Raw genomic sequence first — 115,343 nt, forward strand, 5'->3', positions numbered from 1 at the left:
AAGAACCTTTAATCCATCATTCAGATAGAGGACTACAATACTGCTCAAATGACTATCAAGAAATGTTAGACAAAAACAACATAAAAACAAGTATGACAGAAAAATATGATCCTTATGAAAATGCAATCGCAGAGAGAATCAATGGTATACTTAAACAAGAGTTCAACATTGCTAAAAACATAAAGGATATGACATTAAAGAAAAAGCTTATCGCTGATGCAGTCAGTATTTACAATAATCTCAGACCACATTTATCTAATCATATGTTAACTCCGATGGAAATGCACAAGCAAAACAAACTCAAAAGAAAATCGTATAAATCAAAAAACCTTAACGATGCTAGCATCGTTAAGGTTTAAATTATAAATTTAATGGCTAATAATCTGTATCGGTTATTTAGGACGAGACAAAACTGAAGATTAATTTTGAGCAGGAAACGTTGAATCCAGATAATCTGGAATACCATTACCGTTAGAATCAGGTAATGGTAAGATCAAATTTCCTTGAGCATCAAAATCAATTTCTTCTCTAGTTGGAACACCATCACCATCATCGTCACCATCTGCGTAATTAGGAACTCTATCCTCGTCAGTGTCGTCATCATTGACTCTTCTATTTTCATTTACGTCCTCCATCCATGTAGGTACGCCATCACGATCGTGATCTGACTCTATGGATTTATACAACTGAATATTAAATACAATTGGCTCATACGCACTAATGCCAGAACCAGCTGGTGGAGAAGCAAAATAAGCAATACCGGAAGGAATAAAAACAGATCCAATGCCAAAATTGTCATCAAAAGTTACAGTACCATCAGCATTTTCAACAACTCCTGTAGAACCTCTAAACTCATCCATAACTTCATAAAATCCAACTATATTGTTTGTCAGATCAAACCAAACAGGATTTGGAGAGTTATCAAAAACATCTTTTTCAGTAATTGAAAAACCCTTGTAAGTTACCAAAACTGAATCTGCAAAGGTTGGTTTTCTTACAGACTCTGCTCCTTCTCTTATTTGTAAATAATATAAAGTATAATCTACTTCCCGTTGTGTAACGGTTTTTGACTTAAGGAACTCAGATTCCATGACTGGTTGCTTATCTGTATCTCCTTCTTCTATCTCCCTGAAGACAATATTTTGAAAGTTTGAATTTTGAGAATTTTCTTCAAACACATAATAATGAGTTTCTAAAAAGGTCTCAATCTGCTCCATATTTTCAACCTTTACCTCCTCAACATCTCTTGTAACTACGTCAGCCGGACCATCATCATCATTACTGCATGCAATCACTGTAAAAAAGATAAAAATTAAAACTAGATTTTGTATTTTCATTTAACTGTTATTTTGGTGGCAAGATACGATTTTCTTATATTTTTGTTTGAGATTAAATTTGTTTTTGATGAGGGTAGATAAATATTTGTGGGCGGTAAGGTACTTTAAAACTAGAAGCATCGCCACCAATGCTTGCAAGAAAGGTCATGTGAAAATAGGAGGCGAATCTATAAAGCCTTCTAGGAATGTTTATCCTACAGATAAATTGGAAATAAGAAAAAATCAAATCAATTATCAAATTGAAATTTTGGATCTTCCAAAATCCAGGGTTGGAGCCAAACTGGTAAATATCTATTGTAATGATATTACTCCGAAAGAGAATTTAGAAAAATTAGATTTATTGAAGTATTCTCAAGATTATTACAGAAAGAAAGGAGCCGGCAGACCCACCAAAAAAGATAGAAGGGAACTAGATGATCTCAAAGAGAATGCTAAAGACGATATAGACTTATAAAATGAAAACAGAACCCACCTTAATTTTATCTGAAGAAGATATCGACATAAAGATTAAAAGGATATCGCTTCAGATTCTTGAAGCATGCATAGATGATGAGTCTATGGTGGTTGCAGGTATTGAAAAAAATGGATTCATAATGGCTGAGTCAATATTAAAAAATCTCAATAAATTATCTGAACAGTCTATTATTCTTGCCAAGGTTAAAATCAACAAGAAAAATCCACTTAATAGTGTCGAAGTCTCGCTAACTCCAACGGAGTATAAAAATAAAAGTGTGATTTTGATTGACGACGTTCTCAATACCGGTTCTACCTTAATGTTCGCTGCTAAACATTTTCTCGATGTTCCACTAAAACAATTTAAAACTGCTGTTTTGGTGGATAGAAATCACAAAAAATACCCTATTAAAGTAGACTTCAAAGGGATATCTTTATCGACATCGTTAAATGAAAGTGTGAATGTTGATTTCACTACTCCAGCAAAAGCAGAATTAATTTAGGTATTCTCATTAAGCAGACCAAGTAATTCACTTAGGCTTTCATTGACGTTCTTTCCGGTCAAATCTAAAACATGATCTGCGAGAAAATAAAATTGTTGACGTTCAAATAAATGCTTTCTCACAAATTCTTCGAATTCAGATTCGTCTTGGTAGTGAGCTATTAGAGGACGCTTTAATTTCTGATGATATAACTTAGAAACGAGCTCATTAAGCTGAAGTTTTAAATAAACAGAAATAGTATTACTAGCTCCTACAATTTCTTTCATGTTATTTCCATAAACCGGAGTTCCTCCACCCAATGATAAAACTATATCTACATCTCTTGAAAGAATCTCTTTTAGATAATAAGATTCTTGTTTCCGGAAATAGATTTCACCTTTTGTTTTAAATAATTCTGGGATGCTTAAACCTTCCTTATTCTCAATGTAAGTGTCTAAATCGAAAAAAATAAACTTCAAGGAATCTGCCAAAACCCGCCCAAGAGTTGACTTTCCAACTCCCATATATCCCAACAAAACTACTTTCATAAATTACAACTTTGAACAAATTAAAAATGTTTCAAATTTAATTTATTTTTGCTTGAAATAACGAACTAAGATATTATATTTGCACCCGCAAAAAGACGCAAAAGATCTGGTAGCTCAGTTGGTAGAGCATCTCCCTTTTAAGGAGAGGGTCCTGGGTTCGAGCCCCAGCCAGATCACTCTTATATCCCGTGCTTGGCACGGGTATTTTATTAAAACAAAGTTCTTACAAATATTTTAGATCTGGTAGCTCAGTTGGTAGAGCATCTCCCTTTTAAGGAGAGGGTCCTGGGTTCGAGCCCCAGCCAGATCACTTTACAAAATTTGTTTTGTTAGGTGATTCAAAACTACTAGAGTTATTCTAAATCAAAGAATATCCTTGACAATTCATTTTTAAATCAACTCGTTTCCTTCTAATTTATAACTATTAATAATCTTAATATCGAATCAGAGATTTAAAAGTTATATTTGGTTACTAAATGCCCAGGTGCTGGAACTGGTAGACAGGCATGGTTGAGGGCCATGTGTCCATTAGGGCGTGCGGGTTCGACTCCCGCTCTGGGCACTTTTAAATTTCAGCTTTAATTGAATTTTTCTTTCCAAGTTTTTTAAATCAAAGTCATTTCAAAAATCTTATTTAATCTTCTATTGTTTCATTAATACTGGAATTTAGTAACACAGGATAATTAAAACCGTCGCATCCTTCATTTTTTTATAGGTATTGAAAGAATCAAAAAAATATTATCTCTAACTTTGTTGCTTACATGTGACTTTATAATTAGAAAAATATAGTCCTATCCCCTAAACATATAATCTATGATTGATATAAAAAATAAAACTGCATTTGTAACTGGATCTAGCCGAGGTATAGGTCAACAAATTGTTGTTGGCTTGGCAAATTTGGGTTGTAACATAATTGTGCATGGTAGAAAAAAGGAAAACTGCAATAAAACCTTAGAATTCTTAAAACCTTACAATGTGAAGGTAAATGTAGTTCATGGGGAGTTATCTGAAGAAAAAAGCATTAATGACGTTATTAAACAAGTTAAGAACCTTAATGTAAAAGTAGATATCTTATACAACAACGCAGCGATTATGACGAGCTATAAAGAAGATTTTTGGAGCCATAGTTGGGAGGAATGGATGGAAAGCATGAAGACGAATGTTTTAAGTGTTTACGCTCTGAGTAGTGCCTTTATTCCTGGAATGGTGGAAAATGGCTTTGGCAGAGTTATCAACTTAGTTTCTGGAATTAAAGATCAACCAGAGTTACTCCCGTATAGCGTTTCGAAATGGGCTGCATCCAAAATAACTATTGACCTTGCAGTAAAATTTGAAGGAACAGGTGTTAGGATTAATTCTTTAGATCCCCAATGGATATCTACAAACTTAGGTGGCGAATTTGCCGATCATTCTGTGGAGGAAGTTTTACCAGGTGCGCTTAAGCCGGTTTTAATTGATGATGATGGCCCAAACGGTGAAACCTTTTCGGCAATTGACTAAAAGAATTACTAACCTTAACATTCTTAATCCAATCTCGAGCTGAATTTATTATTGTAAAAATAAACCCTTTTCTAAATCATTTTGAAAAAGCCCTTTCAAGTCATCTTGAATCTGTTTCCTAGACCCTTCCTAATACGATTGAGTCTATTTCTGAAACCATTATTGGTTTTCTTGTATCGTGGAGATAAATTTAAAGATCCAATTGATGGTAAAACATTTTCAAAATTCTTGCCTTATGGGTATGAGAAAAAAAGATCCAATGTCTTGAGTCCATCTACGTTGTCTTTAGAGAGACATCGATTATTATGGCTTTACCTTCAAAAGAAAACAGATTTCTTTAAAAGTGAACATAAAGTTTTACATTTTGCACCAGAACAGGCATTTTACAAACGATTCAGGAATCTCTCCAACTTAGATTATACAACTACAGATTTGAACTCTCCAATTGCTGACGTAAAAGCAGATATATGTAGTTTGCCTTTTGGAGATAACATGTTTGACACCATTATATGCAATCATGTTCTAGAGCATATAAAAAATGACACAAAAGCTATGCAAGAGCTATACAGGGTCCTTAAACCTGGCGGCATGGCTATACTTCAAATTCCACAAGACCTCAGTAGAGAAACAACCTTTGAAGACGATACAATTATAGATCCAAAGAAACGAGCCAAAATTTTTGGTCAATACGATCACCTAAGAATTTATGGTAAAGATTATTTCGATAAATTAAGATCAATAGGTTTTAAAGTTGAGGAGGTCGATCTCACTTCGGAATTAGATGAATCGCAAATTGACTATTATCGCCTTCAAAAGGGAGAAATAATACCAGTCTGCTTTAAACCTATTTAAAATTCTTCTACCGAATCTTGAAGGTCCTCGGAGATAAATGTCTTCTGGTTTCCATCCTTATCAGAGTAGATTAAAATTACCTTCAAGATTTCATTAGTTTTCAGAAATTTTTTGGACTCCACAAATCCCATCGCCATAAAAGCAGTAGCGAATGCATCTGCATCTGTACAAGAATCGGCAATGACTGATGCTGATAAAACATCAGATTTTTGTGACTTGCCAGTTTTGGGATTGATAGTGTGAACATATTTCTGACCAGTCGTTGAATCTATTCGAAATTTTCTGTAATTCCCAGAAGTGGCCAAGGATTGATCAAAAAGATTAACTCCATATTCCAATTCCCTTGATCCATCTTCTAAGGGCAGTTCGATTCCTATTTTCCATGGACTTTGGTTATCCAAATTCTGCCCTTTAACTGAAACTTCACCTCCAATTTCAACAAGGAAATTTTCCACCTCTTTAGACTCAATGAAATCGGCAAAGACGTCTACTGTATAACCCTTGGCAATCGCATTGAAATCTAAGTAGGAAATTGAAGAATCAAAAGTTATTTTAGAGTCGTTTGTTAGATGGATTTTGTCAAAACCAATCAACCGATGAAGAGAGTCAATTTCTTTATCTGTAACTATATCTGAATAGCCTCCAGGCCCAAAACCATAGGCATTGACAAGAACACCTACACTTGGATCAAAAAAACCATCTGTAGCTAAAAAAATGCGTTGAGAAGCTTTAAAAACTTTTTGGAAATGGGTATCAACCACGATTGTGGTGTCTCCTGAATTAATTTTAGAAATGTCGGAATCCTCAATGTAAGTACTCATCGAAGAGTTTATCACCTTTAGTATTGAATCAATTTCTGAAGGTCGAATGGTCGCATCAGAAAAGTATTTTATCGAATAAGTAGTTCCTAAAGCATTTCCTTGTAGCGTTTTGACTTCAGCTAAATCATTACAAGAGATTAAGACTAAAAAGCTTAAAAGTAATAGGATAGACTTCATTTGATTTCAATTAAACCTGAATAGTTCAAAACGTAATCTTCTTCTGAATCTACAGGCAATTCGTAACTAATAGAATTTGCAATTCCTACACCAGCATAAAAAGTTTTGGCCTCAAAGGTAAATGCGTGTTTAGAAACCTTCTGCAAAAGTTCTTCGTCATATAAGACAGGATTATCGGGGTATGTAACAGCTCTTACAACTACAAACACCATTTTTTTTGCTTTTGTAGCTACAAACTGAGGATTTTTGGATTTTTTGCTATTAACAGCTAAGAACTCATATCCCAAATCTTCCAAGTCTTTACCAACAACATTCATGGCAAGATTATGCAGTTGTTGTTCTGTAAGTAATCCCATTTTAAAAGATATAAAAAAACCCAAACAGATTTAATGTTTGGGTTTTGGATAGTAAATTAAAGGTTATCCTCCGAAATCATCAAATCTGATATTTTCATCGGCCATTCCAAAGTCTTCTCCCATTTTCTGAACAGCTTGGTTCATCAATGGAGGTCCACAGAAATATAATTCAATATCTTCTGGTTCTTCATGATGGCTTAAATAGTTATCAATAACACATTGATGAATAAAACCAACAAAACCATCACCTTCTCCATCTAAACCGTCTTTAACTTTCCAGTTATCTTCTTCCTGTGGCTCAGATAAAGCTAAATAAAATTTAAAGTTAGGGAAATCTCTTTCCAAGGCTCTGAAGTGTTCAGTATAAAATAATTCACGCTTGGAACGACCACCGTACCAGAATGTAACTTTTCTTCCCGTCTTTAAAGTTCTGAAAAGGTGATATAAATGAGAACGCATAGGAGCCATTCCGGCACCACCACCAACATACAGCATTTCTGCTTCACTTTCGTTGATGAAGAACTCACCATAAGGACCTGATATAGTTACCTTATCACCTGCTTTACAACCAAATATATATGAGGATGCAACTCCTGGATTCACATCCATCCAGTCACCTTTAGATTTATCAAAAGGTGGAGTTGCTATACGAACATTCAGCATAACACGCTTCCCTTCTGCAGGGTAAGAAGCCATAGAATAAGCTCTTTCAACTGTTTCAGGATTTTTCATCACTAAAGGCCACAGTTTAAATGTATCCCATTCAGTTTTGAATTTATCTTTTTCATCAGGATGTTCTTCTGGGTGAGCGGTGATGTCCATATCCTCGAATTTTACTTCACAGGGAGGTACTTCAATTTGGATGTAACCACCAGCTCTGTAGTCCATATCTTCAGGAATTTCAACAATAAACTCCTTAATGAATGAGGCTACATTATAATTTGAAACTACAGTAGCTTCCCATTTTTTTATACCAAACACCTCTTCTGGTATTTCGATTTTCATGTCTTGTTTTACCTTAACCTGACATCCTAATCTCCATCCTTCAGCAATTTCTTTTCTTGAAAAGTGAGGTTCTTCAGTAGGTAAAATTGAGCCACCACCTTCTGTTACGATACATTTACACTGAATACAAGTTCCACCACCTCCACAAGCTGAAGGCAAGAATAATTTGTTATCACTTAATGTATTTAATAAGGTTGAACCTGATCCAACTTCTAAATCTTCTTCACCATTTACATTAATCTTAACTGGACCCGAAGGCGATAATTTTGATTTTGCTGTAAGTAATATTACAACCAATAATAAAATTAAAGTTAAGAATACTGCAACACTCGCTAATATAACTGTCATAATCCTCTGTGTTTATAATTTAATTCCCATAAAACTCATAAATCCAATCGCCATCAATCCTGTAATGATAAATGTTATTCCAAGACCTTTCAAAGGGGCTGGAACGTTGGAATAAGCTATTTTTTCTCTAATCGCAGCAATAGCAAGAATTGCTAAAAACCAACCTATACCACTACCTAAGCCATAAACCGCTGCGCCTTCAATTCCACTAAAATCTTTTTGCTGCATAAATAATGATCCTCCTAAAATAGCGCAGTTTACTGCAATAAGCGGTAAAAAGATACCAAGTGAACCATAAAGTGCTGGTGCATATTTTTCAACAATCATCTCTACAAGCTGGACCATTGATGCAATTACAGCTATAAACATGATAAAGCTAAGAAAGCTCAAATCTACGTCGGCGAATTCAGGCCCTAACCAAGTTAATGCACCGGATTGCAACAGGTAATTATCTAAAAGATAGTTGACAGGCACTGTAATAAGTAGTACAAATATAACAGCTGCACCAAGTCCAACCGCCGTTTTTACTGTTTTTGAAACAGCTAAGTAAGAGCACATGCCTAAGAAATAGGCAAAAATCATATTTTCTATGAAAATACTTTTAACAAATAAGTTTACTAAATCCATCTATGAGGTTTATTTAATTTTCTTCAATTAATTTTCTATTTCTAGCTCTCTGTATCCAAATAAGGACTCCTACCACTATAAGGGCCATTGGCGATAATAAGAAAAATCCATTATCCTCATACCCTAAAGCATATAAACCGGTTGACTCTGCCATGGTAACACCTTTGTGACCTAAGACTTCATAACCTAGCAACTTACCAGAACCGAATAACTCTCTAAAGAAAGCAACAATTATAAGAATAAGTCCATACCCTGCTGCATTACCGATTCCATCCAAAAAGGATTTATAAACTCCATTACCAAGTGCAAATGCTTCCAGTCTACCCATGATAATACAATTAGTAATAATCAGACCAATGAATATAGAAAGTTGTTTACTAACATCAAATGCATAAGCTTTCAAAATTTGATCAACTAAAATTACCATAGAGGCAACAACTACTAATTGAACTATAATTCGGATTCTGCTTGGGATAGAATTCCTAAGAAGAGATATAATTACATTACTAAATGCCATTACAAAAACAACGGCTAAAGACATAACAATAGCTGGCTTAAGCTGAACTGTAATTGCTAATGCTGAACAAATGCCTAAAACTTGAACTGTTATAGGGTTGTTGTCATCCAAAGGATCCTTTAATATCTTTCGATTAGCCTTTGATAAGAAATGTTCTTTTTCCTCAGAACTTGATAAGAAAAGCAGCATTTCGCTTTTCTTTTTTTCTTCTTCAGTTTGAGGCTTTTGATTTGTTTCTAAGCTCATAATTATCTTGTTACAACTTTAATTTCCTGACGCTTTTTGAAAAAAGGCAAATAATTTTTCAATCTTTTTTCAATCATTTCTGTTACACCATCACCTGTGATAGTAGCACCAGATATAGAATCTACCTTATTGTCATCTTTATTGTTTCCACCACTGTATCCTTTTACAACACTTACACCAACTAAATCTCCGTTTTCATTAAAAATCTTTTCATCTACGAAACGTTGTTGAAACCAGTCAGTAGTAATTTCTGCTCCAAGACCAGCAGTTTCACCTTTATGGTCAAAAATAACGCCCTTTATTGTGTTTGCATCATCCTTTAAGGCTATATAACCCCAAATAGCGTCCCATAATCCATTACCTCTCATGGGAGCAATATAATAATCTGAACCATCATAATTGGCCAAGTATATTGGAAAAGATTGCTCTTCAATTGGTTTTGAAAGTTCTTTCGCTAAATCAACCTCAAAGGCATCTACATCTTCTTTTTCTTCACCTTCATGATCTAAAGTGATCTGCTGAGTAATGTACTTATTGAATAGTGTTTCAGCATTTTCTCTATCTGTTTCGATACCTACAGTAGATAATATATTTTGCATTTTTTCTTTACGAACATTTTCTTTTTGAAGCGGACTTAATGTTGTTGATGTGAATGATAATGTCACGGCAACAATTACAACCATCGCAATGGCAAAAATAAATGTGTATGCGTTACTATTTTTATTCATATTATGCTGTTTTAACTGATTTCATGTCTAACCGTTTCTTTCTTTTCTTGATGTTACCTTCAATTACATAATGGTCGATTGTCGGTGCAAAGACATTCAACAACAAGATCGATAACATAATACCTTCTGGATATGCTGGATTCAATGTTCTAATTAAGATAGCTGTTAAGCCAATTAGAATACCATAAATCCATTTACCTTTCATAGTCTGGGCAGCACTCACCGGATCTGTTGCCATAAAAACAATTCCAAAAGCAAATCCTCCTACAATTAGATGATTGTACCATGGGAAGTTGGTCAAACCATTTCCTTCCACACCCATTGATGGCAAAGCATTTAAAAGTAAGCCCATAGCTGCAGCACCGATTATACCACTTAATATAATTCTCCAGTCTCCGACTTTAGTCAATATCAATATCAAAGCACCAGCAACAATACAAAGTGTCGATGTTTCTGCAATAGAACCCGGTATAACGCCTGTAAACATTTCCGCGGCATTGTAAGTCACTTCTTTATTTGCAGCTAGTGAACCTAAAATGGTTTCACCAGAAATGCCATCCACATTCGAAGCCTCGCTAACCCATATTTTGTTCCCAGACATATAAGTTGGGTAAGCAAAGAAAGCAAAAGCTCTTGCAGTTAAAGCTGGATTCAGGATATTCATCCCAGTTCCTCCAAAAGCTTCCTTACCAATCAAGACAGCGAATATAACTGATAATGCAACCATCCATAATGGAATGTCAACTGGCATAATCATTGGAATAAGCAATCCAGTAACTAAATATCCTTCATTAACCTCATGCCCTCTCATTATCGCAAAAGCAAACTCTAATCCTAAACCTACAGCATAGGATACTACAATCATTGGAACTATTTTATAAGCTCCATGCAAAAATGCTTCAAGAAATGCAGGATTTTCTCCTAGCTGAGTGAAGTGTTGGTAACCTGTATTCCACATCCCAAAAATTAATGCAGGAATTAAAGCTAACACAACTGTTATCATCGTCCTCTTCAAATCTACCGCATCTCTAATGTGTGCACCTTTTTTAGTTGTATGATCAGGTACAAATAAGAAAGTGTCAAGTGCATTTATTGCTGGACGGTACTTTTCTAATTTATTACCTGGCTCAAAAGGCTCTTTAATTTGATCAATTTTCTGTCTAATCCAATTCATAGTTATTATAAATTTATCCTACTTCAGTTATCATTAAATCTAAACCATTGCGTATAATTTCTTGCGCTTCGATTTTAGATGTATTCGTATATTCTACTAGTGCAAAATCTTCTGGTACTACTTCATAAATTCCTAAATTTTCCATTTTCTCAATATCTCCAGCCATGCAAGCTTTTATAAGTTGCATAGGCAAAATATCCATCGGCATCATCTCTTCCATTTCGCCTGTCACTACAAGCGCTCTTTCTTCCCCGTTTAGATTAGTATTTACATCATACTTTTTGTTTGGAAACAACCAAGACAATGAAGTTTTTGATGCGGAGTGAATATCATTGTCTTTAAAAGGCACCCAACCAAACATCCTGTATTCATTACCCTCAGGGATTACAGTAAGCGTGTTGGAAAAGAAATTGATGTAGCCATCGCTTTCTACCTTTTCACCTGTTAATACATTACCACTAATTATTCTAGAGTTTTCTTCAAAATCAGTTAAGAATGATTTTACTTCAGAACCTATAATAGTTTTAAAATATTTTCTGTTATTTTCATTGACTGCAGATCCAGTGACTATGACTGTTCTTTCAGCATTGTATTTTCCAGTCTTAAACTGCTCACCAATAATCGCAACATCTTCAGGATTGATGGTCCAAACACGTTCCCCCCTATTCATAGGTTCAGTTTCGTGAATCAATGTTCCAACATTACCAGCAGGATGAGGTCCTGAAATTGTGATTAGTTCAACATTTTGAACATCTTTCAGGAAACTTGCCGACTGCTTATCTACTCCTAAGTAAACTTTGCCACCAGTCAGTTTTGTAAGTGCATTAATACCGATCTGAAAATGTTCAGCTTTGTCTTTTAAAACCATTTCATAAGATGCTGATAGAGGAGCTGTATCATATGCTGATATATAAATTGCTTTTGGAGTATCATCAGCATTAGCTGGAATATTATATGGTCTTTGGTTTAGAAAAATTCCTAAACCAGTTGAAAAAATTCTTTCTTTAACCAATGAAGACTCAGACTCCAAAGGATTCATTGATCCAAAGTCTTTGTATTCAATATTATCGTCTGCTTCGATTATAACTTCTAAAATTTTCCTCTTTGCCCCACGCTTTATTTCTTTAAGAACACCACTCACAGGAGAAACAACTCTCGTCTTATCGGAGTATTTTGAGAAAAAAACTTCATCGCCTGCTTTAATCTTTGCACCTTCCTTTAAAACCAACTTTGGTACCAAAGAGTGAAAATTTGAAGGCCTTAAAGCAACAGTTTTTGATTTCTGTGCTTGTTCAATTGAATTTTTAGCTTCACCTTTTAGATTCAGCTTCAAACCCTTTTTAATTTTTACGTCTATGGGCATCTTTAAATAAAATTTTATTTGGTTTGCAAATTTAATAATTTAACTTACATTCCTAAAGCAAACAAATCTTATAGTTCTATTATTTATAATTAATCTAAACAACTAAATGAGCTTAATAAATATAAGGCTTAGCAATGTTATTAAAAAGTTTATCCTCCTTATTTTAATAACTTTTACAAGTTCTTCAATAAAAGGTCAGGAGGTTTACGAGACTTTACCTCCAGATTTCATCAAAACCATAGAATTCTTTGGATCGACTGATGAGTTTAGTGGTACACCCATCATATCAATTAATGAGACTCTAAATCTCAAATTTGATGATTTGACTGCAGCTGAAAATGATTATTACTATGAAATCGAACATTACAATTTTGACTGGACCCCTTCCAAGCTTTCCAAAAATGAATATCTGGAGGGGTTCGATAACATCAGATTATTCAATTTTGTAAATTCATTTACCACTTTTCAGCCATACACGCATTATGAACTAAGTTTTCCAAATGAGAACACACGGGGTCTAAAGGTTAGTGGTAATTATATGCTCAAGATCTTCAACTCCAATAAAGAACTATTATTCTCAAGAAAATTTATTGTCTATGAAAATCTGGTTAATGTTGATATCACCATAAGAAGATCAAGAAATCTTACTTACTTAGATAAAAAACAAGTTGTTAATTTTGAAGTAGGAAGAGATGAATTTGTTTTCAGAAATCCTGAACAGACTGTCAACACAATCGTTGTTCAAAACAATGATTTCAATACAGCGATTTACGATTTAAAACCTCAGTTCACTCAGGGAAACAGGCTTATTTATAGATACGATGAAGAATCCTCTTTTTGGGGCGGTAATGAGTATTTGAACTTCGACAACAAAGATATAAGACAAGGAACACTTAGAATAGAGCGTGTAGAACTCGACGATTTATACAACTCATTTTTATATCCAAATTTTGTAAGAGCAGGAAATGCTTACACGTTTTATCCTGATATAAACGGTGCTTTCAGAATTAATGCGATTCAAGGTAATGATGTCGATATTGAATCTGAGTATGCCAAAGTCCATTTTACTTTACAAAACTCAAAAGACCTGGAAGGTGGTGAGATTCACCTTTATGGAAGGTTCAATAACTACGTTTTAGATGATAGTACGTTGATGAAATCTCTTGAGACCCAACCAAATATTTTAACTAACGAACTTTTATTAAAACAAGGTTTCTATAATTATAAGTATGTTTATCTCGATAAGAACGGAAATTTCAAAGAAGGTTTCATTAGCGGAGACCACGACGTCACAGAAAATGATTATCAGGTCATAGTCTACTATCGCGAGATAGGAGCTAGATTTGACAGAATCATTGGTACAGGTTTTGGGAATAGTGAAAGCATCATTAATTAAGGCTTCTTAACAAGTATTAATAAAAGCTTACCACCTCAAATTTTAAAAATGATTTATTAGCTTTATATTTACGTTAATTAAAAATAATATAATAATTATGGGAAAAGGTTATTTTCAAGTGCCAACCGCTATAAACGAACCAATAAAATCTTATGCACCTGGTTCTCCTGAAAGAGAATCTGTTGAAAAGATGTATAATAAGATATATAGTGAAAAGGCAGAAGTTCCTTTATATATAGGTAAGGAAGAAATCAAAACAGGAAACACTAAAAGCATAAGACCTCCGCACGATCATCAACATGAAGTCGGAGTTTATCATAATGCTGAAGAAGAACATGTAGAAAGAGCCATTGACACTGCTTTGGAAGCTAGAAAAGAATGGGCAAAGTTACCATGGGAGCAAAGAGCTGCTGTCTTTCTAAAAGCTGCAGATCTTATCGCTGGACCCTACAGAGACAGAATGAACGCAACGACCATGATTGGTCAATCTAAAACCGTTTTTCAAGCCGAAATTGATTCTGCCTGTGAAATCTGTGATTTCCTAAGATTCAACGTTGAATACATGTCAGAAATTTACAGAGAGCAACCTGAATCTGCTGATAATGAGTGGAATAGATTAGAACACAGACCTCTTGAAGGATTTGTATATGCCATTACCCCTTTCAATTTTACAGCTATTGCTGGTAATTTACCATCAAGTGCTGCTTTAATGGGGAATGTTGCTGTATGGAAACCTAGTGATAGTCAAATGCTTTCAGCTCAGGTGATTATGGAAGTATTTAAAGAAGCAGGTCTACCTGATGGTGTTATTAACATGATTATAGGTGACCCTGTAATGATTACTGACAAAATTCTAGCAAGAAAAGAATTTGCTGGAATCCATTTTACTGGAAGTACAAATGTATTCAAAGGCATTTGGGCTAAAATTGGTGAAAACATTCATAACTATAATACTTATCCAAGAATAGTTGGAGAAACTGGCGGTAAAGACTTTATAGTAGCTCACAAATCAGCTGATGCTCAAGTCGTTGCAACAGCATTACTAAGAGGTGCATTTGAATTTCAAGGTCAAAAATGTAGCGCTGCTTCAAGATCTTATGTTTCAAGTAGTCTTTGGCCAAGTGTAAAAGAACGTTTGGTGAAAGACGTAAAGTCGATTAAAATGGGACCAACTGGAGATTTTAGCAATTTTATGGGAGCCGTCATTCATGAACAGTCTTTTGATAAGTTATCAGAATACATTGAAAGAGCTAAGAAAAGTGATGATGCCGAAATAATTGTCGGTGGAAATTGTGATAAGTCGACAGGTTATTTTGTTGAACCTACAGTAATCGTTACTACAAATCCTAAATATGAAACAATGGTTGAAGAATTATTTGGACCAGTTTTAACGCTTTATGTTTACGATGATGATAAATATGAAGAAACGCTCCATCTAGTTGACAACACAAGTCAATACGGATTGACTGGTTCTATCATTTCTACAGATCGTTATGCTGCTTCAGTTGCAACTGATATTCTGCAAAATTCTGCAGGTAATTTCTATATTAATGACAAGTGTACAGGAGCTGTAGTTGGTCGACAGCCATTTGGAGGTGCTAGAAATAGTGGTACTAACGATAAAGCTGGATCTAAGTTTAATTTATTAAGATGGTCATCACCAAGATTGATCAAAGAAACTTTTGTTCCTGCAACAGATTATACTTATCCACACATGAAATAGTTTAGACTAAGTCATAAATATAAAATCCCTCAAAATTCATAATTTGAGGGATTTTATATTTAGTGTTAATCCTCTCTAATGTGGGAAGATATGATTAATCAACCTCTATATTTCATTGGTAAATAGACTACTTTTTTGGTATCAAAAAAATCTTGCTCAAAGATTTCTGACAATTCAAATATCTCAACAGTTCGATAAGGTTTCAACTCTTCGGTTAAATCTCCTCCTTTAAGGTATAAGATTCCATTTTTACGACCATGCTTGGATTCTTTAGCAATTTTACCTTTTACCCAGTGAACGAAACTTGGCATAACAGCTACTGCCCTACTAACTATAAAATCAAAATCACCAGAAATATTTTCAACACGATCGTTGATGGCCGTTACATTTTTAAGTTCCAATGTATCAACCACTTCTTCTACAACTTTTATTTTCTTTCCTATACTATCCACCAGGGTAAACTGAGTTTCAGGAAACATAATAGCTAAAGGTATACCTGGGAAACCTCCACCAGTACCGACATCCAAAACCTTAGATCCAGGTAAAAAACTTTGAACTTTAGCAATACCAAGACTATGTAGTACATGGCGTATATAAATTTCATCAATATCTTTCCTGGAGACGACATTAATTTTTTGATTCCAATCCTTGTAAACTTCTGCTATTTTTTCAAATTGCTTTAATTGTAGTTCATCAAGATCGGTAAAGTAACGTTTTATTAATTCCACTGTTTTAAATTTTCTAGAGCGAAAATAGCAGTTATTATCATCAAATGAATCAAAATGCATCTTGATTATTTTTAATCAAATTGCGACAACAAAAAAGATTTTAGCAATTAAACTTCCCTAAATCGAAAACAATTAGTGATCATCCAAAGCACCGGTGTATATAAATTTTTATATTTGTTTTATATAACTTTGACGATGACAAATCCAACAATCAAATTCTCGAGAAAAGATCCTCAGAAATTCTTTAAGACACTTAACAAAAGAGTAAATAACTACTTTAACGAAAATGGCGTGAAGAAAACTGGTAACTGGAAATTGCATATTAAGACAATTTTCATGTTCAGTTTATTTTTAACCCCCTATTTCTTGATTCTATTTTTAGACGTTTCCGGTTGGTGGAAATTATTATTTACCATGTTGATGGGAGTTGGCATGGCCGGTGTAGGAATGAATGTTATGCATGATGGAAATCATGGTACTTATTCTAAAAAGAAATGGGTTAATAAATTTATGGGAAGTTCTATTTATATTCTGGCGGGTAATGTTTACAACTGGCAAGTACAACATAATGTGCTTCACCATACTTATACCAACATTCATGGTCATGATGAGGATATAGACGCTGGAGGAATCATCAGGTTTTCAAAACATGCCAAGTGGAAGCGTTTTCACAAGTTTCAACATATTTATTCAGTTTTTCTTTATGGGTTATTGACTTTCAACTGGTCACTTACATCAGATTTTAAACAAACGAGAAGTTACCTGAAGCGCCAACTTTCCTATGGAAAAATGCCTAGCAAATGGAAGCAATGGAGCTTATTGGCTGTGACTAAAGCCTTATACCTGTCCATATGGATTATCATACCTATACTAATAGGAATTGTATGGTGGAAAGTTCTATTAGGTTTTTTCATCATGCATTATACAGCTGGTTTGATTTTGAGCATCATATTTCAATTAGCTCACATGGTTGAAGAAAATGATATGCCAATGCCAAATGAAGTTGGTGAGATGAAAAATACATGGGCAATTCACCAATTGTTTACAACTGCAAATTTTGCGACAAGTAACAAATTAATGAGTTGGTTTAGTGGTGGTTTAAATCATCAAGTCGAACATCACATATTTCCTAATATCAGCCACATTCACTATGGTAAAATAAGCAAGATTGTAAAAGAAACAGCCAAAGAATTCGATCTTCCTTATAATGAGTATGAATCAACAAGAGAAGCTATAAAATCGCACTTTAGACATCTACGCATGCTTGGAAGTGAGCCACAATTATCATAACTTAATAATTACATGATCCAATTATCAGATAAAATTCAAAAACTTGAAACTTCTGCAACCTTGGCTATGGCAGCAAAAGCCAGAGAATTAAAAGCCGAAGGTAAAGATATAATAGGCCTCAGTTTAGGCGAGCCAGATTTCAATACTCCAGATTTCATAAAGGAATCTGCCATTACTGCTATTAATGATAATTATAACTCATACACCCCTGTAGACGGTTATGAAGATCTAAAAAAAGCAATCCAAGGAAAATTCAAAAGGGACAATAATCTTGACTATGGATTGAATCAGATAGTGGTTTCTACAGGAGCTAAACAATCGTTATATAATGTTGCATCTGTATTGTTGAATCCGGGAGATGAAGTTATTCTCCCTTGTCCTTACTGGGTCAGCTACAGTGATATTGTCAAATTAAATGGAGGTATTCCAGTTGAAGTTCAAACAGATATAGATCAAGATTTTAAAATGACTCCTGATCAGCTGAAATCAGCTATTACCTCAAAAACTAAAATGATTTGGTACAGTTCACCCTGTAATCCAAGTGGTTCTGTTTATTCTAAAGATGAATTGAAAGCACTAGCTGAAGTTCTAAAAGATTATCCTGACGTCATCATTGTCAGTGATGAAATCTACGAGCATATCAATTTTGGGAGCGAACGTTTTTCTATGGCTGAAATACCAGAAATGTATGACAGGACTGTGACTGTCAACGGAGTTTCAAAAGCTTTTGCGATGACAGGTTGGAGAATTGGTTACATAGGTGCTCCAGAAAAAATAGCAAATGCTTGTAAGAAATTACAAGGCCAAGTCACAAGTGGTGCAAACTGTATAGCACAGCGCGCTGTGATAACAGCTCTTGAAGCACCATTGGATAAAATTCAATTCATGATCGATAAATTCAAATCAAGGAGAAAGCTGATTCTAGATTTGATTGAAACTATTCCAGGTTTTGAGTGCAATGAACCCAAAGGAGCTTTTTATGTATTTCCTAACGTTTCTTCCTTTTTTGGAAAGACTTATAATGGAAAACTTATTGAAAATGCAACTGATTTCTCGATGTTTTTATTGGAAGTAGCCAATGTAGCTACAGTCACTGGAGAAGCTTTTGGAAATCCAGATTGTATACGGATATCCTACGCAGCTAGCGAATCTGATATAGAAGAAGCTATGGAAAGAATCAAAAAATCAATAAGTTAAACTTATTGATTTTTTTCTTTTATAATGTATTCTCCTCCCTGATATACGACTCTTTGAGGCATTGATATTTCGAGCCCTGCTATATCGAGAGCTTTCTTTACAGACTCCATCTGTTCCCAAAACACGGGCCAGTATAATTGTGAGTCTACCCAGCATCTTGCTACAATGCGCATTTCTGATTCAAGAAATTCTTCCAACCAGACATCTGGCTCTGGATCGGTTTCTATTTGTTTATGAGATTTCAAAGCTTCTAGGACAACCTCTCGTATTTGATCAATATCGGTTTTATAAGTGAATCGCAGTTCTAAATCTATTCGTCTGGTAGGTTCCATAGTTCGATTATCTACGTCGCTATTTGCCACATTGCCATTAGGCATTGTTATAATTCTCCCGTCAAAGGTTTTGATTCTCGTGTAAAGAATATCAATTTTCGCCACATGCCCTTTGTGTTGATTAACTTTGACTAAATCACCAACTTTAAAAGGTTTAAAGACTAAGATCAAAACACCCCCTGCAAAATTAGCTAAGCTTCCTTGAAGAGCAAGACCTATTGCTATTCCTGCTGCTCCAAAGATAGCAAGGAAGGATGTTGCCTTGACTCCTAAAATTGAACCGATCAATGTAAATAATAATCCATAAAGTATGAAAACAGATAAACTTTCTACAAAGGTCTTGAGGGACAATTCAACTTTTGATTTTTTTAAAGTTGCTTTCAAGAGCCTCATAATTAATTTAATAATGAGTATTCCCAGTATAAACACTACAAGCGAATACAAAATCTTAGGCCCTAAACTCACAAGCGTTTCTTTAAAAAAACTCTTAAGTGAGTCAATAAATGATGTATCCATATTCTGAATTGTATTTTTGGATAAGGTAATTATTAATATTTATAATCTGTCAGTTTTTACCGTTCGATTCAAATTGTTAAAAATTGAAACTTATATTCTTAATCTTCATAGATAAAACTTATTCCTTTTTTAAATTCAAAGTAAAAAATGAATACTTTAAAAATTACTCACATCGAAAAAATCACGCCTGACGTTTTACAGATCAGAACTAAAAAACCATCTGATTTAGTATTTAAACCTGGTCAGGCTACAGAACTTTTCATTAATCAAGAAGGCTGGAAAGAAGAAGGCAGACCTTTCACATTCACCAGTCTTCCAGAAAATAATTATTTAGAATTTGTCATCAAAACTTATCCTGATCACAACGGAGTCACGGAAAAGTTGTTGGACTTAAAGGCAGGGGATGAATTACTGCAAACCGATGTCTTTGGTAATATTTATTTTAGAGAAGAAGGGACATTTATAGCTGGTGGTGCAGGCCTAACGCCCCTAATTGCAATCCTAAGAAACAGAAATAAAAATGGTAATAAGAATGAAAATAACAAACTCATCTTCGCCAATAAAACCGAAGCAGATATCATTTTGAAAGATGAATTAGAGGAAATGCTAGGAAATAATTTTATAAATATTCTATCTAGAGAAAAAACGAAGGAGTATGATCACGGTCAAATAGATCAAACTTTCTTGAAAAAGCATATTCTTAATTTACAACAAAAATTCTACATCTGTGGTCCAGAACCAATGATAGAAAGTGTAGTTAACGACTTAAGGGAACTCGGCGTAGAGGATGAAAACATTATTGTGGAAGAATAAATAAATAAAACCTTTCATTACTATCAAAAAAGCCTCGATTATACGAGGCTTTTTATTTGGATTTAATCGAAAGCTGCAATCAAGATCATTTTAAATTTTAGTAAAAGACTAAATTTGATATTTTTTTTCTAAATTTAGTATCAGAATAATTATTATAATGACAGAATTTCTAACTTTTTTTGAAGAAATGCCAATTTGGATGAAGCTAGGTTGGGTAGTTGGCGTTTTAGGAGTCTTTTGGATCTTAGAAGGTTACTACACCTTATCAATCGTAAAATATAAGAAAATAAAGCACGCCGGAGTTAACTTTATATTCCTGTTATTTACAATGATCATCAACGTTGGTTTTGGAGCACTTACGCTTGGAGTTTTTTATTGGATTGAGGTCAACCAATTTGGGTTGTTAAATAGCATTGATCTACCGATTATCGTCGAATTGCTATTAGCTCTAATTGCTTTAGACTTTATAGCACAATACGGGGTGCATTATTTGCTGCACAAAGTCAAATGGATGTGGCGACTCCACATCATCCACCACAGCGATACGAAAGTAGATGTCACCACAGGCACAAGACACCATCCGTTGGACTTTACCATAAGAGAAACATTTGCCCTCATTGCCGTACTGATTATGGGAATGCCCATCGCCTACTATCTGTTCTACAGGGTTTTAAGTGTTTTTTTTACATACTTCACTCACGCCAATATCAACCTTGGCAAAACAGATAAGATTCTCAGTTACCTTTTTGTAACACCTAATCTACACAAGTTTCACCACCACAAAGAAATGCCCTGGACTGACACCAATTTTGGAAATATGTTTTCCATTTGGGATAGAATTTTCGGGACCTACATATACGATGACCCCAACAAAATCGAATATGGATTGGATATCGTTGATGATATCAAAGATGAAGACATTTTATACCAATTAAAAATTCCATTCAACAAAAGCATCAAAACTAAGTAAGCAAATATTGTCTGACTTGTACATTAACTTCTCGATAATCATTTGGCGCATAATCGGGCTATCACTTGAAGTAACCCCAAAGCTTTGGGGTTACGCGCTTTTCGTTATATCCCTATGCCTTGACACATTACACATCAATAGAAAATATTCTATTTTTAGAATAAATCGAAAAAGCTAAGGAAAGTAACTCGCAAAATTAAACTCTGGGGTTTTAATCAATCCACCTAAGTTTGGTTTATAGTAAATTCATCGATAAAGCCTTGCGTAAGGAATGCGAATGGAAATCCCGCAGTCCCAAGGGCGTAAGGGACGAGGAATTGAAAAGGGCACCCCGACCCCGCCCTCCCCAATGCTCTGGGGATTGGGGAGGGGGCACGCCAAAATAATTAGTAATCTAAAAGCTCTTGTATTTTGGCTTTTACCTTTTCGGTACTTGGGATCATGGTTTCTTCCAAAATGGAATTTAGGGGAATGGCCGGCATATTTTCGGAGCCTATCGTAATTACTGGCGCATCCAGGTATTGAAAGCACTTTTCCTGAATCTTCCCGCTCAATGCTCTGGCAAACGAATTATTGGATGGTTCCTCGGTCACAACCAAACATTTCTTGCATTTTTTGACTGACTTCATGATGGTTTCCTCATCCAAAGGATGGAGCGTCCTAAGGTCCACAACTTCAATTTGGTCTTGCAAACCGAGTTCCTGTGAGGCATTCATTGCCCAGTGCACTCCCATTCCATAAGTGATGATGCTTAGTGTTTCCTTGTCGTCCTGAGGCCAGATTTCCTGCAATACCCAGGCTTTGCCAAATGGAAGCACATAATCTTCTGCAGGTTCTATGCTAGTGGCCCCTTTGGTACCGGGGACTTTGCTCCAGTATAAGCCTTTGTGTTCAAAAATAACCACGGGATTTGGATCGTGGTAAGCGGCTTTCATCAGACCTTTTAAATCTGCACCATTGCTGGGGTAAGCTATTTTGAGACCACGTATATTGGTGACTACACTTTCCACTGAAGAGGAATGGTAAGGACCACCGCTACCGTATGCACCAATAGGCACACGCAAAATCATGGATACTGGCCATTTTCCGTTGGACAAATAACAACTGCGACTCACTTCTGTAAACAACTGATTGAGTCCAGGCCAGATGTAATCTGCAAACTGAACCTCAACAATTGGCTTAAGACCAACGGCAGACATTCCCACCGTAGAACCCACGATAAAGGCCTCCTGTATTGGCGTATTGAAAACCCGATGGTCTCCGAATTTTTGAGCCAAAGTGGCTGCCTCTCGGAACACACCTCCTAACCTACCGCCCACATCCTGACCGTAGAGTAAACATTCTTTGTAGTTGGTCATCAACTCTTCAATAGCGAACAAGGCACAATCGACCATGACAACTTTTTCTGCACCTTCTGGGGAGCGTTCGCCTCGTTCCTCTGTGATAGGAGTTGGAGCAAAATCATGCGTAAATAGATCCTCTGGTGTGGGATCTTTAGCTTGTAATGCTTCCTGATATTCTTTTTCTACAACTGCTTTGGCTGCTTTTTCAATAGCTTCCAATTCATCTTCAGTAAAGTCATTATCAAGAAGTTGTTTTTTTAATTTCGGATAGGGATCTCTAATTTTAGACTCCTCGAGATCATCCCTGTAAAATTCCATTCGTACACCCGATGTATGGTGATTGAGAAGCGGACACTTGGCATGCACCAAAAATGGTCTGCGCTCAGTTCTCACCGTCTCCACAACCTTTTTAAATTCTGAGTATGACTCAATAAAATCGGTTCCATCAATACTGATGGCTTCCAGGCCGTGAAAGCCTTTGGCATATTCATACGCATCCTGAGCTCTCGTTTCTTCAGCATTAGCAGATATATCCCATTCGTTGTCCTGTACTACATAAATAATCGGCAATTGCTTAAGAGCGGCCATCTGTAAGGCCTCTGCAATTTCACCTTCAGTCATGGAAGCGTCTCCAAGGGAGCAAACAGTTATTGGTAATTCTGATTTATTAATTTCGAATTGTGAAGTATTTTCTTTGTACTTCATGCCCATCGCCGCACCGGTGGCGGGAATCGCCTGCATACCGGTGGCCGAGCTTTGATGTGGAATTTTTGGTTTGTCGTCATCCTTTAAGCTTGGGTGTGAATAGTAGGTTCGCCCCGCAGAAAATGGATCGTCTTTTTTAGCTAAAAGCTGTAGCATCAAATCTTTAGGCTGCATGCCAATCGCTAGCAAAATCGAATCATCACGGTAGTAAGGATACACATAATCTTGGGGTTTCAATTGCATACCCACCGCCGTTTGGATCACTTCGTGTCCTCGAGATGTGGCATGCACGTATTTCGAAACCACCTTGAAATTATCTTCGTAAAGTTCTGTCATCGCCTTAGCGGTGACTAGGTTGGTAAATGCTTTTTTGAAAATATCTTTAGAAATCATGATCAATTTTAAATTTTAAATTATGAATTTTTAATTCATAATTTGGATTTGATTGTTTTGATAATTGAAGTTAGTAAGCGAATAATCTCTTCACAATCTTTGATGTGAGTATTTACCTCTATATTCACTAATTCACTTTTATCCAAAAGCTGCAGCCAGTAGACTGTTTCTCTTGCCTCTTTAGATGCAATCGATAACTTATGGACAAAATCAATTCGACTTTGAGCTGCTTCTGACTCAGCGATATTGGCTCCTATACTGGTCCCGCTTCTCAATATCTGTTTTGAAATTATAAACTCTTTTTGATCTTGCATCATTTTAAACAACAGTATAATCTTCAACGAAAATTCAAAGCTTTTATCTTTTACTATGTTTGATTTCATTACAGACCAATTAAGTTATTGTCATTTAAAATTTAGAATTCAAAATTCAAAATTTTATTTTTTTTCTTTCTCCAAATAATCCGCTATTCTCCTTAGAAAACTTCCGGCTAAAAAGCCATCTACAATACGGTGATCGAAGGAGAGTGATAAATACATCATTTGTCGGATTTCAATTTTATCACCGTCTTCATATTCAATAACCTCAGCTCTTTTTTTGATGATGCCCGTCGCTAGAATCGCCGCCTCTGGCTGATTGATAATCGGCGTTCCCATCAAGCTCCCAAAGGTGCCTACATTGGAAATGGTAAAGGTGCTGCCTTTGGTTTCTTCGCTGGTAAGCTTATTATCTCTCGCTTTTTGGGCTAGTAAATTCACGTTTTTCGCTAATGCTTTCAAATCTTTTTGATCTGAATTCCGAACTACAGGTACGATCAAATTTCCACTAGGTAGAGCCGTAGCCATGCCGATATGAATATCCTCTTTCACAATGATCTCGTTTCCGTCCAAAGAGGAATTGATCATGGGGTAATCCTGAATCGCCTTGGTCACTGCCTGAATGAAAAGTGGAGTAAAGGTGAGCTTCTCACCGGTCTTTTCCTGAAATGTTTTCTTATTGGCATTTCTCCAGTTGACCAGATTAGTCATGTCTGCCTCCACATAAGCGGTAACGTGTGGAGAGGTATGCTTGGAAAACACCATGTGGTCTGCAATCATCTGTCGCATGCGATCCATTTCCACACGTTTGCCTTTTCCTTTGTCAAATTGTAAATCGGGCACTTGAAAACCAGATGCGTGCTGAGTCGGTTCGGGTTGAGCAAATTGAGCGGGTCTGCCCGCATCAATATAGTTAAATATGTCAGATTTTTGGAGTCGATCGTTTGCCCCCGACGCTGGAATTCTCGCCAGTTCTTCATAGCTGATGTGATGATCTTTTGCTATTTTTTCGACAAGTGGTGAATAAAACTGATCTCCTCTATCACTTGGCTTCCACTCTACCTTAGAAACATATTTTGATGTTTCACTCGATTGTGATTTTGGTTTTTCGGGTCGGGGCTTAGTTGATGAAATTTTATTGGTCTCTTGTTTAATTTGCTTTTCAGTATTTGCTTCTGATATTGATTCTACATCATCCATAGCTTCAATTAGTGCAATTGTTTCACCAATTTTAACTATATCATTGGCTTGATACTTCTTTTCGATAAGTCTCCCTGAAAAAGGTGCCGGCACTTCATTATCCACTTTATCTGTCCCTACTTCTATTAAGATATCACCTTTTTGAAAAGTATCTCCTTCGTTCACCATCCAGTTCAGAATAGTTCCCTCAGTAATACTTTCTCCCATTTTAGGAAGTTTAAACTCTTTAGCTTTTTCACTCATAATTTCTTCAATCTAGCTTTTTCTCTTTTCTAATATCTTACCAAGACGCTAAGTTTTTCTTTGTTTTCTAGCCACTCATCACTACCCAGTAATCTCTAATTAATACCGCTCTTAAATTCATTCAACGTCTTATAGAAATCTTCCTGTACAGGCCGGTTTTCTGGGATTTCTCGAAGTGGCTGTACTTCTTCTAAGCTTTCATGACAGTCAGCTGGCAGCTGCTGATACAATAGCGTACCTGCTGTTTTCCAGGCTATCATTTCATCAGAAACTTCCTTGATAATTTTACCCGGGTTTCCTACTACTAAACTGCGGCTGGATATTTTGGTTTCCGCTTTCACAAACGCCAAAGCACCAATAATACATTCGTCGCCAATTTCGGCGTCATCCATGATCACGGAGTTCATACCGATAAGGCAATTTTCTCCAAGATTTGCTCCATGAATAATAGCTCCATGACCTACATGCGCCCCTTTCTTAAGTGTTATGCTTTTGCCCGGAAACATATGTACCGTACAGTTTTCCTGCACATTCACTCCATCTTCCAAAATAATCTCACCCCAATCTCCGCGAATAGCCGCTCCAGGTCCAATATAACAATCCTTGCCAATAATGACGTTGCCTGTTACTGCAGCCAACGGATGCACAAAGCTGGATTCATGTACGACTGGTATATGGTTTTTGAATTTGTAGATCATGAAATTTCTGCTTTTGCGGAAATCTCTTCCCGCACATTCAAATAATAATATTATTTCAATCTTGATCTTGATAAATCAAGGTTCCAGTTATCTGATAAATTAGACCAACTTGGATTCATTTCTTCTATTAAATTTATCTTCCATGCTCTGTTCCATTTTTTAAACCTTTTTTCTCTTGTAGAAGCTTCGACTGAACTATCAAATTCTTCAAAGTATACCAGTTTATTACAATTGTATCTTGCCGTAAAAGATCTTGGATATGTTTTTAGTTTATGCCCTTTTATTCGCTCATCAAGATCATTTGTAACCCCAATATAAAGCACAGTATTATTTTTATTGGTTATGATATAAACGTAATGACTCATCATTCTTCAGTTTTTGTCAAAATTTAAAGTAATGATTTCATAAAATAGACATCCGCATGCGCGAATGTAAATCTCTCTATTTAAACCGCTTCAGCTTCTCCTTCGTAAAAGAACTTAACACTAACTTTCCACTGATTTTCGCACGTTCTTTTAACAACTCATCCCAGTCTTCAGTTCCTCGCCAAAACATTTGTTTCATTTGCTTGACAGCTTCAGGATTATATTCGCATAAATTTTTTGCAAATTCTGCTATAGCAATATCCAAATCTTCTGTAGAATCGTAAACATTTGCATATAAACCTTTGCCTTTTGCCCATTCTGCTGTATAGAATGTGTTGGCATCTATTGCAATCTGGGACATTCCACTAACACCCAATTTACGTTCAACGGCAGGACCAACAACAAAAGGACCTATTCCAAGATTCAATTCACTCAACTTGATAGCAGCGTATTTGGTAGCCATGCAATAATCCATAGAAGAGGCAAGGCCTACGCCACCGCCAACAGTTTTACCTTGAACACGCCCAATAATAAATTTTGGACATTTACGCATGGCGTTGATTACATTGGCAAATCCACTAAAGAACTTTTCTCCAGTTTGCTCATCGTTAATAGAAATCAATTCTTTAAAACTGGCTCCGGCACAAAACGTTCGATCACCTCCAGATTTTAAGACCACCACCAAAACGTCATCATCATGACCTACTTTGGTGATGGTATCAGCTAATTGAGCTAGAATATCACTCGGTAATGAATTATGTGCAGGATGAAAAAATTCTATCGTCGCAATTTTGTCTTTTATGTCTTTTTTTACGTAAGGTTTCGTCATAATTTATAGTATTTCTCAATCGTTTTCGGGTCATGTTCAAAACTAATGATTGTTAGTATCATTCGCAATTGGATTATTTTAAATTTAGTAGTTTTACACCTAATCTAACCTTTTTAAAACTTTATAAATGAAAACCCTCCCAATACTATTGTTTGTGTTTTTGCTTGTGTCTGCTTCTGCTTATTCTCAAGATCCAGATGAAACCTATATAATTGCTAAAGGCTGTAAAAATGCAGAGGGAAACATGGAGCTGAAAGATTGTTTTTCGAAAAAGGTTTCGAATTTGTTTACACGCAGCGTAGGGAGAAAATTTAGAAATGAACTCAAACCAGGAATCAACAAATTCAACCTAGCTTTTGAGGTACAAAAAGATAAATCTGTTCATTTAGTTCATTTAAACTCAAATAATCCTGTTATTAAAAAGGAATTTGAAAACACATTGAATAAACTTAAAATAATAGAACCTGGTATTCAAGATGGTAAACCCATCAATGCTACCATTAATTTACCTGTTGTTATTAAAACAAATACTACTGGTGTTGAGGCTAATCATAAGATGAGTAAAGTAACCGATAAAAATGATTATAAAGGCAACGAAAGGATTTATCCCAGCATTGATATTTATTGCAAATATGAAGATGAAGAAAAAGCATTTAATAGTTACAGTAACTATATGCTAAACTTTCTTTTTAATAAAATTGAACCTGATCAAATAAACACCTTTTTAAACCCTGGGATGAATTTCTTTGAAATTAAAATTCTTTACAATAAAGATGACACAATAACTAAAATAGTATCAAATAGTGGCAACTCAAAGCTTGATACTATTTTTAAAAAGAACGTCGTTGAGGTTTTTCATGAATCTAAATTTAAAAGTCCCCGTAAAGACAATGTGTCCTACTCTGGTGAAATGGTGTTTTACATTTTCTATATGAAAAGCTAGATTTAAATTATAAGACTTATGAATAGCAATTAAAAAAATGCTGTCTAAATTCGATTTAGACAGCATTTTTTTTGAGATTTTAAATCAACCCAAACTGTTCAAAATGATGATTAAAATGCTTTCTGTTTAAAAGCTTCCACTCAAAACTTGTCAATTCTCCAAAAACTGCATTCTTTGTAACTGCATCCGGATGTTCTCTAAAATAAACTTCATAAGCCTCATAAGACTCCAATAAAGCTTTTTTAGCCTCCTCTAGAGTGCTATGATTTAAGGCTTCAAGTTCATTTTCCTTCATCAAAGGCATCTTATAACCGTGTGGCATTTTTTCGTAGTTGTATAAGGTTTCCTGAACTTTCTCTAAATGCTCTTCAGGTGTGGCAATTTCAAAATTGGATATGTCTCCTGTAGCTATCCTCAAACTCATTTCCAAATGCTCCAGCATATGTTGTGGCGTCATCATCCCCCATTTCGCCTGACTTTCTTCTGAAAGTGATTTTAACTTACTATCAATAAAATCCTTATCCACTTCATAAAAGGTTTCTTGTTTTTTCTGAACCATGGTCAAAATAGTCGCAATGGCCACCAGCTTGTCCTCTTCTTCTACCGCCTCCACATCAAAGACTTCCACATACCATTTCACAATGCCGCTTGGTAATTCCTTTCCTTTTTGATCGCGATCCACTTTCTCTTTGCAAGTTAATCGGACATTTATAGTATCATTGTGATATAGCGGTCTTAGAAATCGAATTTCTTCTAAACCGTAATTAGCCGCGACAGGACCTTTATTTGGATAAACAAACAATCCAGCTGCTGCTGAAATTATGAAATAACCATGAGCAGTTCGCTGCTCAAAAATACTGCCTTCCAAAGAAGTGATATCCGTATGCGCATAAAAGTGATCCCAGGTTAAGTTTCCGAAGTTGATAATATCTGTGTCGGTTAAGGTTCGGTTATGCGTTTTTAAGGACATTCCGGGCTGTATGTCTTCCCAATGGTAAGCAAATGGATGCTTTTCGGCGTCTTTGTAGTTTGCTTTCGGCTGATAAATGCCAGTGATTTCAGTTAAAGTGGTTGGACTTCCCTGAATCGCGCAACGCTGCATAAAGTGCTTGATCCCGCGTTTTCCACCCATTTCTTCTCCACCACCGGCTCGGCCAGGACCACCGTGAACCAAATTAGGTAAAGGGGCACCATGACCTGTACTTTGCTTGGCAGATTCCCGATTAATGGACATGATTCTTCCGTGATGCGACGCCGATTTTATGGTATATTCAGTTGCAATCCGATCATCATTAGTGAAAATTGAACTTACCAAAGAACCTCTTCCTTTTTTAGAAAGCTGAATCGCTTCTTCTAAATTTTTATAAGGCATCAGTGTGCTTACAGGCCCAAAGGCTTCGGTAATGTGAGCAGCTTCATTTATGAAAGGCTTATCCTCTCTCATCAAAATGGGTTTGATAAAAGCTCCTTTTTCAAATTCAGCATTAATGGTTTCTGCCGAGTCAAAATCGCCATAAACGATTTCTGCAGTTTTTGAAATCTCTCCGACTGCTTTTTTTACGGCTTCTACTTGTTGTTTATCAATAAGACTTCCCATTCGGACTTCCTTCAGTCTTGGATCTCCCAATGTCACTTTATCCAAAGCTTTTCCTAAGGCAATTTGGACATCTTCAATGAGAGATTCTGGAACAATCGCTCGACGAATCGCCGTACATTTCTGACCGCATTTCACTGTCATTTCATTTCTAACCTCTCTTATAAATAAATCGAATTCAGGGGTGCCTGGAACTGCATCTTCTCCCAAAATACAAGCATTCAGAGAATCTGCTTCCATGGTAAATGGAACAGATTCTTCAAGCAATCTTGGATGATTTTTAAGCATTCGTCCAGTTGCGGCAGAACCTGTAAACGTGACAATGTCCTGTGATTCGACACTATCCAAAATGTTTTTCTCCGTGCCTGAAATCAGTTGCAAAGTACCTTCTGGCAAAATGCCTGAAGCGATGATTTCTTTGACGACGGCTTCAGTCAAATACGCCGACTGTGGGGCTGGCAGAACGACAGCTGGCACTCCAGCCATCCAGTTGACCGCACATTTTTCCAGCATTCCCCACACAGGAAAATTGAAGGCATTGATGTGAACCGCAACACCTTCTTTGGGTACCAAAATATGATGCGCCATAAACCGGCCACCACGAGACAAATCAATAGGGTCACCTTCTACATCAAAGGGCTGATTGGGAAACAACTTCCTTAAAGACGCATTGGCAAACAAATTTCCAAAACCGCCATCAATATCAAACCAAGAATCCATCTTTGTAGCCCCAGTACGATAGCTCAATTCATAAAATGCTCTTTTTTTCTTCTGTAGATAGAATGCTAAAGATTTCAGCATATTTCCACGTTCCTGAAACGTCATTTGTCGCAAGGTTTCACCCTTTTCACGACCGTAAGCCAAAACTTCAGGAATATCGAAACCTGCAACAGTTATATTTGTAAAATGTTCTCCAGTAATGGAATCAAAAATAGGTTTTCCCTTCCCCCTTCCTTCCTTCCATTGGCCTTGTATGTAACTTTGTGTGGTTTGCATGATATTTTAATTAATGATCTTTTATTAAATTTAAATGAGCTTCAATTCTTAACTCGCATTCTCAATCACAGCTGCGTAACCTTGTCCAACTCCTACACACATGGTAACAAGTGCATATTTTTTATTAGTCATTTTAAGCTCCAAAGCAGCCGAATAAGCAAGCCTTGCTCCAGTAACCCCGAGTGGATGACCAATCGCAATCGCGCCCCCGTTAGGGTTAATTCGTGGATCGTCGTCTTTCAATCCCCAGGCGCGGATACAAGCTAAGGATTGAGCTGCAAAGGCTTCATTCAATTCAATCACATCCATATCTTCCATTTTCAAACCTGCTTTTGCCAAAGCCTTATTGGACGCTTCCACAGGCCCAATACCCATAATTCTTGGTTCAACCCCAACCACAGCAGAACTCAAAATTTTAGCCATCGGATTCAAATTATATTTTTCAACTGCTTTTTGTGAAGCCACAATCGTAGCTGCAGCACCATCATTGAGGCCTGACGAATTTCCGGCTGTCACGCTTCCGTCTTTTCTAAATGCCGGACGTAGCTTAGCCAAAACTTCCAGCTTGGTTTGTGGTTTCACAAACTCATCCTGAACAAACACCAAATCATTCTGCTTTCGTCGTGGAATATTTACAGCGACAATTTCTCTGGCCAATCGGCCGTTTTCCTGAGCTTTCGAAGCTTTCATCTGAGAATGATAAGCAAAGGCGTCCTGGTCTTCACGCGAAATTTTGTGGATATCGACCAGATTTTCAGCCGTCACACCCATACCATCCGTTCCATATTGTTCGTGCATTTTTGGATTCACAAACCGCCACCCAAAGCTAGTATCGTACATTTTGGAATCATTTCCGTAAGCCGATGAAGCTTTAGAAATAGCGTAAGGACCACGTGTCATGTGCTCAACTCCACCAGCGATAAATAAATCGCCATCCCCTGCTTTTATAGCTCGGTTGGCGTGAATAATCGCTGACAGTCCACTACTGCAAAGTCGATTTACCGTTTCTCCTGGCACAGAGTGAGGCAATCCCGCCAAAAGTGAGCACATTCTAGCCACGTTTCGGTTGTCTTCCCCCGCCTGATTGGCACATCCCAATATCACATCATCAAAAGCTTCTTTGGGAATAGATGAATTTCTACTTACGATTTCTTTGATGACCAAGGCCCCCAAATCGTCAGCTCTCACTGGTGAAAGCTTCCCTTTATAATTTCCAATTGGCGTTCGAATTCCGTCGATTATAAATGCATCCATGTCTTGTATTTTGTTATTTTGGGCGTTAACAGGCTTTTCGTTTCAAGTCCTCGTCCGGTGATGGCTTTCGCAAACTTTCCCATGAGCTCCTTTCAGTCGCTTTGGCAAAGCTGTTTCAGCACAACACCAATCCTGCAGGCTTTCCACTACAATCCTTAACGCAAATTTGTTTTAAATTTAATGTTTTTAGTCATCATTTAAGTCCCACTCTTTTGAGGTTCTGTACACAACTCCTTTGAAAAGCGCTACTAACTGATCTTCTTTTTTAACCTCTACGACATGAAAACCAAGTTTATTTTTTGTCACTTCCACACTGGATTCGGCGGTGATATAATCGCCTTCTTCCAAGGCTTCAATATGATTGATAGAGGTTTCGATAGACACTGCATATTTTCCATGAGTATTCGCTGCAAAACCAAAAGCGGTATCTGCCAAAGCATAGGTGATACCTCCATGAGCTTTCTGCATGGAATTGAGCATCTCCGGTCTTACTTTCAGTCCCACTTTACACTTACCTAAACTCACCTCCAAAATCTCAATTCCCAGCCAACTGCTGAAGGGATCTTGTGAGAGCATTTTTTGAGGTATTAGGTTGTAGGACATAGGGTTTAGGTATAAAGTTTAGTTGTTATTTACTTATTCTTTTAAAAATTGAAGCACGTAAGCCGCTTATCATTTTTACCATCTCAACCAAGTGTTCTCGATTTGCTTCATTTTCTTCCTGACTAATATAATTTCTCCGGACAGCTTTAGTACTACAAGCGACACATTCATGTAAGCTGTGATAAGCATTGCCAAGGTAATTATGAAATTGTTTATCTGTTCCGGCAGAACCTTCTGCTATGTTTAAAGCAATAGAGTCACCGGCTCTCCTGAACTGAGAAGTCAATTCGAAACGTTCTTCTTTCGGAAAATCTTTTGTCTGTTGATGAACAACTTCTCCAAAATCCATTGCCTTTTGATAAACTTTAAAATCCTCAAATTTAAAATGAAACTTAGATTTCATAACTCGATTATTTATTCCTACTACCTAACACCTACCTCCTATTACCTAGAACCTAAAACCTCCCTCCTTCTTTCGCCATTTTCCTCAACAACGGGCTACATCTATATCGATCCTCTCTGTAGGTGTCGTAAAGATGATCCATCTGTTCAACACACCAGTCAATGCCTTTTTTATTAGCCCATTTCAAAAGTCCTTTTGGATAGTTGACTCCCTTAGTCATAGCCAAATCAATATCTTTAGCAGTAGCGATATTTAAGAATAAAGCATCTGCGGCTTCATTGATAAGCATAGCTAACACCCGATCAAATATCTGTTGACCCATTTCACGGTCTTTGACAGGCGCTATTTTTTGTGCATTTTCTCTATAATCATAAAACCCTTTGCCTGACTTTCGACCTAAATAGCCTGCCTCCGCAAAGCGCTTTTGGGTAAATGATGGCTTGTACCGTGGGTCGTAGTAAAAAGCTTCAAAAACAGTTTCGGTAACGGTATAATTGACGTCGTTTCCGATAAAGTCCATCAACTGAAAAGGCCCCATTTTAAATCCGCCAAATTCTTTCATCGCCCAATCAATTGTTGCAAAACCTGCTTCGCCTTCAGGGACACCTGCAAAACGCTCTTCGTAAATTCTAAGTGCTTCTCCGTAAAATGGTCGAGCTACCCGATTCACAATAAATCCAGGAGTGTCTTTAGCCTTAACCGGCACTTTTTTCCAGTCTTGCATAATTGAAAATACCTTATCAAAAACATCAGAAGAAGTTTGCACAGCAGGTACAATTTCTACCAAAGGCATCAATGGTGCTGGATTGAAAAAGTGAACACCAATGCATCGCTCTGGTTTTTGTAAAGCTGAAGCAATCGAAGCAATGGACAAAGACGACGTATTGCTGGCAATAATGGCTTCATCACTTTGGTAACTTTCCAACTCTTTAAACACCTTTTGCTTGATCTCCAGATTTTCAATAATAGCTTCTATGGTCAAATCTGCATCAGCAAGATCCTTCAAATTTTCTACATAACTGATGTTTCCCTGTATTCTGTTTTTTTTCTGGTCATCAATACGCCCTTTTTCAATTAACCGACTCAGAATTTTCTCCAAAGCCTGTTTAGCTTTATCAAGTGCTTCTGCTTTGGTATCGTAAAGCTTCACCTGGCAACCTGCCGTTGCTGCTACCTGCGCTATGCCGCTTCCCATGGTTCCGCTTCCTATTATGGCTATGTTCATATTGTAATTAACGATTTTATTAGATTGTTGATTAACGATTGTTGATTTATTTCGATTTAATATTGAGTTTTGCAGTAGAAGTTTTAATACTGATCACAAATATGGATATCAGTTCATTATTTTCTTTCAATAATTTATCTAATGAGTCAGTATCCGATGTTAAGTTTGCTCCCTTTTGAATTTTCAGATTAATCAAACATTCCCTTAATTCCTTTAAACAAATTTTCATTTTATGAAGAAAGTCTCTTATAGACTCAGCGCTTCTTGCTTCGCCGTAATTCAAAGCTGAAGAACTAGCAGATCTTATTAACTGTTTGGTCAAATATTCTCCTTCAAAATTATTCTTGACAGTTTTACAAAATAAAATAGAATCGATTGAAAATTGGATCAGTCTATCTTCTAACTCAACTGGTTTCATACTTAAAAGATTTATGTTTAACTTATTTAAGCATTGATTAAAAAATCAGCAATCTCCTACCATCAATCTCCAATCGTTAATCTGAAATCTTTAATCTCAAATACTCAATTTATTTTCCTCTAAACTTCGCCTCTCTCTTTTCCATAAATGCGGACACACCTTCTTCATAATCATTTGTATTGGCGGCGGCGATTTGATATTCAGACTCTAAAGCGAGTTGGTCTTCAAGTGAATTATTGAAGGACTTGTTCAGTGCTTTTTTGGTATAGGCCAAAGCTTTGGTGGGCATTTTGGCTAATTTTTCTGCTAACTTCTTTACTTCTTCTTGGTAAGTTTCGGCTGAATAATATTTGTAAATCATGCCCATACGTTCCGCTTCAACCGCATCTACTTTGTCACCCAGCATGGCTAAAGCGGATGCTCTTTGGAAACCAACTAGTCTTGGCAGAAAAAAAGTGCCTGCAGAATCGGGGATCAATCCAATTTTTGAAAAGGCCTGAATAAAACTAGCTTGTTCGCTGGCAACAACGATATCACAAGCTAAAGCGATGTTGGCTCCTGCTCCTGCAGCTACACCGTTAACAGAAGCAATGACAGGTTTTTCGATATTTCTGATTCTCGTAATGATAGGATTGTAATGGTCATCTAATATTTTTTTGAATCCAGGATGCTGATCCGGATCTGTAATTTCCTGTATGTCCTGACCTGCACAAAAGGCTTTGCCTTCACCAGTTAAAACAATAGCTCTCACCTCATCATTACGGATACAATCGTCTAGTGTTTTTTGCAAAGAAAAAGCCATTTCCCGATTGAAACTATTGAATTTGTTGGGTCTATTGAATTTTATGTAAGCAACTTGATTTTGAATAGTGAGTAATATACTGGAATCCATAGTTTTGAATTTTTAGTGATTTTGAATGCGAAAAGTTACGAAATTAGGATTTAAATTAATCTTTAAGTAAGTTAGACTCTCAATCGATAAATCAAATTGATCTCTAATCCTAGTCTTGAAAAAATAACATTTGAAGTAAGCTTCGGTTAGGGATTGAGGCACTTGTTGGAGCTCTTCCTGTTTTTGCAACAGGAAAGCGACTGCCGAAAGCCCGACCCTCATTTTTAAATGGGGGTAACCGCCAAAACAAGCTTAGATTAAACATTTAAAATAATCGAAAGTTTCTTCGCAGTCCTCACATTTGAACATCGCCTTGCAGGCTGTGGATGCAAACTGACTTACCAATCTCGTGTTTTTAGATTCGCATTGCGGGCAAGGTATTACTCGCTTATTGCCAAGTAGAGCATCTTTATCTGAGGTAGCATCCATAGGTGGGGCAATCCCGTAATCCTTGAGTGCTTTTTTGCCTTCATCGGTCATCCAGTCTGTGGTCCATGCGGGAGACAAAATAAGCTTAACCTCAGGCTTATAGCCGTGTTTTGCAAGTTCGGTTTTGATATCGTCACCAATCACATCCATGGCTGGACAACCGCTATAAGTAGGGGTTATTTCAACTTTTGCCACTTGGTTAGGCAGCACTGTTGCGGAACGAACTACGCCTAAATCAATTATAGACAATACGGGAATTTCTGGATCGGGAACCGATTTCAGTATAGTGTACAGTTCTGTTGCTATGTCTGCTTCTTGCGTCATAAATTAGTTAATAGTTGACAGTTATTAGTAGCTTTAATATTCTATATGCCACTTTAGTATTAAACATCGCACTTCTGACTTTAAGTATCTACAGCCTAACCTCTCAAATCTAATCTACCACTTCATACCTGGATAGGTTCTCTGCATGTACTGCATGTCTGATAAAATAAAACCCATATGCTCTGTGTGAATTCCATTTTTACCACCTTTCTGAAAATATTTTGTATCTGGAATATCTAGTGTTGCTTCTTTAAGGAGTGAGGTAATGGCAGCGTAATAACTGTCTTTTAAGTTTGTGGTATCTACACCATAACCAGCTTTTGAGACTGCTTTGTCATTATCTGTCATATGAAATAATTCATCGGTATACACCCACAAATCATCAATAGCCTGCTGAGCTTTTTGTTTGCTTTCTTCGGTTCCATCACCTAGTCTTTTGAGCCAGTCTCCAGAAAAACGTTTATGATAAGAAACCTCCTTCAAACTCTTTTTAGCAATCGCTTGAAAATTGACATTTTTGGAATTTTCTAACTCTTTTAAAAGCATGAAATGAAAAACATCAAAAAAATATTGTCTAACAATGACGTAAGCAAAATCCGTGTTGGGCTGTTCTACCAAAAGCACATTTTTATACTCGCGCTCTGTTCTTAGAAAAGCAACATCATCTTCAGTTATGTCTTTCGGTGAAAGCTCGGCTACGTACTGGTAATAACTTCTAGTCTGACCAAGTAAATCCAGAGCCATATTAGTCATGGCAATATCAGTCTCCAAAGTCGGACCATGTCCACAGAGTTCGGAAATTCTCTGACCTAAAATCAAAGAATTATCGGCAATCCCGTAGATATATTGAATTAAATTTTCGTTCGTCATTTACTTAAATCTTTAAAATTAAAACAGCCTGATTATCAGTTACATGTGTTCAATATCGTCTGGCAACTCATAAAAGGTCGGATGACGGTATGCCTTATCCGCAGCAGGTTCAAACATTTCTCCGTTATCATCTGGGTTGGATGCTTTTATATTTTTGGATTCTACTACCCAGATACTCACACCCTCACTGCGTCTTGTGTAAACATCTCTTGCGTTTTTGAGCGCCATATCTGGGTCTGGAGCGTGTAAACTCCCGAAATGACGGTGCTCTAATCCATTTTTACTTCTTACGAAAACTTCCCAAAGTGGCCAGTTTTTTTTTGACATTGAATTTTATTTTAAAAATTAAAGCTTTCTATACTGCTTCTTTTACTTCTTTATCAGCTTGCTTATCTGCGTAAGCAATAGCTGCGTCTCTTACCCACTCTCCATTATCCCAGGCATTCTTTCTGGCTGAAATACGCTCTTTATTGCACATTCCGTGACCTTTTACGACTTGCCAAAACTCTTCCCAATCGATATCACCAAAGTTATAGTGGCCAGTTTCATTGTTGTATTTCAAATTTTCATCTGGCACTTTAAGTCCGAGGATATCGGCTTGAGGAACCGTTTGGTCAATAAATTGCTGACGCAACTCATCATTAGTTTTACGCTTGAGTTTCCATTTCATGGACTGCTCTGTATGGGTAGATTCATCATCTGTAGGACCAAGCATCATTAAAGATGGCCACCACCAACGATTCAATGCATCTTGCGCCATGTCTTTTTGCTCTTGAGTTCCGTTGCAAAGCGTCATCATAATTTCATAACCTTGTCTTTGGTGAAAACTTTCTTCCTTACAGACCCTTACCATTGCTCTTGCGTAAGGTCCAAAAGATGTACTACACAATGGCACCTGGTTGATAATCGCTGCACCATCGACTAACCAGCCGATCGCACCTATGTCTGCCCACGTAAGTGTTGGATAATTAAAAATACTTGAATATTTAGCTTTTCCAGAATGCAACTGATCGTAAAGTTCCTCTCTGGAAATTCCTAGAGTCTCACAAGCCGAATAAAGGTATAAACCATGCCCGGCTTCGTCTTGAACTTTAGCTAGAAGCGCTACTTTTCTTCTTAAAGATGGCGCTCTTGTAATCCAGTTTCCTTCTGGCAGCATCCCGACAATTTCGGAGTGTGCGTGTTGTGAAATCTGGCGGATATGTGTTTTTCTATATTTCTCCGGCATCCAGTCTTTTGGCTCGATTTTTTCATCACGAGCAATTTTTGCTTCAAAAATATCTTCTAAGCTTTTCATCTGTTCTTTTTCTTTCATATTTTCCATAGTAGCTTATTTTTTCAAATTTTATTAAACGTCAAAATCTACAGTTACTTTATCTGTAGTTGGTACAGATTGACAACTCAGTACCAGATTTTGAGCAACTTCTTCTTTTTCTAAAGCGTAATTTACTTTCATTTCTACATTACCTTCCATCACACGACATTTACAAGTACTGCAAACGCCCCCTTTGCAAGCAAAAGGTAAATCTGCTCCTGCAGCCAAAGCAGCATCTAACAGGTTGTCATAGTCTTTGGTCATGGCAAAATGAAACTCTTTACCACCATCCAAAATGGTGATTTGAGTCCCGTCTTTTCGTTTAGCCAAAGCTTCTTCTGTTCGCCTTTTGTCTTCTTCTGAAAGTCCAGAAACAAATAATTCAAAATGAATATTGTTTTCATTCAAACCTAGAGAAGTTAATTCATCACGAATCATGAAAATCATTTGCTCTGGGCCGCAAATAAATACATCACTTACCTCATCGATATCAAAGACTGAATTGGCTAATGTCTGTACCTTTTCAGGAGTAAATCTTCCGTTTAGCAATTCAATATCACGCTGTTCTCGAGTTAAAAAATAGAAAATTTCAAATCTCCCGAAGTAGCGATTTCTGATTTGTTCAATTTCCTCTTTGAAGATAATGGATTTAGCATTCTTATTCAAATAAAACAGCTTACAATTTGCATTCGGCTCTTTGGCTAAATGCGTTTTTATCATCGACAAAATTGGCGTGATCCCACTTCCCGCAGCAAAAAACAAGTAAGTCTTGTCTGTATCTTGTTGAGCATCAACACCAAACTCACCGCTTGGAGGCATCACTTCCAAAATATCATTAGCCTTCAACTCTTGATTCACATATGTTGAAAATTTCCCTTCGAAAATCTGTTTAACGGCAACTTTCCATTCATCATCAACAGGACTTGAACATAAAGAATAAGATCTCCTAATGTCTTCCCCATTAATGTCTTTTTTCAAAGTCAAGTGCTGACCTTGATGGTACATAAAATCAGATTTTAAATCTTCTGGGATATCAAAAGTAATCACAGAACAATCTTCTGTTTCTTTATAGACATCCTTTACTTTAATCGGAAAAAAACTCGGCATTTATTAATAGTTTAATAACAAAACTAACGTTTGTTAGTTTAAAATTCGAAAAATTGGTGTTAAATTATTTTAGCTGGTAAAACCTCTACAAGTTATGAGTAATATTCGACTTTAGCTTCTATCGAGGACTTGCGCTCACCTTCTTCAAGCTCACCATTATATTTTCCCATGTAAAAAAATCCCAAACAAGATTCTCCTTCATTTAAATTGAAGAAGTCACTCACTAAGTCTTTATAAGATGGTGAGCTCCAGTAAGCTCCAATATTAAGCTCAGTGCAAGCCAGCCACATGTTTTGAACTGCCATGGCGACAGCGGAAACCTCTTCCCATTCAGGCGGTTTACCTTTTGGGCTTCTTTGCATGCAGATCGCGATTACTGAATGAGATTCCTCAAACTTAGAAACTATTTTTTTCCTTTTGAAGGATGATGGCTTCCCCTCTAGTTCAGCATTTTTATCGGCCAGAAAATTCGCTAATTTCAATTTACTATCGCCCTGTATAACTTTAAAACGCCATGGTTCAGTCTTTTTATGATTGGGAGCCCAATTGGCTGTTGCAAGAATTTTATCAAGTTCATCCTTCAAGATAGGTTCATCGTTGTATTGTTTTGGAAAAACAGATCGCCTTTTTTCTATAAGTTCGAATATATCCATGATTTAGTTTTTAAACACTTCTAAAATAGCCTCTTTAATTCTCTTTCTGTCTTTATCATTTAGATTTGATCCCGAAGGTAGACATAAGCCTCTTTCAAATAATTCCTCAGCAACTTTTCCACCGTAATAAGGCATATGTGCAAAGACCGGCTGCAAATGCATAGGTTTCCAAAGTGGCCGACTTTCAATATTATGAGTTTCGAGATGCAATCGCATTTGTTCTCTATCAATGCCATTGGTCTTAATTGGATCTATAGTGATTGCTGACAACCAATGATTACTGAAATAGTCATCTGATGGCTCAGTTAAAACTTCTACTCCATCAATTTCAGAAAAAATAGTCTCATAAAACTGATGCATTTCTCGCCTCAAGGCCACATGCTTGTCCAAAACCAGCATTTGACCGCGACCAATACCAGCAGAAATATTGCTCATTCTGTAATTGAACCCAATTTCGGAATGCTGATAATGCGGCGCCTGATCCCTGGCCTGAGTTGAATAAAAAACCGTTTTCTCTTTAGAAGCTTTATTATTGCTGACCAAAGCCCCGCCGCCAGAAGTGGTGATAATTTTATTGCCATTGAACGATAAGGCGGCAAACTCACCAAAGGTTCCGCAAGATTTTGATTTGTAGGTAGATCCTAAAGATTCTGCGGCATCTTCCACAATTGGAATATTATATTTTGAGGCGACTTCATGAACCTCATCTACCATGTAAGGCATGCCGTACAAATGAACGGGAATAATTGCTTTTGGTCTTTTACCCTTAGAGATTCTATCTTTTATTGCTTTCTCAAGAGCTTTTGGACAAATATTCCAGGTTTGAGGCTCACTATCAACAAAAACAGGTGTTGCGCCTTGATACATAATAGGATTGGCAGAACCACTAAAGGTAAAACTCTGGCAAATCACTTCGTCTCCTGCTTTAACACCTAATTGAACTAAAGCTAAATGAATTGCGGCTGTTCCACTACTCAAAACAGCAACTTCTTTATCTTGATCTATGTATTCCTTCAAATCAGATTCAAATCCGTTGACGTTAGGCCCTAAAGGAGCAATCCAATTTTCTTCAAAGGCTTTGTTGACAAATTCTTGTTCTTGACCGCCCATGTGAGGTGAGGATAACCATATTTTTGATAATTCTGAAGACATTCAAATAAGATTAGTGATAGAATGGTAAAAGTATTGTTTTTAAAAGTATTTTTAAGTCAGTTGTAAATGAAACCCTTTGATAATACTCTAGATTTAACTTCACTTTTTGAGGAAATAAAACAGTGTCATTATGAGCCAGTGGATCTTCCTTTTCAGCAAGCAGTTGTTCTTCATTGACAAATTTTAATGACGCATATCCGGTAATCCCAGGTTTTAATTGAAGTATTAATCGATCCTCACCTTTTAATTTATCGTAATAACCTGGAATATCTGGTCTTGGTCCCACTAGACTCATGTCACCTTTGAGCACATTCAATAACTGAGGCAACTCGTCAATTTTTGTTTTTCGAAGTAATTTCAAAAAATAATGGGATTGACTGTTTTCCTTGATCGTTTTAAATTTATAGACCGTAAAAAACTCACCATATTGACCGACGCGCTTTTGAAAAAAAATTGGACTGGACTTATGAATTAAAAGAAGTATAATCCAGATTAAAATCAGAAATGGTGACAAAAATAGGAGTCCGAAAAAACTCAGAATGAAATCAAATATTGGCTTTACAAGTTTCAAATACATGAGCCTAAAATAAACAAAGCTTTTTACAAATAACAAAGGCCTCAATATAAGATTGAAGCCTTTGATCTAAATATTTTAGTTCAACTTAATTTTTGATAAAACGTCTTGTTGTTATTCCATTTTCAGTTTTAATTTTGACAAGATAAAGTCCTGTATTTAATGCAGATACGTCCAATTGAATTCCTTTATCAGTAGTAATAAAATCTGAATTCATTTTTTGACCGAGCATGGAAAAGAGTTCTACTTCAGAAATTGAAGAGTCGCCACTAACGTCAAGATTTAAAATATCACTTGCTGGATTAGGATAAAGTCTTACTGAATTCACCAGATTAAATTCATCCTGTGCCAAAGTTACCGGATTAAGCATCAATTGAAACCTTGTTTGATCATCGCTTCCTTCCATAGAACTATCTACTGTGAAATTATAAGAAAAATCATCAGTGACTTCGACTTCTTCCTGGAGATAATTGTCAATCAGGATGAGTTTTTTGTCTTCTGGTAAATAATCAGAATAGAAAGCAAGTGTGTATTCGTTTTGTTTAAAATTAGCCATAGCTAACTGAATCTTTTCGTCGTTTTCAGGAAACTTTCTTTTATCTATTGACAAAATCTTCTCGTTGAAGATTACCATATTTTCACCTGGATTGATTAATTTATAAGCATCTTCATCTGAAGGAGAAGTTGTAAATTCATTTGAAAATCTAAGACCAACAGCATCAGCTTCCATTGATCCATTGACAAAATCCTGAGTTTTATAAAGCCTGATGTTTACATATGCTAATTCAGACGTCGATAGAATTTGTGGTTGCGTTTCGCTAGAGACGATAGCGTTTGGTGAAAACGTCAAACTTGGCGAATTCGCTGATGAGTTGTTTTTTACAAAAAATGCCTGACCCGGAATCAAAAACTTGCTGGCTTCGGAAGAAGAAGGGTCTGGAGCAGAACCATCCAAAGCTACCGTCACATAACCTCCTTTTCCACTCTCACTACCTAATCCAACTTCCCATACATAAATTTCGTCAATAAGGTCTGTTCTTACCACTTGAGAAAAATCAACCACTGCCTGATAAGGATTGGCTACAAAGCTGAAATTATCAGCTGTCGGTGATAAAGCAGGTAGCTGAACACCGGTTGATAAATCCCCTGAGAGCATATTTCCTTTAGATACTAAAGTTGTATTCGAAGGACCAGCTTCATTATTAGTTAAATCTACTCCCCTATCACCTCTTACCATGATTCTGTAGGGTTTTCCAGCCTCCAGTTCACCATAAGCAGATGTGACTGCTTCCCATGCCTCTCCGTTTGAAGGATTTTCTATTTGATTATCATAAACAAATAAAGAAGGATTGTTGGTGCTAGTTGGATCGAAGCCATTAGCAATTCCTCCCACACCTGTTATATGTGTATTTTTCTGCCATGAATTGACAAAAGATTGCCCACCTACTGGTGAACTCAATAATCTGAATGCTCTCTTTGCAGGAATAAAACGCTCTACAGTAATATCTCCAATAATATTAGAAGTCGTAGAATGTAACAATTGCGCACTACCTGCAGCATCACTTTTGAAGGTTAAATTGCCGTTTACACTAAGATTTCCCGTAACATTCAAAGTATTTGTGCTTGTTATTTCAACTGTTGCTTCACTTAAGACTTGAAAATCATTTGAAGTTAAGTTCTGATTTAGTGTCAAATTACCGTTAACAATTAAGATATCATCTTGATCAGTAGAAATATTTATTGGCGTCTCTGGACTCCAGGCTCCATTCTCGTAGATATAATCGAAAGGTTTGCTTATAATTTCACCATCAATTTTTACGTCATCAATTCTAAATTGTCCACCACCAGTAGTTGATCTGGAACCATTGTCCCATCCTTTTATCCTGACAATAACTTCAGATAAATTATCAAAGCCAGTCAAAGATGCACTGAAAATAATAGGATTGTTATCAGCTGCATTAAAAGTTTCTACTTCTGTACCATTCACTTCTACAGTAATTGCTGAAGGACCGTTCCCTGTCACTTTCCATTCAAAAGAAATATTTGTAAGATTTGCTCTGAATCCTGTATCTGGTTTTAATGTAAAAAAGAAATTTTTAGCAACATCTGGTGACATTGCACCCCAACCGGTATTTCCTTGTGCATACGGTATGCCCGAGCCAGACCATGTGCCAGTTGTACCATAAATTAAACTATTTTCTGAAATTCCAAAGTTACTTAAGGTTGCATTGCCAGGACTGTAGGTTGGATTTGGTGAGTCATCTGTAAACTCATAAAGAATAAAAGCATCTCCCAAAACACTTCCATCCAAATAAACTCCTGTAGTATATGAACCTCCACCTAAAATCTCCAGTACATCTGTATAATTGGAAACTATCAGACCTTGTTTGAGCCTGACATAAATACTGGACGCAGACCCGTTATATCCAGGGAAAATTATCTGATCTGAATAAGTTCCGTTTTGTGTTTGAGAAATCTCAAAATCAGAGCCTGTAGGAAGTTGAATTATAACATCTGTTCCATCTAAATTATTACCTGTTATAGAAAATTCTTGAGAAACAGATGGACCGTCATTTTCTGGATAAACAAAACCACTTAAAGAAACTACCGATGCCTTTAAGCTAGGATCACTTGTTCCGACTGGAGCAATACCAAATCCCTCCAATCCATTTACGCCGCTAGGGTCAGTATTTACAGTTTCAAAACGTGTGCTTGGATCTGTAAAACCACCTGTATCTCCTGTAGTTATACCTTCTTTCAATCTAATATTTTGATCGGCAGTTGAGACACCTTTACCAGACCAAGATGACCCTGGGTCGGTACCAGGTGATCCAAAGACATCTGTTGTTATTCCATTATACTGAACAACTAAAGCATCGTTGCCGTTAAATGTGAAGCTATTTAAAACAAACCTTACTGAATTTGCATCTGCTGCTACCTGCATATCTGAAGTTCCTATTATTAAAACTTCATTAACGGCCAGTGTACCAGTATTGATAGTTACAGCAGCAGTAGGCGCTGCTCCATTAGTACCTTGTTGAATTATAAGATTACTTGTAGTAAAATCAAGAACTGCTCCAGTATTGTTCCAAATCTCAATTCCCTTTGGAAAGGTTCCTGAATCAGTGTCAACATATTGACTTATGATTTGACAATAACCATTAAAACCGAACATTAAAAAAAGTAAAACCAAGGATGATTTAAGTAAAGTTGTTTTCATAAATAATTGATTTGGAATAAAATGTAGAATCAAAACTACAATTTTAACTTATTAAAACATAAATTGAAGATCATTAAAATATCAATTTATGCAAAAAAACTCGAATTACTTTATAACGCCATAAAGAAGAATTTGTGTGATCTCATTTTTTAGTTGTTGTCCATCAATACCACTTCGTTTTCTATACCAGGAGTGCAAAGTTCTGAGCGTAGATAGGAGTGAAAACATAATAACCTCAACGTTTTTAGATTTTAATTCTCCATTTTCAACTCCTTCAGAAATGATTTTTCGCAGATCTTCTTCGTAAGCATTTCGAAGTTTCAAAAAGGTTTGATAGTGTTCACCTTCCAAGTGAACCCAATCGTTATTTACAATAGCGATTGCTTCAGGATTTTGTAAAGTAATATCAATGTGATGATTGATCACTGCTTCCAACCGGGTTTTGGAGTCCGCATCAATTTGTTTGACGAGTTCCATTTCATCAGTAAAATATTGAGCCACTCCGAGAGCAATTTCTGCAAGAATTTCTTCTTTGGAGCTGATGTGGTTATAAAGACTGGCCGCTTTAAAGTCCATTACTTTTGCCAAATCGCGCATACTTACGGATTTATAACCCCGCTCTCTGAACAGCGTTTTGGCAAACTTTATAATTTCTTGTCTTCGGGTCATAACTTTGGAAATCTCATAAAAGGATATTTCTGAGTCAACTCCTTTTTAAATTTATACTGATAAGCTTTCAACTTTTCGAAAGCTTCTCCTTTACTTTCAGATTGCCGGTGAGCAAAAGATTTTTGGAGTTTCTCTACTTTAGTCATATCAAGATAAATAGCTTGGGAAATAAAGTTCATTTTGAACCTTTCCCAAATCAAATCCACGGCTAAAGCATTAGGGTGAATTAAATCCCGGTCATAAAACCGATAATCCCTCAATTCATCCATCATTAATTCATAAGAAGGAAAATAACTCAACTTTTTAGATGTTTTTTCCTCCAAAATCAAGTGCAAAGCTGTCAATAAATGCGATTTACTTCTATTATTTTCTATAATCCCATCCTTGATGTGCCTCACCGGAGAAACCGTAAAAACAAGCTTGACATCAGGTTGAATATTTTCAAAACTGTTGACCAATCGCTTCAAGATTTTCTTAAGATCAGTTATCGAAGTGAGTTGCTTTTCAAAGCGGTCCTGAGGTAGTTTATGGCAATTCGCAACGCCCTGTTGAGTTGATCTATGCCTGTAAATAAAAGAAGTTCCCAGAGTAATAATAATATGGGTCGCTTGTTCGCTCGCTACTTTAAGTTCTTTTTTTGCTGAATTTAATACTGCTAAGATTTCAGCTGAAGAATTCCTACTTAATCTTGAATGTGCAAAAAAGGAATGCCACTTTTCATTGTGTTGAAAAACATCATCTTCAGTAAAATCCTCATCATTAACAGCTTTTTCAACCACATTTAAAATTGCTTCCGGATGAAATAAAATTCCGAAGGGACTACTGGTGACTTTAAATTTGAAAAAATCTAACTTACTACTGATGTGTTCAGCAAAACATGACCCTAAACACAATAGACTTGAGTTGTAATCTATAGGATGAGATGATATATTTACAGGAACTTCAGTAGTCAGTTTCATATTATCCGGCCGTTAACTTCTGCTCGACTATGGATTCTGCGGTTTCGAGAGCTTTTGGAATTCCAGCAGAATTTTTCCCGCCAGCGGTGGCGAAAAAAGCCTGACCTCCTCCTCCTCCCTGGATATGTTTACCAAGGGATTTAATGATTTTTCCTGCATTCCAATTTTCAGATTCGACCAAAGATTTGGAGATATAACAGGCTAAAAGTGCCTTATCATTTGCTTCAGATCCCAAAACAATAAAAACTTTGTCCTGCTCTCCACCAATTTGAAACGCCAAATCCTTCATTGCCCCGGCATCCAGATCAACTTTCTTGGCCACAAAATGGATTCCGTCAATATCTTTTAGCTGGGTTTGAAGTTCAGATTTAATTTGCTTCAGCTTCAATTGATTCAATTGCTCAACTTCTCGTTTCAACTGTTGGTTCTCTTCTTGAAGGGATTCTACTGACTTTAATATATCCTGCGGCTGATTCAGAATAGATTTTACTGAATCCAAAAGTTGAGATTCTTTGTTTAAAAAGGTCTTGGCAGCTTCAGAAGTAATCGCTTCAATACGGCGGATTCCAGAAGCCACAGAAGATTCATTTTTGATGATAAAATGCCAAAGTTTTGCTGTGTTATTAACGTGAGTTCCCCCACATAATTCCATTGAATTTCCAAATTGCACCATTCTTACTTTATCGCCATATTTCTCGCCGAAGAGAGCAATCGCCCCTTTTTCAATAGCTTTATCGTAGGAAATTTCCCGTTCTTCTTCAAAGGCAATTGATTCTTCAATTCTGGAGTTAACTAGATATTTTACAGCATTAAGTTCTTGTTCGGTTAATTTGGAGAAATGAGAGAAATCAAATCTTAAATATTCAGAATTGACCATAGAGCCTTTTTGCTCTACATGAGTGCCCAGAACTTCTCGCAATGCCTGATGAAGCAAATGTGTAGCGGTGTGATTAGCTGCCGTTTTTTGCCTAAGAGCAACATTAACTACTGCTTTGAATTCCTCATCTAAAGATGACGGCAAAGTCTTGGAAAAATGAATGATTTGATTGTTTTCCTTTTTGGTGTCGATAATGTAAATTTTGCTACCGTCATTGGACTCTATACAACCTTGGTCACCAACTTGGCCTCCGCCTTCAGGGTAAAATGGAGTTTTATTAAAAACCAACTGATACTGTTCACCGTCTTTTTTGGAAGTGACTTTTCTATACTTTACAAGCTTGACTTCAGCTTCAGTCTGGTCATATCCTACGAAGTCACTTTTGTTTTCCTGAACTAACACTACCCAATCTTCAGAACTTGTCTGCGCAGCATCTTTGGATCTTTTCTTTTGCTTTGCCAATTCTTTTTGGAAGGCATCAAAATCTAATTGATAGCCTTTTTCACTTAAAATCAAACTAGTCAAATCGATGGGGAATCCAAATGTGTCATAAAGTTCAAAAGCCTTTTCACCACTGATGGTTTTAGAAGCAGATTCTTTCATCAGGTTATCAAGTAAGCCGAGACCTTGTTCCAAAGTTTTTAAAAAAGATTTTTCCTCTTCACGTATAACGTTTTTGCAAAGCTCAGCTTGAGATTTAATTTCTGGGAAAGCTTCGCCCATCTGTTTGGACAACACATTGACGAGTTGGTAAATGAATGCAGTTTTTGCATTCAAAAAAGTGAAACCGTATCGGATCGCTCTGCGTAATATCCTACGAATCACATAACCTGCACCTGTATTACTCGGCAATTGACCATCAGCGATTGCAAATGCTACTGCTCTAACGTGGTCTGCAATCACTCTTATGGCGATATCAATATCTTCTGATTTACCATATGATTCGCCTGTAATTCTTTCTATTTCTTTAATAATTGGTGTAAATACATCCGTATCATAATTGGAAGTTTTATTCTGTATTACCATACATAAGCGTTCAAAACCCATCCCTGTATCGATGTGCTTAGACGGAAGCATTTCCAAACTTCCATTTGCTTTTCTATTGTATTGAATAAAAACTAAATTCCAGATTTCCACCACTTGAGGGTGATCTTGGTTCACAAGGTCTTTACCTGGAGTTTTAGCTTTTTCCTTATCAGATCTGATATCAACGTGAATTTCGGATGCAGGACCACAGGGACCCTGATCTCCCATCTCCCAAAAGTTATCGTTTTTATTGCCAAGAAGAATCTTGTCCTCATCGACCAAGGCTTTCCAAAATTCATACGCCTCAGTATCCTTTTGAAGCCCATCCGTTTTATCTCCTTCAAAAATAGTGACATATAAGTTATTTTTATCTATTTTCAGAACTTCCGTCAAAAACTCCCAGGCCCACTCTATAGCTTCTTTTTTAAAATAATCCCCAAAACTCCAGTTGCCTAACATTTCGAACATCGTGTGATGATAGGTGTCTTTTCCTACTTCTTCAAGATCATTATGTTTTCCGCTTACACGCAGGCATTTTTGTGAATTAGTTACTCTGGTAGATTCTGGCTCTGTATTTCCTAAAAAGTAAGATTTAAACTGATTCATCCCTGCATTTGTAAACATAAGCGTTGGATCATCTTTTAGAACGATAGGCGCAGAATTTACTTTGGTGTGAGATTTGCTCTCAAAAAAATCTAAAAATTGACGTCGAAGAAGAATTGATTTCATAAAGTCTGAAGTGGATTTATTTTAAAGTGTTTCAATTTTAAGCTATATTTGTAGGTTACAAAATAGTTTTTTGACACCTAATAGGTGCAAAAATACTATAAAATTAAAGAATGAGTAAAGTAAAATACTACTACGATAGTGAAACTTTATCCTATCGCAAAATTGAGCCAAAGAAGGGTAAAAACCTTGCGTTAGGGGTATTATTCCTAGTTGGAATAGTTGCTATGAGTTTCGTATTAGCATTGGTATATCTCAATATTCCAAATGTTGAAACCCCTAAGGAAAAAGCCTACAAGAGAGAAATTGAAAACATGAGATTTCAATATGAACTATTGAACAAACGCATGGAAGAAGTCGTGGGGGTTTTGGAAAATGTAGAAGACAGAGATAACAACATCTATAGAGTATATTTTGAAGCGAATCCTATTACTGAAGAACAGCGAAGATCAGGGTTTGGTGGTGTAAATCGATATAAAAACTTAGAAGGTTATGAAAATTCTGAAATTATAACTGAAACTACAAAGAACCTTGATAAACTATCGAAAAGACTTGTTATCCAATCCAGGTCCCTTGATGAGATAGCCACCTTAGCCAAAAACAAAGAAGCCCTCTTAGCCTCAATCCCAGCCATACAGCCCGTTAAGAATGATGATTTAAAACGCATGGCTTCAGGTTTTGGCAGACGAATGCACCCCATTTTGAAATATCCAAAAATGCATAACGGGATGGATTTCTCTGCTCCCACGAGTACGGAAGTTTTCGCCACAGGTAATGCTACAGTTAAAAAAGCAAGGCGATCTAGTGGTTTCGGTAATTTAATTGTTCTTGATCATGGCTTTGGATATGAGACTTATTATGCTCATTTAAACGAATTTAAGGTAAAGCCTGGTCAGAAAGTAAAACGTGGCGAAATCATTGGTTATGTAGGTAACACTGGTCTTTCTACTGCGCCACATTTGCATTACGAAGTTCACAAAAATGGGAAAGTAGTAAACCCTATTAATTTCTACCATGGAGATTTAACTGCCGAAGAATATGACATAATGTTAAATCAGTCTGCTCTAGAAAATCAATCTCTAGACTAATGGAACATCGTCTCGGAGACAAACTCTATTATTCTATCGGAGAAGTCGCAAAGGCTTTTAACGTTAATCCATCTTTAATAAGATTTTGGGAAAAAGAATTTGATGAAATTAAGCCAAAAAAAAACGCTAAAGGAAACAGAAAGTTCTCACAAGATGATCTCAAAACCATAGAGTTCATTTATCATTTGGTTAAAGAACGTGGTTTTACATTAGAAGGTGCAAAGACACATTTACGAGAGGACAAAAAAGAAATACTTTCAAAATTTGAATTGATAAGCAAATTGAAAGGCATAAAATCTGAACTTATCTCAATCAAAAATCAACTTTAATAAAAAAAAATGAAAAAGTGGTTAATTCCAGTAATCGTCATCGTTGTTGTAGTATTCGGCTTATACAGCTGGACCAAAGGTTTCAACAATACTGCTGTCACAATGCAAGAAGAAGCAAAAACAGCATGGAGTAATGTGGAAAGCGCTTATCAACGTAGAAATGATCTTATAGGCAATCTTGTCAAAACCGTGCAGGGTGCTGCAGATTTTGAGAGAAATACGTTGACTGAAGTTATTGAAGCTAGGGCTAAAGCTACCTCCGTAAACATCAACGCTGATAATCTTACACAGGAAAATATTCAACAATATGAGCAAGCGCAAGGTGGATTAAATTCAGCATTATCTAGATTATTAGTAAGTGTAGAACGTTATCCTGATTTGAAATCTAATCAAAATTTCATGAATCTTCAAACTCAACTAGAAGGCACCGAGAACAGAATCAACGTAGAAAGAAATCGCTACAACTCGGCTGTTGGCATTTATAATACCCACTTGAAAAAATTTCCTAATTCTATTTTTGCAGGATGGTTTGGATTTGAAGAAATGTCCAGATACTCTGCCGATGAAGGTTCTGAAAATGCTCAGGAAGTAGAATTCGATTTTAATTAAAATACAAGCCCATGAAAGTATCTGATTTTATAAGCCCAGAAGATGAAAAAGAAATTATTGAAGCCATAAAGGAAGCAGAACTTAATACTTCTGGTGAAATACGGGTGCATATTGAACATGAATGCTCTGGCGATAGATTTGATCATGCTTTGGAAATTTTTGAAAAACTGGAGATGCACAAAACAAAACTTTCCAACGGAGTTTTGATTTACGTATCGATAGATGACCATCAACTCGTCATTTTAGGTGATAAAGGCATAAACGATGTCGTACCCAAAGATTTTTGGGAAAGCACTAAGGATGAAATCATCCATCAGTTCAAAAAAGAAAATTACAAGCAAGGCTTAATCAATGGAATTTTGGAAGCTGGTAAACAACTCAAGCAGCATTTTCCTTATCAGTCTGATGATACGAACGAACTGGATAACGAAATTTCAAAAGGATAATTTATGACCGTATTACAAAGACTATTTTTATTTACAACACTTTGTGTTTTAAGCTTTGGAAACAATGGCTTTGCACAGCTTAGTATACCAGATAAACCTTCCAAGGAAATTGCCGTTTATGATAGTGCTGACTTGCTTAAAGATAATGAAGAAAAGCAACTTAGACTGAAACTAGAAACTTACGCTGATACAACCTCCACACAAATAGTAATTGCTACCATCAAATCTTTGAATGGAGAATATATAGGAACATATGCGCCTGACTGGGCTCAAAAATGGGGAATCGGACAAAAAGAGGAAGATAATGGACTTTTAATATTGATTTCGAAAACGGATAGTAAAATTTGGATTACGACTGGTTATGGGTTGGAGCAATACTTAACAGATGCTACAACTAAAACTATAATTGACAATTTTATTCTTCCAGAATTCAGAAAAGGAAATTATTACGAAGGTTTAGATCAAGGTACCACAGCAATTTTTGAAGTTCTTGCGGGACGATTTGATGCTTCAGAAATCCAAAATAACCCTAATGAAAGCACATGGCCTTTTGCCATTTTCCCGATACTCATCTTTATAGTCATTTTTATCCTTGTGAGAAAAAGAAATAAAGGTGACGGCCCAGGTAATGGAAACAATAGACGAGGTCCTGACTTACTTGACTTTCTTATCCTTGGCAGCATGGGAAGAAGCATGGGTGGTGGTAGCTTTGGCAGTGGATCCTCTGGAGGCTTTGGCGGAGGCGGAGGCTTTGGTGGTGGATTTGGCGGAGGCGGCTTTGGCGGAGGCGGTGCTGGCGGAAGCTGGTAAATTTCCTAGCCTGTAAAAGAGTAAATTATCTTGTTGCTTAAGTGAATTTCAAATTTGATATTTCAGACTTGAGAATTTCAAATTTCATTCTCTTGTTCGAATAATGTATTTCAAGTCAATTTATCGAATTAAAAATTCAGACCTGATTCTTTTTTAATTAAATCGCATTCTTGATGCATTTGGATCTTTCCCGCCAAATTTGCTAAACTTATAAGTAAAGCTCAACATGAAGTAACGTTCTAAGATCAGCTGATCTGTGTCTTGAACAAAATCATCACCCGTTTGTCTTCGGGTACCAATATTTTGATCTAGTAAATCGTAAACTTTAAATTTTAAAGTGGCATTATCTTTAAGTAATTGATAGCCTAAACTCATGTTCCATTGCAAGGATGTAGATCTAAAATCTGCAGCAACATTACCGTATTTAAAATAAGTAATATCATTACCAAACACGACATTTTTCGGCCAGTAAGTTGTCGCTTCCAAAGAAAAATTCAAATTGGTAAATTCCTCATTTCTGTTAGCATTTATATTGTACTTCCTAAGGTTATAATCTATACCAACGGTAGGATTTAAAGTTATCACCTCACCTTTTTCATAAGTCAATCCTAGACCAGGAGAAACGACATAATTTTCACTTTCAAATTGTTGCCCGTTTGTAAAACCTAGGGTCTTGGCATATTGGCCAGAAAGATTTCCTCTCAATCTATAAGTATCTTTATTTTCAGCTTTAAATTGTTTACTGTAGTAAAAACTTGCATTTGCATCCTGACCACCGCTTATATTGTCAAAGGTTGTCGTTCTCAATAAATCCTCATCTGTTACAGAGACAGAAACCACTTGATCTTGCACATAGCCATAAGACATATAAAACCCATAGCCTGATCTTGACTTAAAATCAAAATTATTAAAACTGATATTTACATTCTGATTAAAAGATGGTTTCAAATTAGGATTCCCTTCAATAAAATTGAGAGGATCGGTTTGGATTCGCACTGGCTGGAGTTGTTGAATGGAAGGAATATTATTACTATTTCTATAATAAATACTAATGCGCTTTGAGCGTTCAAATTCATACCTCAAGTTAGCGCTAGCAAATAAATTATTGAAATCATTATTAAATTCCACATTCTGAATCAAGTTCTCAGTCCTTAATTGTGTGTTTAATAAACCTACGTTAAAACCTGTTCTCAATTTATCACCTTCATAGCGCAAGCCTACGTTGGGAATATGTATTTCACCTTTAACTTTAAAATTATTGCTCAATTCTGGATTAAAATCTGAATAGGAATTCGTGTTTTCATCAAAGTCAAAAACACTTCTTTCGTTTTTACTGGATTCAACTTCATAAGAATATTCAATATCCAAGAATAGTTGGTCAGTCATAACGGATCGGTAGCGAGTTTCAAATTGATACATATCTGAATTATTATCTTCTGATATTAATTGATTTTGTATTTCAGTATTTGGATTATTCCCAAAGGTTTCACGACTGGAAAAGAAAAAATTATCACTTTCACTCTTATTATTTTCATTCTCCAGAGAAAAGTTCAAGAAAGCACCTCTGCTTCCAAATTTTCTGGTGACGGATAAATCATTACTAAAAGTAGTATTCAAATTTTCGTTACGATTTTCAGTTTCAGAAGTATTGATAAGGTTCTGGTTATCATCTAAGGATTCAGATAAGCTTGAGCTCTGTGTAGTTCCTTTATTAATATTGATCGAAGGTCTTATGTTTATTCTTGTTAAGGTGTCTGGCTTAAATGAGAAATTAACATTCCCTCTGTGAGAATCATTATCTCTAGTTGAATTACTTTCAGAATTGGTGAAAAATGTACGGTCTGGTAAGATGTTCTCTCTTCTGGTTGAAGTTCTAGTATCAGTATTATTACTACCGAAAAAATAGTCTGAAGAGACCTCATATTTTTCATTCCATTCATTGACAAAATTCAAACCAGCAGTTTCAGACTTAGTTATTCCATTTTTGTTATTTCCAAAACTTAATCCGTTTATTCCGAAGCTTCCAGTGCTCGATCTGGTAATGGTTCTCGCCCTTCGACCCATGGCATCAAAAACTTCATCAAAGGTGAAACCACTACTATTTATGTTATTTGAACTTGCCAACACACTCAACCGCAAGTCATCTTTAAAATAATTACCAATCCCACTCATTTCATACCTATCATCTGTTCCCCCGCCTATGGTAGCTCTAGAAAAATAACCCTTGTTTTTATCTTCGTCTATAGTAATATTGATGGTTTTATTTTCAGAATCTCCTTCTTCTCCTGTGAATTCCTGAGACTGAGTTTTTGTGTCTACTACCTGAATCTTATTGATGATTTCTTTGGGTAGATTTTTTGTAGCAATTTTGGGATCATTTCCAAAAAATTCTTTGCCATTCACCAATATTCTCTGGACTGGTTTACCATTTACTGTGATATTTCCTGCAGCATCCACTTCTACACCAGGCAGTTGCTTCAGTGTTTCTTCCAGATTAGCATCTGGTCGCGTTTTAAACGAAGCGGCATTAAACTCAAGCGTATCTTTTTTGATGGTGATCGGAGAACGATTGACATTGACTATTACTTCATCAAGGTTGCTCGCCAGCTCTTTCAGCTGAATGTTTCCCAAGTCAATTTTATTAGTTGTAAGATCAATTAACCTAGAGTAAGCTTGCATTCCGGTATAGCTAATATTAAGTCTGGAGCTAGCCTCTTTAGTTTTGAAGAGAAGCTCAAAATTTCCAGAATTATTCGATATCGTATAATTCAGCAAAGTTGAATCTTTTGGACTTTCTATAAAAATGGTCGCAGAGCTTAAACCTTGGGAAGATGTACTGTCCAAGACTTTACCTGTGATAAGGTATTCTTGAGAATTTGAATGTAAGCAAGTAAATAATAGGATTGAAAATAGTAAGATTTTCTTCATGATAGGATTGATTAGTCAATCCTATGACTCCAAAAACATTTCAACGTTTAATTTAGTTATGGAAAAAAATAAATTATTTCTAAATCTACTTCTTCCTCATATATATTGAGATGGGCACTCCTTTAAAATCAAATTCCTGTCTTAGTTTATTTTCAAGAAAACGCTTATAAGGATCCTTTACATACTGCGGTAGGTTACAGAAAAACGCAAACTGAGGTTGTGGTGTCGGTAACTGAGTGATGAACTTAATCTTCACATACTTCCCTTTCAAAGCTGGTGGTGGATTTTCAGCGATGATCGGCAACATGATATCATTAAGCAATCTGGTTTTTATCTTTGTGCTTCTGCTTTTATAAACATCTACAGCAGTTTCAATAGCTTTAAAAATTCGTTGTTTGTTCAATACAGAGATGAATACAATAGGTACGTCTACAAAAGGTGAAATTTCCTGACGAATTTTGGCTTCAAATTCTTTCATGGTATTGGTTCCTTTTTCTACCAAATCCCACTTATTTACCAAAATTACAACGCCTTTTCTGTTCTTTTCTGCCAACCAAAAGATACTTTGATCCTGGCCTTCAAAACCTCTGGAAGCATCCAAAACAATCATACAAACGTCGGCATTTTCAATTGCTCTTACACTTCGCATTACCGAATAAAACTCAAGGTCTTCTTTTACTTTAGCCTTTCGTCGAATTCCAGCTGTGTCCACAAGTTTAAAGTCGAAACCAAATCTATTATAACGTGTATCAATCGAGTCTCTCGTCGTTCCAGCAATATCAGTAACGATATAACGATCTTCGCCTAGCAAAGCATTAATAAATGAGGATTTTCCAGCGTTGGGACGTCCTACGATGGCAAATTTTGGTAAATCTTCATCCACCTCAATCTCGCGTTCTGGAAGTTTTTCAACAATCGCATCCAACAATTCTCCAGTTCCTCCACCACTAGTGGCAGAAATCGAATAGTATTCTCCAAGTCCTAAATTATAAAATTCAAGCGCATCAGTTCTATTTTTATTGGAATCTACTTTATTCACGCAGAGCACAACGGGCTTATTCACACGACGTAGCAATTTTGCCACATCTTCATCCATAGGCGTAATTCCAGAAATTACGTCCACAACAAAAACGATCACATCCGCCTCATCGATAGCCAATTCTACCTGCTTGTCAATTTCCTTTTCAAACACATCATCACTCCCAACAATATATCCTCCTGTATCGATAAGCGTAAATTCGCGACCATTCCAATCGGATTTTCCATAATGTCTGTCACGCGTGACGCCACTTACAGAATCTACAATGGCTTCTCTACGCTTTATCATTCTATTAAAAAGGGTAGATTTTCCTACGTTTGGTCGGCCTACAACGGCTACAATGCTATTCATTTTGAAATTTTAAATAATTTGCAAAGGTACATTAAATATTTATGCAAACTTTACAAGGTTTTAATTTGCGATTTATTCTGATTTTGATGAAAGTAGAATTAATGCTCGAAGATACATTGCTTTAACACACTCATCAGATTTATGATCCATATTTAAGTGAAAAAAAAGCCTTCAAGTTAAAATGTGTTTTAAAGGATCCATAGCTTTAGCAAGTTGAACTTATCACGAAGTTGAAAATTTTATTTAATTTTCGACCCTTAAAGCAATTTATGGCTGAATTGATAGACATTAAAGACTTAAATGAGCAACTTCAACTTAAACCGAGTTTCAAAGTTGAAGTTGCTCATTTAAACATAACAGATCAATTTTCAGTTAAAGAAAATGCTTTAGATAACACTATCCACATAAAATGTTTGGATGAACATGTCTGGTTATCCATTCCAAAATCGGACAGAAAATATTTTTCTCCCAGATTACACATTGAAATTGAACAAAAAGAAGTGTCATGTATTTTACACTGCACTTTTGGTCCGGACCCAGATTTGTGGACCATGTTTATGTTTGTCCACTTTTTTTTGGGACTATCCTTTACAGGACTTCTCGTTTGGTTTTATACCAATATGACTTTAGATAAGTCTAATACTCTCGTTTACGTTTTAATGGCACTGATTATTATATCCTGGATAGGCCTTTACATTTTTGCAAGACAAAATAGGCAGAAAGCTACGCCACAGTCCAAACAACTGCTAAAAGCATTGTCTGAATTTATTAGTTAATTATTATCATATCCGAATCTTTTAAGCTGACCGGGGTTATTCCTCCAGTTCTTGTTGACTTTTACGTAGGTCTCCAAATGAATTTTCTTATCAAAAAACTTTTCCAAATCCTTTCTCGCCTCGGTACCCACACGTTTTATTGCAGACCCTTTATGACCCAGAATAATTGCTTTTTGGGATTCTCTTTCTACCATTATCACACTTCTGATACGTATAATCGAATCCGATTCTTCAAATTCTTCAGTTTCTACCTCAACACTGTATGGAATTTCTTTTTTGTAATGCATCAAAATCTTTTCACGAATTTTTTCATTCACGAAAAAACGTTCGGGTTTATCGGTCAATTGGTCTTTTGGATAAAACGCTGGAGATTCTGGAAGGAGTTCCAGGATTCTATTAAAAACTTCGGATACGCCAAAGTTTTCTAAGGCTGATATGGCGAAAATTTCCGCATTAGGAAGTTGTTCCTGCCAGTGCTTTTGTTGTTCCTTTAGTAATTCTTCATTCCCCTTATCAATTTTATTCAAAAGCAAAAGAACAGGCATTTCGGCGTGTTGAATTTTTTTGAAAAATGCCTCATCCTTTAAAGCCTTTTCTCCTAGTTCTACTAAATAAAGAAGAACATCAGCATCCTGAAAAGCGGATTTCACAAAATCCATCATTGAGTTTTGCAACTCGTAAGCAGGCTTCATGATGCCTGGAGTATCACTAAAAACCATTTGAAAATCTTCTCCGCTTACAATTCCTAATATTCTATGTCTTGTTGTTTGAGCTTTGTTGGTAATGATAGAAAGCTTCTCCCCTACAAAGGCGTTCATTAAGGTTGACTTTCCTACGTTCGGGTTTCCAATGATGTTGACAAATCCTGCTTTATGTGTTTTAGTTTCGATGGTATGTTTTTTTAGTTTCTACAAAAATAAACAATTCAATGCAACCTATCGGTTTCAAACTTGAGTTGAAACTGTATATTTGCTAAAAATCTATACCATGAAAAAAATCTTTGTTGCTCTAGTTTTATTATGCTCAATAAATGTAATCGCTCAGTCTGATTTTTCTTATACAGAGTTTCACGAACCTAAATTGAATGTTGGTTACCTCATTTTAGGAAACTTCGATGTTACTTATGAATATTTGCTAAGTGAAGAGTCGGGCGTAGGAGTTAACTTGATGGTCCCTTTTGATGATTATGTAGAGTGGAATATCAACTATAACCTTACTGGATATTACCGATTTTATTTTGGAGATAATTATGCAGATGGCTTTTTCGGTGAAATTTTTGCCAATTTGAATGATGTTCGGGACACACTTCCCGACCAAAATGGCGGAGAAGTAAGAGATGATGTTACAGACCTAGCCTTAGGCCTTAGCGGTGGTTACAAACTTGTTTCCAGTGGCGGAGTTGTCTTAGAAGCATTCCTGGGTGGAGGACGAAACCTATTTAACGAATTTAATTCTGAGCGTAACTTTGATTTTGTACTTAGAGCCGGTCTAAATTTGGGTTACAGATTTTAATATAAACAGTTTTTGTCTTGAGCCAAACCGACTTTCAAAAAAACTCCAAGATATTCAGTCTTCTTTTTGAAGGCATCTCCGAAGGAATAATTGTGGTGGATGAATCTCAACATGTTGTTGAAATTAATTCAGCGACAATAGATATGTTTGGATATGATAAGAAAGAATTGATTGGACAACATTTAGATGCTCTTATTCCAAAAAAATACAGAGCAAATCATCACAAACACGTAGATAAATTCATAGACAATTCTGAAAAAAGGCAGATGGGTCATGGAAGAAACCTATATGGTCTAAAGAAAAATGGTAAAATTTTTCCTGTAGAGGCTGGTCTCAATCCATTTATTTTTGATGGAAAGCGTTATGTCATGTCATTGATAAGTGATATCACTGAACGACAAAATCAAAAACTTGAGATTGAAGAACTAAATAAAGATCTTGAGGAAAAAATTGAACAGCGAACTGAAGAGCTGAAGTTAACAATAAACGAGCTTCAGGATCTCAATTCAAAGCTGGGAAGTGAAATCCTAAAGCGCAAGCAGGCAGAAGCCAAAACCAAAAAGGCACTACAGAAGGAAATAGAACTGAACGAGTTGAAAACCAAATTTCTGTCCCTTGTTTCGCATGAGTTCAAAACGCCACTTAGCGGTATTCTAACCTCTTCAACATTGGCCAAAAAATATACAGAAACCGAACAACAAGATAAAAGAGAAAAGCATCTCAATACCATAAAAAACAAAGTACATTACCTTACTGGAATTCTTAATGACTTTTTATCGATTGAACGCCTAGAATCTGGAAAAGTCACTTACAAATTTGAAGAGTTTAGCCTTATCACCCTCATTAACGAAGTGATTTATAATGCCAATGTGACTTTAAAAGATGGACAAGAGATCATTTACCCACGTCATCTGGAAGACATTAGTTTAAGACAAGATAAACATGTCCTGGAATTGATTTTATCCAATTTATTGAGCAATGCTATAAAATATTCTTCAGAAGATACTACAATTCATTTTGATGTGGAAACCTCTGATGATCACTTGATCAAATTCAGAATAAAGGATGAAGGAATGGGTATTCCAAAAGAGGACCAAAAACATATCTTTGAACGTTACTTTAGGGCAGAAAACGCCCTCAATAATCAGGGTACTGGAATAGGTTTGAATATTGCAAAAGTTCATCTTGAAAATCTGAACGGTTCCATTTGTTTTGAATCTCAAGAAGGTAAAGGCACCATATTTTATATAGAAATTCCCAAGGTCCATGAGTAAAAAGATTTTATTAATAGAAGATGATAAGACAGTAAGAGAAAACACTGCAGAACTTCTTGAACTGTCCAATTATAAAGTAGAAACAGCTTCAAATGGAAAAATAGGTGTGGAAAAAGCTCCTGTTTTTAAGCCTGATGTTGTAGTATGTGATATTATGATGCCAGAAATGGACGGTTACCAGGTCTTGGAAAACCTGTCTAAAGATGACTTCTTAAGAAAAATACCATTTATTTTTCTCTCAGCTAAAACAGACCATAAAGACGTAAGAAGAGGAATGAATCTTGGTGCTGATGATTATCTAACCAAACCTTTTGAGGAAGAAGAATTGATAGATGCTATTGAAAGCAGACTTGCAAAAGCAGATATTTTAAATTCATCTCAAACCGAACAAAAAACAGGTTCTAACTTGCAGTCTTTTGATGCTTTAAAAGAAGTTTTTAAAAGTGAGCCAATCAAAAGCTATGCTGCTGGAGAAACAATTTTTGAAAGTGGAAAGACTTCAAATTCAATCTACCTGATTGAAAAAGGGGTAGTAAAAACTTACAAGCTCGACGAAAACGGAAAAGAGCTCATCACTGCAATACATAAAGTAAATGACATTTTTGGAAACTTAAGTTTCACAAAACAATCTAGTTTTTCTGAATTTGCTTCTGCGATGGAGAACGCTTCACTCTTTGAGATTTCAACAGAAAAAGTCAAAGGTCTATTCAACCAAAATCCCCAGGTTATGTTTGAATTTATAGACCAACTTGGCGATCATTTGAGTGAGACCAAGTCTCAATTGATGGACATGGCTTACAGCTCCGTAAGAAAAAAAACAGCTCAAAGCATTTTACTATTTTCTGAACGATTGAAAAAAAATAAACTCAGCCAGATTCGAATCTCAAGAGCAGATCTTGCAGCTGTAGCGGGAATAGCTTCAGAAAGCTTAATACGAACACTTTCTACCTTTAAAAAAGAAGGTATTATTGAAGTAGAAGGAAGAAATATTAAAATAAATGATTTTGAAGCTTTAGAAAGGATTGTGTAAAAACTCAATTAAATAGTCCAATAAAAGGGAATCTGATTTTTATCATATTTTGAATTTGACTCTCCATATACATTTGCATTCATAGAATTCTACCTATGAATGTAGTATTGCTTTCAGACTTTTCATCTGCATCCAGCCATATGTTGGATTATGCTGGAACGCTTTTTAAAAATCAAAAGGTCAATTTTACAATTTTACACATCAAAGCACCTTGTGAAAGCGAAAGCTGTAGCGGGAAATGCAGTGTCGTTTTCAATCAAAAATTGAAGAAAGATCGAAATCTTCTAGAGCTGAACGGCTATCATGTTGACCAAATACAACTAAAATTTATAGAAGGCGCCTATATTGAAAGTATACGCAATGTTATAGCAGAACAACACACAGATTTAATTATGCTAGGGAACTCAAACAAAGGCGGATACAATACTGGTCTTTTCTTTGATAAAAAAACTTTGGAAATCATTACAAAAGTGAAATGTTCGGTAGTTTTGGTTCCTGAAGAATCAATTATCAAACTACCACAAAAAGCATTATTACCAACAGATTTCTCCATTACTTCGGATTATAGCATTTTTAATATTTTGACCTCTCTACCTTTTGTTAACCAAACGCATCTTTCCCTTCTCCCAACCGGCTTAAATAAAACTTTGGGCCCAAACAGAAAACATTCTAAAGAATTAATTTCTAAAGTAATAAACTCTTTAGAATTTAAAAGTGTGAAAGAAATTTACTCTACTACCAAAGCTTCTTGCATCGAAGGCTTTGATTTGGTTATGGTCATGGCCAAAAATTTGAGCATTTTTCAGGATTTATTCAGCACTTCCCAAAGCTCGCTTTGTCGTCCAGAAACACCTATTCTATTCCTGCACGATTCCAGGAAGTTATAAGACTTGATATTCGGTTGATTTTTTTTGTTTAATTTCAAAAATCCTAATCAATTGAACATGAAAATTTATTTACGCTACATTCTTATTTTTCTGATTCTAGTTATTGCAGGTTACCTGTCCATCAACTTTTTGGTGAGCAAAAGAATTAATACCTTATTATCTGAAGAAAAAAACCTGACCTACTCTAGCATAAGCATTAACTCTCTAACTGGTAATTTGGGGCTAGTAGATGTTGATTTTAGCGATGACGGGAAACAGATTTATATCGAGACGATTGATATCGATTTGGACTTAATTCATTACATAATTAATAGTAAAATCAAGATTCAAAGCGTTGATGCAGACGGCTTTGATCTAAAAATAATCTCGTCTCCAGATTCTGAAAAAATCTCAAACAAGAAACTAGACTTCACTCAAATCGATAAGTTGCAATTAAAAAATTCCAAAATTAGAATTAGGAAAGAAAACAAAGCCGCTTTTGAAATTTCAAATTTAAAACTTGAAATTGAAGACCTACAATGGTCAAGTTTGGAAGATTTCTCATGGCTTGGAAATAAAACTTTGAGAATTGAAGGAGAAGATCTAAGACAAGAACTCGACCTCTTACATGATCTTAAAAGTGAAAAGTTTTTATACGATAATGCTAGATTTACCCTTAGCGAATTCAGTATAGAACCGAAATTCAAAAAAAGTAATTATGTAAAGTATATTGAGACTGAGAAGGATTTGATGTCCTTAAAATCAAAAACCATTCAAGCAAGTGGTTTTGATTTTGAAAACCAGGACAACTTAAAAAGCATCGTTTTCAATAAAATCTCAATTGACTCTACCTCCTTCAATATTTACAGGGATAAAACAATTACAGACGACATGTCTATCAAAACTTTGTATAGTGAAAGTTTAAGAAATTTAAACTTCAAGTTATCTATTGACTCTCTGCTAGTTTCTAACCTAAACCTCACCTACCAGGAATTAATTGATAAAGACCTTAAGCCGGGGCAGATTCAATTTAATTCTATCCAAGCTGAAATTACAAACATTCATAATTCTTTGAAAGCCGATCATCCAAATATAAAAGTTCAGGCGAATGCAAAGTTTACAGATAATTCTGAAATCTTATTTAACTATAATTTTGTTCCAGATCATGAGCAGTTTTATGTGTCAACACACTTAAGACAAATCAAAGATTCTTCAATCAATGACTTTTTTGGCCCTGCAATGCGCATGAAATTGGGTGGTGAGATCAATGATATTAAAACAAATATAATTGGAAATAACAGTAAAATGAACGGTGACTTTTCAATTGCTTACAAGAAACTTAAATTGAATATTATTAAAAAAGATGGTTCTAAAAATAATTTTGCTAGTCTATTAAGCAATGTATTTGTGAAGAATAAAGATGTTGATGACAAACACAAGATTGAAATATTAGAGAGGGATAACACCAAATCTTTTTGGAATTACGTTTGGAACTTTCATTTCCAAGGTCTTAAAAAATCTTTGCTTTAAATCTTAAAAGTTAGTATTGGCGTTTGTACGTGATTTACAACACCCTCAGCGATACTGCCGCTAATAAAGTGTGAAATACCCTTCCTCCCATGAGTTCCAATTCCTATTAAATCCGCATTAATTTTGGATGAAAAATTTCGAATTCCTCTCTCAACAGTCACATCATTATAAATATGAAATTGAGAAATGTCGTAGTTGATACCACTTATGAATTCATCTAAAAAGGAATCTATCTCCTCTGTAGTTTTAAATTTGTTTGGAGTATTTATATAGGCAAGATGCAATTGAGCATTTAAAATTTTTGAAAATTCAAAAGCTGATTTAAAAGCTTTTCTATTCTTGATTGTAAGATTTGATACAAATGCAAAGTTTTCAATCTTGAAAATGGGCATCTCTTTTTTGATGACTAAAACAGGTATTTTTGAAGACCTGACTACTTTTTCGGTATTTGAACCAATAAATATGTCTTGCAAACAATCAGAACCGTTGGATCCCATGACTATGATATCGCAATCGTATTTTTTAACCGTTGAAAGAACACCATCTGAAGTAGAATTGAATTCTACAACTTCATGGATTTTGATTCCTTCAAGATGATAACTCATCTTGTCCAGTAACTCAGCAAACTTTTTGTGTGCAAGCTTCAGGAAAAACATCGACTCAGGAAGGTCACCGCCTATTCCTTCATTGAGCGGGTCGATGAGTTGCAGAGGTAGCTCCAGCAGATGAAGAATATAAATTTCACCATCATATTTTTTTGCAATTTGCGCAGCTACTTTGAGTGCATTATCTGCAGGTAAGGAAAAATCTGTAGGAACAAGAATTCTTTTCATATTAAATCATATATAGTTCCTAAATTACTTTAAATTATAAAAAATCAGGCTCTTTTATAACTGATAAATTATTATTACATTTGCAAAGTTTTGAATATGAGGGGACAAATTAGTCCCCTCTTTTTATAAGTATTGAATGGCTTTAGATAAAGAGCAAATAATGACCTTGGTAAAAGAGGGTCTTCAAGAGGATGAAAGTCTATTCCTAATTGATTTACAAATTTCTAGTGGTAATAACATCAAAGTTATAATTGATGGTGATAGAGATCTATCCATTTCAGATTGTGTGAACATCAGCAGAGCCATAGAACATAATCTGGATAGGGAAATTGAAGATTTCTCGCTGGAAGTAGCTTCATGTGGCGCTACCGAACCACTGGAATACATCAGACAATATCAAAAAAATGTCGGAAGGAAGTTGTCTGTAGTTACAGAAGAAGAGAAAATTGAAGCTGATTTAATAGGCGTTGAAGATGATATTATCCACCTTAAGTGGGTAGCTAAAGAACCTAAACCTGTTGGCAAGGGTAAACATAAAGTGCAGAAAGAAGCAAAAATAGCTTTCGATGATATCGTAAAAGCTCAAGTTATAATAAATTTTAACAAATAAAGATATTATGGAAAATATCGATTTGATCAACTCGTTTTCTGAATTTAAAGACGATAAATTAATAGATCGAGTAACCTTAATGGCTATTCTAGAAGACGTTTTCAGGAACGCTTTGAAAAAGAAGTTTGGACAAGATGATAATTTTGATATTATTATCAATCCAGATAAAGGCGATTTAGAAATATGGAGAAATAGAATTGTTGTTAATGACGGTGAAGTTGAAGATGATAATGCTGAAATCTCCCTTACCGATGCCAGAAAGATAGAACCCGATTTTGAGGTTGGTGAAGATGTTTCCGAAGAAGTGAAGCTTTTTCAATTAGGCCGTAGAGCAATTCTTGCCCTAAGACAAAACCTGATTTCAAAAATACATGAACATGACAGCACCAACACCTTCAAATATTTCCAAGATTTAATTGGTGAAATTTATTCCGCTGAGGTTCATCACGTGAGACATAATGTGGTTATCCTTTTGGATGATGATGGAAATGAGCTTATCATACCTAAAGAACATCAGATCCCTTCTGACTTTTACAGAAAAGGTGACAATATCAGAGGTGTCATCGAAAAAGTAGAACTTAAAGGTAATAAACCAGTTATCATATTGTCAAGAACATCACCAATGTTCTTGGAGAAATTGTTTGAACAAGAGATACCTGAAGTTTTTGACGGATTGATAACTGTAAAAAACGCAGTAAGAATTCCTGGTGAAAAAGCTAAAGTAGCCGTTGATACTTATGATGACCGAATAGATCCAGTTGGAGCCTGTGTAGGTATGAAAGGGTCTCGTATACATGGAATTGTAAGAGAATTAGGGAATGAAAATATTGATGTAATCAACTACACCAATAACCCACAACTTTATATACAGAGAGCTTTAAGTCCTGCAAAGATTGTTAATATCAAGCTGGACGAAGAAAAGAAATATGCGGAGGTTACCTTAAAACCAGAAGAGGTTTCAAAAGCTATAGGTCGTGGTGGACACAACATCAGACTAGCTGGCCAACTTACAGGTTATAATATAGAGGTCTTCAGAGACGGAATTGAAGAAGAGGATGTTGAATTGACAGAATTCAAAGATGAAATTGAAGACTGGGTGATTAAAGAATTTAGTAGAATAGGTTTGGATACTGCAAAAAGTATCTTAGAATTGGAAGTAAGTGATCTCGTGAGAAGAACAGATTTGGAAGAAGAGACTGTTATGAACGTAATCAAAATTTTAAAAGAAGAGTTTGAAGAATAGATTATTTAAACTCATCTTTGTAACATTATATAAGAGCTAATATTAGAGGCAATTTATGGCTGAATCAAAACAAACAAGATTAAATAAAGTACTGAGAGAATTTAACATTTCACTAGATCGTGCTGTGGAATATTTAAATACTCAAGGCTACGAAATTGAAGCAAGACCTACAACGAAGATTTCTTCGGAAGTTTACGAGGTTTTATCAGACAAGTTCGAAACTGATAAAAGCAAAAAAGTAGCTTCCAAAGAGGTGAGTGAAGAACGCAAAAAGGAAAAGGAAGAATTGCGTCTTGCTAGAGAGCAGGAGCTCGAAAAGAAAAAAGAAGAGGAAGCCAGAAGAGAGCGTCAAGCTGAAGAAAATAAGAAAAAGATAGAGGCTGCTAAAGCAAAAGAGCAAGAAGATAAATCCAAAGCAGAAGAAGCTTCTAAGAAAGCAGATCAGGAAGAAGAAGAAACTATCAGGTCCAAGTCCAAAATTTCTGGCTTAAAGCAAGTGGGGAAAATTGAGCTTAAAGATGAAAAAAGAGGAAACCCTAAAGGCAAAAAAACATCGGATAAGTCTGAAAAGTCTTCAAAACCTGCTCAAACAACTACCGCAAAAGAGACTCCGAAAAAAGCTGATGAAAAACCTCAGATTAAGAAATCTGACAAAGAGGAGGAGAAAACTCCAGAAGAAGTTAAACACGAGACCCAGTATACAAAGCTATCCGGGCCTAACTTCACAGGTGAAAAAATTGATTTAAATCAATTCAAAAAAGCACCAACTAAAAAAGAAAAGGAGAAGGAAAAAGAGAAAGAAGCTGCTTCAAGAAGAAGAAAGCGTAAACGTATTTCTAAGACAAACACTTCACCAGGAGCAAACAAGCCTGCTGGCAAAAGAGGTGCTGCAAAACCATCTTCAAGAAGAGGTGCAAAACCTGTGCAAAAGGAAGAGCCTACCCCTGAGGAAGTACAAAAGCAAGTAAGAGAAACCTTAGAAAAACTTCAAGGTAGATCTTCAGGTAAAAAAGGAGCAAAATATAGAAGAGATAAAAGAGATCAGCACAAACAGCGTTCTCAGGATGATATCACTCAACAGGAGAAAGAAAGTAAGATCCTTAAGGTTACTGAATTTGTAAGTGTCAATGAAATTGCCACGATGATGGACGTACCTGTAACTAAGATTATTTCTGCTTGTATGTCTCTTGGGATGATGGTAACAATGAATCAAAGACTGGATGCAGAAACTTTAAGTGTTGTAGCAGAAGAATTTGGTTACGAAGTTGAATTTGTAAGTGCTGAAGTCGAAGATCCGACTGAGACTGTTGCAGAAGATCCTGAAGATCTAAAACCAAGAGCTCCAATTGTGACCGTCATGGGTCACGTCGACCACGGTAAAACATCTTTACTGGATTTTATTAGAGAAGAAAACGTAATTGCCGGTGAATCCGGAGGTATTACTCAGCACATCGGTGCTTATAGTGTACAAATTAAAACAGGTGAAACTATTTCATTCCTTGATACTCCTGGTCACGAAGCTTTTACAGCAATGCGAGCCAGAGGTGCACAAGTAACAGATATTGCAATTATTGTCATTGCGGCAGATGATGACGTGATGCCTCAGACAAAAGAAGCAATTTCTCACGCTCAAGCTGCCGGAGTGCCAATAGTCTTTGCAATCAATAAGGTCGATTTACCTACAGCTAACGTTGAAAAAATAAAAGAGTCTTTAGCCAACATGAATCTTTTAGTAGAAGATTGGGGAGGGAAAGTTCAATCTCAAGAAATTTCAGCAAAACATGGTACTGGTGTTCCAGAACTATTGGAAAAAGTTTTACTTGAGGCTGAATTATTAGACCTTAAAGCTAATCCTAATAGACTTGCCAAAGGTAGTGTTGTTGAAGCATTCCTAGATAAAGGTAGAGGTTATGTTTCTACAATTTTAGTACAAACAGGTACTTTAAAAATTGGAGATTATGTGTTAGCTGGTACCACAAGTGGTAAGATAAAAGCTATGCAGGATGAGCGTGGTAACAAGGTAAAAGAAGCAACACCGTCTACACCAGTATCGATACTTGGTCTTGATGGCGCACCACAAGCAGGTGACACTTTCCAAGTGATGCAGGATGAAAGAGAAGCAAAAGATATAGCTTCTAAGAGAAATCAACTTCAAAGGGAGCAAAGTGTAAGAACGCAGAAACATATTACACTGGACGAAATTGGAAGACGTATTGCTTTGGGAGATTTCAAAGAATTGAACATTATCTTAAAAGCAGATGTGGATGGTTCTGTAGAAGCATTAACAGACAGTTTACAAAAACTATCAACTGAAGAAATTCAAGTCAACATTATACATAGAGGTGTTGGAGCCATTACAGAAAGTGATGTACTTCTAGCCTCAGCATCTGAAGCTGTAATTATCGGATTTAACGTGAGACCAGCAGGTAATGCTAGAACACTCGCAGATAATGAAGAAATCGATATCAGAATGTACTCAATCATCTACGATGCCATCAATGACATCAAAGATGCTATGGAGGGTATGCTTTCTCCAGAATTGAGAGAAGAGATTACAGGTACTGCAGAAATCAGAGAAACTTTCAAGATTTCAAAAATTGGAACGATCGCCGGTTGTATGGTGTTAACAGGAAAAATTTACAGAAATTCTGGAATCCGACTCATAAGGGATGGAATTGTCATCCATACTGGTACTCTAACTTCTCTGAAGCGTTTCAAAGACGATGTTAAAGAAGTTTCTAAAGGATACGACTGTGGAATGCAGTTGAAAAATTATAACGACATCCAAGAAGGAGATATTCTAGAAGCTTTCCAGGAAGTGGAGGTCAAAAAGAAGTTGAAATAAAATATCAGTTTTTTATAAATATGAAAAGCTCCACATCACGTGGGGCTTTTTTTATAAAAGATACCTAATAACAGGTATTGACAGAGCTTGAGTTAAGTTATAATTTTACGATGTAGCATTATAAGATATTATCTATTATGTTTCATCCTATGTTTGAGTAACTAGCTCAGAATAAAAAAGCTGATTAATCATCAGCTTTTTTTTATGCCTTAGCATAGTGGAGTTTAAGTTATCTATGAGTCATCTTATTTAATAAATTTTACTTTCCGCTTAGAATAAAATTTCATAGATCCTGATAAACTTCAACTCAGGAACCTTCATAGAGGTAACTAGAAATAAGTCGATTTTAAAACTGTCTTTAAAGTGCAAGAAAATAAATAAGTATAATTGTGAGGATTTTATTAAAAAAAAACGCTTTCAATTAAGAAAACGGTTTTTGAATCAAATTCGCCTATTAGAGCTTCCCCGTATAAGATTTCTACGGTTATTTCATTTCCTTGAAATCTATCACGGGATATCAAGGCACCTCGGGACTCATCATTCTAAACTTTCTATTTGAGAAAAAAATCCGATCTCAATTAAGAAACCGGATTAAAATAAAGTTGGCCTACTAGGGCTCCCTTCGATCCCGATACTCATCGGGACTCAGGATAAACCCCGCCTGAACGGACGGGCAGGTTCTCGCCCTTAAATACTCTCTACCAGAAAATAAAAAAACCGACTTCAATTAAGAAATCGGTTTTAATTTAAGTTGGCCTACTAGGGCTCGAACCTAGACTCTTCTGGACCAAAACCAGACGTGTTGCCAGTTACACCATAGGCCAATAATTATTGGAGTGCAAATATAAAACTAACTTTCATACCACCAAACCCATTTTGAAAATTATTTTTTAAAATTTTAAAAGTTCCCAGAATTCATTTAAAATTAGTTGAAATAATAAACAATATCAAGCGTTTATAAGTTTTTATAAATGTTTATTTTCGTCCAAAATATTTTCAATGACCAAGCATGCCTTCTCACTTTGGAATAAATTATTAGGTTGGTTTGCCTTTTTGGTAGCCTTTATAACTTACTATCTCACAACAGAACCCACGGCTAGCTTTTGGGATGCTGGTGAATACATTGCAACTTCAGCAAAACTTCAGGTTGGCCATCCTCCAGGCGCCCCTTTTTATCAGATATTTGGAGCCTTCTTTTCAATGTTTGCTTCAGATGAAAGTCAGATTGCTTTTATGGTTAACCTTATGTCTGGAGTTGCTAGTGCATTTGCTATTTTGTTTATGTTTTGGTCTATTACTCTTTTATTAAAGAAGCTTACTAAAACTAACGAAATTAAAACAAATGCTTCAGACGTAGCCATATTAGCAAGCAGTCTTATTGGTGCACTTACGTTCACGTTCACTGATAGCTTTTGGTTTAGTGCTGTGGAGGCTGAAGTCTATGCCATGGCGGCTTGCATAATGGCTGCAATGTTCTATGTAGGCTTATTATGGGAAAGAGACATGCATAAGCCAAGAGGGAATCGTTGGTTAATTTTAATTTGCTTGATCATAGGATTGTCTTTCGGTGTTCACTTCATGGGACTATTAACCATTCCAGCTATAGGCTTTTTATACTATTTCAAAAATTATAAAAAAATTACGGTAAAAAATTTCATAGTCGCCAATTTAGTCGTTGTTGGAATTTTGCTTTTTATATTTAAACTACTCCTCCCCTACACACTTACATTTTTCGCTAAGGTGGAGGTGTTTTTCGTCAACAGCATAGGACTACCTTTCAACTCGGGAACCATCATCGCAGGCTTACTTGTCATATCCGCATTTTATCTAGGACTTAACTACACAAGACGGAAAAACTATATCCATATCAATACAGTCTTACTTTGTATTTTATTTGTTTTCATAGGATTTTCGAGCTGGATCATGTTGCCTATTCGAGCAAATGCTGGAACAGTAATCAATGAAAATAATCCAAGTAGTGCTCAGCAACTGCTAGCCTATTATAACAGAGATCAATATCCTGAAACCCATTTATTTTATGGCCCTCAATTTACAGAGATCTTCGCAGGATTAGATCCTGATAATCCCTATCTCGATGAAGATCCTATTTATGAAAAAGATGAAGAGAAAGGCGAATATGTCATCATAAACGACTTCAAGAATGCAAAGCAGAATTCTGATGCTGCTCACAAAACCTTCCTTCCAAGAATGTGGAGCACTCAGCACGCTTCTAATTATATGATGTTCACTGGACCATTGGAATTTTCTATAAAACCAGAGTATAGAGGAGAACAAGAACTGGTGTCTGTAGTCAATACATTTAGGTCGGATTTCCAAAAGGGGGAAGTGTCTTCAGATGGATATATCAGTTTTTTAAAACGCTTCAATCAGTATTTAGACATTGAAAAACCTTCAACAGCGTCCAACTTCTCTTATCTGTTTGAATTTCAAATGGGCTACATGTATTGGAGGTATTTTATGTGGAATTTCGCCGGAAGACAAAACGACAATCAAGGGAAATACACAAATTTTGACGGCAACTGGCTAAGTGGAATCAATTTCGTAGATGAAAACAGATTGGGAACACAAGAAAATCTCCCTTCAGATTTAGCTGAAAATAAAGCACGAAATACTTATTATTTTTTACCACTTATCTTAGGGTTAATCGGTCTCTTTTTTCATGCGTCCAAGGATGTCAAACGCTTTTGGGTGCTGACGGTTTTATTTTTATTTACAGGAATAGCACTGAAGATTTATCTTAATGAACGGCCTTTTGAACCTAGAGAACGAGATTATGCACTCGTTGGGTCTTTCTATGTATTTGCTATATGGATTGGTCTGGGAGTTTACGCCTTGTTTCATTATCTGAAGAAATACATTACCCCTAAAATCGTGGCCCCAGCAGTAGGAATAATCTGTTTGCTTTGCGTGCCGGTTTTAATGGCTTCAGAAAATTGGGATGACCACGACCGTTCAGACAAATACACTACTCTTGCCATGGCTAAAAAGTATTTGGATTCTGTAGATCAAGATGCCATCTTATTCACTATTGGGGATAATGATACGTTTGCATTGTGGTATGCACAGGAAATAGAAGGTTACAGAACCGATGTAAGAACTATCAATACTAGTTTATTCGCCACTGATTGGTATATTGACCAGATGAGAAGGAAAGCTTATGAAAGTGAGCCTATTAAAACCACTTTGGAGCATGATGATTACAAGTATGGAACCAATGATGCCGTATGGTTTCAAGAAGATCCAAGAATAAGCGATACACTTAGTATAGATAAGTTTATACAGTATATCAAAAGTGATAACGAAACCACAAAAGCCGAATTACAAAGCGGACTGGTAATCAATACTTTCCCAACCAAAAATTTAAGAGTTCCAGTCGATAAGGAAAAGGTTCTTAATAATGGTATTGTAAAGCCGGAAGATGCTGATTTAATCGAATCTAACATTTACATCACTCTTGAAGATAATCTGGTTTATAAACCTAATTTGATGATGCTAGATTTATTAGCTAATAATGATTGGGATAGGCCTATTTACTTTACCGGAGGAAGCTTTAGGGATGAAGACTATCTCTGGATGAAAGATTATCTCCAGCTCGAAGGGGTGACTTATAAGCTCACACCTATCAAGACACCTGTGAACCCTAACAATCCATTTGATATGGGTCGTATTGACGAAGACAAAATGTACGATATCGTCATGAATTGGGAATGGGGAAATAGTGGAAGCGATGATATCTACCATGATCCTGAAACCCGTAAAAATGCAATTACCTACAGAAGTAATCTTGCACGCTTAGTTGAAAAATTAATAAAAGTAAATAAGCTTGACAAAGCTGAAGATGTTCTCAACTTGGGTATGAAACATATCCCTGTAAAGCATTACCAGTATTATCAATTGGTTGAACCTTTTGTGACAGGTTATTATCAAATTGATAAACCTGAAAAAGCAAGAGAAATTTGGGAGCAACTTGCTACAAATTACCAGGAATGGCTCGATTATTATGCTGGTATGAGTTACGAAAACCAAGTAGAACATGCGGAAAAGATTTTCACTGAAATTGAAAAATACAGAAGCCTGGTCGATATTTTAATCATTCACCAAGACAACGAATTAGTAAAAGACAAGGCAGCAGAGTTCAACTCTTATTTAGAGAAGTTCAGTCATTTTTATCAGGATTCTGAAGTAGAAAATGTTGATGAGGAATTATTGAAAGAACTGAATGAAGAGGAAATGAAAGAAATCGAAAAAGACAGTTCCAGTAAAGGTTTATTAAGTCCAGATCAAATTCCAAATGAATAAATAATTTGAAGTCAAGTGACTTTTTAAAACCACTATTCCCAAAACGAGTATGGAACATCTCAACTCAAGAAAAAGAGATGTTCCTCACTTTTGATGATGGACCTATTCCAGAAATCACTTCATGGGTATTGAATACTTTAAGAAACTACAATGCCAAGGCTACTTTCTTTTGTATCGGAGATAACATAAGAAAACACCCTGAACTATTTAAGCAAATTATCGCAGAAGGACATTCTGTCGGCAATCATACTTTTCATCACATCAATGGCTGGAAAACTAGCTTCCAAAACTATCTAAACGATTTCGAACGTTGTAAAAAGGAGGTCGAAAAGTACTCAACGCCAAAAGATTTATTCAGACCTCCTTACGGCAAATGCACTTCAGCGCAAGCCAAAGCCATACTGAAAGACAATCAGCATATTATTATGTGGGATGTTATTAGTAAAGATTACGATGCCAAGGTTTCAAAAGAAGATTGTTTTCTTAGAGTAAAAACTAATGCGAAACCTGGCAGCATTGTTGTTTTTCACGACAGTCTCAAGGCTGAAAAAAACATGAAGTATGCTTTAGAGAAAACACTGAAAACTTTTAAAGAGTATAAGTTTAAGAGCATTAAGCTTTAGAATAAACGAGTGTCATCCTAAACGAAGTGCAACAAAGTGAAGGATCTTTCACCAAGCCGAGATCGAAAATTTCTCCTTCGTCGGAGTGACAAAAACTTTTTAATTTCTTCGTGCTCTCTGTGCCTTTGTGGTAAATAAAACCACAGAGGCACAGAGAGCACGAAGAAAAGATTATAAATACTTACAGCAACTTTACAAACAAACCTTCGTCAGTTTTATCAACCGTAGCCTGATCTTTACTTCTCAATCCTTTTATAGCTTTATCCCATTTCTTATTACTCAGTCCTGAAGCTGACTTGATAGCTTCTAACTCTTGTGGAGATTCTTGTTTTAGTAATTCTAAAACTATTTTTTCCTCCTCAGTAAGCTCTACTTTTTTCTTTTCCGGACGCATTTGCGGGAAGAATAAAACTTCCTGAATAGATGGATTATCGGTTAAAAACATAATCAACCTGTCCATACCAATTCCCAAACCTGAGGTTGGCGGCATGCCGTATTCCAAAGCGCGTAAGAAATCATAATCGATAAACTCAGTCGCTTCGTCGTCACCTTTCTTGGCTAATTTCAGCTGCTCTTCAAAACGCTCACGCTGATCGATTGGATCATTCAATTCTGAATAGGCATTGGCAATTTCCTTTCCACACACCATCAGTTCGAAACGCTCAGTCAGATCCGGATTGTCTCTATGTTCTTTACACAACGGACTCATTTCCTTGGGATAGTCGGTGATAAACGTAGGTTCTATGTAGTTGCCTTCACACTTTTCTCCAAAAATTTCATCGATTAACTTACCTTTTCCCATGGTCTCATCCACTTCCAAGCCCATGTCCAAAGCTGCTTTTCTCAGCTCCTCTTCAGACTTGCCCGTAATATCAAATCCTGTATATTCTATAATCGCATCCGTCATCGTCACACGCTTATACGGCGCTTTAAAGTCCACGTGATGATCTTTAAACTTAGCTTTGGTTGTTCCGTTAACTTTCATAGCACAATGCTCCAGCAAGTTCTCGGTAAACTCCATCATCCAGTTGTAGTCTTTGTAAGACACGTAGATTTCCATCGCTGTAAACTCTGGATTATGCGTTCTATCCATACCTTCATTTCTGAAGTTTTTGGAAAACTCATACACACCATCAAAGCCACCTACAATCAAGCGTTTCAGGTACAATTCATTAGCAATTCTCAAGTACAACGGAATGTCCAAAGCATTGTGATGCGTGATAAACGGACGCGCCGCAGCACCACCAGGAATGGATTGTAAAATTGGCGTTTCCACCTCCATATAGCCTTGCGCGTTGAAGAAATCCCGCATGGCTGTAAACAAAGCCGAGCGTTTTTTGAAAATCTCTTTCACATCAGGATTCACCGCCAAATCGGCATAGCGTTGTCTGTAACGCTGCTCCGCATCATGAAACCCATCGTACTCATTCCCTTCCCTGTCTTTTTTAGGGAGAGGAAGCGGCTTCAAAGCTTTGCTCAACAATTGAAAGTCCAAAACTTTGATGGTTTGCTCTCCCACCTGTGTGGTAAACAGCTCCCCTTCAATGCCTATAAAATCACCGATATCCAGCAATTTCTTATACACCTCATTGTACAAAGTCTTGTCTTCGCCCGTGCAAATCTCATCGCGGTTAAAGTACACCTGGATGCGACCTTCCCCATCCTGCAATTCTGCAAACGATGCTTTCCCCTGAATCCTACGGGAGACCAGACGACCAGCAACCACCACCTTTTCACCCTCTTTAAAATTTTCCTTTACTTGTTTGGAGGTATGAGTATAATCAAATTGAGCAGCAGGATACGGATTGATGCCCATTTCCCTAAGAGTAGCCAGTTTATCTCGCCTTACGCGTTCTTGTTCTGATAATTGCATGAGTGTATAATTTTCTAAAACCGCAAAGATAAAGACAATCCAACAATTTCTTTTATAAACCCGGGATTAAAGATTTTAAGATTTGTTCCAATCTTTTCTTTTTATTCTGACCTGCCTGACTGCATCACGCAGGCAGGATTTGATTCAAGTTGACCTCATGGTTTAGATCCTTAGCTTTGTGTTCTCAACTGACTTCATGCAACTTCTTAAGTGAAGAGGTTCAGCTGAAGGGTTTAAGGAAAAACCACCTCAATGGAGGTGGTTTTTAGTAGATTCTAATGCAGTTTTCTCTTTTTCAAGTCCACTTTACTGACTTCCTTGTTTTCATGATAAATAAGCAATCTATTTTCATAAATATCTAATTTTCCTGCTTCTAATATTTTATATTCAAAAATGCTATCATTTTCTGTCGTTGGCTCACCTAGCTTCGCCTTTACTTCCTCAGTCGTATAGGATGTAAGCAACTTCTTTTCTATCAAATCTTCAAGCATTAAGTGTCTTTTTAATGGTTTTTCCATCCATACTTGCTGATTAAAATCTAATTGAGGTGTATAACCATAATAAATAAATACAGTGCTCAAAAAAAGAATTAGATAAATTAAAATAGACGCTGAAATTGTAATTAAAAAACGCCTAGTCCTTGTTTTGGACTTTAGACGATTTTTGATAAAGAAATTAACAAGTAGATAAATGGATACAATAAGTATAGGTCCTGAAATAAAGAATAATAGCTTCATAGAATTCATTTAGGTTGTCTTATTTGTATCAAATAACTATTATTTAGAACAAGTGAATCATATTCAAAAATTCCATATTCTGCTTTGTAAATGGTATTTTCAGAAAAGAGTTGAATTTCTACTTCAAGACAATTTTCCTGAATATTAATTGAATTAAATTTTAAAGCATTTACTTTTTCATCTGACACAAGCTTAATATTAAACATTTTTTTAAATTCAGATGAAAGCTTACAATCTGAGCTAGCTGCTAAATTAATAATTCTTCTGTTTTCAAAAAACACTTTTAATTTATCATCATTTACAAGGTCTATAAGTATTTGTTCTTTAGTTGAACACATTTCATTAAAAAATACAAAGACCAACACCAATGTTATCGTAAGTTTCATCATAACTTTAATTTGTTAGTTTTTTAAGATAATTAATGCATTTTCTCTCCAAACAGTATCACCGTAAACGTCAGTTTTAAAAAGCAGTCCAGACTCTCTATTATTCTTCTACCAACAACTTTTTGGCATCATAACTTACCCAGCCGCTTTCCTCTTCAACATACAATTTGAAATTCATCCCTAAATTGAATTTTTCTAAAGTTGCACAATTACACGTATTTAAGGAATCAGGTATATTTTTAATTTCTTCTCTATTTTGAAGATTATAGGATTAGGATTATCATAAACATATCTTGTATAATAGTCTTGCAATCCAATAAAATCACTCTTAAAATAATGCTCTGCAATCACCTCATTTATTTAATAAGATAATTGCAGAGTCATTTATTATATAAAAATTCAGTTTTCAGATTTTTCCTCTAAGTGTTTTATTTTCAATTTTAGATATTTTATTAACAAAATAAAAATTCTAATTATATAATAGGTTATCAAAAGTATTAGGAAAAACCCTAAAAAAGGACTCAGTCCAATTAAAATATCCGTTACTAATTCCATTCTTTATATTATTTATCTAATTATTTTAGCAGTATCGAATTCTCCATTAAATCTATTAATCCTAATCTCAATTATAATAGTTTCACTATAGAACAAGCCATAACCTTGGATATTTAGACCTGTTGTAAGTGTTCCAGATAATGAAATAAATATATAATCACCATCAATAACAGAATTTACTTCGCTAGATTGTTCAAAATTGTAAGGAGTTGTAAAACCAGAAAGACTTGTATTTACATTATCAAAATCGTAACAGTCTTCATGGCTGTTATAATTTGATGATATTATTACATCTAACTTGCATGGAGTCAATGGACTTCTATTTATTGTAAATTCAGCTATTGAATTTACAATATTATCTTGTAAGTCGATCAATGTCGAACTTGCTAAAGATTCAGAATCAATATTTTCTAAAAACTCTTGAATACTTTCAAATTGAATTAGATTAAGATTATATTCATTTTCAAAATCCACTTCTACCTCTGGGTTTTCAATTGATACTTTTACAACTTCGACTGCAAAATCCTTTCCCTCATTCCTATCTCTCCAGCTCAATTCGTCGATAAATTGATTGATTTGGGTAATTTTATATAATGGAGCTTGGTTATTTACCCAGTTTCTTTCACTAATAGACAGCCTATCACCTATAGATATGAGTAAATTACCACGTTCAATTTCATCTACTGTAGTTATGCATCCGTCATCTCCAGTAATACCTGTAGATCCATTACTTGTTTCACAAGGTTCATTTGGATTTGGATTGGTCAGTACGTTATCATCGCCAGGGGTGCTTCCACCACCGCCAGTATTTCCTCCATCGTCTATGGTTTCTGGCGGATTTGGATTTGTTTCTATACACACTGAGCCACAAGACTGATATTGATAAGGTTGTTGGTCTGCAGTTCCATTACAAGTCTGACCATATGAATGATCCCCTCCTGCAGAACAATTTACATTAACAGTCTCACAAACCCTAAAACAGGAACTCTTACCTAAAAAAGAATTTAAGGTTCCTCCTTTTAGTTCAGTTATGAGAACATCTACATCATCACCTAAAGAAGAACCTTGGTTTATCTGTATAAATTCTTGATCATTGACGTCATATTGTACTAAATATTCATCATAAGAAAAGGTTTTAACATTATAATGTAAGACTATATTTTCTATATAGTATTGAGGATTATTTCTTAGCAATTTGAAGGTATAAGTATGAGTTTCTGCATAGGTCATATATATGATGTCATCTGTCAAAATTTGAACCTCATCATTATCTAAATTCTTAAATAAAGAATTCGCGCCAGAATTTAAATTCTTATCTAATTTTTGAATACTTTTATTAACTTTATCGTAGTTAGGAATATCTTCTAAATTTAATGTTTTACTAAGAACCTCTTGGATTTCAGAAGAATTTTCGCCTTCCCCTATAGCATCATCTTTCTCACAGCCTAATGCTATAAACAGAATTGAAATTAGAAGTAATAGTTTTATGGATATAGTTTTCATTTTAAATATGTGTTTTTGTTAGTTATGAAGTTTTCTGGGAGTAAAACTCACAACTAAGTAAACCCATAGATAAATTCTATTCTTTCATAAAGTCGAACGGTTTTCGCTGTGTGTGTGTGTGTGTAAAATCACTTCGTAAATTATTAACTAGGCAATAATAAAACTTTAAGATTTAAAAGAATTACGGTTCGACCGTACTTTTGCTGCGGGAAAACCGTACATTTTTTAAAAAAGCCCATTTCCTTAGAGAGGGGTTGGGGAGAGGCCTAAGAATTTCAGAATAAAACCAAGGTCTACGCTATAAAGTGTACATTTGTAGTACAATTTTAAATCCATGAATAAAGCCATAAAAGTCCTGGAATTGGGACAACGCGATTATAAAGAAACCTGGGATTTTCAAGAGGAATTGTTCCAAAAAGTACTCAACATAAAGGTTCAAAACCGACGGGAATCAACCGATTTAGCTACAGAAAATCACCTGATTTTCGTTGAGCATCCGCATGTGTATACCTTAGGGAAAAGCGGAGATTTGGCCAATTTACTTCTCGATGAAAAGCAGCTAGCTGAAAAAGGCGCTACCTTTTATAAAATCAATCGTGGTGGTGATATTACTTATCACGGCCCTGGACAAATTGTAGGTTATCCGATTTTAGATCTTGAAAATTTCTTTACCGATATTCATAAATACCTCCGTTTTCTTGAAGAAATGGTGATTCTTACTTTGGCAGAATATGGCCTAAAATCAGAACGCAGTGAAGGTGAAACTGGCGTTTGGCTGGATGTGGGCACTCCGTTTGCCAGAAAAATTTGTGCAATGGGCGTTCGTGCTTCGCGGTGGGTGACCATGCATGGCTTCGCCTTCAATGTGAATGCTGACTTGGGATATTTTGATAACATCGTGCCTTGTGGTATACAAGACAAATCTGTGACTTCTTTAAACGTAGAACTCGGCAAAGCTGAAATTCCGGTTGATGAAGTGAAAATCAAGCTAAAAAAACATTTCGCTAAACTGTTCGAAGCCGAACTTCAGGATGCTTAAAGACTTTTAGTGTAAATCAACACCGCATTATCATCGCCTTTTGTGATAAATTGAAATTGGTTGGGTTGTTCAAGATCCAGAGTGATTTGAGAGTTTCCAAAAACAGGAAATCCAGAAACTAATTCAGCTTGTTCATCAAATACGTAAACTTTACTTGCTTGCTGATCCACTATACTAAAATAAGTTCTATTGGCTTGTTCGTGAATTTGTGGTTGAAGATACAGACCATAATCCAAAGTCTTACTCACGCCGTTGATGATTAATTTATTTTCAGAAAAAGTTACTACATGCTTAGGACTCACCGTGATAAAGTGATTATAAGATAAATTCATATCTGAAGATTTTACGGATCCAGTTTCAGAAATTTCTAATAAATCACCTTCATTATTAGTTCCTACAAAACTTTCATCGTGCAAGCCAAATTCATTCCCAGATGTTGATATTTTTTGTTTCGGTTTCACACGCTCTGCACCTGTCCTGCTTAAGATTTTGAGGCCTTGGTCATTTTCCACCAGAATATAATCCTTCCGGCCTATTCTGATGTGCTTTGGTGTCCGTTTGATGACGCCTTGAGCTTTATAATCAAAACCCTTCACCAGCTTTCCATCTTTGTCAAACATCAACACCTCATCGTTTTGAACCACTACAAACCTATGTTTTCCATTATTGTCGTAATCAAAAATAGCGAGCCCCTCAGTTATAAAATCATTGAAGTCTAGAGGGAATGGATCTACATTCTTACCATTTTTATCAATAACATAAAGTCTATTTTGAGTCGTAAAAGCCATTTGAAGCCTTGTGTTTCTGTAGATGTCGAAGGTATGGATGTCACCAACAATCCTACTATCGAGAGCTTTTGTCCAAATCGTTTTTCCATCTTTAGCAATCAGATGCAGCGCATTTGTTTCATCTTGAATCGCAATATCTTTTTGTCGGGTTCTCCAGTTGGTGAAGAAATAAGGATTGGAGGTAATGGTGTTTTCAAGTTTTATACGCTTCACTTGTATGGCTTCAGTTGATTTATCTTCCGCCTTATTTTTAGAAAGGATTCCGTTGACGAAAGCAAAATTTCCCTCGTGCGTCGCTTGCATAATTGTGGAGCTATAGCCTTTGGTATTAAATTCTTTCAGGTTGGGTAAAAAGTCAGTTGTCGCCAATTTTTCAAGTTTATTCTTAATACCATCAAGCTGTCCTCCCCAAACCATGTGTGCAGAAGAGCTCATTTTGTCCAAAGCGGTTTGAAAAGAAGTAGATTCACTCAAGATCGATCGATTATTGATGTTTACCAGCAGGTTCTCTAAAACCTCCTGGTCTTTAGCGAATAGAAAATGGCTGTCGTAAACGGTGAATACAGAAAACTTATGATTGGATAGAAGTGGAGAAAAATCTGCAAATACATTCTCAGCCTTAAAGCTATAGATGGTTTGGTTTCTAAATGATGTTTCTTGTTGTGTTATATTAGATAAGGAGTCTAAAGTTTTTGTCACATTTGAGCTTACCACGTCATAAACTAATCCCCCGTTTTCAAGCTCTATAGCTCCAACCTCGTTTGCATTTTCAAAAATAAATTTAAAAGGAGAGGATGCTGTATAATTTTGTTTGGATCTATTTTCCTGAAGCTTATTAAAATCAGAAAAAGATAAGCTTAGAAATCCTGTTGCGTTGAGAGGGGTAACTTCATGAAGCCTGAATGTTTTTGGAGAAGTTCCTTTAAATAAATTCAATTTACCAGTTGTTTCCTCGCTCAGGATCGCTCCAGACCATTTGTAGTTGCCTTTAGAAACTTCTAAATCTAAACTTAGCCACTTTCCTAAACCTTTCATCGACTTTGCGTTTAAGCCTTTGAATTCATTTTTATAAAGATAATCTGCTTCTTCAAGGTTGATAAAAAATGAAGTCTCTCCGGTGGCAGCTTTATGAGCTTTATAGAAAGTCTCATCAAATTTGAATTGATTATTGTAAGCCCTGATCACATTTTCTACGATAAGCTTGGACTCTGAGGAAATTCTCACTTTATCAATAAGCGTTGAATAAAATGTAGCATTTTCCAGCTTAAATTCTGAAATCTCTTTACCAGCATATTCTATCCTGGTTTGTTTTTTAAGCTGAATAGAATCCAGGCTTAAATACTTGTCTTCGATAATTAATGAGGTTGCGAGTTCGCGTTCACCTATAGGAGTCACCACTAAAAATGCTTCTGCATCTTGCTGAAAATACTTTAAAAATTTAAAATTATTCTGAATCTTTGAAAAAACAGTTAATGAAATATTGTTCTGAAATAGTTCTGTAGAGGTTAACTCTTCGACGGATTGAGAAAGATTTTCAGATTCTAAAATCAATATAGACTTGGAAGGAATAAAATCTATGAGTTTGCCTTGTGCTGAATCTGATTCAAAATCACAGGAGCTTAAACCTATTGAAACACAAATAATAATAAAAAGATGGCGCATAGATAGAAGAATTTCAAAAAACAAAATTAAGTTGAAAAATAGGATTTAAACAAGAAAATGTCTCGGTTTATAATTTTAATCCCAATTGGTCTGGCAACAACTTAAAGCTTTTTCTGTGATATTTTGTTATCCCATAAGTTTGAATAGCTTTCCTGTGCGCTTTGGTTGGATATCCTTTGTTTTGGGCCCAACCATACATGGGAAATTCTTTGTCTATTTTTTTCATGAACGCATCTCTGGCGGTCTTAGCTAAAACAGAAGCAGCTGCAATGCTTAAAAATTTTGAATCCCCTTTAATGATACACTCGTGAATAATTTTTTTGTAAGGCTTAAATCTGTTGCCGTCTACCAAAATCATTTCAGGATGAGGATTAAGCTGTTCTATGGAACAATGCATAGCTGAAATTGACGCGTTCAAAATATTTATCTCGTCGATGGTCTCCATAAATATGTGTGATATACCAAAACTAACAGATGTTTCTTTTAAAATAACTTCCAACACTTCACGTTTTTTGGATGTAAGAAGCTTAGAATCATTGAGGATATCATTTTTGAACTCTTTTGGCAAAATGACAGCCGCCGCTGTCACAGGCCCAGCCAAGCAGCCAAGACCTGCTTCGTCTGTTCCACATTCTAAGTATTTATCTTGATAGTTAAGTTGTAGCATCATCAAATTCAGTAACAAAAATATGAATTCTGAAATTCTAAATTGATTTCACAATAACATTAAAACTTAAGTAAACTAAAAATGATACTTTTGCTCACGCTTTTAAATTGCTAATGAAGTCGGTACTCACTTTCATCTTTATAATTTTATTTTCTACGTTTTCGGTAGCTCAAAAGACGCTGAGTGGAGCTGAAACTCCGAAAAACACTGAGGGTATAAATGCCAGGGAAAAAACAACATCAGTAAAAAGTGACCGGGATAAACCTCCTATTACTAGTTATAAGATCATAAGCATAAGTAACGACACCACCTATGTGGATACCACACTCAGTATAAGAAAAGACTACGCTTACAATTATCTAAGAAAGGATGATTTTGAACTCTTGCCTTTTTCCAATATTGGCAGGCCTTTCACAGAATTAGGGTATTCGTTTGATGATTTGCAGGCTTTACCTCGATTTGGAGCAAGAGCAAAACATTTCTTTTATTTGGAAGTCGAAGATATTCCTTATTACGAAGTTCCTACGCCTTTGACTGAGCTTTACTTCAGAACTGTTTTTCAACAAGGGCAAAATCTAGATGCTACGTTTTCTACCAATTTGAAACCAAATCTAAACGTTTCTATTGCTTATAAAGGACTGAGATCTTTGGGGAATTATCAAAGAGAACTGACGAGTACAGGAAACCTCAGAATTGGTCTTAATTATAGAACAAGAAACAATCGCTATTTTGTTAGATCTCACTTTGCTACGCAGGACATCTTGAACCAAGAAAATGGTGGTTTGACAGATCGAGCTAATCAACAGTTTATAGATGAGATTGAAGAAATACAGAATAGAGCTTCTGCTGAAGTAAGACTTAGAAATGCAGAAAACAAAATGGATGCAAAACGGTTCTATCTGAATCAATATTACAACATCAGACCAGGAAATGATTCTACGCAAAACGGGCAAATTCGTTTAAACCACATCATGGATTTTACGGATAAAGAATACTCCTTTACTCAAGCTAGCTCAACACCTCAATTTTTTGGAACACCTTTCGAAAACTCTGACTTAAATAAAGAGGTTGAATACCAGAATGTTTCTAACGCAATGGTACTATCTTATTATCAAAAGTACCTGGGTCGTATCGGTTTTATGGCCAAACACTCCAACCTGAACTATGGATATAACTCAACTTTGATTGAAGAAAACAGCATTCCCAACCGCCTTAAAACAGATGTCATTAGCCTGGGAGGGACATATTTAAAAACTTATAAGGGGTTCAAGCTTGAGGGTAAAGCACTATATAATATTACTGGAGATTATGATGGTGGATATGAAGTCCATGGTAAAGCGAGTACCAAAATTTCAGATTCACTTCAGTTTTGTGCGAGATTGGATTTAAGCTCAACCGCACCCAATTTCAATTGGATTTTGAATCAAAGTGATTACGAGAACTACAACTGGTATAATCCAGATTTTGATAACGTCAACACTCAGAATCTTGGGATTGAGGCAAAGTCTGAAGTTTACGGAAGAGTTTCCGCTTCATTTACTCAAATAGACAATCATGCTTATTTTGGATTTGAAGAAGCACCTGAAGGCTCTGCAACAGACAGCCTGGTAAGACCACTTCAAACCGATCTTCAAATTCGATATCTTAAGGTAAAGGCTGAAAAAGATTTCAAGTACAGTCACTTCAATTTGGCAAATACAGTCATGTATCAAAATGTACTAGAAGGTGAGTCTGTATTTCCAGTCCCAGAATTTGTAACCAGAAATTCACTTTTTTACGATAATTTTCTATTTGACAAAGCCCTATATCTTCAGACAGGCTTTACGTTTAATTACTTCACGAGCTTTATGAGCAAAGCTTATGATCCTATTCTTTCAGAATTTGCCATCCAAGATTTTCAAAAGCTAGAAAGTTTCTATACCGCAGATTTCTTTATAAATGCAAAAATAAGAGAAGCCCGTATTTATTTTAAGCTTGAAAACTTCACGACCCTAATTGAAGGTAATACAAATTTTGCGGCGCCAAGACAACCCTATAGAGACTTTGCTATCCGATTCGGCTTGGTCTGGAATTTCTTTTTATAAATCAATTTATTTTTCAATATCAAAATCATTAATTTTTATCTCTTGTCTGAAATTAATAGTAGTGTATTGATATTTATTTATTAAATATTTAAAAAGCTACTTTGAGAACAAGCTTTAATTCCGACTTTCGTAAAAATCAAAATTTGAATTTATGTGTCATTCCAAGTTACTAATTATTGGATTTGTTTGGCCAGAGCCTAATTCTTCTGCAGCTGGAGGACGGATGATGCAGATTATAGATTTGTTTTTGAAGAAAAAATTTGAAGTGATTTATGCCTCACCAGCCAAATTTTCTGAAAATGCTGAAAACCTGGAAGATCTCGGCATTACGCAGAAACAAATTCAGGTCAACGATTCTAGTTTTGATGAGTTTTTAATAGAAGAACAGCCTACACATGTGCTTTTTGATAGGTTTATGATGGAAGAGCAATTTGGCTGGAGAATTGCAGAACAGTGTCCTGAGGCGATGAGAATTTTGGATACTGAAGATTTACATTTCTTAAGAAAAGCAAGACAACAAGCTTATAAAGACAAGAAAACTTTTAAAAAGAAATATTTATATACAGATATTGCTAAGCGAGAAATCGCTTCTATTTTACGATGTGATCTAAGCTTAATCATCTCCAAATCCGAAATGGATCTATTGGTGAATGAGTTCAAAGTCCAGAAGAGTTTACTGCTTTATTTGCCATTTCTCTTAAAACCACTAAAAACTAATGATGTTGAAAATCTACCAAATTTTGATGCTCGTCAACATTTCATTAGCATTGGTAATTTTCTGCATGCGCCAAATTGGGACAAAACTTTATTCTTGAAAGAAGAAATCTGGCCACTGATCAAAAAAGAATTACCAGAAGCAGAACTTCACGTTTATGGCGCTTACACTTCTCAAAAGGTAGAGCAACTTCACAGTGCAAAGCAAGGCTTTCTAATTAAAGGAAGAGCACCGAATGCCATAGATGCAATCAAGCAAGCTAAAGTTTTGCTAGGTCCTTTACGGTTTGGTGCTGGTTTAAAAGGTAAGTTCATAGATGCAATGCAAGCTGGCACGCCGTCCATCACGACCACTGTTGGCGCGGAAGGTTTATGCGGCGACTTCCCCTGGTGCGGCGAAATTGCCAACTCTGCAGAAGAAATCGCCAAGCAGGCCATTCTGCTTTATAAAATGCCAAAGCGCTGGAAGATTGCACAGCGCAACGGCTTCAATATTATCAATAAGCGATTTCAAAGGAAAGTCTTTGCAGCCAATTTCTTCAAGCGTTTGAAAAAACTGGAACAGGACTTGAACCTGCATCGGCAACAAAACTTTACTGGACAAGTTTTGATGCATCACACTACCCAAAGCACCAAATACATGTCTCTTTGGATAGAATCCAAAAACAAAAACACTTCAAAAGAAAGCATTTGATTACATTTACTTTATGAAGTTTTGTTTTTGGTTTTTATCCCTCTTATTGCTCCTCTCTTGCAAAGATTTTGATCTCAAAAAACAATCTGCAGATCAGATTTTGGAAAAAGAGATGAAATCCATCAATTGGAACGAAGTCGATTTTTACCCTACGTTTCAAAATTGTGGAACAATAACTTCCAAGGCAGAAAGCAAGACTTGTTTTGAAACAAAAATTAAAAACACAATAAGTGACTATTTAGCTTCGCATCAAATTTCGACAACAAGCTCCACTCAAGATACTTTAATAGTCAATATTTTTATAACTGTAGAAGGTGATTTAAATATTGAAGAGATTAGAATTCCAGATAAAATCAACTCTCAAAACCCTCATCTCAGAGAAATACTAAAAAAAGCTATTTCTAAGTTACCTGAAGTGTATCCTGCTCAAAAAAGAAGTGTTCCAGTTTCCTTGAGAACAGAACTTCCGATTATTTTGAAGTAAAAAGTAGGATGATTTCAAATTTGAAAGCTGCTATTTTTCATTTTAAATTTAAAACTACTTCCTACTGTGTTATATTTCGCAACTATGATTTATTAGATTTAGTTCTCGAGACTTATTTCTTTTATTCATTGGCTCATCGACTCAAAAACTATTCTTATTTCTTAAACCGTCTCCCCTTCCATTCGAATTTTCCGTAAAAACTTGTCAATGAAAAAAACAAGGTGAAAAAAGGATATACCAAACTAACTTTAAAGAAATCTGTCCAGCAAAATCCTAGATTCTGGATCTTTGCCATTCGAGTCAAACTCCAGCCGTCGATGATGAATTTCAACAAAAAGGCATTGATCAAAAATCCAAAAAAAGTCGATTCCCAAAACCCAAGAATTAAGCCTAAAACCAAAACAAGCTGCATCAAAGTGACCAAAACTCCTACGCTTTTCATATACCAACTTTCCACAGATGCAGTTTTGCTTGCCCATCGCCTTCGCTGATGCCACAAACCCTCAAACGACTCCAAAGCTCGAGTCCAAACCACACTTTGAGCATCACTTAGAAAGTCTATTTCATAGCCTAATTGTTTGAATTTCTGCAACGTAAACACATCATCACCACTAGCTATATCTTCCTTTCCGTAATTGACTTCAGCATCCAAATAGGCTTGTTTTTTATAACATAAATTAGCGCCATTACAAATCACAGGTTGATTCCTGGCAAAACTTGCTAAACCAAAAAGCTGCAAACTTAACATATCAAAATGCTGGTAATGAGACAGAAATGAAGAATTTTTAGCCACTATTACTCCACCCGCTAATAAATCTGCTCCAGTGCTCTGTAGCTTAGCATCAAAGCTCTTCAGCCAATTCTCAGGTAAAATCACATCCGCATCTGTCGTCAAAATATATGGATAAGTAGATTTTCGTATGGCTGTGTAGATTGCATTCTTTTTAGGCGTATACTTTTCTTCTGAAATTGATAGAAGATAGATTTTGATGTCGCTATAGTGAGCTTGAAATGCTCTAGCCAGTTTCCAGGATTCGTCCTGAGAGTCGTCATCTATTAAAATAATTTCGAATAAATTTTTAGGATACGACAAGTCTGAAACCGACTGAAATAATGCAGGTAAATTCTCCGCTTCATTTCTCATAGAGATAACCACAGAAAATTTAGTTTCAGGCTGATTCGATAATTTAAAATCAGTTGACTTAAGTTTTGGTAATCCAAAAGTTAACCAAAGGATATAAAAGATATACAAGCCTAAGATGAGATAGAATACCACAAGCCAACTCATAGGACTTTTTTGGAATGAAACGAAATACGCCTTGGTGTCAAAAGTAAAAGGTTACCAAACAAAGCAGGAATGCCGAAATTAAAAATCCACATTAGGAAGCTTACTAGGATAATAAATTCAGAAGAAAGATGGTTTTGCAATAGGACTAAGCCAAAACCAGCTTTTACAGTAGCATCCAGAATCAAAAACGTTGGAACAAAAGAACTAATAAAGTAAATCGAAAAGATAATCGGCATAACCTGCACATAATTCAATTCAGGTTGGAATATCCACATTAGCAAATAAAACTGATGGCTGAAGCACACGTACCTCAAAATTGAGAGCAATAAAACTTTAGCATTTTTAATATCTGATATTTTTGTAATGGAAATTAAATACAGATTTAACCGAGTGAGCCATTTATTTTTGAACTTCAAGGCATAAACAATCAAACTCACGCCAAATAGTATTCCTAAAGCAATTCCGATATATAATTTTAACTTAAACGACAACTGAGTGTAAATTACAGTCACCCCTATCGAGCCGAAAAGACAAGTGGTAGCTAATTGATACAGCTGACCTGTCAAGGTTAGTTTTAAAATTTCCGGTCTTATAGATTTAGAATAGAAACTCGCTTTGGCACCAAACTCTCCAATTTTATTGGGTGTAATTATGCTGACCGCATGAGCTCTCAAGGTCTCTGAAAAGGCGATGGAAAATTTAATGACTTTGAAATCACTAAGCAAAGTTCTCCACTTTAAGCCTTCCAGTGACCAATTCAGAAGAGAAAGAAAAAAACCAACCCATAGAAGACTAGAAAATTTAGAGAAATCATAAATCAGTTGCCATTGAGAATTGTCCACTTCGTAAACTGCCCTGAAAATCACAATAAAACTTAGACTTACCACCAAAAGTTTGACGGCTAAACTCCAGAATTGCTTAGTTTTGTGAGGGAACTGCATTCTACAAAATAACAAATAAATAAGCTATTGGCGACAGAAAGAATCATTTTAGGTATCGATCCAGGAACCACCATCATGGGTTTTGGAGTCATTGAGATTGTGAACAAAAAAATGAAATTTGTTCAGTTAAATGAACTCATGCTTACAAAATACGATGATCACTACAATAAATTGAAACTCATTTTTGAGCGCACCATCGAATTGATAGACACATACCACCCCGATGAAATTGCCATTGAAGCCCCGTTTTTTGGAAAAAATGTACAGTCCATGTTGAAGTTAGGCCGTGCTCAAGGAGTAGCGATGGCGGCTGGCTTATCCAGAGAAATTCCTATCACCGAATATCTTCCTAAAAAAATTAAAATGGCGATTACGGGCAACGGAAACGCTAGTAAAGAGCAGGTTGCTAAAATGCTGCAGCAGATGCTCAAAATAAAAGAGCTCCCTAAAAATCTAGACTCCACTGATGGTTTGGCGGCGGCAGTTTGTCATTTCTACAACAGTGGACAACCTGACATTGGAACCTCATATACCAGCTGGGATGCATTTGTGAAAAAGAATGAAAAACGGGTAAAGAAGTAAAGGTTTTATTGTCATTCCGACAGAGAAGTTTGTTTTCAGCTTCGACGAGGAATCTTTTGCTTTTTAATAGGATGACAAGAAAACATTTTACGCTTGAATTATTACCTATTCCACAATGTCCATTTTCTTCAGCAAGAAAGAAGCGTTCATATTCTTACAAACGCCTCTCTTTAAAGTGTAATCGAAATTCAATTCGTCGTCAATGATTTCAGCATCGAAATAGTAGTTTTGAACCTGTGGTAAGTCATCAGCGACTTCGCATAAACTCAAGTCATGAGTCGCAATGATGCCAATGGCATTGGCTTTGACCAAACGCTCCACAAATTTTCTGGAACCGATGGCTTTATCTGTAGAGTTTGTTCCTTTTAAGATTTCATCCAATACTATGAAGTATTTATCGGTTTGAATTTGATCTACAATATATTTGAGTCGGGTGAGTTCAGCAAAAAAGTAAGAGGCTTCATCAGCTAGAGAATCCACCGTACGCATGCTGGTAATGAGTTTGGTCGGCACATACTCACAAGAAGTAGCGCAAACGGGAAGACCTACGTTGGACATGACGATTTGTAATGAAACAGTTCTCAAAAACGTACTCTTTCCAGCCATGTTGGCTCCAGTGATGATGAAAAATTCGTTGTCCTTGATTTCAAAATCATTTCTCACCGCATCTTCAGGATCGATGAGCGGATGAACTGCACCTTGAGTTTTGGTAAAGCTTCCGTTTCCCTTGATTTCCGGAAAGACATAATTTGGGTGGTTAAAATGGAAGTTCGCTAAACTATTGTAAGCATCCATTTCTGCTATAATTTCAAACCAATTTTGTACTTGACTGGCGTGAGTTGTAATCCATTTCTCAATTTTGAGGGATTGTGTTAGGTCGCGAAGCATAAATCCGTTGAGGACAATTCCCAGTAAGATATTATTTCGCTGATCCAAACCATCGATATGCTTAGAAAGTGTTTTTAGAATCTGACTGGCTTTTGTTGAATCTGCGTGGATTTGATTTTGATAGTTTTGAAGTAAATCTGATTTAAACTCAGCATCTTCTATTAGTTTTAAGAGTTTAAAGTACTGCTGAAAAGTGCTTTGCGCCTGACTCACGTGGCTGGACAATTTGTTGATTCGTTTTAAAAATGCTCCCGTAATTCCCAAACCAATTATAAACCAAAGTAGCAATTGAGCTCCAGTGAGGATATTGAAAAAGTAAGCAGCAATCACCACCAAAGACACTACTGAAAAGACTTTTGGAAACCAGGACATCCATTTTGGGACAAACGTTTTATACTGAGTAATCCAGTTAACGATACTGCTGGCTTTGGTTTCGGTGTTGACTAACTTGGCATCTGCGGTGAAATTTTGTCTTAGTTCTACCTTTTCTGCTAATTCTTTGATTGCTTCCTGCCGAGGCTCAATATGATCGACGGAATTGGAAGTCAACTTGTAAGCCAAATTTTCCTCACCTTCTTTTAAAGCGGTTCTATTCAGGTATTGAAAAAACGAATGCTTCCCGAAAATGTCAATGTCCTGACTAAATTCGTGCTCTGGATTTTTGTACTGCTCCCCTGATGGCAAGTCTGTGAATTCTCGTTTTAAAACCTTTAGCTCAGTTTCGTTGAGCTGAAGCAAGGCTTTCAGTTTGGCTTTTTTATACTGGATTTTAGAGTGTCTTGTAACTAAAATTAAAAAGATCACAATTCCAATTATGATAGATCCAATCACGATTCTTGTGGATGACCAGAAAAAATAAACTGCGAAGGCTACTGCAAGAAAAATCCCCAACCGAATCATACTCGACCAGAATAGTTGAGTTTTTACCGCTTTTAAATCTTTGGTATATCGAGTAATAAATTCAGAATAAATAGATCCAGGAGTTGACATATACATGAAAATTAAGCTGCAAAAATAGAGTTATTGAATTATCTGCCGCTATGAAATGATGAAGTTTATTGAATTCGATTAGGGAAGCAGACCTTGTCGCTGAGATTTTGGTAATTTACTTACTACTAACTCATAACTGTGATTGATGAGATGCTGAATGAACTTGGGAGTAAGTTGTGGACCGTCGACAACCACCGTATTCCAATGCTTTTTGTTCATGTGATACCCAGGAAAGACTTCATCTGGGTATTGCTCTCGATACTCTATGGCTTTTTGGGGATCGCATTTCAAGTTGATGCCACGGTCACCAGCTTCCCACTTCTTAAGGGAAGTGAGAGCAAATATCTTATTTTTCACTTTGAAAACTAAAGTGTCATTATCGAAAGGAAAGTCTTCAGTCGCTTCTGGTTTGCTTAAGCAGTAAGTTCTGAATTCTTCGATATTCATATCACAATTTAAATTCTACTACTTCAAATTCAGCATAAAGAGTTCTGATGCAATTCCATCTGAAAGGAATTTCCCTTCTGCTGTGACGTTCAGCATGTCGCCATTTAAAGCCAACAATCCTTGCTGCTGGTAATCTTGAATCTGGTCCATAAGGTAGGCGGCGTAATTAAGACCAAATTCAGTTTCAACAAGTTTTACATTAACGCCCCACTTAGTTCTAAGACCTGTCATAATGTATTCGTTGTAGCGATCGGTCAACGATAATTCTTCTCGCTCTGCTGGCAGTTCTCCAACTTCAATAGCTTTGATGTATTTAGGATTGTTGTTAATGTTCCAGCTTCTTGTCGCATTAACATGACTGTGTGCTGAAGGACCAATCCCCAGATAAAATTTACCTGTCCAGTAGGCGGTGTTATTCTGAGAATAATAGCCGGTTTTTCCAAAATTGGAAAACTCATAATTTTCGAAACCGTTTTGTTCCATAGTTTCTACCAAAATATCAAAATGCGATTTGGCTAAGTCGTCGTCTACAGGCGGAATGATTTCTTTGTCGATAAAATGCTTTAAAGCGGTATTCGGCTCTACCGTAAGGGCATAGCTAGAAATATGAGGAATGTCCAGCTCCAGAGCTTTAGTTAGATTCCCTTTCCACCGTTCTTCGCTCATATCTGGAATGCCGTAAATCAAGTCGATAGAAATATTATCAAAAAATTGTTTGGCTAGCAGAATCGAAGTTTCTGCTTCTTCAGCATTATGCGCGCGATTCATCAACTTCAGATCCTTTTCAAAAAACGACTGTACACCTATGCTCAGACGGTTGACTTTAGTTCTGGACAGCATTTGCAAATACTCCAGATCCAGATCATCCGGATTAGCTTCCAAAGTAATTTCAGGGGTTTTTACGATTTTATATTCAGAATAAATCGTTTCAAAAATTAAATTCAATTCATTTTCAGACAGCAAACTCGGAGTCCCGCCACCAAAATAAATATTCTCAACCGCACCTGGCAGCTCATCTTTTCGCATTACAAGTTCCTTGCAGATTGCCTGTATCAATTGGTCTTTATACTTCAACGACGTCGAAAAATGAAAATCGCAGTAATGGCAAGCTTGCTTACAGAAAGGGATATGAATATAAAGCGAACTCATGAAATAATTTTAAACAAAAGTAAGATTTACAAAGTCTAATTCTTTATGTTTAAGTTCAATTTGACACAAAATAAACACATGAGCATCCTTCTCATCAGTCTTGGCTTTATCTGTTGTATCGTTGGAATCATAGGTAGTTTTCTTCCCGTTTTACCTGGACTGCCCACATCATGGATTGGAATCCTCCTCCTCTATTTCGTGCCAGAAGTAGATATCAGCTCCAACTTGCTATGGATCACTTTTGGCATAACGGTAGTTATCTTTATATTGGATTACCTCATTCCGATGCTGGGGGTTAAAAAATTTGGCGGTAGCAAATACGGCATGTACGGTGCTGGCATTGGACTCGTTGTTGGTATCTTTGCCCCTATTCCATTAACTGTTTTGGTTTTTCCCTTTTTGGGCGCTTATATTGCAGAACTTGTCTTTTCTAAAATGGAAAGTAAACAGGCACTCAGAGCAGCTTTTGGTTCGTTTATCGGATTTTTGGCCTCCACTTTTGTCGAGTTTATAGTAGCTTTGGCATTCATTATCATTTTCTGTTACAAACTCATTCAGTATAGGGAGTTTTTATTCTGATTTTGCTTCTTATTAACCTTATTGCCTTTAGACACATTGCTTTATGCTCATTAGTATCATAATACCGGCGTTAAATGAAGAGAAGTTGATTACTGAAGTCCTTAAGCATACCTTGAAGCTTCCAGGCCATTATGAAGTCATCGTTGTAGATGGCGGCAGCTTAGACAAAACTTTAGAAATTGTTCAAAAATTCAAAAATATAAATGTGCTTCAATCCAAAAAAGGCAGAGCCGTACAAATGAATTACGGTGCAGGACATGCCAAAGGAGATGTTTTTCTATTCCTCCACGCAGATACATTTTTACCAAAGACTTTTTACAATGACGTATTAGCTCTAATGCAAAATCCAAAAGTAATTGGAGGAAGCTTTAGGCTTAAGATGGATGATTCTCATCCTATTTTCAAATTTTACAGGTGGTGTAGTCAATTCAGTTTAGAGTTTTTTACCTACGGCGATCATGGAATGTTTTTTAAAGCAGAAAACTTTCAAAACATCAATGGCTACAAAAACATCGATTTTATGGAGGATGTAGAAATCCAGAAACGAATCCGCAAACATGGACTATTCAAAAAGCTGAAATCTTCAGTCCAAACTTCCAATCGAAGATTTGCGAAAAAAGGAGTAATTAAACAACTAGTCATTGATACCCTTTTAGTTTTCTTTTTTAAAATCGGAATTTCAGCACGTCGACTCAAACGTTTTTATCCTGATAATTAGTTTCAAAAGGGGAATAAACCACGCTAATCAAATATTTTAACGAAATTCTAAGTCAACCCTTACAACATACTATAGCAAAATGGCGTTATTTACCTCAACAAATCAAAACAACAAATTATGCGAACCAGAGAAATAATTCTAACCTTAAGTGCAGTTGCAATGTTATCGAGTTGTGTATCCAAGAAAAAGTACACCGAACTGGAGAAAGATCGTGACGACACAAAATCAGAATTGATGCAAACTCGAACTGAAAAGCAAGAGTTGGAGAATCAAATGAACCAAATCGAAATGCGTGTAGAGCGTTACAATAACAAAATTGCTTCGCTACAAACTGAAAAAGACGGCATGATGGTAAGTGTTCCTAATGAAAGTCTTGTGCTTTCAGAAAAGAACAAACAAGCCATGAGAAAAACACTGAAAGATGTTCCAGCATCAAAACTAGCAGGAGCAACTTCATTGAAAGACTCTTTAAATATTGCTATCTCTCATAATATTTCAAAAAAATTAGGAGATTCTGGTAAAGATCTTAACCTCTCCATCGAAGAAACCATGGTCAAAATCAATATTGATGACAATCTATTGTTTGGTGATAGTAGCTTTAGCGTAGGTAGAAACGCCGATGATATCCTATCTAGAATCGCAGATGTCATTAAATCTGAACCATCATTGGAGGTTTTGGTAGAAGGACACACCGACAGCAGAACTATTAAAGAAGAAAGCTATATAGTTGATAACTGGGACTTGAGTGCAAGACGAAGTGCTGCAGTTGTGAGAAGACTTGAAACTAAATTCAATGTCCCTTCAGAGCAATTGATTGTAGCAGGACGTTCAAGTTATGATCCTGTTGTTCCAAATAATTCTAAAGAGAACATGGCTAAAAACCGTAGAACTCAAATAGTTATTATGCCAAATCTTGATAAATTCTTTGCTATGTTAGATAGCGAATAATATCCATTAAATATAAAAAAGCCTCGCTTAAAGTTTTAAGCGAGGCTTTTTTTATGCCAAATAATTTAATTCAAAAGTTTTCCATGTTTAAAATTTAAAATTAAATTGAATAAAAAATTTAATATGGACTTAAAAGGAAAAAAAGTACTGATCACAGGGGGTAGCGCTGGCATTGGAAAAGCTTTACTCAGAGAACTTATTTCACACGGAGTAAATGATTTTGCTATAATTGGCAGGTCGCAAGATAAACTGGACAAACTGAAAAAAGATTTTGAAAACATCAATTTCATACTAGTTCAGGGAGATGTATCACAACTTTCAGATATAGAAAGATTAGTGAAAGAGGTTGATAAACAGTGGGGAAACCTTGATTTGCTCATCAACAATGCTGGAGTGATAAGCACAGGATCTCTACAAACTATTTCTGATGTAGATATCATCAATCAAATCAACATCAACCTTACAGGTCTTATTTTATTGACAAAAAAGGCTTTGCCTTTGCTTCTCAAAAGCGAAGAAGCTGGACTGATGAATATTTCTTCTGGACTTGGATACATTGCTAAACCTTTTTACTCGGTATACGCTGCGACCAAAGCAGGGGTGAAACATTTTTCTGAAGCCATGCGGAGAGAACTCGTATTTGAAAATATACATGTAATGACAGTCTACCCTACTGCCACCGATACAGATATGATGATTACCTCCAAAATTGAAAACATGGACACTGCAGAGTTGGTAGCCAGAAAGTCGATAGAAGGTTTACTAAACAAAGATATCGATGTGATTTTGGGAGGTAAGCAACGTAAAAAGGACATTGAAACCAACATCAATAGACCTCTTGAAATGGATAAAATAGCAAAAGAACGCTACGAATCTTACCGTGATAAAACAGAGTTCCATAGAGCTATGTAAAACTAAAACCATGAAACCTGAACTTCTTATTTTTGATGTCAATGAAACTTTACTCGACCTTTCCCCTTTGAAAGAATACATCAATCAATTGCTTGGCTCGTCTGAAGCTTTTGACCATTGGTTTCCAAAACTGATACAATTTGCCATGGTAGAAACTTTAACAGGTAGCTATTCAGATTTTGGTGAAATCGGGGCTGCAACTTTAAAGATGGCTGCCCGAAGCTTTTCGAAATCAATTTCAGAAGAAGAGGTAAAATCCACACTTTCAGTTATCACTCAATTGAAACCACATCCAGATGTTTTGGAAAGTTTAGAGTGTTAAAAACAACAGGGGTTTAAATTGGTTGCATTAACCAATGGAGGCAAAGAAACTCTAGAAAAACAAATGAACTCTTCTGGCCTGAATATTTATTTTGATGCCGCATATAGCGTAGAATCAGTTAAAAAATTCAAACCTCATCCAGAGACTTATCAGCATGTGCTGAGAGAAGAAAACTGCCTACCTAAAAACGCCATGTTGATCGCCGCTCATGCCTGGGATATCATGGGTGCTAAAAAGATAGGAATGCAAACTGCTTTTTTACAGAGGCAAGGAAAATATTTATACCCTAATGCAGAGAAGCCAACACTCACTATTAAAAGTTTAATTGAATTACATTTAAAGTTAGAATCATAACTTTATTTATAAATCCTCTTTTAACGTCATGTTTGTAGTTTTGAAAAATCATCGGTAAGCTTCAGTCCATGCAAAATGCTTTTTTGCAATTTTGTTCTTTTCAATCTTCAAATGATCTAAAAAAGCCGTTGCAACAGGGTTTAATTTTTTTGAGGAAAGCCAGGTTACCTGCCACATGCTTGAAATGGGCAGACTCTCGATAGGAATTATCTGAAGATCTTTTGCTTTAAGTTCATTTTTTATACCGATGAGCGGCATTATTGAAATGCCCAATCCAGCAATGACTGCTTGCTTTACAGCTTCATTGGACGTCAACTGAATTTTTTTTCTTATTTGGAAACCATTTTTTTGAATAAAAGTTTCCATAGCGTTACGTGTTGCAGAGCCTTCTTCCCTATAAAGTAAAGGAAGTTTGTTGAGGAGTTGTTCTCCCTCCGCAAGCTGCTCTTGAGTTATTTGCTTTCCACCGACAAGAAAAAGTTCATTATGCATAAGTTCCACAGAATTAACTTTTAATTTTTTGGGCAACACAGAAATAAGAGCAAAATCAACTTCATTCTTTTCCAGACTCCTTATCACTTTAGTTTTATTTGTGACGTCCATAACCAAGTCCACACCACTGTGAATGTTCATGAATTCTGATAAGAAATAAGGCATCACATTTTTCCCCGTAGACGCAATTGAGATTTTTATTCTACCTGATAACTTTCCTTTAAAGGCGTTGGATTTGTAGTTAATAGCTTCTACCTCATCGAGTATTTTTTTGGCAGCTGCTGCGATTTCATCTCCAAAATCTGTCACATAAAGCTGGCGCCCAACCACTTCAGTAAGCGGAATTGAAAATTGGTCCTGAAAATTTTTTAATTGTATGGAAACAGCCGGCTGAGTTAAGTGAAGTTTTTCTGCTGTTCTGGTTATACTCTTTGAATTTGCTATCTCTGAAAATATGATCAATTGATGTAATGTATAATTCATAATATTTTTTTATGCTTTGTATAAAAGTATATAAATAATAATTTATGGATCTAAATTATAATATTTGCATCATAAATCAAAATAATATTTAACAATGGAAACAAATCAAACTTTTACAATCAAGGACAAAAAAGTAAAATTAGTAGAGGGTGAATTTACTCCATCTCAAGCTTCAGATATTCTTCATGCTTTGATCGATCAAAAAATAAACTACCACAAAATCGAAAATTTACAACACTGGGAACAAGATCACAATAAGGATCCAAAACCTTACATACAGAGAATTCAAGAATTAGAAAACGAAAAGAAAGCAATTGATCATTATCTCTCTAACATCAAAAAAGAGGGTAAAAAATTGAGCATCGATGGAGTTTTGAATTTGAAGCCTATCGACTAGACTTCATTTGCATTCTCGCTTTAATCTCAATCTCTAAAATTCAACTATGGAAAGTTATACTCTATCTGCAAATGAAACCCAAACCCATGAGCAGAACCAATCGATCCCTTTACTTTCTAAGATTTCTGCTCCAATCCATTGGTTTTTACTCGTTACATGTATTTCAGCTTTAATTTATTATCAGATATATCTTCGCAAATGGGACTACTTAGGCATTTTTAGGATTAACGGATTCACACTTCTAATCTGGACTGCTGTTCTGTTCTTCAGTTCAATAGTGAGTAGTTATTCTAAAAATTACCTAGCAGGTTTTCAATACCAAAAACGTTTTTCGCTTTTAAGCATAGGTTTCACCTTGTCTGTTATGCTTTTCGTGATGTCAAATCACATTGTAGCCTTATTAATTTCGTGGTTAGCCATGGGCTATTTTATGGCAAAACTTATCGGTGTTCATAAAAGCTGGGGGGAAGCAAGACAAGCAGAAAAGTTTTCGCTTAGGTATTTTATGTCTGGCACTATAATATTGGCTGCAGGCATTCTCGTACTCTGCTATGATAGCGGTCAGTTTACATTACAAGGATTGATGGCTACAAGTGAATTTAATTCTTTCATGCTCATTCTTTCTTGCTTACTGATCATCATCGCCGCCATCATTCAATCTGCAATTTTCCCCTTTCATAAGTGGTTGCTCTCGGCGATGACTTCACCAACTCCTGCCTCTGCTCTAATGCATGCTGGATTTGTCAACGGTTCAGGCTTATTGCTCACCCTATTTGCTCACTTGATCATTCTTTCCGATACACTTTGGATTTTATTTATCATAGGTGGAATTACTGCAATTCTAGCTCAATTTCAGAAGTTGATACAGGTAAACGTAAAACATAAACTCGCCTGCTCGACTATTGCACAAATGGGTTTTATGATCATGCAATGCGGTTTAGGATTTTTTAATGCAGCGGTAGCTCACCTCATTTTACATGGATTTTATAAAGCTTACTTATTTCTATCCTCAGGTGAGCAAGTCTCACAAAGTTCGCCACAAGAATCGCCACGTCTCAAAATAACAGTTTTGCAAGCGGTGGCTGTTGCTATCTTCGGAGTTTTGGGGGCTTTATTATTCTCTTATCTCACCGGAAAAACCAGCATGACCGATAGTAGTATTTTTCTTACACTTATAGTCGCTATAACCGTTGGGCAGGCTACTTACAATATTGTTAAAGAGCAAAGCCTTTCCTACACAGAAAAAATTGGAGTTTCTGCTCTTCTCTTTAGTGTAGGAATTAGTGTTTACGCTATTATTTTCAATGGTGTCACGCATTTAATGTCTGAGATGCCAATGATACAGGCTCCGCAAACTCTGGATACGCTTCAAGTGGTCTTTGGAATCATCTTTTTGATTGGATTTTTTATTATGAAACTTGGCATATATAGAAAATCGCCATGGCTCTATGTTAAGCTTTTGAATTTATCACAGCCTTACAAAAAAACTATTCATTACTATAAAAAATAGATTTATGAAACGAGACAGCATTTTACAAAAGATTGATTCTGCATCCCATGTGATTGGGAAAACCTGGCCGCTATATGCTTTTGTAACTTCAAACCCGCTGACTGGTTATGAAAACAGACATTTTAAGCAAGCCACTGCAGATGCGACGCAATTAGTTGGTGGACATCTTCTCCCAGGCGTATCTACCTTCAGAAACGCTTGGCAACTAGGAGAGATTGATGAGCAGGAATTGAATAATCTTTTCAAAAGAAATAAAATAAATTTTTCTGCTGAAGAGAGTCTCTCTCAGATGGAATCCCAAATTACGGAGTCAAAAAACCCTCATCATGAAGTCGATAGACTTGTCATCAAATGGCTGATGACGTTTATGGATGAAGGACTTGCTGAATGGAGTATGCCTAATAAAGAAAAAGGATTCTATAAAGCCTGGAGATCCCTAGTTCGTTACGATCATGAATTCAAATTGAAACCTTTAGTTGCTTTACCTGAGGAAAATCTTGAATCTTTAGAGGAATTATTCAAAAAATATACTGAAGAAGAACAAATAAAAATCCTGGAGCAGCATTTATCTGCCCTACCCGGGTGGACGGGCTACATCAAATACAGAGCAGAAACAAATTCAGAATGGCAAAACAAATTCAGCATCACTTTGGAAGATTACCTTGCGGTTAGACTTTCAATAGCAAATAATCTTGGTTATGAACTTTTACACGCTGAAAAAGATCACCCAGAAAAAAATGAAAAAAGCGACCTGCAATACCTGTGGTTGAAAGCCTGGGAAAAAACCTGGCAGAACAAATTATCCAAAGAACTAGAAACAATTCTTGAAACTTCCGAAACCACTACATCATCCAAAACAGAAATCGATACTCCTGAAGCACAATTGGTATTTTGTATCGATACACGATCAGAATTGATTCGACGACATGTGGAATCCAAAGGGAATTATGAAACCTTTGGATATGCAGGCTTTTTTGGGATAGCTATGGATTACGAAAATTTAAGTGATGGACTTGTCAAAAAATCATGTCCGCCCATTTTAGCTTCGGCTTATACAGTCTCTGAAAAAGCAAAAGGTGAAAACCATCAAGAAATTGACAATTATCATAAACGCCAGGAAAGAGAAAAATTCACACATTACTTTCTGAAGCGCATGAAACACATGCTACCTTCAGCATTCGGTTATGTAGAAGGATCAGGTTTCTTTTATGGGGTTTCACTTTTTCTGAGAACACTCATGCCAGATCGTCTTTATAATTCAGAAAAGAAAGAGAAAAAGTCTTTTGAAGGAAGCTGCGCTCCCGATATACAATCCATAAACAATTCATCTGCTTTCGAAGGCGTAAGTCTGGAAGAAAAAACAGCTATCGTAAAATCTGCCTTCTATTTAACAGGTTGGAAAACCTTTTCACCACTAATTTTTTTCGTAGGACACGGTAGTCATTCTGCTAATAATCCTTTTGGATCCAGTCTAGATTGCGGGGCATGCGCTGCCAGTCCTGGAAGACATAATGCACGAATGCTGGCTAAACTGGCCAACCAACCCGAAGTAAGAGAAGCTTTAAAAGAACAGAATGTCCATATACCAGATTATACATTCTTCCTGGGAGCGGAGCATAATACTACCACAGATGAAATTGTGATATTCGATTCTGAGTTGCCTATGTCGCATAGAGATCAATTATCAAAACTGAAAGAGAATCTTCTAAAAGCCCAGCACTCAGCAATTACTGAACGTCTAGGGAATTCAAACAACAGCATAAAAGCTGCCCATAAAAAAACAAACGACTGGTCTGAAACCAGGCCCGAATGGGGACTTGCTAAAAATGCTGGATTTATCGTTGGACCACGATCTTTATCTAAAAGTATCAACCTGGATGGAAATTGTTTCCTTCATTCTTACGATTGGAAAATGGATACAGAAGGAAAAGCTTTGGAAGGCATAATGCAAGGGCCAATGGTAGTGACGCAATGGATCAACAACCATTACTACTTCTCTTCCGTAGATAACGACAATTATGGCGGAGGCACAAAAATCACTCATAATGTCACAGGAAGTTTTGGAGTCATGCAAGGAAATGGTGGTGATTTGAAACGAGGTTTGCCTTTGCAATCGATCAACGAAACCGATCAGAAAGCCTATCACAAGCCTTTGAGGTTATCTGTTTATATTCAGGCTCCAAAAGAAAGAATCACTTCCATTTTGAAGAAAAATGAAAACCTCAGATCTCTACTAGATAACGAATGGATTTATTTGTTGGTCATAGATCCGACCGATTCTAATAAAATTATAAGCTATGAGCAAAACTTAAAATGGACTACTCCAAAAAGAGTTGCTGAAAAAGAATTACAAGGAATGCAAAAAATATAAACTCTCTAATTAAAAACTTTATCCAAAGTTAATTCATTTGTTAGTTAGTCCACTGTGGTGGGAATTCTCTAGAATTCCCACCACTTTTTTTACTAAAAAAAAGGATTTCGATTTCGCAGATTTACCAAAACAGACCCTCGAAGTTTCAAATAGGAGGTTTTTTAAATGACCGAAGAAGCCTCAAACTTAAGTCGTTAAACTACTGAATTATTAATTTCACTCAACTGAAAGTTATAATTTGGGCATTAACCATAAACCAGCCATACTTAAAAGAAAAATACCAAAAAACCAGAATGGATCTATCGCCACATATACTTGACTAATATCCTTATTGCTGGTAAATGTCTCTTGAAAGAATTTTAAGTTAGCTTGTTGAGTTTTGAAATGTCGTAGGGATTTCCAGTTTTCAGATTGATGCACATAATACTCATAACTTAATGTTGAGTCTTGCTCCATATTCAATTGTTGCCATCCGAGAGACAATGGATGGGTCACTCCACTCCATGTTTCAGAAGCATTTAAATCTTGTTTTAATGGAATCAAGCGGTCATTTTGATCAAAAATCTTTGGGTTTTCCAATGAAGTTCTAATTTGGAAAATAAAAGGTTTATCCTTTACTGCAAACTTGTCTATTGGTGAAAATGAAGCTAGAATAGATTCTCTCTTACTGACTTCCTCAATAATTTCTGACCAAATTTGCTGGTAGGCATCTTGCTTTCCGTCTAGTAACAACTGCCAGGTATCTTTCAGCATCGTTGTGCCAATTCTTCCCTGCCCTAAGCGTTTATAAGCGCTAAAAATTGAAGCATTTGAGGTGTGAATTTCTGCCAAACCAAATTCTTGTTTAAGCCGGTAAGGCTGGATTGCCAACCTCACTGTTTTAAGTTTATCAAAACCTACTTCTAAAGTTGAAACTGACTGTGGAGTGAAGACTGAAAAATCACCTAAATTATTTAAAGCCTTAGCTTCTCCAAGTATTAAAAGTCCTAATCCTGAACTTTTTATTGACTTTAGTAAAGCATTCCGCTCTGAATTAGAAAGATTTTTTAAAAACTCGGCATCTAAAATAACTAAGTCAAACCCTTCTAAATTTGAAAAATTCAGACTTCTCAGATTCTTTTGTTCAGTATTAAAAAATTCAAACTTATATCTTCCAGTAGTGATTCGATTTTTAACGACGACTTCATGACCTAAGTCTGCTAAAAAGTTTTTTAAATACTTGATTTCAAATGTTGGAAAAGCATTCAGAATTAAAATTCTTGGAGTCTTGCTTTCATTAATTTTTACTGGTAAGGTATTTCGGTTAAGCACTTCACCTAAAGAATCTTTTTCTACAATACTAAAAACAAAATTCCCTGAAACATTCAAATGAGTTGAAAGCTGAAAGTGCTCTTTCTCCTCAGAATCAAAAATCAAAGAATCCAGAGCAGTTCCTCCGGCATCCTCAAGCACCAAGCGATTTTTAGATCTTGGATTTGCAAAAATACCTTTGACATCAAGTTGATTCCCAACGTTATTTTCCTGTTTATAATTTAGCTTAATTATACCTGATAACTCCTGACCAGGAAGATAAGTCACTGGAATATTCTTTAGAGACCACAAATCATAAGTTGGTATTCCACTGCCTAAAACAAAAATTTCTTCAGAATTCGAAAGGCCCAGCAGAGATTCGTCGTTGTTATAATCTATCACTTTAAGGTTTCGATAAGCCTTTTTTAGGCTATCCAATTGGGATTGCTTAAAATTATCGGTGGTAATTACAACTCTTCCTTCCTTAACTTCTTTCAAAAGAGCTGGTTTTAAAGCTAACAGAGCTAATGAAGACACCGCAAGAAAAATCAGAACAATTTTTAGTATAAAGCCTTTGTTTCCTGAAAATGCCCTTTCCTTCCAGATGAAAACCGAAATCAAAATCACCCAGAATACAAGTGCTGGCCAAAACCAGGCTGCGTTTAAAAATGTAAAACTATCACTCATTTAATTCCAGTTCTTTCAAGACTAATTCGTTGAGTTTACCACCGAAACCATATTTCTGCTGCGGTTCTGGTGCAACTTCAGGTAATGCTTTGAGAAGCCCCTTTTGCACTTCAATTATTAATTTCTTAGATATTTGCTGTCTTTCTGCCAGTTGTTTCAATTGCTGAAGGGTTTTCAAAAACCTTCCAGGTTCTTGAATCGCTTTTTTAGCCAACTCACTTCCTGCTTTATCAAATAACTCTCTATCGATTCCTGTTGATTTTGAATTTAAATCTTTCAATTCTTCTAATCTGAAAATACTTTGCTTTATGAAAGAGTACTCGTCTGAACTCTCAAATTGTTCGTTTTTATTGAAATTGGTAACGTCCTTAATATCACCAGATAATCTCACCTCCTCTTTAATTGGCGGCGGATCAAATCCTATGCGGTGAACGTATATTCTCGCACTGTTTTTAATGTCTTGAATCAGTTCCAGAGCTTCATATTGAAAAGGCAAAGACTTTTCCGGTTCATAAAGTCGCAGATGCAGCTCAGCATCCCACATGATATTGAGCGCTTGTCTAAGCTTACTTTTTAAGTTATCTGTAAATAAAGTTGAAGACTCAGGATCTCCATGATCGTGTAAATAGTCTGCCAGAGGATCTTCCTCTTCCTTGTTTTCATCCTGGTCATGATCGTGAGGATCTTCGACAAGATTATGCTCGTTGTCACTATCGTGAGCATGAGAATATTTTGCTAGAGGATCTTCCTCTTGATCATGATCGTGGTCAATAGCTTCTGTGACTTCTCCGCCATTTGTTGACGATCCTTCAGCTTCATCTCCCATAAATTGACCATATTTTAGACGAAGTGATTTTTGGTCAAAACCCAGATCATTACTGGTTGAATTGAATTCTTCTTCTGATATTTTTCCGCGTTGAGTTATTAGTTTTTCAGTATCAATAATTAATTGCCGCTGACTTCTAAAATAATCGGGCATCAAATCTACACCAAGACCACCTTCTACGCCAGGCCCATAATTAATTGTGTCTTTGATAACAGCAAAATAAGTTTCGCTTCTGGCCGTATTCTCCTTTGGTCGTCTCAGGTCTTGCGCTTCTACATAAAAATAAAGTTCATCACCCGGCTCCATATTCATCTTATCCAGATCTATAGTTTTAGAAAGATTCAATTGCTTTTCTCCACTCGACATAGGTTCGTCAAATTCCAACTGTTCCTCTCTGAATTTCACAGATTCTCCCGTTCCTTTACTCACTGTTGCTATGATATGAGCGTTTCCCACTCCGAAATCATCTGTGATAAAAGCGCCAAAACTTAAGACTTTATTATCGGTATAATCAAAAGAAGAAAACTGTTTCAGGTTTTCTATCCGAATTAAGGGTGATTTGTCTTTTATGACTTCTATGGTAAAAAGGTCTGAGGAATAAGTTGCTCCAAAGGTATCGGTAAATTTAAAATTATAAAACCCGGAAGTATTCAAAGCGGTACTTCCCGTAAAGCTTTGATTGGTTTTCATCATCTCTCTATGTTTACCCATACTTTCAAGGCTGACACTATCTACGGCAGCATCAAAATCAAGTTCCCAGGTCACTCTAGAGCCCTCCACGGCTTTGATGTCCATTTTTGAAGTGGATGCAGTTGCCAAACCGGTATATGAAGGATAATTGATAGTAACCAATTGACTTTTCAATACTGGAACCTTGTGTTTAACAGCTAAGGAATCGATGGGCACAAAACTTGCAGTTTTCTCTTTTGAAGTTGTATTTCTATTGAAATTAAAGTTTTCAGAAATCCCAGTGTAAAATCCTAAATAACCAATGGCAACTAAAAATACCGATATAATGATTGCTGTTTTAAGTTGATGTTCTGGTTTTATACTTTTTATTTCAGCTTCTAAAGTATTTGACATTTTTTGTTGCTGAAGCTTGGCCAATCCGGTAAGTTCAGCAGATTCTTCTAACAATAACCAACTGCTGTATTCAAGTTTTGTTGAATTTGCATCTACATAGTTACTGGCTATTTGTAAGTTGATTTTCCATGGTTTTTTAATTAACAGTGCCATAACAAAAATCAGTGCAAAACATGTCAAGCTCAAAACCCAACTTTGGGTTAAAAACCAGATCAAAATAGCTGAGCTGAAAGTATACAGGAAAACTTCAAGCCACAACATAAGTTGCCATTGCTTTTGAAACCTAATCAATATGTTTTTCCCTGTTTGTTTCATTGCATTCTATACCTTGACAATACTCGTTCCGATATGAGTAAAAGGACAAAAAATAACCATAAAAGGTTGGAAAACTCTTTTCTTTCTTGCTTTGAGTTTGATTTCAAGCCTTCTTTAAAATTTGGTTTAAAAAGCTCCAGATTCATAACCCGGCGGTCAAAAATTTCAGATCCTTTTTCCAGTTCAGGATAAAAGTCTATTAATTTTATGAGTTGCCCACCCAAATGTTGCTCAATACTATTTTCTGAATTTAATGAGGCTGTTAGTACGTATTCATTTTTAAAATCTCCAGCTTCAATTAGTGAATTTGAAAAAATATTTTTTTGGAATTTCAAAACTTTTGCTTCAGTTTTTGGAACAGAATCACCGCTCAACCATACCAATAAATTATTCGATGTCAACTTAAGACTATCCTCTTTTTTAATATTTTGAATTTTAATCGGATGACTCAAATATTTTGATATGGCTAAAAAAGACGCTTTTAAATATTTGCTTTCAGTTTTAAATTTGTCTTCAGAATACATTTTTACTTTTAAAGTATCTTTTTCAATTTCAAGAATTGAATCCCTGCTTTCTGGAGTAATGTTTTGTATCTCTTTTTCAAATTTAAACACCTCAACATCGCTTATTGCTGAAATAATTTCAACCTCATTTTCACTTTTTAGAGTTCCAACTAGATTAGTTTTTGATTCATCGGAATTCAGACTGACCCAATAAATATTTTTGTCAATCTCCGGCCGTTTACCTTTTACACCAGTTAAAAATGCATTTGTAAAAACCACAATACTATCTGTTTTTAAAGACTGCATTTCTCTGGCTAATTGCCAGTAATTAGGAGTTTCTAAATGTTTTGCTTCTGAAAATTTAGAGTCATAAACAGGAAATTCTGAGTGTAAAAATCGTACTTCATATTTCAAAGCTAAACTATCAAAAAGCCTTTTAGATTTTGGAGAATCCAACAACGAAGGTTCAACCAAGTAAGTGATAGGCGTATTTTCAGTTTTGTAATTCCATCTTGGCTCAGACATGATAAAAACCAAGATTGTGATGAGCAGCATTCTGAGTAATAACAGCCAAAGTTCATTCAATTTGATGCTTCTGCTTCTTTTAGAATCTGAATCTTGCAAATATTTAATGCTCCCCACTTTTATAGTTTTTCCTTGCTTTCTGCTCCACAAATGGATTGCCAAAGGAATGCTAAGTCCAAGCAGAGCCCATAAAAATGAAGGATTCAGAAAAACCATATTACATGAAGTTGGTGCGTTTTTTTAGTAACAATTGAAGAGCTTCTCCAATAGGATCATTGAGTCGAAACAGTTGATAGCTTATAGCGTTGGCCAATAGAATATCTTTGGTAGCTTTAATGGAATCTTCAAAAGATTTTAAATAGGCAGAACGCGCTTTTTCTGCATCAAGCTCTAGTTTGGTTCCCGTTTCCAAATCCTCAAATGTGAGAGCGCCTTTGTAATTGAATTCCATTTCATCATTACCTAAAATATGTAGAACAACCACTTCATTTCTGGAAGTTTTCAATCTTGTAATAACATCAGTCAATTCTGAAGCTTCTTCATGTAAATCTGAAATAAAGAAAATAAGTTCCTTTTGACTTCGGTTATGTAATTTCTCAAAAGCTTGTGGATCTTTAGGCCATTTCCCTCTCGATTCAATAGTGATTAATTCTTGTAATAAACGTTTGAAATGCTTTTTTTGAACACGTGGTTGCAAGGCATGTAAGTTGTATTCATTCAAAGCAAATAAACCCACTGCATCGCCTTGAGATTGAGCCAACCAAGCTAAAGAAGCTATTAAAACTCTGGCGAAATCCATTTTAGCTATTCCTCCTTCTTCATGCTGCATAGATTTGCTGGCATCAAGTATAAACTTTACAAAAATATTGGTTTCAATCTCAGATTGCTTGATGAAGTACCTTCCCGACCTTGCCAGCATTTTCCAATCCAAAAGCCGCATATCATCCCCGACTTCATAGCCACGGTACTGGCTAAATTCCATTCCAGAGCCCAAACTTCGGCTATGGTTTAAACCAGACAAATGACCATCTACCACAACTCTGGAAATAAGCGCCAAGCCACTTACTCTGTTAATGATTTCTGGTTTTAGTAATTGCCGGTAGTCTTGCTTCACTTTAATTATTTATTTTGAAGGAAATATAGATTCCAATAATTCCGAAGTTACCTTATCGGATGTAATGTTTTCCGCTTCTGCTTTAAAATTCACAATCACTCTATGACGCAAAACAGGATAAGCGCAATGCTCAAGATCTTTTAAAGTTACAGCCAGTCTTCCCTGAAGTAAAGCTCGGGCTTTGGCTGTTAAAATTAGAGCCTGACCGGCTCTTGGTCCTGCTCCCCAACTTACCCATTCTTTTACAAATTCATTTTTACTGGTTTCTGGTCGAGTTGCACGAATCAATGTATTCACATAAGAAATCAACTCGTCACTGATGGGAACTTCCCGCACTAACTCTTGTAACCTTAGGATTTCTGCACCGGTGAGAACTGGATTTATTTTGTTTTTTTGAGTTCCAGTAGTATATTTTAATATCTGGTTTTCTTCAGCTTCGGTTGGATAACCAATTTTAATATAAAACAGGAAACGATCCTGTTGTGCTTCAGGCAATGGAAACGTGCCTGACTGTTCAATTGGATTTTGTGTGGCCAGAATAAAAAACGGGCGTTCCAGCTTATAAGTTTTACCAGAATAAGTCACTTCAAATTCCTGCATAGCCTCCAGAAGAGCGGCCTGAGTTTTGGGAGGCGTCCTGTTGATTTCATCTGCAAGAATGATGTTTGCGAAAATCGGTCCTTTATTGAATTCGAAAAACTTCTTTCCCGTGGTATGGTCTTCCTCAAGTATTTCTGTTCCAATAATATCTGATGGCATCAAATCTGGTGTAAACTGAATTCTATTAAAATCGAGTGCTATCGCCTCTGAAAGACTACGAATCATAAGTGTTTTTGCTAAGCCAGGTACACCTTCCAAAAGCGCATGGCCTCCAGCCAAAAACGTGATAAGTAACTGGTCTACGGTTTCTTCCTGACCTACAATAACCTTAGCAATTTCTGCTTTAAGGGTTTTGAGTTTTTGAGTAAGTCTTTTGACTTCCTGGTCTAAATCGGCTAGTGGCTGATTCATAGTTTTCTTGGTTTAAGATGTAAGTGCATACATCACGATGTTCACCCCAAATCGGGTATTATCTATTTTGTAAAATCGTTTGTTCCTAAAGTCATAATCCCATTCGCAGCCATAATCTTTGTTGCTGTACAACACTCCTATTCTACCATCTATAACAATGGCTTTTAGGTATTCGTGCACAAGATCATCTCCCCAACCATTCAGCTCCTGGGATGTAGTTGGCGGACCATCTTCAAATTCAAAAAAGACGTTGTACAGCTCATGAGTGTTAGGAATTTTGGATAATTCTGAAGGACCAAAAATATCTTCCATTTGACGCTCAAAGGATTTAGCGAAAAGCCCGTCAATGTCATGATTACAATCATCAGCAAAAACAAAACCCCCGTTATTCACATATTTTTCAAAGTTGGCTTTTTCTTTTGCGGTAAATTGTACCAGTTTATGTCCTGAGATATAGCAAAACGGACATTTGAATACCTCATCACTGCTCAAAGGAACAATATTTTCTACGGTATCCACTTTCAGTGTGGTATACTCTACCAGAGAATTGAGCAAATTGGAAGGCATGCGCTGGTCCACATCCCAATCTCCGGATTCGTATTGAAGTCTTGTAAAGAAAAAGCTGCTCATTACATTATATATTGTTCACCTTTAAAGTTGAAAATAACGGTTATTGAAGGTTCCATCAAAAATAAGTTTTGCGTTTTTGAAACTTAATTTCGTGAAGCTGTTAGTCTTGTTTCGAACTAAAATTACTCTTGAAATTTCAATTCTCTAATTTATAAACAAATAAAAACTTATTTATTACAGTTTATAGAAAATGAAAACTGATTGGAGTGAACTCGTCACACCAATCAGTTTTTGAATATCATTTTTAAGCTATATCGCGTCAGAAAGACTGGTAAACGTGAAGTCTCTGACTTTCATGTAAGGAATCAAATTTCCATTGATTCTTACTTGTTCCCCAAGAGCTTCCAAATTATTCAACATGATAATCGGACTTTCATTGAATCTAAAGTTTTTCACAGGATATCTTATTTTTCCATTTTCGATGTAGAAAGTACCGTCTCTGGTAAGGCCTGTGTACAACAAAGTTTGTGGGTCTACACTCCTGATATACCATAACCTTGTCACCAGAATTCCTCGTTTAGTACTTTTTATAAGTTCTTCGCGTGAAGCGTCTCCCCCTTCCATGATAAAGTTGGAAGGAAAAGGTACAGGATCTACTCCTTTCTCCTTAGCCCAGTACCGGCTGTAAGCCAGATTTTTGACCACTCCATTTTCTATCCACTTCATTTTTTTGAGCGGTAAACCTTCCCCATTCCACGTAGAAGTCGGCACATCGGGATGTAAAGGATCACTCCAAACATTCACACGTTCGTCAACAATTTTTTGTCCCATTTTGGTCCCATCGTCTTTGGACATGAAGCTACGGCCTTCATCGGCTGTACGGGCATTAAACGCTCCAGACATATTTCTAAGCAAGTCTGCAGATGCAGCAGGTTCTAAAATCACTGTATATTTTCCAGGTTCTATGGCTCTCGCTTCACGGGACATTACAGCTTTATCGATCGCCACTTTAGCGGCTTCTTCCGGATTGAATTTACGAACATCATTGAAATCTCTCGAAACCCAACCCGAACCAGTGCCATCGTTGGTTCTCATGGTTACTGTAAATCCTACATCTGTAGATTTGTTGTAAGCGAATAATCCGTTGGAGTTCAGCATAGCACTGAATCCAGATGAATCGTCCAAAAAACCGGCAGCGGTTACATCTTGTTCTGAAGCTGGATTTATACTTTTGGCTGCAACTTCTGCACGAAATTCTGGTTTGATATTCGCTGTCGCTTCCACAAAAGTAATAGAGTCATCATAAGTCTGTGGAGCCAGCGGCGCCATAAATTCAGGATTTTCTGGAGAAAGTTTTGCCAGTTCTTCAGCCCTTTTAACTACGTTTTTTAAAGATTCATCATCAAATTCGTCTACGGTTGCAGTCCCAGATTTTTTCCCATAACTGGCTTCTACGGCGAGGGTTTGATTGGAACGGTGTCCAGATGTCGAAACTGTATTTCGGGCGTAACGAATGTTTCCACTCTCGCTACCTCCCATATTGATTACACAAGCATCTGCAGTAGAAAAGCTCAAGGCTTTTTCCATGATTTGTCTTGCTTCTTCTTTGGTATATATTGCCATTTCTATAATTCTTTTTTAGTTCACCGATTATTAAACACTTCTACCTGTATTGATCACATTGACGCCGTCAAATCTGGAAGTAGAACTTCCATGAGAAACAGCACTTACTTGGGAAGGCTGACCTTTTCCATCGAAGAAAGAACCAAACATGCGGTAGTCGCTTTCATCACAAATTTTGGTACAAGAATTCCAGAATTCCTGTGTATTGGACTGGTAAGCGACATCATCCAGCATCCCCACGATTTCACCGTTCTTGATCTCGTAAAATACAGTTCCTCCAAACTGGAAGTTGTAGCGCTGCTGATCTATTGAGTAAGACCCACGACCTGCGATGTAAATTCCTTTTTCTACATTCTTAATCATGTCATTGATTGAGTATTTTTCTTTACCAGCTTCTAGAGAAACATTTGGCATGCGTTGAAACTGAACATCGTTCCAACTTTGAGCATAGCAGCAACCATGAGATTCTTTTTGATCAATCATATGAACCTGATCCCGAATTGCCTGATAGTTGGTCAACACGCCATTTCTTACCAAATCCCATTTCTTGGTTTTCACCCCTTCATCATCAAACCCCACAGCCCCAAGAGAATGTTTCTGAGTTTTATCTGCAACAAGGTTAACGATGTCACTTCCGTATTTGAAATCTCCAGATTTCCACTTATCTAATGTGGCAAAACTCGTTCCTGCATAATTGGCTTCATAACCAAGTACACGGTCCAGTTCTAAAGGATGACCTACAGACTCATGAATAGTTAAGCCTAAATGGTTAGGTTCTAACACCAAATCGTATTTTCCTGGCTGAACTGACTTAGCCGTAAGCATTTCTTTAGCCTGCTTGGCCGCCAAGGTCGCATCTTCTACGATGTCATAACTATTGCGGTATAGTCTCAGTCCTGAAGGACCTTCCAGTTTCTCAGACTCAAGACCATCCATATATTCATACCCCATGCCCATTGGTGCACTCATGGCTTGACGGGATTTGAATTTTCCTGCTCCACGGTCTATGGCGGTCACACCGAAGGTTGGCCAAATCCTATGAATGTCCTGATCTATATAAGAACCTTCAGTAGAAGCGAAGTACTTTTGTTCATTCACCATAAACAAGGCGGAATTCACAAAATTAGCTCCGTTTTCCATCGCAGCTGCGTTGGCGCTGAGCAATAAATCTACTTTTTCAGACACCGGAACTTTTTTAAAGTCTTTTTTAATCGGAGTTTTCCAGGACACTTCGCCATGTGATTCGACTGGGGCCAGTTGGACAGGATCTTTTTGAATTTTAGAATTCGCCTTGGCGATAGCTACCGCTTGTTGCGTAGCTTTCATGATGCCATCTTCGGTCACGCTATTTGTTGAGGCAAATCCCCAGGTTCCGTTGGCAATCACACGAATACCAATTCCAAAAGACTCAGTATTGACCACATTTTGAACTTTGTCTTCTCTCGTAAACACATACTGGTTGAGATAGCGACCTATCCTGGCATCAGCATAAGTAGATCCCAAAGATCTCGCTGTGTTCAAAGCTACATCTGCAAGTTTCCTTTTGGTTAGGATATCCATGCCAGGCATCAAAAGTGCATCGGCTGTGATGCTACTCCCCATCATCATAGAAGGAACCAACATGGCTGCACCTGCACCCATTCCGCTTAATTGAACAAACTTTCTTCTTTTCATAAAAATCTTCTGTTTTTTGATTGAATGATTTGTTTAACAATTAAGAAAACAACAAAGTTCAAATTACGTCATGTCTTACAAAAAGTTGATTCTATTGCTATAATTCTTAATTAATGCCTAAAATAATATTTTTTACTAAACTTTACTGCTTAATATTGAGTAGAATCTGAATGTTAACAAAAGAACAATTTGGAAGTCCATCCTTATTCTCTTTTAGAAGATTTTGCGCATCCTGAATTTATGCTCTACGATACATTTCTTAATACTTCTGGTTGACCTAAAAAATCCAGCTTGGCAAGATGACTTCTGAAGATTTTTCGGAATATTCAGAATCTGATAAGGATTCTGATGATAAAGTGTCCTGAATGAAAGTCCCAAGCCTGTTGACCATGATTTTGAATTGATCTTGTAAAATTATAATCTAATAAATATTAGAATCTATAAGAAACTCGAGGAAATGATTTTTTTTAGAGTGATTTTCAGAAATAGAATTAAAATACCTAGAAAATTATCCTGAGTAGTCATAAACTTATACTGACCTAAATCCTGTTTATGAATCCAGACGTTCTTAAAACCCTGTCACGAGAAAAATAACACGATAACTAAAAACTATTCAAAACACCAATCCAACGTATCACTTTCAGTTGAATCTACAAACAAAACTAAATTCATTAAACTTACT

The 115,343-nt window shown here is 36.1% G+C and carries 102 protein-coding genes, 4 tRNA genes and 2 pseudogenes; 46 read left to right on the forward strand and 62 right to left on the reverse strand.

The genetic code is table 11. The annotated features are described in order from the left end of the window. Positions 1-165, forward strand: a pseudogene (locus LB452_RS13660) (DDE-type integrase/transposase/recombinase); the annotation flags it as partial. Then, positions 138-359, forward strand: a complete 222-nt coding sequence (locus LB452_RS13675; RefSeq protein WP_407692598.1) for an IS3 family transposase — start codon at positions 138-140, stop codon at positions 357-359. The pseudogene LB452_RS13660 and the gene LB452_RS13675, both read left to right, overlap by 28 nt. 60 nt (positions 360-419) lie before the next feature. On the opposite strand, the gene LB452_RS00010 is transcribed toward LB452_RS13675, so the two are convergent. Further along, positions 420-1,337, reverse strand: a complete 918-nt coding sequence (locus tag LB452_RS00010) for an FKBP-type peptidyl-prolyl cis-trans isomerase (protein WP_224459680.1) — start codon at positions 1,335-1,337, stop codon at positions 420-422. A 67-nt stretch (positions 1,338-1,404) separates the two neighbouring features. Between LB452_RS00010 and LB452_RS00015 the strand changes: the two genes are divergently transcribed. Both LB452_RS00015 and LB452_RS00020 read left to right on the forward strand, forming a co-directional pair. Further along, complete coding sequence (locus tag LB452_RS00015) at positions 1,405-1,791, forward strand: RNA-binding S4 domain-containing protein (protein WP_224459681.1); 387 nt, start codon at positions 1,405-1,407, stop codon at positions 1,789-1,791. A 1-nt stretch (position 1,792) separates the two neighbouring features. Continuing rightward, positions 1,793-2,293: a phosphoribosyltransferase family protein gene (locus LB452_RS00020; protein ID WP_224459682.1), complete on the forward strand. Its 501-nt coding sequence runs from the start codon at positions 1,793-1,795 to the stop codon at positions 2,291-2,293. Here LB452_RS00020 and LB452_RS00025 read toward each other — a convergent pair. Next, positions 2,290-2,820 (reverse strand): shikimate kinase, encoded by a 531-nt coding sequence (locus LB452_RS00025; RefSeq protein WP_224459683.1) that lies wholly within the window; start codon positions 2,818-2,820, stop codon positions 2,290-2,292. The two genes, LB452_RS00020 and LB452_RS00025, sit on opposite strands and share 4 nt — an antisense overlap. Positions 2,821-2,923: 103 nt before the next feature. Between LB452_RS00025 and LB452_RS00030 the strand changes: the two genes are divergently transcribed. The 5 genes from LB452_RS00030 (at position 2,924) to LB452_RS00050 (ending at position 5,172) form a co-directional block, all read left to right on the forward strand. Continuing rightward, positions 2,924-2,996 (forward strand) — tRNA-Lys (locus LB452_RS00030). A 61-nt stretch (positions 2,997-3,057) separates the two neighbouring features. Next, positions 3,058-3,130, forward strand: a tRNA-Lys gene (locus tag LB452_RS00035). Between the two features lie 168 nt (positions 3,131-3,298). After that, positions 3,299-3,382: transfer RNA gene (locus LB452_RS00040), tRNA-Leu, on the forward strand. Between the two features lie 251 nt (positions 3,383-3,633). Further along, positions 3,634-4,320 (forward strand): SDR family NAD(P)-dependent oxidoreductase, encoded by a 687-nt coding sequence (locus tag LB452_RS00045; RefSeq protein ID WP_224459684.1) that lies wholly within the window; start codon positions 3,634-3,636, stop codon positions 4,318-4,320. A gap of 81 nt (positions 4,321-4,401) precedes the next feature. Continuing rightward, on the forward strand, positions 4,402-5,172 hold the full coding sequence (locus LB452_RS00050) for a class I SAM-dependent methyltransferase (RefSeq protein WP_224459685.1): 771 nt from the start codon (positions 4,402-4,404) through the stop codon (positions 5,170-5,172). Here LB452_RS00050 and LB452_RS00055 read toward each other — a convergent pair. The 8 genes from LB452_RS00055 to LB452_RS00090 form a co-directional block, all read right to left on the reverse strand. Continuing rightward, complete coding sequence (locus tag LB452_RS00055) at positions 5,169-6,170, reverse strand: FAD:protein FMN transferase (protein WP_224459686.1); 1,002 nt, start codon at positions 6,168-6,170, stop codon at positions 5,169-5,171. The two genes, LB452_RS00050 and LB452_RS00055, sit on opposite strands and share 4 nt — an antisense overlap. Next, a complete protein-coding gene (locus LB452_RS00060; RefSeq protein ID WP_224459687.1) occupies positions 6,167-6,526 on the reverse strand; it encodes a Na(+)-translocating NADH-quinone reductase subunit F in 360 nt (119 codons plus the stop codon). The genes LB452_RS00055 and LB452_RS00060 overlap by 4 nt, the downstream gene beginning before the upstream one ends. A gap of 63 nt (positions 6,527-6,589) precedes the next feature. Beyond that, positions 6,590-7,879, reverse strand: a complete 1,290-nt coding sequence (gene nqrF / locus LB452_RS00065) for an NADH:ubiquinone reductase (Na(+)-transporting) subunit F (protein WP_224459688.1) — start codon at positions 7,877-7,879, stop codon at positions 6,590-6,592. A gap of 12 nt (positions 7,880-7,891) precedes the next feature. Further along, positions 7,892-8,506 (reverse strand): NADH:ubiquinone reductase (Na(+)-transporting) subunit E, encoded by a 615-nt coding sequence (gene nqrE / locus LB452_RS00070; RefSeq protein ID WP_224459689.1) that lies wholly within the window; start codon positions 8,504-8,506, stop codon positions 7,892-7,894. Positions 8,507-8,519: 13 nt separating this feature from the next. After that, complete coding sequence (locus LB452_RS00075; protein ID WP_224453632.1) at positions 8,520-9,269, reverse strand: NADH:ubiquinone reductase (Na(+)-transporting) subunit D; 750 nt, start codon at positions 9,267-9,269, stop codon at positions 8,520-8,522. Positions 9,270-9,271: 2 nt separating this feature from the next. Next, complete coding sequence (gene nqrC, locus LB452_RS00080; RefSeq protein WP_224459690.1) at positions 9,272-9,997, reverse strand: NADH:ubiquinone reductase (Na(+)-transporting) subunit C; 726 nt, start codon at positions 9,995-9,997, stop codon at positions 9,272-9,274. A 1-nt stretch (position 9,998) separates the two neighbouring features. Then, positions 9,999-11,171, reverse strand: a complete 1,173-nt coding sequence (locus LB452_RS00085; protein ID WP_224459691.1) for an NADH:ubiquinone reductase (Na(+)-transporting) subunit B — start codon at positions 11,169-11,171, stop codon at positions 9,999-10,001. A 13-nt stretch (positions 11,172-11,184) separates the two neighbouring features. Continuing rightward, positions 11,185-12,534: a Na(+)-translocating NADH-quinone reductase subunit A gene (locus tag LB452_RS00090; RefSeq protein ID WP_224459692.1), complete on the reverse strand. Its 1,350-nt coding sequence runs from the start codon at positions 12,532-12,534 to the stop codon at positions 11,185-11,187. Between the two features lie 106 nt (positions 12,535-12,640). Between LB452_RS00090 and LB452_RS00095 the strand changes: the two genes are divergently transcribed. Continuing rightward, positions 12,641-13,930, forward strand: coding sequence for a type IX secretion system plug protein (locus tag LB452_RS00095; protein ID WP_224459693.1), 1,290 nt, complete (start codon positions 12,641-12,643; stop codon positions 13,928-13,930). A 97-nt stretch (positions 13,931-14,027) separates the two neighbouring features. Beyond that, complete coding sequence (gene pruA, locus LB452_RS00100) at positions 14,028-15,653, forward strand: L-glutamate gamma-semialdehyde dehydrogenase (RefSeq protein WP_224459694.1); 1,626 nt, start codon at positions 14,028-14,030, stop codon at positions 15,651-15,653. Positions 15,654-15,751: 98 nt separating this feature from the next. Here the strand turns inward: pruA and rsmG are convergent, their stop codons facing one another. Next, positions 15,752-16,381 carry a 16S rRNA (guanine(527)-N(7))-methyltransferase RsmG gene (gene rsmG / locus LB452_RS00105; protein ID WP_224459695.1) on the reverse strand — a complete coding sequence of 210 codons (630 nt, stop codon included), beginning with the start codon at positions 16,379-16,381 and terminating at the stop codon, positions 15,752-15,754. 195 nt (positions 16,382-16,576) lie between these two features. Between rsmG and LB452_RS00110 the strand changes: the two genes are divergently transcribed. Both LB452_RS00110 and LB452_RS00115 read left to right on the forward strand, forming a co-directional pair. Next, positions 16,577-17,671, forward strand: coding sequence for a fatty acid desaturase family protein (locus tag LB452_RS00110; RefSeq protein ID WP_224459696.1), 1,095 nt, complete (start codon positions 16,577-16,579; stop codon positions 17,669-17,671). 12 nt (positions 17,672-17,683) lie between these two features. After that, positions 17,684-18,868 (forward strand): pyridoxal phosphate-dependent aminotransferase, encoded by a 1,185-nt coding sequence (locus LB452_RS00115; protein WP_224459697.1) that lies wholly within the window; start codon positions 17,684-17,686, stop codon positions 18,866-18,868. Between the two features lie 2 nt (positions 18,869-18,870). Here LB452_RS00115 and LB452_RS00120 read toward each other — a convergent pair whose 3' ends face one another. After that, positions 18,871-19,716 (reverse strand): mechanosensitive ion channel family protein, encoded by an 846-nt coding sequence (locus tag LB452_RS00120; protein WP_322965728.1) that lies wholly within the window; start codon positions 19,714-19,716, stop codon positions 18,871-18,873. Between the two features lie 147 nt (positions 19,717-19,863). Here LB452_RS00120 and LB452_RS00125 point away from each other — a divergent pair, with 147 nt between their 5' ends. Further along, positions 19,864-20,529 (forward strand): ferredoxin reductase domain-containing protein, encoded by a 666-nt coding sequence (locus LB452_RS00125; RefSeq protein ID WP_224459699.1) that lies wholly within the window; start codon positions 19,864-19,866, stop codon positions 20,527-20,529. Positions 20,530-20,686: 157 nt separating this feature from the next. Then, complete coding sequence (locus LB452_RS00130; RefSeq protein WP_224459700.1) at positions 20,687-21,499, forward strand: sterol desaturase family protein; 813 nt, start codon at positions 20,687-20,689, stop codon at positions 21,497-21,499. A 386-nt stretch (positions 21,500-21,885) separates the two neighbouring features. Here the strand turns inward: LB452_RS00130 and LB452_RS00135 are convergent, their stop codons facing one another. From LB452_RS00135 to LB452_RS00160, 6 genes are all read right to left on the reverse strand, one after another. After that, positions 21,886-23,940, reverse strand: coding sequence for an alpha-ketoacid dehydrogenase subunit alpha/beta (locus LB452_RS00135; RefSeq protein ID WP_224459701.1), 2,055 nt, complete (start codon positions 23,938-23,940; stop codon positions 21,886-21,888). A 35-nt stretch (positions 23,941-23,975) separates the two neighbouring features. Further along, on the reverse strand, positions 23,976-24,323 hold the full coding sequence (locus LB452_RS00140) for a four helix bundle protein (RefSeq protein ID WP_224459702.1): 348 nt from the start codon (positions 24,321-24,323) through the stop codon (positions 23,976-23,978). 54 nt (positions 24,324-24,377) lie between these two features. Continuing rightward, complete coding sequence (locus LB452_RS00145; protein ID WP_224459703.1) at positions 24,378-25,700, reverse strand: dihydrolipoamide acetyltransferase family protein; 1,323 nt, start codon at positions 25,698-25,700, stop codon at positions 24,378-24,380. Positions 25,701-25,795: 95 nt separating this feature from the next. Then, on the reverse strand, positions 25,796-26,398 hold the full coding sequence (locus LB452_RS00150; RefSeq protein WP_224459704.1) for an acyltransferase: 603 nt from the start codon (positions 26,396-26,398) through the stop codon (positions 25,796-25,798). Between the two features lie 50 nt (positions 26,399-26,448). Continuing rightward, positions 26,449-26,763 carry a GIY-YIG nuclease family protein gene (locus LB452_RS00155; protein ID WP_224460181.1) on the reverse strand — a complete coding sequence of 105 codons (315 nt, stop codon included), beginning with the start codon at positions 26,761-26,763 and terminating at the stop codon, positions 26,449-26,451. 76 nt (positions 26,764-26,839) lie between these two features. Continuing rightward, the gene (locus LB452_RS00160; protein WP_224459705.1) at positions 26,840-27,592 is read right to left on the reverse strand and encodes an enoyl-CoA hydratase/isomerase family protein; all 753 of its coding nucleotides are present in this window, start codon (positions 27,590-27,592) and stop codon (positions 26,840-26,842) included. Positions 27,593-27,719: 127 nt separating this feature from the next. Here LB452_RS00160 and LB452_RS00165 point away from each other — a divergent pair, with 127 nt between their 5' ends. Continuing rightward, a complete protein-coding gene (locus LB452_RS00165; protein ID WP_224459706.1) occupies positions 27,720-28,535 on the forward strand; it encodes a hypothetical protein in 816 nt (271 codons plus the stop codon). 79 nt (positions 28,536-28,614) lie between these two features. On the opposite strand, the gene paaZ is transcribed toward LB452_RS00165, so the two are convergent. From paaZ to alaS, 19 genes are all read right to left on the reverse strand, one after another. Continuing rightward, positions 28,615-31,125, reverse strand: a complete 2,511-nt coding sequence (gene paaZ, locus LB452_RS00170; protein WP_224459707.1) for a phenylacetic acid degradation bifunctional protein PaaZ — start codon at positions 31,123-31,125, stop codon at positions 28,615-28,617. Positions 31,126-31,173: 48 nt separating this feature from the next. After that, positions 31,174-32,379: a 3-oxoadipyl-CoA thiolase gene (gene pcaF, locus LB452_RS00175; protein WP_224459708.1), complete on the reverse strand. Its 1,206-nt coding sequence runs from the start codon at positions 32,377-32,379 to the stop codon at positions 31,174-31,176. 186 nt (positions 32,380-32,565) lie between these two features. Beyond that, a complete protein-coding gene (locus LB452_RS00180; RefSeq protein WP_224459709.1) occupies positions 32,566-32,982 on the reverse strand; it encodes a PaaI family thioesterase in 417 nt (138 codons plus the stop codon). A gap of 25 nt (positions 32,983-33,007) precedes the next feature. Beyond that, positions 33,008-33,385: a four helix bundle protein gene (locus LB452_RS00185; protein ID WP_224459710.1), complete on the reverse strand. Its 378-nt coding sequence runs from the start codon at positions 33,383-33,385 to the stop codon at positions 33,008-33,010. A 52-nt stretch (positions 33,386-33,437) separates the two neighbouring features. Continuing rightward, the gene (locus LB452_RS00190; RefSeq protein ID WP_224459711.1) at positions 33,438-34,610 is read right to left on the reverse strand and encodes a 3-hydroxyacyl-CoA dehydrogenase NAD-binding domain-containing protein; all 1,173 of its coding nucleotides are present in this window, start codon (positions 34,608-34,610) and stop codon (positions 33,438-33,440) included. Positions 34,611-34,656: 46 nt separating this feature from the next. Further along, on the reverse strand, positions 34,657-35,028 hold the full coding sequence (locus LB452_RS00195; protein ID WP_224459712.1) for a four helix bundle protein: 372 nt from the start codon (positions 35,026-35,028) through the stop codon (positions 34,657-34,659). A gap of 109 nt (positions 35,029-35,137) precedes the next feature. Next, positions 35,138-35,920, reverse strand: coding sequence for an enoyl-CoA hydratase-related protein (locus LB452_RS00200; protein WP_224459713.1), 783 nt, complete (start codon positions 35,918-35,920; stop codon positions 35,138-35,140). Between the two features lie 252 nt (positions 35,921-36,172). After that, positions 36,173-36,673: a 1,2-phenylacetyl-CoA epoxidase subunit PaaD gene (gene paaD / locus LB452_RS00205; RefSeq protein ID WP_224459714.1), complete on the reverse strand. Its 501-nt coding sequence runs from the start codon at positions 36,671-36,673 to the stop codon at positions 36,173-36,175. A 114-nt stretch (positions 36,674-36,787) separates the two neighbouring features. Continuing rightward, entirely contained in the window at positions 36,788-37,543 is a 756-nt protein-coding gene (gene paaC / locus LB452_RS00210) for a 1,2-phenylacetyl-CoA epoxidase subunit PaaC (protein ID WP_224459715.1), read from the reverse strand. Positions 37,544-37,582: 39 nt separating this feature from the next. Further along, positions 37,583-37,870, reverse strand: a complete 288-nt coding sequence (gene paaB / locus LB452_RS00215; protein ID WP_224459716.1) for a 1,2-phenylacetyl-CoA epoxidase subunit PaaB — start codon at positions 37,868-37,870, stop codon at positions 37,583-37,585. A gap of 28 nt (positions 37,871-37,898) precedes the next feature. Next, positions 37,899-38,858 (reverse strand): 1,2-phenylacetyl-CoA epoxidase subunit PaaA, encoded by a 960-nt coding sequence (gene paaA, locus LB452_RS00220; protein WP_407692599.1) that lies wholly within the window; start codon positions 38,856-38,858, stop codon positions 37,899-37,901. Between the two features lie 33 nt (positions 38,859-38,891). Then, positions 38,892-39,965, reverse strand: coding sequence for a 2Fe-2S iron-sulfur cluster-binding protein (locus tag LB452_RS00225; RefSeq protein WP_224459718.1), 1,074 nt, complete (start codon positions 39,963-39,965; stop codon positions 38,892-38,894). 92 nt (positions 39,966-40,057) lie between these two features. Then, positions 40,058-40,618, reverse strand: coding sequence for a nitroreductase family protein (locus LB452_RS00230; protein WP_224459719.1), 561 nt, complete (start codon positions 40,616-40,618; stop codon positions 40,058-40,060). Between the two features lie 3 nt (positions 40,619-40,621). Then, positions 40,622-41,770 (reverse strand): DegT/DnrJ/EryC1/StrS family aminotransferase, encoded by a 1,149-nt coding sequence (locus LB452_RS00235; RefSeq protein WP_224459720.1) that lies wholly within the window; start codon positions 41,768-41,770, stop codon positions 40,622-40,624. A gap of 10 nt (positions 41,771-41,780) precedes the next feature. After that, positions 41,781-42,347, reverse strand: a complete 567-nt coding sequence (locus LB452_RS00240; protein ID WP_224459721.1) for a sugar transferase — start codon at positions 42,345-42,347, stop codon at positions 41,781-41,783. Between the two features lie 85 nt (positions 42,348-42,432). Continuing rightward, entirely contained in the window at positions 42,433-45,564 is a 3,132-nt protein-coding gene (locus LB452_RS00245; RefSeq protein ID WP_224459722.1) for a T9SS type A sorting domain-containing protein, read from the reverse strand. A gap of 105 nt (positions 45,565-45,669) precedes the next feature. Beyond that, entirely contained in the window at positions 45,670-46,233 is a 564-nt protein-coding gene (locus LB452_RS00250) for a TetR/AcrR family transcriptional regulator (RefSeq protein ID WP_224459723.1), read from the reverse strand. Continuing rightward, positions 46,230-47,192, reverse strand: a complete 963-nt coding sequence (locus LB452_RS00255; RefSeq protein ID WP_224459724.1) for a GSCFA domain-containing protein — start codon at positions 47,190-47,192, stop codon at positions 46,230-46,232. The genes LB452_RS00250 and LB452_RS00255 overlap by 4 nt, the downstream gene beginning before the upstream one ends. A gap of 1 nt (position 47,193) precedes the next feature. Continuing rightward, on the reverse strand, positions 47,194-49,824 hold the full coding sequence (gene alaS, locus LB452_RS00260; protein WP_224459725.1) for an alanine--tRNA ligase: 2,631 nt from the start codon (positions 49,822-49,824) through the stop codon (positions 47,194-47,196). Positions 49,825-49,934: 110 nt separating this feature from the next. On the opposite strand from alaS, the gene LB452_RS00265 reads away from it, so the two are divergent. The 5 genes from LB452_RS00265 to LB452_RS00285 are packed head-to-tail and all read left to right on the forward strand — an operon-like array spanning position 49,935 to position 53,103. Beyond that, on the forward strand, positions 49,935-50,909 hold the full coding sequence (locus LB452_RS00265) for a M23 family metallopeptidase (RefSeq protein ID WP_224459726.1): 975 nt from the start codon (positions 49,935-49,937) through the stop codon (positions 50,907-50,909). Further along, complete coding sequence (locus tag LB452_RS00270) at positions 50,909-51,238, forward strand: MerR family transcriptional regulator (protein ID WP_224459727.1); 330 nt, start codon at positions 50,909-50,911, stop codon at positions 51,236-51,238. The genes LB452_RS00265 and LB452_RS00270 overlap by 1 nt, the downstream gene beginning before the upstream one ends. Before the next feature lie 9 nt (positions 51,239-51,247). Further along, entirely contained in the window at positions 51,248-51,847 is a 600-nt protein-coding gene (locus LB452_RS00275) for a LemA family protein (RefSeq protein WP_224459728.1), read from the forward strand. Between the two features lie 11 nt (positions 51,848-51,858). Continuing rightward, the gene (locus LB452_RS00280) at positions 51,859-52,293 is read left to right on the forward strand and encodes a TPM domain-containing protein (protein ID WP_224459729.1); all 435 of its coding nucleotides are present in this window, start codon (positions 51,859-51,861) and stop codon (positions 52,291-52,293) included. 3 nt (positions 52,294-52,296) lie between these two features. After that, positions 52,297-53,103 carry a TPM domain-containing protein gene (locus tag LB452_RS00285; protein ID WP_224459730.1) on the forward strand — a complete coding sequence of 269 codons (807 nt, stop codon included), beginning with the start codon at positions 52,297-52,299 and terminating at the stop codon, positions 53,101-53,103. 153 nt (positions 53,104-53,256) lie between these two features. Here LB452_RS00285 and LB452_RS00290 read toward each other — a convergent pair whose 3' ends face one another. Both LB452_RS00290 and der read right to left on the reverse strand, forming a co-directional pair. Next, a complete protein-coding gene (locus LB452_RS00290) occupies positions 53,257-56,031 on the reverse strand; it encodes an outer membrane beta-barrel protein (protein ID WP_224459731.1) in 2,775 nt (924 codons plus the stop codon). Positions 56,032-56,116: 85 nt separating this feature from the next. Next, positions 56,117-57,421 (reverse strand): ribosome biogenesis GTPase Der, encoded by a 1,305-nt coding sequence (gene der, locus LB452_RS00295; RefSeq protein ID WP_224459732.1) that lies wholly within the window; start codon positions 57,419-57,421, stop codon positions 56,117-56,119. Positions 57,422-57,690: 269 nt separating this feature from the next. Here der and LB452_RS00300 point away from each other — a divergent pair, with 269 nt between their 5' ends. Then, positions 57,691-58,197, forward strand: a complete 507-nt coding sequence (locus LB452_RS00300; protein ID WP_224459733.1) for a hypothetical protein — start codon at positions 57,691-57,693, stop codon at positions 58,195-58,197. Here LB452_RS00300 and era read toward each other — a convergent pair. Beyond that, positions 58,194-59,087 (reverse strand): GTPase Era, encoded by an 894-nt coding sequence (gene era, locus LB452_RS00305; protein ID WP_224460182.1) that lies wholly within the window; start codon positions 59,085-59,087, stop codon positions 58,194-58,196. The two genes, LB452_RS00300 and era, sit on opposite strands and share 4 nt — an antisense overlap. A 97-nt stretch (positions 59,088-59,184) precedes the next feature. Between era and LB452_RS00310 the strand changes: the two genes are divergently transcribed. The 5 genes from LB452_RS00310 (at position 59,185) to LB452_RS00330 (ending at position 64,409) form a co-directional block, all read left to right on the forward strand. Continuing rightward, positions 59,185-59,709 (forward strand): hypothetical protein, encoded by a 525-nt coding sequence (locus tag LB452_RS00310; protein WP_224459734.1) that lies wholly within the window; start codon positions 59,185-59,187, stop codon positions 59,707-59,709. Positions 59,710-59,726: 17 nt separating this feature from the next. Next, positions 59,727-60,983 (forward strand): PAS domain-containing sensor histidine kinase, encoded by a 1,257-nt coding sequence (locus LB452_RS00315; RefSeq protein ID WP_224459735.1) that lies wholly within the window; start codon positions 59,727-59,729, stop codon positions 60,981-60,983. Beyond that, positions 60,976-62,013, forward strand: a complete 1,038-nt coding sequence (locus LB452_RS00320; RefSeq protein WP_224459736.1) for a response regulator — start codon at positions 60,976-60,978, stop codon at positions 62,011-62,013. The genes LB452_RS00315 and LB452_RS00320 overlap by 8 nt, the downstream gene beginning before the upstream one ends. A 95-nt stretch (positions 62,014-62,108) precedes the next feature. Continuing rightward, positions 62,109-62,900 (forward strand): universal stress protein, encoded by a 792-nt coding sequence (locus tag LB452_RS00325; RefSeq protein WP_224459737.1) that lies wholly within the window; start codon positions 62,109-62,111, stop codon positions 62,898-62,900. A 57-nt stretch (positions 62,901-62,957) separates the two neighbouring features. Next, entirely contained in the window at positions 62,958-64,409 is a 1,452-nt protein-coding gene (locus LB452_RS00330; RefSeq protein WP_224459738.1) for an AsmA family protein, read from the forward strand. On the opposite strand, the gene LB452_RS00335 is transcribed toward LB452_RS00330, so the two are convergent. Then, positions 64,406-65,242 (reverse strand): universal stress protein, encoded by an 837-nt coding sequence (locus tag LB452_RS00335; protein WP_224459739.1) that lies wholly within the window; start codon positions 65,240-65,242, stop codon positions 64,406-64,408. The genes LB452_RS00330 and LB452_RS00335 overlap by 4 nt on opposite strands. Before the next feature lie 136 nt (positions 65,243-65,378). Between LB452_RS00335 and rimP the strand changes: the two genes are divergently transcribed. Genes rimP through infB form a run of 3 tightly spaced genes read left to right on the forward strand, consistent with a single transcriptional unit; the run spans position 65,379 to position 69,940 of the window. Next, positions 65,379-65,852 carry a ribosome assembly cofactor RimP gene (gene rimP / locus LB452_RS00340; RefSeq protein ID WP_224459740.1) on the forward strand — a complete coding sequence of 158 codons (474 nt, stop codon included), beginning with the start codon at positions 65,379-65,381 and terminating at the stop codon, positions 65,850-65,852. A gap of 7 nt (positions 65,853-65,859) precedes the next feature. Next, positions 65,860-67,095 carry a transcription termination factor NusA gene (nusA, locus tag LB452_RS00345; protein WP_224459741.1) on the forward strand — a complete coding sequence of 412 codons (1,236 nt, stop codon included), beginning with the start codon at positions 65,860-65,862 and terminating at the stop codon, positions 67,093-67,095. A gap of 55 nt (positions 67,096-67,150) precedes the next feature. After that, entirely contained in the window at positions 67,151-69,940 is a 2,790-nt protein-coding gene (infB, locus tag LB452_RS00350; RefSeq protein WP_224459742.1) for a translation initiation factor IF-2, read from the forward strand. Between the two features lie 751 nt (positions 69,941-70,691). Here infB and LB452_RS00355 read toward each other — a convergent pair. Next, a tRNA-Gln gene (locus tag LB452_RS00355) sits at positions 70,692-70,764 on the reverse strand. A gap of 175 nt (positions 70,765-70,939) precedes the next feature. On the opposite strand from LB452_RS00355, the gene LB452_RS00360 reads away from it, so the two are divergent. Continuing rightward, positions 70,940-74,260: a glycosyltransferase family 117 protein gene (locus tag LB452_RS00360; RefSeq protein WP_224459743.1), complete on the forward strand. Its 3,321-nt coding sequence runs from the start codon at positions 70,940-70,942 to the stop codon at positions 74,258-74,260. Between the two features lie 5 nt (positions 74,261-74,265). Beyond that, a complete protein-coding gene (locus LB452_RS00365; protein ID WP_224459744.1) occupies positions 74,266-74,883 on the forward strand; it encodes a polysaccharide deacetylase family protein in 618 nt (205 codons plus the stop codon). 181 nt (positions 74,884-75,064) lie between these two features. Here LB452_RS00365 and lysS read toward each other — a convergent pair whose 3' ends face one another. The 4 genes from lysS to LB452_RS00385 all read right to left on the reverse strand — a co-directional run bounded on the left by lysS (position 75,065) and on the right by LB452_RS00385 (position 79,937). Next, positions 75,065-76,756, reverse strand: coding sequence for a lysine--tRNA ligase (gene lysS, locus LB452_RS00370; RefSeq protein WP_224459745.1), 1,692 nt, complete (start codon positions 76,754-76,756; stop codon positions 75,065-75,067). 275 nt (positions 76,757-77,031) lie between these two features. Next, positions 77,032-77,493 (reverse strand): hypothetical protein, encoded by a 462-nt coding sequence (locus LB452_RS00375; RefSeq protein WP_224459746.1) that lies wholly within the window; start codon positions 77,491-77,493, stop codon positions 77,032-77,034. A 5-nt stretch (positions 77,494-77,498) separates the two neighbouring features. Next, entirely contained in the window at positions 77,499-77,879 is a 381-nt protein-coding gene (locus LB452_RS00380) for a hypothetical protein (protein WP_224459747.1), read from the reverse strand. Positions 77,880-78,446: 567 nt separating this feature from the next. Then, positions 78,447-79,937 carry a hypothetical protein gene (locus LB452_RS00385; RefSeq protein ID WP_224459748.1) on the reverse strand — a complete coding sequence of 497 codons (1,491 nt, stop codon included), beginning with the start codon at positions 79,935-79,937 and terminating at the stop codon, positions 78,447-78,449. 334 nt (positions 79,938-80,271) lie between these two features. Between LB452_RS00385 and lipB the strand changes: the two genes are divergently transcribed. After that, positions 80,272-80,976 (forward strand): lipoyl(octanoyl) transferase LipB, encoded by a 705-nt coding sequence (gene lipB, locus LB452_RS00390; RefSeq protein ID WP_224459749.1) that lies wholly within the window; start codon positions 80,272-80,274, stop codon positions 80,974-80,976. Here lipB and LB452_RS00395 read toward each other — a convergent pair. Further along, positions 80,973-83,426, reverse strand: a complete 2,454-nt coding sequence (locus LB452_RS00395) for a hypothetical protein (protein ID WP_224459750.1) — start codon at positions 83,424-83,426, stop codon at positions 80,973-80,975. The genes lipB and LB452_RS00395 overlap by 4 nt on opposite strands. A 67-nt stretch (positions 83,427-83,493) precedes the next feature. Next, complete coding sequence (locus LB452_RS00400; protein WP_224459751.1) at positions 83,494-84,093, reverse strand: ribonuclease HII; 600 nt, start codon at positions 84,091-84,093, stop codon at positions 83,494-83,496. A gap of 113 nt (positions 84,094-84,206) precedes the next feature. Here LB452_RS00400 and LB452_RS00405 point away from each other — a divergent pair, with 113 nt between their 5' ends. From LB452_RS00405 to LB452_RS00415, 3 genes are all read left to right on the forward strand, one after another. Then, entirely contained in the window at positions 84,207-86,177 is a 1,971-nt protein-coding gene (locus tag LB452_RS00405; protein ID WP_224459752.1) for a putative porin, read from the forward strand. Positions 86,178-86,328: 151 nt separating this feature from the next. Beyond that, the gene (locus tag LB452_RS00410) at positions 86,329-87,585 is read left to right on the forward strand and encodes a glycosyltransferase (RefSeq protein WP_224459753.1); all 1,257 of its coding nucleotides are present in this window, start codon (positions 86,329-86,331) and stop codon (positions 87,583-87,585) included. A 13-nt stretch (positions 87,586-87,598) separates the two neighbouring features. Continuing rightward, complete coding sequence (locus LB452_RS00415; RefSeq protein WP_224459754.1) at positions 87,599-88,069, forward strand: hypothetical protein; 471 nt, start codon at positions 87,599-87,601, stop codon at positions 88,067-88,069. Positions 88,070-88,223: 154 nt separating this feature from the next. Here the strand turns inward: LB452_RS00415 and LB452_RS00420 are convergent, their stop codons facing one another. Continuing rightward, entirely contained in the window at positions 88,224-89,357 is a 1,134-nt protein-coding gene (locus LB452_RS00420) for a glycosyltransferase (RefSeq protein ID WP_224459755.1), read from the reverse strand. After that, the gene (locus LB452_RS00425; RefSeq protein ID WP_224459756.1) at positions 89,354-90,298 is read right to left on the reverse strand and encodes a flippase-like domain-containing protein; all 945 of its coding nucleotides are present in this window, start codon (positions 90,296-90,298) and stop codon (positions 89,354-89,356) included. The genes LB452_RS00420 and LB452_RS00425 overlap by 4 nt, the downstream gene beginning before the upstream one ends. A gap of 27 nt (positions 90,299-90,325) precedes the next feature. On the opposite strand from LB452_RS00425, the gene ruvC reads away from it, so the two are divergent. Then, positions 90,326-90,880, forward strand: a complete 555-nt coding sequence (ruvC, locus tag LB452_RS00430) for a crossover junction endodeoxyribonuclease RuvC (RefSeq protein ID WP_224459757.1) — start codon at positions 90,326-90,328, stop codon at positions 90,878-90,880. Positions 90,881-90,985: 105 nt separating this feature from the next. Here ruvC and LB452_RS00435 read toward each other — a convergent pair whose 3' ends face one another. The 3 genes from LB452_RS00435 to hemW all read right to left on the reverse strand — a co-directional run bounded on the left by LB452_RS00435 (position 90,986) and on the right by hemW (position 94,354). Further along, complete coding sequence (locus tag LB452_RS00435; protein WP_224459758.1) at positions 90,986-92,758, reverse strand: MutS-related protein; 1,773 nt, start codon at positions 92,756-92,758, stop codon at positions 90,986-90,988. Positions 92,759-92,836: 78 nt separating this feature from the next. Continuing rightward, on the reverse strand, positions 92,837-93,205 hold the full coding sequence (locus LB452_RS00440; protein WP_224459759.1) for an MmcQ/YjbR family DNA-binding protein: 369 nt from the start codon (positions 93,203-93,205) through the stop codon (positions 92,837-92,839). 18 nt (positions 93,206-93,223) lie between these two features. Then, a complete protein-coding gene (hemW, locus tag LB452_RS00445) occupies positions 93,224-94,354 on the reverse strand; it encodes a radical SAM family heme chaperone HemW (protein ID WP_224459760.1) in 1,131 nt (376 codons plus the stop codon). A gap of 78 nt (positions 94,355-94,432) precedes the next feature. Here hemW and LB452_RS00450 point away from each other — a divergent pair, with 78 nt between their 5' ends. The 6 genes and pseudogenes from LB452_RS00450 to LB452_RS00475 all read left to right on the forward strand — a co-directional run. Then, positions 94,433-94,933 (forward strand): DUF456 domain-containing protein, encoded by a 501-nt coding sequence (locus tag LB452_RS00450; protein WP_224459761.1) that lies wholly within the window; start codon positions 94,433-94,435, stop codon positions 94,931-94,933. Between the two features lie 43 nt (positions 94,934-94,976). Further along, positions 94,977-95,651: a TIGR04283 family arsenosugar biosynthesis glycosyltransferase gene (locus LB452_RS00455; protein WP_224459762.1), complete on the forward strand. Its 675-nt coding sequence runs from the start codon at positions 94,977-94,979 to the stop codon at positions 95,649-95,651. Between the two features lie 117 nt (positions 95,652-95,768). Then, positions 95,769-96,599 (forward strand): OmpA/MotB family protein, encoded by an 831-nt coding sequence (locus LB452_RS00460; protein WP_224459763.1) that lies wholly within the window; start codon positions 95,769-95,771, stop codon positions 96,597-96,599. Between the two features lie 123 nt (positions 96,600-96,722). Beyond that, positions 96,723-97,511 (forward strand): SDR family NAD(P)-dependent oxidoreductase, encoded by a 789-nt coding sequence (locus LB452_RS00465; protein WP_224459764.1) that lies wholly within the window; start codon positions 96,723-96,725, stop codon positions 97,509-97,511. A gap of 10 nt (positions 97,512-97,521) precedes the next feature. Continuing rightward, a complete protein-coding gene (locus LB452_RS00470) occupies positions 97,522-97,833 on the forward strand; it encodes an HAD family hydrolase (RefSeq protein ID WP_224459765.1) in 312 nt (103 codons plus the stop codon). Positions 97,834-97,845: 12 nt separating this feature from the next. After that, positions 97,846-98,187, forward strand: a pseudogene (locus LB452_RS00475) (HAD-IA family hydrolase); the annotation flags it as partial. A gap of 48 nt (positions 98,188-98,235) precedes the next feature. Here LB452_RS00475 and LB452_RS00480 read toward each other — a convergent pair. Continuing rightward, on the reverse strand, positions 98,236-99,162 hold the full coding sequence (locus LB452_RS00480) for a LysR family transcriptional regulator (RefSeq protein ID WP_224459767.1): 927 nt from the start codon (positions 99,160-99,162) through the stop codon (positions 98,236-98,238). A gap of 94 nt (positions 99,163-99,256) precedes the next feature. Between LB452_RS00480 and LB452_RS00485 the strand changes: the two genes are divergently transcribed. Genes LB452_RS00485 through LB452_RS00495 form a run of 3 tightly spaced genes read left to right on the forward strand, consistent with a single transcriptional unit; the run spans position 99,257 to position 103,440 of the window. Next, on the forward strand, positions 99,257-99,559 hold the full coding sequence (locus LB452_RS00485; RefSeq protein WP_224459768.1) for a hypothetical protein: 303 nt from the start codon (positions 99,257-99,259) through the stop codon (positions 99,557-99,559). A gap of 46 nt (positions 99,560-99,605) precedes the next feature. Next, positions 99,606-101,069 (forward strand): proton-conducting transporter transmembrane domain-containing protein, encoded by a 1,464-nt coding sequence (locus tag LB452_RS00490; RefSeq protein ID WP_224459769.1) that lies wholly within the window; start codon positions 99,606-99,608, stop codon positions 101,067-101,069. 4 nt (positions 101,070-101,073) lie between these two features. Beyond that, complete coding sequence (locus LB452_RS00495) at positions 101,074-103,440, forward strand: DUF2309 domain-containing protein (protein ID WP_224459770.1); 2,367 nt, start codon at positions 101,074-101,076, stop codon at positions 103,438-103,440. Positions 103,441-103,671: 231 nt separating this feature from the next. Here the strand turns inward: LB452_RS00495 and LB452_RS00500 are convergent, their stop codons facing one another. From LB452_RS00500 to LB452_RS00535, 8 genes are all read right to left on the reverse strand, one after another. Continuing rightward, positions 103,672-105,417, reverse strand: a complete 1,746-nt coding sequence (locus LB452_RS00500; protein WP_224459771.1) for a hypothetical protein — start codon at positions 105,415-105,417, stop codon at positions 103,672-103,674. Next, positions 105,410-107,479 carry a hypothetical protein gene (locus LB452_RS00505; RefSeq protein ID WP_322965745.1) on the reverse strand — a complete coding sequence of 690 codons (2,070 nt, stop codon included), beginning with the start codon at positions 107,477-107,479 and terminating at the stop codon, positions 105,410-105,412. Before LB452_RS00505 ends, LB452_RS00500 begins: the two co-directional genes overlap by 8 nt. 158 nt (positions 107,480-107,637) lie before the next feature. Continuing rightward, the gene (locus LB452_RS00510; RefSeq protein ID WP_224459773.1) at positions 107,638-108,885 is read right to left on the reverse strand and encodes a BatA domain-containing protein; all 1,248 of its coding nucleotides are present in this window, start codon (positions 108,883-108,885) and stop codon (positions 107,638-107,640) included. 1 nt (position 108,886) lies between these two features. Then, positions 108,887-109,783 carry a DUF58 domain-containing protein gene (locus LB452_RS00515; protein ID WP_224459774.1) on the reverse strand — a complete coding sequence of 299 codons (897 nt, stop codon included), beginning with the start codon at positions 109,781-109,783 and terminating at the stop codon, positions 108,887-108,889. 9 nt (positions 109,784-109,792) lie between these two features. Next, positions 109,793-110,794 carry an AAA family ATPase gene (locus LB452_RS00520; RefSeq protein WP_224459775.1) on the reverse strand — a complete coding sequence of 334 codons (1,002 nt, stop codon included), beginning with the start codon at positions 110,792-110,794 and terminating at the stop codon, positions 109,793-109,795. A 12-nt stretch (positions 110,795-110,806) separates the two neighbouring features. Continuing rightward, positions 110,807-111,424 (reverse strand): DUF4159 domain-containing protein, encoded by a 618-nt coding sequence (locus LB452_RS00525; RefSeq protein WP_224459776.1) that lies wholly within the window; start codon positions 111,422-111,424, stop codon positions 110,807-110,809. A 249-nt stretch (positions 111,425-111,673) separates the two neighbouring features. Further along, positions 111,674-112,987, reverse strand: coding sequence for a TldD/PmbA family protein (locus LB452_RS00530; protein WP_224459777.1), 1,314 nt, complete (start codon positions 112,985-112,987; stop codon positions 111,674-111,676). A gap of 30 nt (positions 112,988-113,017) precedes the next feature. Then, positions 113,018-114,661 carry a TldD/PmbA family protein gene (locus LB452_RS00535; protein ID WP_224459778.1) on the reverse strand — a complete coding sequence of 548 codons (1,644 nt, stop codon included), beginning with the start codon at positions 114,659-114,661 and terminating at the stop codon, positions 113,018-113,020. Between the last annotated feature and the right edge of the window lie 682 nt (positions 114,662-115,343).

The sequence above is a fragment of the Psychroflexus longus genome (assembly GCF_020164595.1).
In the GTDB taxonomy this organism is placed as follows: Bacteria; Bacteroidota; Bacteroidia; order Flavobacteriales; family Flavobacteriaceae; genus Psychroflexus; species Psychroflexus longus.

Coding starts and splice junctions, on each gene's coding strand:
- LB452_RS00010 (WP_224459680.1), bottom strand. CDS start 1,337: ATGAAAATACAAAATCTAGTTTTAATTTTTATCTTTTTTACAGTGATT.
- LB452_RS00015 (WP_224459681.1), top strand. CDS start 1,405: ATGAGGGTAGATAAATATTTGTGGGCGGTAAGGTACTTTAAAACTAGA.
- LB452_RS00020 (WP_224459682.1), top strand. CDS start 1,793: ATGAAAACAGAACCCACCTTAATTTTATCTGAAGAAGATATCGACATA.
- LB452_RS00025 (WP_224459683.1), bottom strand. CDS start 2,820: ATGAAAGTAGTTTTGTTGGGATATATGGGAGTTGGAAAGTCAACTCTT.
- LB452_RS00045 (WP_224459684.1), top strand. CDS start 3,634: ATGATTGATATAAAAAATAAAACTGCATTTGTAACTGGATCTAGCCGA.
- LB452_RS00055 (WP_224459686.1), bottom strand. CDS start 6,170: ATGAAGTCTATCCTATTACTTTTAAGCTTTTTAGTCTTAATCTCTTGT.
- LB452_RS00060 (WP_224459687.1), bottom strand. CDS start 6,526: ATGGGATTACTTACAGAACAACAACTGCATAATCTTGCCATGAATGTT.
- nqrF (WP_224459688.1), bottom strand. CDS start 7,879: ATGACAGTTATATTAGCGAGTGTTGCAGTATTCTTAACTTTAATTTTA.
- nqrE (WP_224459689.1), bottom strand. CDS start 8,506: ATGGATTTAGTAAACTTATTTGTTAAAAGTATTTTCATAGAAAATATG.
- LB452_RS00075 (WP_224453632.1), bottom strand. CDS start 9,269: ATGAGCTTAGAAACAAATCAAAAGCCTCAAACTGAAGAAGAAAAAAAG.
- nqrC (WP_224459690.1), bottom strand. CDS start 9,997: ATGAATAAAAATAGTAACGCATACACATTTATTTTTGCCATTGCGATG.
- LB452_RS00085 (WP_224459691.1), bottom strand. CDS start 11,171: ATGAATTGGATTAGACAGAAAATTGATCAAATTAAAGAGCCTTTTGAG.
- LB452_RS00090 (WP_224459692.1), bottom strand. CDS start 12,534: ATGCCCATAGACGTAAAAATTAAAAAGGGTTTGAAGCTGAATCTAAAA.
- LB452_RS00095 (WP_224459693.1), top strand. CDS start 12,641: ATGAGCTTAATAAATATAAGGCTTAGCAATGTTATTAAAAAGTTTATC.
- pruA (WP_224459694.1), top strand. CDS start 14,028: ATGGGAAAAGGTTATTTTCAAGTGCCAACCGCTATAAACGAACCAATA.
- LB452_RS00110 (WP_224459696.1), top strand. CDS start 16,577: ATGACAAATCCAACAATCAAATTCTCGAGAAAAGATCCTCAGAAATTC.
- LB452_RS00115 (WP_224459697.1), top strand. CDS start 17,684: ATGATCCAATTATCAGATAAAATTCAAAAACTTGAAACTTCTGCAACC.
- LB452_RS00120 (WP_322965728.1), bottom strand. CDS start 19,716: ATGGATACATCATTTATTGACTCACTTAAGAGTTTTTTTAAAGAAACG.
- LB452_RS00125 (WP_224459699.1), top strand. CDS start 19,864: ATGAATACTTTAAAAATTACTCACATCGAAAAAATCACGCCTGACGTT.
- LB452_RS00130 (WP_224459700.1), top strand. CDS start 20,687: ATGACAGAATTTCTAACTTTTTTTGAAGAAATGCCAATTTGGATGAAG.
- LB452_RS00135 (WP_224459701.1), bottom strand. CDS start 23,940: ATGATTTCTAAAGATATTTTCAAAAAAGCATTTACCAACCTAGTCACC.
- LB452_RS00140 (WP_224459702.1), bottom strand. CDS start 24,323: ATGAAATCAAACATAGTAAAAGATAAAAGCTTTGAATTTTCGTTGAAG.
- LB452_RS00145 (WP_224459703.1), bottom strand. CDS start 25,700: ATGAGTGAAAAAGCTAAAGAGTTTAAACTTCCTAAAATGGGAGAAAGT.
- LB452_RS00150 (WP_224459704.1), bottom strand. CDS start 26,398: ATGATCTACAAATTCAAAAACCATATACCAGTCGTACATGAATCCAGC.
- LB452_RS00155 (WP_224460181.1), bottom strand. CDS start 26,763: ATGAGTCATTACGTTTATATCATAACCAATAAAAATAATACTGTGCTT.
- LB452_RS00160 (WP_224459705.1), bottom strand. CDS start 27,592: ATGACGAAACCTTACGTAAAAAAAGACATAAAAGACAAAATTGCGACG.
- LB452_RS00165 (WP_224459706.1), top strand. CDS start 27,720: ATGAAAACCCTCCCAATACTATTGTTTGTGTTTTTGCTTGTGTCTGCT.
- paaZ (WP_224459707.1), bottom strand. CDS start 31,125: ATGCAAACCACACAAAGTTACATACAAGGCCAATGGAAGGAAGGAAGG.
- pcaF (WP_224459708.1), bottom strand. CDS start 32,379: ATGGATGCATTTATAATCGACGGAATTCGAACGCCAATTGGAAATTAT.
- LB452_RS00180 (WP_224459709.1), bottom strand. CDS start 32,982: ATGTCCTACAACCTAATACCTCAAAAAATGCTCTCACAAGATCCCTTC.
- LB452_RS00185 (WP_224459710.1), bottom strand. CDS start 33,385: ATGAAATCTAAGTTTCATTTTAAATTTGAGGATTTTAAAGTTTATCAA.
- LB452_RS00190 (WP_224459711.1), bottom strand. CDS start 34,610: ATGAACATAGCCATAATAGGAAGCGGAACCATGGGAAGCGGCATAGCG.
- LB452_RS00195 (WP_224459712.1), bottom strand. CDS start 35,028: ATGAAACCAGTTGAGTTAGAAGATAGACTGATCCAATTTTCAATCGAT.
- LB452_RS00200 (WP_224459713.1), bottom strand. CDS start 35,920: ATGGATTCCAGTATATTACTCACTATTCAAAATCAAGTTGCTTACATA.
- paaD (WP_224459714.1), bottom strand. CDS start 36,673: ATGACGCAAGAAGCAGACATAGCAACAGAACTGTACACTATACTGAAA.
- paaC (WP_224459715.1), bottom strand. CDS start 37,543: ATGACGAACGAAAATTTAATTCAATATATCTACGGGATTGCCGATAAT.
- paaB (WP_224459716.1), bottom strand. CDS start 37,870: ATGTCAAAAAAAAACTGGCCACTTTGGGAAGTTTTCGTAAGAAGTAAA.
- paaA (WP_407692599.1), bottom strand. CDS start 38,858: ATGAAAGAAAAAGAACAGATGAAAAGCTTAGAAGATATTTTTGAAGCA.
- LB452_RS00225 (WP_224459718.1), bottom strand. CDS start 39,965: ATGCCGAGTTTTTTTCCGATTAAAGTAAAGGATGTCTATAAAGAAACA.
- LB452_RS00230 (WP_224459719.1), bottom strand. CDS start 40,618: ATGGATATATTCGAACTTATAGAAAAAAGGCGATCTGTTTTTCCAAAA.
- LB452_RS00235 (WP_224459720.1), bottom strand. CDS start 41,770: ATGTCTTCAGAATTATCAAAAATATGGTTATCCTCACCTCACATGGGC.
- LB452_RS00240 (WP_224459721.1), bottom strand. CDS start 42,347: ATGTATTTGAAACTTGTAAAGCCAATATTTGATTTCATTCTGAGTTTT.
- LB452_RS00245 (WP_224459722.1), bottom strand. CDS start 45,564: ATGAAAACAACTTTACTTAAATCATCCTTGGTTTTACTTTTTTTAATG.
- LB452_RS00250 (WP_224459723.1), bottom strand. CDS start 46,233: ATGACCCGAAGACAAGAAATTATAAAGTTTGCCAAAACGCTGTTCAGA.
- LB452_RS00255 (WP_224459724.1), bottom strand. CDS start 47,192: ATGAAACTGACTACTGAAGTTCCTGTAAATATATCATCTCATCCTATA.
- alaS (WP_224459725.1), bottom strand. CDS start 49,824: ATGAAATCAATTCTTCTTCGACGTCAATTTTTAGATTTTTTTGAGAGC.
- LB452_RS00265 (WP_224459726.1), top strand. CDS start 49,935: ATGAGTAAAGTAAAATACTACTACGATAGTGAAACTTTATCCTATCGC.
- LB452_RS00270 (WP_224459727.1), top strand. CDS start 50,909: ATGGAACATCGTCTCGGAGACAAACTCTATTATTCTATCGGAGAAGTC.
- LB452_RS00275 (WP_224459728.1), top strand. CDS start 51,248: ATGAAAAAGTGGTTAATTCCAGTAATCGTCATCGTTGTTGTAGTATTC.
- LB452_RS00280 (WP_224459729.1), top strand. CDS start 51,859: ATGAAAGTATCTGATTTTATAAGCCCAGAAGATGAAAAAGAAATTATT.
- LB452_RS00285 (WP_224459730.1), top strand. CDS start 52,297: ATGACCGTATTACAAAGACTATTTTTATTTACAACACTTTGTGTTTTA.
- LB452_RS00290 (WP_224459731.1), bottom strand. CDS start 56,031: ATGAAGAAAATCTTACTATTTTCAATCCTATTATTTACTTGCTTACAT.
- der (WP_224459732.1), bottom strand. CDS start 57,421: ATGAATAGCATTGTAGCCGTTGTAGGCCGACCAAACGTAGGAAAATCT.
- LB452_RS00300 (WP_224459733.1), top strand. CDS start 57,691: ATGGCTGAATTGATAGACATTAAAGACTTAAATGAGCAACTTCAACTT.
- LB452_RS00310 (WP_224459734.1), top strand. CDS start 59,185: ATGAAAAAAATCTTTGTTGCTCTAGTTTTATTATGCTCAATAAATGTA.
- LB452_RS00320 (WP_224459736.1), top strand. CDS start 60,976: ATGAGTAAAAAGATTTTATTAATAGAAGATGATAAGACAGTAAGAGAA.
- LB452_RS00325 (WP_224459737.1), top strand. CDS start 62,109: ATGAATGTAGTATTGCTTTCAGACTTTTCATCTGCATCCAGCCATATG.
- LB452_RS00330 (WP_224459738.1), top strand. CDS start 62,958: ATGAAAATTTATTTACGCTACATTCTTATTTTTCTGATTCTAGTTATT.
- LB452_RS00335 (WP_224459739.1), bottom strand. CDS start 65,242: ATGAAAAGAATTCTTGTTCCTACAGATTTTTCCTTACCTGCAGATAAT.
- rimP (WP_224459740.1), top strand. CDS start 65,379: ATGGCTTTAGATAAAGAGCAAATAATGACCTTGGTAAAAGAGGGTCTT.
- nusA (WP_224459741.1), top strand. CDS start 65,860: ATGGAAAATATCGATTTGATCAACTCGTTTTCTGAATTTAAAGACGAT.
- infB (WP_224459742.1), top strand. CDS start 67,151: ATGGCTGAATCAAAACAAACAAGATTAAATAAAGTACTGAGAGAATTT.
- LB452_RS00360 (WP_224459743.1), top strand. CDS start 70,940: ATGACCAAGCATGCCTTCTCACTTTGGAATAAATTATTAGGTTGGTTT.
- lysS (WP_224459745.1), bottom strand. CDS start 76,756: ATGCAATTATCAGAACAAGAACGCGTAAGGCGAGATAAACTGGCTACT.
- LB452_RS00375 (WP_224459746.1), bottom strand. CDS start 77,493: ATGAAGCTATTATTCTTTATTTCAGGACCTATACTTATTGTATCCATT.
- LB452_RS00380 (WP_224459747.1), bottom strand. CDS start 77,879: ATGAAACTTACGATAACATTGGTGTTGGTCTTTGTATTTTTTAATGAA.
- LB452_RS00385 (WP_224459748.1), bottom strand. CDS start 79,937: ATGAAAACTATATCCATAAAACTATTACTTCTAATTTCAATTCTGTTT.
- lipB (WP_224459749.1), top strand. CDS start 80,272: ATGAATAAAGCCATAAAAGTCCTGGAATTGGGACAACGCGATTATAAA.
- LB452_RS00395 (WP_224459750.1), bottom strand. CDS start 83,426: ATGCGCCATCTTTTTATTATTATTTGTGTTTCAATAGGTTTAAGCTCC.
- LB452_RS00400 (WP_224459751.1), bottom strand. CDS start 84,093: ATGCTACAACTTAACTATCAAGATAAATACTTAGAATGTGGAACAGAC.
- LB452_RS00405 (WP_224459752.1), top strand. CDS start 84,207: ATGAAGTCGGTACTCACTTTCATCTTTATAATTTTATTTTCTACGTTT.
- LB452_RS00410 (WP_224459753.1), top strand. CDS start 86,329: ATGTGTCATTCCAAGTTACTAATTATTGGATTTGTTTGGCCAGAGCCT.
- LB452_RS00415 (WP_224459754.1), top strand. CDS start 87,599: ATGAAGTTTTGTTTTTGGTTTTTATCCCTCTTATTGCTCCTCTCTTGC.
- LB452_RS00420 (WP_224459755.1), bottom strand. CDS start 89,357: ATGAGTTGGCTTGTGGTATTCTATCTCATCTTAGGCTTGTATATCTTT.
- LB452_RS00425 (WP_224459756.1), bottom strand. CDS start 90,298: ATGCAGTTCCCTCACAAAACTAAGCAATTCTGGAGTTTAGCCGTCAAA.
- LB452_RS00435 (WP_224459758.1), bottom strand. CDS start 92,758: ATGTCAACTCCTGGATCTATTTATTCTGAATTTATTACTCGATATACC.
- LB452_RS00440 (WP_224459759.1), bottom strand. CDS start 93,205: ATGAATATCGAAGAATTCAGAACTTACTGCTTAAGCAAACCAGAAGCG.
- hemW (WP_224459760.1), bottom strand. CDS start 94,354: ATGAGTTCGCTTTATATTCATATCCCTTTCTGTAAGCAAGCTTGCCAT.
- LB452_RS00450 (WP_224459761.1), top strand. CDS start 94,433: ATGAGCATCCTTCTCATCAGTCTTGGCTTTATCTGTTGTATCGTTGGA.
- LB452_RS00455 (WP_224459762.1), top strand. CDS start 94,977: ATGCTCATTAGTATCATAATACCGGCGTTAAATGAAGAGAAGTTGATT.
- LB452_RS00460 (WP_224459763.1), top strand. CDS start 95,769: ATGCGAACCAGAGAAATAATTCTAACCTTAAGTGCAGTTGCAATGTTA.
- LB452_RS00465 (WP_224459764.1), top strand. CDS start 96,723: ATGGACTTAAAAGGAAAAAAAGTACTGATCACAGGGGGTAGCGCTGGC.
- LB452_RS00470 (WP_224459765.1), top strand. CDS start 97,522: ATGAAACCTGAACTTCTTATTTTTGATGTCAATGAAACTTTACTCGAC.
- LB452_RS00480 (WP_224459767.1), bottom strand. CDS start 99,162: ATGAATTATACATTACATCAATTGATCATATTTTCAGAGATAGCAAAT.
- LB452_RS00485 (WP_224459768.1), top strand. CDS start 99,257: ATGGAAACAAATCAAACTTTTACAATCAAGGACAAAAAAGTAAAATTA.
- LB452_RS00490 (WP_224459769.1), top strand. CDS start 99,606: ATGGAAAGTTATACTCTATCTGCAAATGAAACCCAAACCCATGAGCAG.
- LB452_RS00495 (WP_224459770.1), top strand. CDS start 101,074: ATGAAACGAGACAGCATTTTACAAAAGATTGATTCTGCATCCCATGTG.
- LB452_RS00500 (WP_224459771.1), bottom strand. CDS start 105,417: ATGAGTGATAGTTTTACATTTTTAAACGCAGCCTGGTTTTGGCCAGCA.
- LB452_RS00505 (WP_322965745.1), bottom strand. CDS start 107,479: ATGGCACTGTTAATTAAAAAACCATGGAAAATCAACTTACAAATAGCC.
- LB452_RS00510 (WP_224459773.1), bottom strand. CDS start 108,885: ATGGTTTTTCTGAATCCTTCATTTTTATGGGCTCTGCTTGGACTTAGC.
- LB452_RS00520 (WP_224459775.1), bottom strand. CDS start 110,794: ATGAATCAGCCACTAGCCGATTTAGACCAGGAAGTCAAAAGACTTACT.
- LB452_RS00525 (WP_224459776.1), bottom strand. CDS start 111,424: ATGAGCAGCTTTTTCTTTACAAGACTTCAATACGAATCCGGAGATTGG.
- LB452_RS00530 (WP_224459777.1), bottom strand. CDS start 112,987: ATGGCAATATATACCAAAGAAGAAGCAAGACAAATCATGGAAAAAGCC.
- LB452_RS00535 (WP_224459778.1), bottom strand. CDS start 114,661: ATGAAAAGAAGAAAGTTTGTTCAATTAAGCGGAATGGGTGCAGGTGCA.